This is a genomic window from Halalkalibacter nanhaiisediminis (assembly GCF_007830185.1).
GTDB classification, from domain to species: Bacteria; Bacillota; Bacilli; order Bacillales; family Bacillaceae_D; genus Halalkalibacter; species Halalkalibacter nanhaiisediminis.
In genome coordinates this window covers 1-115,343 of sequence record NZ_VLKZ01000008.1, presented here as the reverse complement: position 1 = coordinate 115,343, position 115,343 = coordinate 1, and the positions used below count along the sequence as shown (strand labels likewise).

120 protein-coding genes, 1 pseudogene, 3 riboswitches and 1 other annotated feature (1 of these 125 running past the window's edge) are annotated in these 115,343 nt (G+C 39.3%); of the genes and pseudogenes, 92 read left to right on the top strand and 29 right to left on the bottom strand.

The window, feature by feature from the left end; translation table 11 throughout:
• The 5 genes from IQ10_RS14345 to IQ10_RS14325 form a co-directional block, all read left to right on the top strand.
• Positions 1-774 carry the 3' portion of a 4-hydroxyphenylacetate 3-hydroxylase family protein gene (locus IQ10_RS14345; protein WP_242009839.1) on the top strand. The gene continues 771 nt to the left of window position 1, outside the view, so 774 of the gene's 1,545 nt are visible here — the last part of the coding sequence; its start codon lies off the left edge, out of view; it ends in the stop codon at positions 772-774.
• A gap of 84 nt (positions 775-858) precedes the next feature.
• Positions 859-1,629 carry a dioxygenase family protein gene (locus tag IQ10_RS14340; RefSeq protein WP_144451182.1) on the top strand — a complete coding sequence of 257 codons (771 nt, stop codon included), beginning with the start codon at positions 859-861 and terminating at the stop codon, positions 1,627-1,629.
• Positions 1,630-1,727: 98 nt separating this feature from the next.
• Entirely contained in the window at positions 1,728-2,201 is a 474-nt protein-coding gene (locus IQ10_RS14335; RefSeq protein WP_144451181.1) for a DUF3237 domain-containing protein, read from the top strand.
• Positions 2,202-2,217: 16 nt separating this feature from the next.
• Positions 2,218-3,045 (top strand): alpha/beta hydrolase, encoded by an 828-nt coding sequence (locus IQ10_RS14330; protein WP_144451180.1) that lies wholly within the window; start codon positions 2,218-2,220, stop codon positions 3,043-3,045.
• A gap of 21 nt (positions 3,046-3,066) precedes the next feature.
• Positions 3,067-3,597: an adenylyltransferase/cytidyltransferase family protein gene (locus tag IQ10_RS14325; protein ID WP_144451179.1), complete on the top strand. Its 531-nt coding sequence runs from the start codon at positions 3,067-3,069 to the stop codon at positions 3,595-3,597.
• Positions 3,598-3,661: 64 nt separating this feature from the next.
• Here the strand turns inward: IQ10_RS14325 and IQ10_RS14320 are convergent, their stop codons facing one another.
• Positions 3,662-4,126 (bottom strand): GNAT family N-acetyltransferase, encoded by a 465-nt coding sequence (locus IQ10_RS14320; RefSeq protein ID WP_144451178.1) that lies wholly within the window; start codon positions 4,124-4,126, stop codon positions 3,662-3,664.
• A 254-nt stretch (positions 4,127-4,380) separates the two neighbouring features.
• Between IQ10_RS14320 and IQ10_RS14315 the strand changes: the two genes are divergently transcribed.
• The 8 genes from IQ10_RS14315 (at position 4,381) to IQ10_RS18070 (ending at position 11,483) form a co-directional block, all read left to right on the top strand.
• The gene (locus IQ10_RS14315) at positions 4,381-4,851 is read left to right on the top strand and encodes a flavin reductase family protein (RefSeq protein WP_144451177.1); all 471 of its coding nucleotides are present in this window, start codon (positions 4,381-4,383) and stop codon (positions 4,849-4,851) included.
• Positions 4,852-4,873: 22 nt separating this feature from the next.
• Positions 4,874-5,992 (top strand): muconate/chloromuconate family cycloisomerase, encoded by a 1,119-nt coding sequence (locus IQ10_RS14310; protein WP_144451176.1) that lies wholly within the window; start codon positions 4,874-4,876, stop codon positions 5,990-5,992.
• 19 nt (positions 5,993-6,011) lie between these two features.
• A complete protein-coding gene (locus IQ10_RS14305) occupies positions 6,012-7,076 on the top strand; it encodes a maleylacetate reductase (RefSeq protein WP_144451175.1) in 1,065 nt (354 codons plus the stop codon).
• Between the two features lie 76 nt (positions 7,077-7,152).
• Positions 7,153-7,848 carry a CoA transferase subunit A gene (locus IQ10_RS14300; RefSeq protein ID WP_144451174.1) on the top strand — a complete coding sequence of 232 codons (696 nt, stop codon included), beginning with the start codon at positions 7,153-7,155 and terminating at the stop codon, positions 7,846-7,848.
• The gene (locus IQ10_RS14295) at positions 7,835-8,494 is read left to right on the top strand and encodes a 3-oxoacid CoA-transferase subunit B (protein WP_144451173.1); all 660 of its coding nucleotides are present in this window, start codon (positions 7,835-7,837) and stop codon (positions 8,492-8,494) included. Before IQ10_RS14300 ends, IQ10_RS14295 begins: the two co-directional genes overlap by 14 nt.
• A gap of 13 nt (positions 8,495-8,507) precedes the next feature.
• A complete protein-coding gene (locus IQ10_RS14290; protein WP_144451172.1) occupies positions 8,508-9,698 on the top strand; it encodes a thiolase family protein in 1,191 nt (396 codons plus the stop codon).
• Between the two features lie 208 nt (positions 9,699-9,906).
• Positions 9,907-11,259: a sodium-dependent transporter gene (locus tag IQ10_RS14285; protein WP_144451171.1), complete on the top strand. Its 1,353-nt coding sequence runs from the start codon at positions 9,907-9,909 to the stop codon at positions 11,257-11,259.
• Positions 11,260-11,333: 74 nt separating this feature from the next.
• Positions 11,334-11,483, top strand: a complete 150-nt coding sequence (locus tag IQ10_RS18070; RefSeq protein ID WP_158640049.1) for a hypothetical protein — start codon at positions 11,334-11,336, stop codon at positions 11,481-11,483.
• Between the two features lie 148 nt (positions 11,484-11,631).
• Here IQ10_RS18070 and IQ10_RS18065 read toward each other — a convergent pair whose 3' ends face one another.
• Complete coding sequence (locus IQ10_RS18065; protein WP_158640048.1) at positions 11,632-11,790, bottom strand: hypothetical protein; 159 nt, start codon at positions 11,788-11,790, stop codon at positions 11,632-11,634.
• A gap of 315 nt (positions 11,791-12,105) precedes the next feature.
• On the opposite strand from IQ10_RS18065, the gene ppnP reads away from it, so the two are divergent.
• Positions 12,106-12,420 carry a pyrimidine/purine nucleoside phosphorylase gene (gene ppnP / locus IQ10_RS14280; protein WP_144451170.1) on the top strand — a complete coding sequence of 105 codons (315 nt, stop codon included), beginning with the start codon at positions 12,106-12,108 and terminating at the stop codon, positions 12,418-12,420.
• Between the two features lie 67 nt (positions 12,421-12,487).
• Here ppnP and IQ10_RS14275 read toward each other — a convergent pair whose 3' ends face one another.
• Genes IQ10_RS14275 through IQ10_RS14260 form a run of 4 tightly spaced genes read right to left on the bottom strand, consistent with a single transcriptional unit; the run spans position 12,488 to position 15,911 of the window.
• Positions 12,488-13,498 (bottom strand): LLM class flavin-dependent oxidoreductase, encoded by a 1,011-nt coding sequence (locus IQ10_RS14275; RefSeq protein ID WP_144451169.1) that lies wholly within the window; start codon positions 13,496-13,498, stop codon positions 12,488-12,490.
• 50 nt (positions 13,499-13,548) lie between these two features.
• Positions 13,549-14,562 (bottom strand): LLM class flavin-dependent oxidoreductase, encoded by a 1,014-nt coding sequence (locus IQ10_RS14270; RefSeq protein WP_144451168.1) that lies wholly within the window; start codon positions 14,560-14,562, stop codon positions 13,549-13,551.
• A 48-nt stretch (positions 14,563-14,610) separates the two neighbouring features.
• Entirely contained in the window at positions 14,611-15,570 is a 960-nt protein-coding gene (locus IQ10_RS14265) for a TIGR03571 family LLM class oxidoreductase (protein ID WP_437177693.1), read from the bottom strand.
• A gap of 20 nt (positions 15,571-15,590) precedes the next feature.
• Positions 15,591-15,911, bottom strand: coding sequence for an ArsR/SmtB family transcription factor (locus tag IQ10_RS14260; RefSeq protein ID WP_144451219.1), 321 nt, complete (start codon positions 15,909-15,911; stop codon positions 15,591-15,593).
• Positions 15,912-16,155: 244 nt separating this feature from the next.
• On the opposite strand from IQ10_RS14260, the gene IQ10_RS14255 reads away from it, so the two are divergent.
• On the top strand, positions 16,156-16,485 hold the full coding sequence (locus IQ10_RS14255; protein WP_144451167.1) for a CHY zinc finger protein: 330 nt from the start codon (positions 16,156-16,158) through the stop codon (positions 16,483-16,485).
• A gap of 21 nt (positions 16,486-16,506) precedes the next feature.
• On the opposite strand, the gene IQ10_RS14250 is transcribed toward IQ10_RS14255, so the two are convergent.
• From IQ10_RS14250 to IQ10_RS14225, 6 genes are all read right to left on the bottom strand, one after another.
• Positions 16,507-17,307 (bottom strand): SDR family NAD(P)-dependent oxidoreductase, encoded by an 801-nt coding sequence (locus IQ10_RS14250; protein WP_144451166.1) that lies wholly within the window; start codon positions 17,305-17,307, stop codon positions 16,507-16,509.
• A complete protein-coding gene (locus IQ10_RS14245) occupies positions 17,298-17,696 on the bottom strand; it encodes a MaoC family dehydratase (RefSeq protein WP_158640047.1) in 399 nt (132 codons plus the stop codon). Before IQ10_RS14245 ends, IQ10_RS14250 begins: the two co-directional genes overlap by 10 nt.
• 10 nt (positions 17,697-17,706) lie before the next feature.
• Positions 17,707-18,135 carry an FAS1-like dehydratase domain-containing protein gene (locus IQ10_RS14240; protein WP_144451164.1) on the bottom strand — a complete coding sequence of 143 codons (429 nt, stop codon included), beginning with the start codon at positions 18,133-18,135 and terminating at the stop codon, positions 17,707-17,709.
• A gap of 10 nt (positions 18,136-18,145) precedes the next feature.
• Positions 18,146-19,291: a thiolase family protein gene (locus IQ10_RS14235; protein WP_144451163.1), complete on the bottom strand. Its 1,146-nt coding sequence runs from the start codon at positions 19,289-19,291 to the stop codon at positions 18,146-18,148.
• Between the two features lie 4 nt (positions 19,292-19,295).
• Positions 19,296-20,771 carry an AMP-binding protein gene (locus tag IQ10_RS14230; RefSeq protein ID WP_144451162.1) on the bottom strand — a complete coding sequence of 492 codons (1,476 nt, stop codon included), beginning with the start codon at positions 20,769-20,771 and terminating at the stop codon, positions 19,296-19,298.
• A gap of 87 nt (positions 20,772-20,858) precedes the next feature.
• Positions 20,859-21,425 carry a biotin transporter BioY gene (locus IQ10_RS14225; RefSeq protein WP_144451161.1) on the bottom strand — a complete coding sequence of 189 codons (567 nt, stop codon included), beginning with the start codon at positions 21,423-21,425 and terminating at the stop codon, positions 20,859-20,861.
• A gap of 411 nt (positions 21,426-21,836) precedes the next feature.
• On the opposite strand from IQ10_RS14225, the gene IQ10_RS14220 reads away from it, so the two are divergent.
• The 5 genes from IQ10_RS14220 to IQ10_RS14200 all read left to right on the top strand — a co-directional run bounded on the left by IQ10_RS14220 (position 21,837) and on the right by IQ10_RS14200 (position 29,709).
• The gene (locus IQ10_RS14220; RefSeq protein ID WP_144451160.1) at positions 21,837-22,718 is read left to right on the top strand and encodes an alpha/beta fold hydrolase; all 882 of its coding nucleotides are present in this window, start codon (positions 21,837-21,839) and stop codon (positions 22,716-22,718) included.
• Between the two features lie 273 nt (positions 22,719-22,991).
• The gene (gene fdhA, locus IQ10_RS14215; protein WP_144451159.1) at positions 22,992-24,209 is read left to right on the top strand and encodes a formaldehyde dehydrogenase, glutathione-independent; all 1,218 of its coding nucleotides are present in this window, start codon (positions 22,992-22,994) and stop codon (positions 24,207-24,209) included.
• Between the two features lie 554 nt (positions 24,210-24,763).
• Complete coding sequence (gene ppc, locus IQ10_RS14210; protein ID WP_144451158.1) at positions 24,764-27,517, top strand: phosphoenolpyruvate carboxylase; 2,754 nt, start codon at positions 24,764-24,766, stop codon at positions 27,515-27,517.
• Between the two features lie 397 nt (positions 27,518-27,914).
• Positions 27,915-28,937, top strand: a complete 1,023-nt coding sequence (locus IQ10_RS14205; protein ID WP_158640046.1) for an ABC transporter substrate-binding protein — start codon at positions 27,915-27,917, stop codon at positions 28,935-28,937.
• Positions 28,938-29,067: 130 nt separating this feature from the next.
• On the top strand, positions 29,068-29,709 hold the full coding sequence (locus IQ10_RS14200; RefSeq protein WP_199757432.1) for a spore coat protein: 642 nt from the start codon (positions 29,068-29,070) through the stop codon (positions 29,707-29,709).
• Positions 29,710-29,743: 34 nt separating this feature from the next.
• On the opposite strand, the gene IQ10_RS14195 is transcribed toward IQ10_RS14200, so the two are convergent.
• From IQ10_RS14195 to IQ10_RS14185, 3 genes are read right to left on the bottom strand one after another with little or no spacing between them, the layout of a single operon-like run.
• Positions 29,744-30,472: a 2-phosphosulfolactate phosphatase gene (locus IQ10_RS14195; RefSeq protein ID WP_144451156.1), complete on the bottom strand. Its 729-nt coding sequence runs from the start codon at positions 30,470-30,472 to the stop codon at positions 29,744-29,746.
• An 18-nt stretch (positions 30,473-30,490) separates the two neighbouring features.
• Positions 30,491-31,549, bottom strand: a complete 1,059-nt coding sequence (locus tag IQ10_RS14190; RefSeq protein WP_242009838.1) for a phosphotransferase family protein — start codon at positions 31,547-31,549, stop codon at positions 30,491-30,493.
• On the bottom strand, positions 31,546-32,739 hold the full coding sequence (locus IQ10_RS14185; protein WP_144451155.1) for an acyl-CoA dehydrogenase family protein: 1,194 nt from the start codon (positions 32,737-32,739) through the stop codon (positions 31,546-31,548). The genes IQ10_RS14190 and IQ10_RS14185 overlap by 4 nt, the downstream gene beginning before the upstream one ends.
• Before the next feature lie 381 nt (positions 32,740-33,120).
• On the opposite strand from IQ10_RS14185, the gene IQ10_RS14180 reads away from it, so the two are divergent.
• The 12 genes from IQ10_RS14180 (at position 33,121) to IQ10_RS14125 (ending at position 48,299) form a co-directional block, all read left to right on the top strand.
• Positions 33,121-34,554, top strand: a complete 1,434-nt coding sequence (locus IQ10_RS14180; protein ID WP_144451154.1) for a sigma-54 interaction domain-containing protein — start codon at positions 33,121-33,123, stop codon at positions 34,552-34,554.
• A gap of 527 nt (positions 34,555-35,081) precedes the next feature.
• Positions 35,082-36,647, top strand: coding sequence for a class I adenylate-forming enzyme family protein (locus IQ10_RS14175; protein WP_144451153.1), 1,566 nt, complete (start codon positions 35,082-35,084; stop codon positions 36,645-36,647).
• A gap of 14 nt (positions 36,648-36,661) precedes the next feature.
• On the top strand, positions 36,662-37,423 hold the full coding sequence (locus IQ10_RS14170; protein WP_144451152.1) for an SDR family NAD(P)-dependent oxidoreductase: 762 nt from the start codon (positions 36,662-36,664) through the stop codon (positions 37,421-37,423).
• A gap of 21 nt (positions 37,424-37,444) precedes the next feature.
• On the top strand, positions 37,445-38,824 hold the full coding sequence (locus IQ10_RS14165; RefSeq protein ID WP_144451151.1) for a short-chain fatty acid transporter: 1,380 nt from the start codon (positions 37,445-37,447) through the stop codon (positions 38,822-38,824).
• 434 nt (positions 38,825-39,258) lie between these two features.
• Positions 39,259-40,701 (top strand): PTS mannitol transporter subunit IIBC, encoded by a 1,443-nt coding sequence (locus tag IQ10_RS14160; protein WP_144451150.1) that lies wholly within the window; start codon positions 39,259-39,261, stop codon positions 40,699-40,701.
• A gap of 179 nt (positions 40,702-40,880) precedes the next feature.
• A complete protein-coding gene (locus IQ10_RS14155) occupies positions 40,881-43,007 on the top strand; it encodes a BglG family transcription antiterminator (protein ID WP_144451149.1) in 2,127 nt (708 codons plus the stop codon).
• A gap of 2 nt (positions 43,008-43,009) precedes the next feature.
• Positions 43,010-43,447 (top strand): PTS mannitol transporter subunit IIA, encoded by a 438-nt coding sequence (locus IQ10_RS14150; protein ID WP_144451148.1) that lies wholly within the window; start codon positions 43,010-43,012, stop codon positions 43,445-43,447.
• 1 nt (position 43,448) lies between these two features.
• Positions 43,449-44,606, top strand: a complete 1,158-nt coding sequence (locus tag IQ10_RS14145; protein ID WP_144451147.1) for a mannitol-1-phosphate 5-dehydrogenase — start codon at positions 43,449-43,451, stop codon at positions 44,604-44,606.
• Positions 44,607-44,734: 128 nt separating this feature from the next.
• Positions 44,735-44,836: riboswitch (TPP riboswitch) on the top strand.
• Between the two features lie 106 nt (positions 44,837-44,942).
• Complete coding sequence (locus IQ10_RS14140) at positions 44,943-45,968, top strand: ABC transporter substrate-binding protein (RefSeq protein ID WP_144451146.1); 1,026 nt, start codon at positions 44,943-44,945, stop codon at positions 45,966-45,968.
• Positions 45,969-46,093: 125 nt separating this feature from the next.
• Positions 46,094-47,200, top strand: coding sequence for a PQQ-dependent sugar dehydrogenase (locus tag IQ10_RS14135; RefSeq protein WP_242009845.1), 1,107 nt, complete (start codon positions 46,094-46,096; stop codon positions 47,198-47,200).
• Positions 47,201-47,304: 104 nt separating this feature from the next.
• Complete coding sequence (locus IQ10_RS14130; RefSeq protein WP_144451144.1) at positions 47,305-48,078, top strand: class I SAM-dependent methyltransferase; 774 nt, start codon at positions 47,305-47,307, stop codon at positions 48,076-48,078.
• Positions 48,079-48,119: 41 nt separating this feature from the next.
• On the top strand, positions 48,120-48,299 hold the full coding sequence (locus IQ10_RS14125) for a hypothetical protein (protein WP_144451143.1): 180 nt from the start codon (positions 48,120-48,122) through the stop codon (positions 48,297-48,299).
• A gap of 101 nt (positions 48,300-48,400) precedes the next feature.
• Here the strand turns inward: IQ10_RS14125 and IQ10_RS14120 are convergent, their stop codons facing one another.
• Positions 48,401-49,216, bottom strand: a complete 816-nt coding sequence (locus IQ10_RS14120) for a UTP--glucose-1-phosphate uridylyltransferase (RefSeq protein ID WP_144451142.1) — start codon at positions 49,214-49,216, stop codon at positions 48,401-48,403.
• Between the two features lie 221 nt (positions 49,217-49,437).
• Between IQ10_RS14120 and IQ10_RS14115 the strand changes: the two genes are divergently transcribed.
• On the top strand, positions 49,438-50,718 hold the full coding sequence (locus IQ10_RS14115; protein WP_144451141.1) for a UDP-glucose dehydrogenase family protein: 1,281 nt from the start codon (positions 49,438-49,440) through the stop codon (positions 50,716-50,718).
• On the top strand, positions 50,715-51,662 hold the full coding sequence (locus IQ10_RS14110; RefSeq protein ID WP_144451140.1) for an NAD-dependent epimerase/dehydratase family protein: 948 nt from the start codon (positions 50,715-50,717) through the stop codon (positions 51,660-51,662). Before IQ10_RS14115 ends, IQ10_RS14110 begins: the two co-directional genes overlap by 4 nt.
• Before the next feature lie 94 nt (positions 51,663-51,756).
• Here IQ10_RS14110 and IQ10_RS14105 read toward each other — a convergent pair whose 3' ends face one another.
• The 3 genes from IQ10_RS14105 to yunB all read right to left on the bottom strand — a co-directional run bounded on the left by IQ10_RS14105 (position 51,757) and on the right by yunB (position 55,372).
• Positions 51,757-53,346 (bottom strand): glycosyltransferase family 4 protein, encoded by a 1,590-nt coding sequence (locus tag IQ10_RS14105; protein ID WP_144451139.1) that lies wholly within the window; start codon positions 53,344-53,346, stop codon positions 51,757-51,759.
• Positions 53,343-54,440 (bottom strand): CotS family spore coat protein, encoded by a 1,098-nt coding sequence (locus tag IQ10_RS14100; RefSeq protein ID WP_144451138.1) that lies wholly within the window; start codon positions 54,438-54,440, stop codon positions 53,343-53,345. The genes IQ10_RS14105 and IQ10_RS14100 overlap by 4 nt, the downstream gene beginning before the upstream one ends.
• A gap of 155 nt (positions 54,441-54,595) precedes the next feature.
• Complete coding sequence (gene yunB / locus IQ10_RS14095; RefSeq protein ID WP_144451137.1) at positions 54,596-55,372, bottom strand: sporulation protein YunB; 777 nt, start codon at positions 55,370-55,372, stop codon at positions 54,596-54,598.
• A gap of 168 nt (positions 55,373-55,540) precedes the next feature.
• Here yunB and IQ10_RS14090 point away from each other — a divergent pair, with 168 nt between their 5' ends.
• The 7 genes from IQ10_RS14090 (at position 55,541) to IQ10_RS14060 (ending at position 60,777) form a co-directional block, all read left to right on the top strand.
• Positions 55,541-56,023, top strand: a complete 483-nt coding sequence (locus IQ10_RS14090) for an SMI1/KNR4 family protein (protein WP_158640045.1) — start codon at positions 55,541-55,543, stop codon at positions 56,021-56,023.
• 36 nt (positions 56,024-56,059) lie between these two features.
• Complete coding sequence (locus tag IQ10_RS14085) at positions 56,060-56,206, top strand: YycC family protein (protein ID WP_144451135.1); 147 nt, start codon at positions 56,060-56,062, stop codon at positions 56,204-56,206.
• A 110-nt stretch (positions 56,207-56,316) separates the two neighbouring features.
• Positions 56,317-56,462, top strand: a riboswitch (FMN riboswitch).
• A 213-nt stretch (positions 56,463-56,675) separates the two neighbouring features.
• Positions 56,676-57,761, top strand: coding sequence for a bifunctional diaminohydroxyphosphoribosylaminopyrimidine deaminase/5-amino-6-(5-phosphoribosylamino)uracil reductase RibD (ribD, locus tag IQ10_RS14080; RefSeq protein ID WP_144451134.1), 1,086 nt, complete (start codon positions 56,676-56,678; stop codon positions 57,759-57,761).
• Complete coding sequence (gene ribE, locus IQ10_RS14075; protein WP_144451133.1) at positions 57,761-58,417, top strand: riboflavin synthase; 657 nt, start codon at positions 57,761-57,763, stop codon at positions 58,415-58,417. Before ribD ends, ribE begins: the two co-directional genes overlap by 1 nt.
• 24 nt (positions 58,418-58,441) lie before the next feature.
• Positions 58,442-59,659 (top strand): bifunctional 3,4-dihydroxy-2-butanone-4-phosphate synthase/GTP cyclohydrolase II, encoded by a 1,218-nt coding sequence (locus tag IQ10_RS14070; protein WP_277878035.1) that lies wholly within the window; start codon positions 58,442-58,444, stop codon positions 59,657-59,659.
• Between the two features lie 64 nt (positions 59,660-59,723).
• Positions 59,724-60,194 carry a 6,7-dimethyl-8-ribityllumazine synthase gene (gene ribH / locus IQ10_RS14065; RefSeq protein ID WP_144451132.1) on the top strand — a complete coding sequence of 157 codons (471 nt, stop codon included), beginning with the start codon at positions 59,724-59,726 and terminating at the stop codon, positions 60,192-60,194.
• 226 nt (positions 60,195-60,420) lie between these two features.
• Positions 60,421-60,777, top strand: coding sequence for a GNAT family N-acetyltransferase (locus IQ10_RS14060; protein ID WP_144451131.1), 357 nt, complete (start codon positions 60,421-60,423; stop codon positions 60,775-60,777).
• On the opposite strand, the gene IQ10_RS14055 is transcribed toward IQ10_RS14060, so the two are convergent.
• Complete coding sequence (locus tag IQ10_RS14055; RefSeq protein WP_144451130.1) at positions 60,774-61,304, bottom strand: DUF309 domain-containing protein; 531 nt, start codon at positions 61,302-61,304, stop codon at positions 60,774-60,776. The genes IQ10_RS14060 and IQ10_RS14055 overlap by 4 nt on opposite strands.
• A gap of 150 nt (positions 61,305-61,454) precedes the next feature.
• Here IQ10_RS14055 and IQ10_RS14050 point away from each other — a divergent pair, with 150 nt between their 5' ends.
• From IQ10_RS14050 to IQ10_RS14040, 3 genes are all read left to right on the top strand, one after another.
• Complete coding sequence (locus tag IQ10_RS14050; protein ID WP_144451129.1) at positions 61,455-62,213, top strand: segregation/condensation protein A; 759 nt, start codon at positions 61,455-61,457, stop codon at positions 62,211-62,213.
• 2 nt (positions 62,214-62,215) lie between these two features.
• Positions 62,216-62,803 (top strand): SMC-Scp complex subunit ScpB, encoded by a 588-nt coding sequence (scpB, locus tag IQ10_RS14045; RefSeq protein ID WP_144451128.1) that lies wholly within the window; start codon positions 62,216-62,218, stop codon positions 62,801-62,803.
• Positions 62,804-62,895: 92 nt separating this feature from the next.
• Positions 62,896-63,795, top strand: coding sequence for a superoxide dismutase (locus tag IQ10_RS14040; RefSeq protein WP_144451127.1), 900 nt, complete (start codon positions 62,896-62,898; stop codon positions 63,793-63,795).
• 39 nt (positions 63,796-63,834) lie between these two features.
• On the opposite strand, the gene IQ10_RS14035 is transcribed toward IQ10_RS14040, so the two are convergent.
• The 3 genes from IQ10_RS14035 to IQ10_RS14025 all read right to left on the bottom strand — a co-directional run bounded on the left by IQ10_RS14035 (position 63,835) and on the right by IQ10_RS14025 (position 66,610).
• Positions 63,835-65,412 carry an alkaline phosphatase family protein gene (locus IQ10_RS14035; RefSeq protein WP_144451126.1) on the bottom strand — a complete coding sequence of 526 codons (1,578 nt, stop codon included), beginning with the start codon at positions 65,410-65,412 and terminating at the stop codon, positions 63,835-63,837.
• 26 nt (positions 65,413-65,438) lie between these two features.
• Positions 65,439-66,119, bottom strand: a complete 681-nt coding sequence (locus tag IQ10_RS14030; RefSeq protein WP_144451125.1) for a DUF421 domain-containing protein — start codon at positions 66,117-66,119, stop codon at positions 65,439-65,441.
• Positions 66,120-66,181: 62 nt separating this feature from the next.
• Complete coding sequence (locus IQ10_RS14025; protein ID WP_144451124.1) at positions 66,182-66,610, bottom strand: hypothetical protein; 429 nt, start codon at positions 66,608-66,610, stop codon at positions 66,182-66,184.
• Positions 66,611-66,865: 255 nt separating this feature from the next.
• Here IQ10_RS14025 and IQ10_RS14020 point away from each other — a divergent pair, with 255 nt between their 5' ends.
• From IQ10_RS14020 to IQ10_RS13990, 7 genes are all read left to right on the top strand, one after another.
• A complete protein-coding gene (locus tag IQ10_RS14020) occupies positions 66,866-67,069 on the top strand; it encodes a DUF1657 domain-containing protein (protein WP_144451123.1) in 204 nt (67 codons plus the stop codon).
• Between the two features lie 72 nt (positions 67,070-67,141).
• Entirely contained in the window at positions 67,142-67,576 is a 435-nt protein-coding gene (locus tag IQ10_RS14015) for a YhcN/YlaJ family sporulation lipoprotein (RefSeq protein ID WP_242009837.1), read from the top strand.
• Between the two features lie 14 nt (positions 67,577-67,590).
• Complete coding sequence (gene spoVAC, locus IQ10_RS14010) at positions 67,591-68,070, top strand: stage V sporulation protein AC (RefSeq protein ID WP_144451121.1); 480 nt, start codon at positions 67,591-67,593, stop codon at positions 68,068-68,070.
• 1 nt (position 68,071) lies between these two features.
• The gene (gene spoVAD / locus IQ10_RS14005; RefSeq protein WP_144451120.1) at positions 68,072-69,088 is read left to right on the top strand and encodes a stage V sporulation protein AD; all 1,017 of its coding nucleotides are present in this window, start codon (positions 68,072-68,074) and stop codon (positions 69,086-69,088) included.
• A complete protein-coding gene (gene spoVAE, locus IQ10_RS14000) occupies positions 69,085-69,435 on the top strand; it encodes a stage V sporulation protein AE (RefSeq protein ID WP_144451119.1) in 351 nt (116 codons plus the stop codon). Before spoVAD ends, spoVAE begins: the two co-directional genes overlap by 4 nt.
• Before the next feature lie 14 nt (positions 69,436-69,449).
• A complete protein-coding gene (locus IQ10_RS13995) occupies positions 69,450-69,656 on the top strand; it encodes a DUF1657 domain-containing protein (protein WP_144451118.1) in 207 nt (68 codons plus the stop codon).
• 12 nt (positions 69,657-69,668) lie between these two features.
• The gene (locus IQ10_RS13990) at positions 69,669-70,529 is read left to right on the top strand and encodes a DUF421 domain-containing protein (protein ID WP_144451117.1); all 861 of its coding nucleotides are present in this window, start codon (positions 69,669-69,671) and stop codon (positions 70,527-70,529) included.
• 85 nt (positions 70,530-70,614) lie between these two features.
• On the opposite strand, the gene IQ10_RS13985 is transcribed toward IQ10_RS13990, so the two are convergent.
• Entirely contained in the window at positions 70,615-70,716 is a 102-nt protein-coding gene (locus tag IQ10_RS13985) for a YjcZ family sporulation protein (protein WP_144451116.1), read from the bottom strand.
• Positions 70,717-70,853: 137 nt separating this feature from the next.
• Here IQ10_RS13985 and IQ10_RS18425 point away from each other — a divergent pair.
• Positions 70,854-71,114, top strand: a pseudogene (locus IQ10_RS18425) (class II aldolase/adducin family protein); the annotation flags it as partial.
• Between the two features lie 318 nt (positions 71,115-71,432).
• On the top strand, positions 71,433-72,557 hold the full coding sequence (locus IQ10_RS13975) for an MGDG synthase family glycosyltransferase (protein WP_144451115.1): 1,125 nt from the start codon (positions 71,433-71,435) through the stop codon (positions 72,555-72,557).
• Here IQ10_RS13975 and IQ10_RS13970 read toward each other — a convergent pair.
• On the bottom strand, positions 72,554-73,270 hold the full coding sequence (locus tag IQ10_RS13970; RefSeq protein ID WP_144451114.1) for a DUF421 domain-containing protein: 717 nt from the start codon (positions 73,268-73,270) through the stop codon (positions 72,554-72,556). The genes IQ10_RS13975 and IQ10_RS13970 overlap by 4 nt on opposite strands.
• 209 nt (positions 73,271-73,479) lie before the next feature.
• Here IQ10_RS13970 and IQ10_RS13965 point away from each other — a divergent pair, with 209 nt between their 5' ends.
• From IQ10_RS13965 to IQ10_RS13865, 21 genes are all read left to right on the top strand, one after another.
• Positions 73,480-74,628: a D-alanyl-D-alanine carboxypeptidase family protein gene (locus IQ10_RS13965; protein ID WP_144451113.1), complete on the top strand. Its 1,149-nt coding sequence runs from the start codon at positions 73,480-73,482 to the stop codon at positions 74,626-74,628.
• Positions 74,621-75,214, top strand: a complete 594-nt coding sequence (locus IQ10_RS13960; RefSeq protein ID WP_144451112.1) for a nucleoside recognition domain-containing protein — start codon at positions 74,621-74,623, stop codon at positions 75,212-75,214. Before IQ10_RS13965 ends, IQ10_RS13960 begins: the two co-directional genes overlap by 8 nt.
• Complete coding sequence (locus IQ10_RS13955; RefSeq protein WP_144451111.1) at positions 75,215-75,745, top strand: spore maturation protein; 531 nt, start codon at positions 75,215-75,217, stop codon at positions 75,743-75,745.
• 111 nt (positions 75,746-75,856) lie between these two features.
• Positions 75,857-76,585, top strand: coding sequence for a pseudouridine synthase (locus IQ10_RS13950; RefSeq protein WP_144451215.1), 729 nt, complete (start codon positions 75,857-75,859; stop codon positions 76,583-76,585).
• An 85-nt stretch (positions 76,586-76,670) separates the two neighbouring features.
• Positions 76,671-77,198, top strand: coding sequence for a thiol-disulfide oxidoreductase ResA (resA, locus tag IQ10_RS13945; RefSeq protein WP_144451110.1), 528 nt, complete (start codon positions 76,671-76,673; stop codon positions 77,196-77,198).
• A 15-nt stretch (positions 77,199-77,213) separates the two neighbouring features.
• Positions 77,214-78,878, top strand: coding sequence for a cytochrome c biogenesis protein ResB (gene resB / locus IQ10_RS13940; protein ID WP_144451109.1), 1,665 nt, complete (start codon positions 77,214-77,216; stop codon positions 78,876-78,878).
• A 56-nt stretch (positions 78,879-78,934) separates the two neighbouring features.
• Positions 78,935-80,122 (top strand): c-type cytochrome biogenesis protein CcsB, encoded by a 1,188-nt coding sequence (gene ccsB / locus IQ10_RS13935; RefSeq protein WP_144451108.1) that lies wholly within the window; start codon positions 78,935-78,937, stop codon positions 80,120-80,122.
• Positions 80,123-80,286: 164 nt separating this feature from the next.
• Positions 80,287-81,003, top strand: a complete 717-nt coding sequence (locus IQ10_RS13930; RefSeq protein WP_144451107.1) for a response regulator transcription factor — start codon at positions 80,287-80,289, stop codon at positions 81,001-81,003.
• Entirely contained in the window at positions 81,003-82,802 is a 1,800-nt protein-coding gene (locus IQ10_RS13925; RefSeq protein ID WP_199757430.1) for an ATP-binding protein, read from the top strand. Before IQ10_RS13930 ends, IQ10_RS13925 begins: the two co-directional genes overlap by 1 nt.
• Before the next feature lie 147 nt (positions 82,803-82,949).
• A riboswitch (cobalamin riboswitch) is annotated at positions 82,950-83,142 on the top strand.
• Positions 83,143-83,329: 187 nt separating this feature from the next.
• Positions 83,330-84,343 (top strand): ABC transporter substrate-binding protein, encoded by a 1,014-nt coding sequence (locus IQ10_RS13920; RefSeq protein WP_144451105.1) that lies wholly within the window; start codon positions 83,330-83,332, stop codon positions 84,341-84,343.
• On the top strand, positions 84,306-85,364 hold the full coding sequence (locus tag IQ10_RS13915; RefSeq protein WP_144451104.1) for a FecCD family ABC transporter permease: 1,059 nt from the start codon (positions 84,306-84,308) through the stop codon (positions 85,362-85,364). Before IQ10_RS13920 ends, IQ10_RS13915 begins: the two co-directional genes overlap by 38 nt.
• Before the next feature lie 23 nt (positions 85,365-85,387).
• Entirely contained in the window at positions 85,388-86,860 is a 1,473-nt protein-coding gene (locus tag IQ10_RS13910; RefSeq protein ID WP_144451103.1) for a heme ABC transporter ATP-binding protein, read from the top strand.
• Complete coding sequence (cbiB, locus tag IQ10_RS13905; RefSeq protein ID WP_144451102.1) at positions 86,860-87,816, top strand: adenosylcobinamide-phosphate synthase CbiB; 957 nt, start codon at positions 86,860-86,862, stop codon at positions 87,814-87,816. The genes IQ10_RS13910 and cbiB overlap by 1 nt, the downstream gene beginning before the upstream one ends.
• Positions 87,803-88,888, top strand: a complete 1,086-nt coding sequence (gene cobD / locus IQ10_RS13900) for a threonine-phosphate decarboxylase CobD (RefSeq protein ID WP_144451101.1) — start codon at positions 87,803-87,805, stop codon at positions 88,886-88,888. The genes cbiB and cobD overlap by 14 nt, the downstream gene beginning before the upstream one ends.
• Positions 88,873-89,451 (top strand): bifunctional adenosylcobinamide kinase/adenosylcobinamide-phosphate guanylyltransferase, encoded by a 579-nt coding sequence (locus IQ10_RS13895; RefSeq protein ID WP_144451100.1) that lies wholly within the window; start codon positions 88,873-88,875, stop codon positions 89,449-89,451. Before cobD ends, IQ10_RS13895 begins: the two co-directional genes overlap by 16 nt.
• A complete protein-coding gene (locus IQ10_RS13890; protein ID WP_144451099.1) occupies positions 89,448-90,959 on the top strand; it encodes a cobyric acid synthase in 1,512 nt (503 codons plus the stop codon). The genes IQ10_RS13895 and IQ10_RS13890 overlap by 4 nt, the downstream gene beginning before the upstream one ends.
• Positions 90,956-91,747: an adenosylcobinamide-GDP ribazoletransferase gene (locus IQ10_RS13885; RefSeq protein ID WP_144451098.1), complete on the top strand. Its 792-nt coding sequence runs from the start codon at positions 90,956-90,958 to the stop codon at positions 91,745-91,747. The genes IQ10_RS13890 and IQ10_RS13885 overlap by 4 nt, the downstream gene beginning before the upstream one ends.
• Positions 91,705-92,340, top strand: coding sequence for a histidine phosphatase family protein (locus tag IQ10_RS13880; protein WP_144451097.1), 636 nt, complete (start codon positions 91,705-91,707; stop codon positions 92,338-92,340). The genes IQ10_RS13885 and IQ10_RS13880 overlap by 43 nt, the downstream gene beginning before the upstream one ends.
• Before the next feature lie 98 nt (positions 92,341-92,438).
• Positions 92,439-92,714 (top strand): bifunctional adenosylcobinamide kinase/adenosylcobinamide-phosphate guanylyltransferase, encoded by a 276-nt coding sequence (locus IQ10_RS13875; protein WP_144451096.1) that lies wholly within the window; start codon positions 92,439-92,441, stop codon positions 92,712-92,714.
• 16 nt (positions 92,715-92,730) lie between these two features.
• A complete protein-coding gene (locus tag IQ10_RS13870; RefSeq protein WP_144451095.1) occupies positions 92,731-93,321 on the top strand; it encodes a cob(I)yrinic acid a,c-diamide adenosyltransferase in 591 nt (196 codons plus the stop codon).
• 116 nt (positions 93,322-93,437) lie between these two features.
• On the top strand, positions 93,438-94,352 hold the full coding sequence (locus IQ10_RS13865; RefSeq protein WP_144451094.1) for a VanW family protein: 915 nt from the start codon (positions 93,438-93,440) through the stop codon (positions 94,350-94,352).
• 65 nt (positions 94,353-94,417) lie between these two features.
• Here IQ10_RS13865 and IQ10_RS13860 read toward each other — a convergent pair whose 3' ends face one another.
• Entirely contained in the window at positions 94,418-95,644 is a 1,227-nt protein-coding gene (locus IQ10_RS13860; RefSeq protein ID WP_144451093.1) for a serine hydrolase domain-containing protein, read from the bottom strand.
• 441 nt (positions 95,645-96,085) lie between these two features.
• Between IQ10_RS13860 and IQ10_RS13855 the strand changes: the two genes are divergently transcribed.
• From IQ10_RS13855 to IQ10_RS13845, 3 genes are all read left to right on the top strand, one after another.
• The gene (locus tag IQ10_RS13855; RefSeq protein ID WP_144451092.1) at positions 96,086-97,048 is read left to right on the top strand and encodes a M23 family metallopeptidase; all 963 of its coding nucleotides are present in this window, start codon (positions 96,086-96,088) and stop codon (positions 97,046-97,048) included.
• Between the two features lie 143 nt (positions 97,049-97,191).
• Positions 97,192-97,566 (top strand): hypothetical protein, encoded by a 375-nt coding sequence (locus tag IQ10_RS13850; protein ID WP_242009836.1) that lies wholly within the window; start codon positions 97,192-97,194, stop codon positions 97,564-97,566.
• A 302-nt stretch (positions 97,567-97,868) separates the two neighbouring features.
• Positions 97,869-98,648 (top strand): TerC family protein, encoded by a 780-nt coding sequence (locus tag IQ10_RS13845; protein WP_144451214.1) that lies wholly within the window; start codon positions 97,869-97,871, stop codon positions 98,646-98,648.
• 85 nt (positions 98,649-98,733) lie between these two features.
• Here IQ10_RS13845 and serA read toward each other — a convergent pair whose 3' ends face one another.
• Positions 98,734-100,356, bottom strand: a complete 1,623-nt coding sequence (serA, locus tag IQ10_RS13840) for a phosphoglycerate dehydrogenase (RefSeq protein ID WP_144451090.1) — start codon at positions 100,354-100,356, stop codon at positions 98,734-98,736.
• 90 nt (positions 100,357-100,446) lie between these two features.
• Positions 100,447-100,680: a binding site (T-box leader), on the bottom strand.
• A gap of 196 nt (positions 100,681-100,876) precedes the next feature.
• Between serA and IQ10_RS13835 the strand changes: the two genes are divergently transcribed.
• Both IQ10_RS13835 and IQ10_RS13830 read left to right on the top strand, forming a co-directional pair.
• On the top strand, positions 100,877-101,932 hold the full coding sequence (locus tag IQ10_RS13835; protein WP_144451089.1) for a M14 family metallopeptidase: 1,056 nt from the start codon (positions 100,877-100,879) through the stop codon (positions 101,930-101,932).
• A gap of 146 nt (positions 101,933-102,078) precedes the next feature.
• Complete coding sequence (locus IQ10_RS13830; RefSeq protein WP_144451088.1) at positions 102,079-102,792, top strand: FadR/GntR family transcriptional regulator; 714 nt, start codon at positions 102,079-102,081, stop codon at positions 102,790-102,792.
• Between the two features lie 45 nt (positions 102,793-102,837).
• Here the strand turns inward: IQ10_RS13830 and IQ10_RS13825 are convergent, their stop codons facing one another.
• Positions 102,838-103,086 (bottom strand): ferredoxin, encoded by a 249-nt coding sequence (locus tag IQ10_RS13825; RefSeq protein WP_144451087.1) that lies wholly within the window; start codon positions 103,084-103,086, stop codon positions 102,838-102,840.
• A 250-nt stretch (positions 103,087-103,336) separates the two neighbouring features.
• On the opposite strand from IQ10_RS13825, the gene IQ10_RS13820 reads away from it, so the two are divergent.
• The 5 genes from IQ10_RS13820 to IQ10_RS13800 all read left to right on the top strand — a co-directional run bounded on the left by IQ10_RS13820 (position 103,337) and on the right by IQ10_RS13800 (position 107,284).
• On the top strand, positions 103,337-104,398 hold the full coding sequence (locus tag IQ10_RS13820; protein ID WP_144451086.1) for a YpbB family protein: 1,062 nt from the start codon (positions 103,337-103,339) through the stop codon (positions 104,396-104,398).
• Entirely contained in the window at positions 104,388-105,905 is a 1,518-nt protein-coding gene (locus tag IQ10_RS13815) for a RecQ family ATP-dependent DNA helicase (RefSeq protein WP_144451085.1), read from the top strand. Before IQ10_RS13820 ends, IQ10_RS13815 begins: the two co-directional genes overlap by 11 nt.
• Positions 105,902-106,504, top strand: a complete 603-nt coding sequence (locus IQ10_RS13810) for a CPBP family intramembrane glutamic endopeptidase (protein WP_144451084.1) — start codon at positions 105,902-105,904, stop codon at positions 106,502-106,504. The genes IQ10_RS13815 and IQ10_RS13810 overlap by 4 nt, the downstream gene beginning before the upstream one ends.
• Before the next feature lie 13 nt (positions 106,505-106,517).
• On the top strand, positions 106,518-106,760 hold the full coding sequence (locus IQ10_RS13805) for a hypothetical protein (protein WP_144451083.1): 243 nt from the start codon (positions 106,518-106,520) through the stop codon (positions 106,758-106,760).
• 65 nt (positions 106,761-106,825) lie between these two features.
• Positions 106,826-107,284 (top strand): DUF2663 family protein, encoded by a 459-nt coding sequence (locus IQ10_RS13800; RefSeq protein WP_144451082.1) that lies wholly within the window; start codon positions 106,826-106,828, stop codon positions 107,282-107,284.
• A 67-nt stretch (positions 107,285-107,351) separates the two neighbouring features.
• Here IQ10_RS13800 and IQ10_RS13795 read toward each other — a convergent pair whose 3' ends face one another.
• Positions 107,352-107,588: a hypothetical protein gene (locus IQ10_RS13795; RefSeq protein ID WP_144451081.1), complete on the bottom strand. Its 237-nt coding sequence runs from the start codon at positions 107,586-107,588 to the stop codon at positions 107,352-107,354.
• Between the two features lie 511 nt (positions 107,589-108,099).
• Between IQ10_RS13795 and IQ10_RS13790 the strand changes: the two genes are divergently transcribed.
• From IQ10_RS13790 to IQ10_RS13755, 8 genes are all read left to right on the top strand, one after another.
• Positions 108,100-109,311, top strand: coding sequence for a M20 family metallopeptidase (locus tag IQ10_RS13790; RefSeq protein WP_144451080.1), 1,212 nt, complete (start codon positions 108,100-108,102; stop codon positions 109,309-109,311).
• A gap of 178 nt (positions 109,312-109,489) precedes the next feature.
• Positions 109,490-110,020 carry an RNA polymerase sigma factor gene (locus tag IQ10_RS13785; protein WP_144451079.1) on the top strand — a complete coding sequence of 177 codons (531 nt, stop codon included), beginning with the start codon at positions 109,490-109,492 and terminating at the stop codon, positions 110,018-110,020.
• Complete coding sequence (locus tag IQ10_RS13780; protein WP_144451078.1) at positions 110,017-110,859, top strand: hypothetical protein; 843 nt, start codon at positions 110,017-110,019, stop codon at positions 110,857-110,859. Before IQ10_RS13785 ends, IQ10_RS13780 begins: the two co-directional genes overlap by 4 nt.
• Positions 110,860-111,210: 351 nt before the next feature.
• Entirely contained in the window at positions 111,211-111,972 is a 762-nt protein-coding gene (locus IQ10_RS13775; RefSeq protein WP_242009835.1) for a metallophosphoesterase, read from the top strand.
• 167 nt (positions 111,973-112,139) lie between these two features.
• A complete protein-coding gene (locus IQ10_RS13770) occupies positions 112,140-113,060 on the top strand; it encodes a MerR family transcriptional regulator (RefSeq protein ID WP_144451077.1) in 921 nt (306 codons plus the stop codon).
• Between the two features lie 117 nt (positions 113,061-113,177).
• Positions 113,178-113,777: a genetic competence negative regulator gene (locus IQ10_RS13765; RefSeq protein WP_144451076.1), complete on the top strand. Its 600-nt coding sequence runs from the start codon at positions 113,178-113,180 to the stop codon at positions 113,775-113,777.
• 140 nt (positions 113,778-113,917) lie between these two features.
• Complete coding sequence (locus IQ10_RS13760; RefSeq protein WP_144451075.1) at positions 113,918-114,841, top strand: D-alanine--D-alanine ligase family protein; 924 nt, start codon at positions 113,918-113,920, stop codon at positions 114,839-114,841.
• A gap of 96 nt (positions 114,842-114,937) precedes the next feature.
• Complete coding sequence (locus IQ10_RS13755; protein WP_144450609.1) at positions 114,938-115,267, top strand: helix-turn-helix domain-containing protein; 330 nt, start codon at positions 114,938-114,940, stop codon at positions 115,265-115,267.
• Positions 115,268-115,343: the final 76 nt, after the last annotated feature.

The following is a 115,343-nucleotide window of genomic DNA, read 5'->3' as shown; positions in this document are numbered from 1 at the left end:
GAAAATGATGCCGTTCTCATTTTCGATAACGCCCTTATCCCTTGGGAGAATGTATTAGTTTATAAAGATGTGGAAAAAGCAAATAATTTCTTCGCACAAAGTGGATTCTTAAATCGTTTCACATTCCACGGCGTGACACGACTCGCAGTAAAATTAGACTTCATTTCAGGGCTATTAATTAAAGCATTAAGAGGAAATGGGACAGATCAATTCCGTGGAGTTCAGGCAAATATTGGGGAAGTACTAGCTTACAGAAATATGTTCTGGTCGTTAAGTGATGCGATGGCCCTTAATCCGAACCCAGGAGCAAATGGCACCGTTTTACCAAATATCGATTATGGATTAGCATATCGCGTCTTTATGGCAGAGGGCTGGCCTCGCGTAAAAGCGATTATTGAAACGGTGGTAGCAGGAAGCTTAATCGTACAACCATCTAGTGCGAGCGACTTTAAGAATCCTGACCTTCGTCCATATATCGATAAGTTATATCGTGGTTCAAACAATATTGATGCTGTAGAAAAAATTAAAGTCATTAAACTACTTTGGGATGCGATTGGCACAGAGTACGGTGGTCGTCATGAGCTATATGAGCGTAACTACTCTGGAAATAATGAGAACATCCGCTTAGAGAACTTGGTAATGGCTAATGCTACAGGTCAAGCTCAATCGTATGAGGACTTTGCTCAACAATGTATGGATGATTACGATTTAGATGGATGGGTAAACCCAACTTGGATTAATCCAGATGATGTGAACTATTTTAAGAATCTATAATATTTCACTAAATATTAATAGAGAAGAGAGGAGAAATGGAAAAGTCCTCTCTTCACCAAAAATTTTAATTAGGGGGAAATAAAAATGGCAAATGAAAGAGTAGTAAGTATTTTTGAAGGTTTGTTAGAGAAAACAAAGGAGCTTATCGAAGAAAAACAAATTACGCATGAGGAATATCGTGAGTTCTGTCTATGGTTCGATCAATTAGGACGCTCTGGAGAAATTCCATTGTTTATGGACGTATTCTTTGAAACTCACGTATTACGTGGCATGTATGGCGACCTTCCAGGAACAGAGCCTTCATTACTTGGGCCGTACTACATTGAAGGTGAGCCTGAATTACAGGAGCCATTAACATTGCCACAACGTCCAGATGAGAAGGGTGAGGTTCTCTTCTTTACAGGTCATGTAAAATCGATTGATGGATCATCACTTGGAAATACAGATATCTGTATGTGGCAAGCGGATGCAGACGGAGAATACTCTCATTTTGCTGATGGCATTCCTGAGTATAATTTACGTGGACGTTTTAAAACAGATGATCAAGGACGTTTTACGATTAAGACGGTTATCCCAGCACCTTATCAAATACCAACAGGTGGTCCAACAGGAATATTTTTAAAGCATATTGATTCACATCCTAATCGCCCAGCTCATCTTCATTTAATTATCGATGCAGAAGGTCATGATAAGCTAATCACACAAGTGTTCTTTGAAGGCGACCCTTGGTTAGAAACTGATGTTGCAGATGGAGTACGTGATTCCCTTATTACAAAATTAGAAAAACAAGATGATCATACAGTAGGAACAATTGAATTTGCATTACGTCCTCTAAAGGTCGCTGCAAAAAAGTAATGTAGGAAGTGTTCGTTGTAGGGAATCCAAGTGTGGATTCCCTACAACAATTTAGGCTGTAGAGACATGAATGCTAGCTTTTTGAGAGGAGCGATTTGATGACGCTAGAACGTTTGCCAGCACCTAATTTGGAATTTTTATTTGATTTATATGTGGAAGTCGGTGCGCCGTACTTGCCAGGTGAAACACCAATCGGAAATAGAAGAATCATTCAAGTAACAGGAGGCGCTTTTGAAGGGCCTGAATTAAAAGGGATCGTTATTCCTGGCGGTGATGATTGGATAACTGTTCGCGATGATGGAACAGTCGTACAAGATGTTCGAATTCTCCTTGAAACGGAGGATAAAGAGATCATTTTAATGACATATAAAGGGTTGCGACATGGACCAAAAGAAGTCATTAAACGATTAGATAATAATGAAGATGTGGATCCGTCTGAGTATTACTTTCGGTCTTCTCCTGTCTTTGAAACAGCATCAAAAAAGTATGACTGGCTAAATAAAACAGTCTTTCTTTCGACTGGGAAACGTGTTCCTGGTAAGGCTGTTTATTCTCTATACAAGGTACTTTAAAAGAGGAGCGGTGTAGATGGAAGAGTATTTGCATACCGTAAATGGGCAAACGTTTCAACTACTTGATAGTTCTGGGGAAAAAGGAACAGTTATTGCGATTCATGGACTAACAGGCAATCATAAAAGCTTACATTATTACAGGGAATTGCTAGCTGGCGAATACCGTTTTATTAGTTATGACTTAAGAGGACGAGGAAATAGTTCTGAAACAGATCCTGATACATCGATTGAAAATCATGTTCAAGACCTTATTGCTTTAATAGGATCTCTTCAAATTGAAAATCCGATTTTACTAGGTTATTCAATGGGCGCCTTCATCGCAGCAACTGTAGCGAGTCGCTTAAAACAAACGAGAGCTCTCATATTGCTCGATGGTGCAGCAAAAACAACAGACCATCAGCGAGATATCGTGAAACCTTCATTAAATCGTCTAAGTAAACGACATGAAACACCTGAAAGCTATGTCAACGAAACGAAGGCGATCTATACAAGGATCGGCATAGAATGGAGCGACGTTGTTCAAGCGAATGTTGAGTATGAAATTAAGCCTTTTGAAGGCGGGTGGAAGCATAAGTCAGATCCTGAGCAAATCTTAAAGGATTTTGAAAGTTTTTATACTTTTGATCCTAAAGAGGTTTGTTCAAAGGTTTCATGCAAGACGTTACTCGTGATTGCGAAGGGGGAGATCGGACCGTATCCACCTTTATTTTTAGAAAAAGACTATGATCTTACGAAAAAGTCGATCAAACAGTTACAAACAATCACGGATGATTGCAACCACTATACATTAGTATTTCACAATCAGCCAAAAATTAATGAAACGATTAAATCATTTTTATCATAGGAAAAAATGGAGGTAGTTCAAATGAGAGCATTTCAAAATAATCAACTCGACTTAGATCGCTCAGTAGTAACGATTGGGGCCTTTGATGGTATTCATCGTGGACATCAAGCATTAATCCAAAAAGCAAAATCACGTGCGGATGAATATGGGGTTCCATTAGTTGTCTACACATTTGACCCACCTCCAAGAGCCTTTTTTCAAAATCAATTAGTCTTGACTCAACTCCCTGAAAAGAAGAGATATCTTGAAGAACTAGGAGTCTCTTATGCCATTTTTGCGTCCTTTGATCGTGATTATGCCGCGCGTACTGTTGATGAATACATTGATGAACTGAAACGTTTAAATCCGAGAGAAATATGGGTAGGACCAGATTTTCAATTCGGTAAAGGGAAGAGTGGTTCGATTCTCGATTTACAGGATCACTTTCATACATTTCAGCATCCAATCGTGACTTGTCCTGAAGGGGAAATTATTTCTTCGACAAGAATACGTCATTTGCTTCTTCATAAAGAAGTCGAGAAAGCTCATTTTTTATTAGGAAGAGTACAGTAGTTTGCTATATTGAAAAGAAATGAGGAGCAGTTCACTAGTTGTGAATGCTCCTCATTTCTTTAGATTAGTTGTTTTGACTATTTTGTTTTTCCATGAAAACAAAGTCAATATTTTCACGAATCATTTCTGTTTTAAAAATGGTATAGCCCAGCTTTTCGTAGAATCTAATATTATAGGTGCTTTTTCCACCTGTATATAATTCAAAGCGCTCGCAATCTGGAAAGTATGTTTCTAGATCAAGCATAAGTTTTTTTCCGATTCCTTGGCCTTGAGAGGCGGGATCAACCATTAAGCGTTCAACATAACAAGTACCCTTTTCCACATAGCCTTTCACTGAGCCAACGACTTTTTCGTTTAAAATCGCTTTCAAAACAGTCTTTTGTTTAAAATCATCTTTCATTTCCTCTAACGTTTCCGTCAAAGGTGCTATTTCATAATTATTATACGTAATAGCCTCGCGGATATAAGCCTCTTTTTGAATGGCTAATATGGACTCTGCATCTTGTAATGTCGCCTTTTCGATAATCATTTGTTTCCTCCTTCGTTTGTTTGGATATAAGTGAAGTAACTTTAGTCAATAAAGAACGTTTGAGGCTTTAGAAACCTCATAGGTTAGTATTCTATTCTGACAACTGATTTTCTTTCGTTTGTTTTTGATAGTATTGTTTGAAATGTCTACTTCTTTTTGCAGTTACAAATAAATCTGAATATTGATACATTTTAATTAGATTTCACATGTTAATTAAATTTAATGAAAGCGCTATCTAAAAGGAGGAGTTTATGATGGATCCAAGAGAATTTCGTAATTGTATGGGACGTTTTGCAACAGGTGTGACGGTTGTTACGTGTAATGTAGAAGGTGGCTATCACGGTTTAACTGCTAATTCATTTACGTCCGTATCACTAGATCCACCACTTGTTCTTGTTTCAGTCGATCGTAAAACAAAGGCATTAGAGCATTTAAAGAATAATGCATTCACAGTTAATATTTTGAATGATCAACAACAGGATGTAGCGATGCATTTCGCAGGACGTCCGCAAGAAAATCTACCTTTCAAATGGGTTGAAGGCGAGCATGCCCCTCGTATAGAAGAGTCGCTTGCTTACATTGAATGTGTGCCTTGGAACGCCTATGACGGTGGAGATCATGTTCTTTACTTAGGTGAAGTGAAAAACTTTGAATATAAAGATGGAGATGCATTAACATACTTTGCTGGTCAGTTCTCGAGGTTATCGATTGAAAAGAAACCATAAGTTTAAAAAGGAGATTCATTCAATGAATACAAAAATCACTGCAATCTCTACAGATATTGTCGATATTCCGCTAAGACGAGCTCATCAATTTTCGGCTGCAAAAATGAATGCAAAGCCTTTGTTGATCATTCAAATCGAGACATCTGAGGGCGTAACGGGAATTGGAGAAGGGACGACACCAGGCATTTGGTGGGGTGGAGAAAGCGTTGAAACAATGAGATTGGTCATTGAGAAATACTTTGCTCCTCTTCTTATTGGAGAAGACCCTTCTTATATCGAAGCACTCCTTACAAAAATGGATCGACAAGTGCTAGGAAATGAATTTGCAAAAGCAACGGTTGAAATGGCGCTTTATGATATCGTTGGTAAGCTTGCTAATGTTCCAGTTTCCCAACTATTTGGTGGTGTTGTTCGTGATGGCATTCCTGTTAGGTGGGCTTTAGCTGCGGGAAGCATTGAGGCGGATATTGCAGAAGGCAAAGACAAGGTTAAAAAGCGCGAGCATCATAATTTCAAAATGAAAGCAGGAGCAATCCCGACTGTTGACGATATTAAAAGAGTAATAGAAGTCTCAAAAGGACTAGAAGGAGTGACGACCACAGGTGTTGATCCAAATGGTTCATGGGACGAACTAACGACACTAAGATGGATGGATCAACTTGCTGAAGCGAAGGTTGATTTTCTCGAGCAACCTTTACCAAAATGGGATTTTGCAGGGCTTGCTCGCCTAAAGGCGACTAGAAAAGTCCCGATTATGGCGGATGAGAGTGCTAGTACTGTTCAAGATGCACTGAAGTTAGTAGAGATGGATGCTGTTGATATTTTTTCACTGAAAATCCATAAATCAGGTGGGATGAGTAGAGTGAAAAAAATTGCAGCGATTGCAGAAGCAGCAGGTATTCCTTGCTTTGGTGGTACTTCGCTTGAAAGTTCAATTGGAACGGCTGCTTGCTTACATGTATACAGTACATTACCGAATTTAACAGAGGATTGCGAGCTTTTTGGTCCAATTTGGATGGCTGATGACATTGTTGAAGAGCCCGTTGTCTTTAAAAACGAAAAAGTCTACGTACCACAAAAGCCAGGTCTTGGTGTGACGCTAGATATGGAAAAGATAAAGAAATATCGTAGAGACAAGTAAATTTGAGGGGTTGTCTTAAGTGCAGTTCGAATATGAAAGTCAGCCTGGTCGAGTTGTATTTGGTGTTGATGCTGTTACGAATATATTAGGGGAAATAAAAAGAGAGAATCTAAATAAAGTCCTCATTATCACGACAAGGGGACGAATCGCTCAAGCAGAAAGAGTGGCTGAGTTATTAGGGGAGCGCTGTGTAGGCATTTATGATAATTCCGTACAACACGTTCCTGTTGAAATCGTTAAATCAGCTCTTTTGCAAGTGAAAAAAACGAATGTGGATGGAATTGTAGCGATTGGAGGCGGCTCTTCCATTGGGTTAGCAAAAGCGATTGCTTTAAAGACAGCGTTGCCGATTATTGCGATTCCGACAACGTATGCTGGCTCAGAGATGACATCGATTTGGGGAATGACAGAAGGTGGGAGGAAAATAACAGGAATTGATCCACTTGTTAAAGCAAAAGTGGTGATCTATGATCCGAAGCTAACTGTCAATCTTCCAATCAACATAACGGTGACAAGTGCTCTAAATGCAATGGCCCACTGTGTAGCAGGACTCTATGCAAAAAATGCGAATCCAGTCACTTCTTTGCTTGCTGAAAATGGAATAGAGGCATTTCAAAAAAGCTTGCCAAAATTGATTGAGGATTCAATGAGTATGGATGCTCGTTCTGAAGCTCTTTATGGTACTTGGTTAGCAGGTACGGTTCTAGGTTCAGTTCATATGTCCCTTCATCATAAGCTGTGCCATGTTATTGGTGGAACATGTGGATTGTCTCATGCAGAAACACATTCTGTTATGTTGCCATATGTGCTTAGTTATAACGCTGATCATATTCCTGATGCAATAAAGGTACTCTCACATGTGTTCGAGTCAAATGAAAACGATGTATCAGGGGCATTATTTGATTTTTCGCTGTCATTAGGAGTCCCGATGTCATTAGAGGAAATTGGAATGAAAAAAGAAGAAATTGAGGTAGTCGTTAATCAAATTAGCGAACTTTCATTCTATAATCCGCGTCCAATCGAAAAACAACAGATCAGGGAGATGCTCAAGTCTGCATATCAAGGCATTCGACCAACTGTTTAATTTTTAAAAAAGTAATCACAGTTTGCAACGATTGTAGGTAGTAACCATCTATTTACAATTAGAGGAGTGAGAGCATATGAACAAACTGACAAAGCCAAACGACATTATCTCTAAAATTAAAACAGGCGATACGGTTATGGTAGGTGGCTTTGGGTTAGTTGGAGCACCTTTAACGTTGATTGATCAATTGACAAAGTTCGAAGTGAAAGACTTAACGATTATAAGTAACAACTTGGGTGAACCAGGTAAAGGGCTAGGGATTTTACTTCGTCAGGGGAAAATTAAAAAAGCGATCGGCTCTTATTTCACTAGCAATCGTGAAGTGGGAGATGCGTACAATGAAGGAAAGGTTGATATTCAACTCATGCCTCAAGGTACGATGTCTGAATCGATTCGTGCTGGGGGTGCAGGTATTGGTGGTTATTATACGAAGACGAGTGTGGGAACTGAGTTAGCGAAGGGAAAGGAAACAAGAGACATTAACGGCGAAACCTATGTCTTTGAACCAGGTTTAAAAGCGAATGTTTCCCTTATTAAAGCAGCGAAAGCAGATACACTTGGTAATTTATCGTATTATAAGACGGCACGAAATTTTAATCCGATGATGGCTACAGCTGCTGAATTTGTTATTGCTGAAGTAGATGAAATTGTGGAAGTAGGTCAGCTATCGCCAGAAGAGATTGTAACGCCTCATCTTTATGTAGATGCGATAGTCACAAGCGAACTCATTTTGACTAGAGAAGGGGTGGTGGCTCGCCATGAAATCAAATAAAGAAATACAAGAAATGATTGCCAAGCGGGCAGCTGAAGAGCTTATGCCAGAGTCAGTCATTAATCTAGGCATCGGAATCCCTACTCTAGTAGCCAAATATGTCGATACGACATCGATCTTTTTTCATACAGAAAATGGGATGTTAGGTGTGGGTGAATTAGCTTCTGATGAAGAGTTTGACCCAAGCTTAGTAAATGCAGGGAAATTACCGATTGCAGAGACGATTGGAGCCTCATATTTTAATAGTTCAGATTCATTTGCGATGATACGCGGTGGACATGTAGATATCGCTATTTTAGGAGCATTGCAGGTTGATGAACAAGGGTATATCGCCAACTGGGCGGTTCCTGGAAAGAACATTATGGGTGTTGGCGGAGCAATGGATTTATTAGTTGGTGTCAAGAAAATCATTGTCACGACAAACCATACGACAAAAACAGGCGAGCCTAAGCTGGTAAAGCAGTGCTCATACCCGATAACGTCAGTTCGTAAGGTTGATGTAATCATTACCGAGCTTGCTGTATTTACGTTTTCGAATAATCAGCTAGTATTAACAGAATTAATGCCAGGTGTAACACTTGATGAAGTGAAGGAAAAAACCGAGGCAGCATTTCAAATCAGTCCAAATTTATTAACGAAATCCTAGGAGGGCAGAAAAAATGAGTGAACGCGTTTATGTTGTTAGTGCACAAAGAACTGCCGTCGGTAAACTAGGAGGAGCGTTAAAAAACATCAAACCAGATTCGTTGTTGCTTCCTTTATTTGATGACTTGAAAGAAAGAGAACTTGTATTAGATGAGATAAATGAAGTCATCATTGGACAAGCAAAACAAAGTCAAGATCAGTCTAATATTGCTAGACTAGCACTTTTAAAAGCAGGTCTTTCCGAATCATTGCCTGGCTATACGGTTCATCGCCAATGTGGTTCAGGGATGCAAGCGATTCATAATAGCTTTTTAGCGATTCGAGCTGGCTATGGTGATGCCTACATCGTTGGTGGGGTAGAAAGCATGAGTACAGCACCTTATTATATTCGAAATGCGAGATATGGTTTTCTTTCTGGGAATGCTGAGATTCTTGATCCAAATAAAGAAAGTCAGCCTGGTTCACAGCCAATTGAAACGTATGGCCGACTCGTAATGGGGATGACCGCAGAAAATTTGGCTGATGACTATCAAATTTCTAGAGAGGAACAAGATCAATTTGCCTTAAGAAGTCAGGAAAAGGTACATGCTGCGATTGAGTCAGGCAAGTTTAAAGACGAGATCATTCCGATACACATTCCCCAAAGAAAAGGCGAGCCGATTGTTTTTGAAACAGATGAACATCCTAGACAAACAACTCTAGAGAAGCTGGGTAGTCTAAAGCCTGTTTTCAAAGAAAATGGAACAGTGACAGCAGGTAACTCTTCAGGATTAAATGACGGCGCATCCATGTTACTCGTTGTATCTGAAAAAATCATGAACAAATATCAGCTTGAACCGCTTGTTGAGCTTGTAAGCCTAGGGGTATCAGGTGTAAAACCAGATCGAATGGGGATTGGACCTGTAGATGCAACCAAACAAGCACTAGCGTTAGCAAATATTGAACTAGATGATCTCGATTTGGTTGAATTAAATGAAGCTTTTGCAGCCCAAGCACTTGCTGTGATCAAGGAATTAAATCTACCACAAGAAAAAGTGAATATTAATGGTGGAGCGATTGCTTTAGGTCATCCAATTGGAAACAGCGGAGCAAGAATTTGTGTATCATTGATTCATTCCATGCTAAAACAAAAGGCAACATGGGGATTAGCAACCCTTTGTATTGCTGGTGGACAGGGGATTGCAACGATTTTTAAAAAAGTGTAAAAGGTAAGAGGATGACTCAAGTAGGTTGCATGCAGCGACTGTGGAGTCATCTTTTTTATCTTTGGGATAATTTTAAATAGTAAAAAAATATATCAGAATACAAAATCTTTGATAAAAGCCCTTATAAAAAGATAAAATACACGATATAATCCTCTTTGTGTCTAAATTTATTTAACATCAAAACAAAGAGAAAAGGGCTTGATATAAAATGTCAAAACATGAACAACAATGGAAGTCCAAATTTGGCTTTGTCTTGGCAGCGGCGGGTTCTGCGATCGGGTTAGGGGCGATCTGGAAATTACCTTATGTTGCTGGGACATCTGGTGGAGGAGCGTTCTTCCTCTTATTTATTCTTTTTACGGTATTACTCGGTTATCCACTGTTAGTTGGTGAATTCGCCATCGGTCGCCGTGCGCAAGCAAATGCAATAGGGACGTATAAAAAGTTAGCGCCAAAGACACTCTGGTATTTAAATGGGGTAATGGGTGTAACGACGAGCTTTTTAGTTTTATCCTTTTACAGTGTCGTTGGGGGCTGGATTATTCTTTATTTGTTCCAAGCTTTTACTGGTAGCTTAAATGGACTGACACAGGATCAATTTGGTCAGTTATTTGGAGCGACTATTTCTAATCCAGTGACGGCGCTAATCGGACAAATCGTCTTTCTATTATGTACAATTATCGTTGTTGCAAGAGGAGTTCAACAAGGGATTGAAAAAGCAAGTAAGATCATGATGCCTGCTTTGTTTATCTTATTTTTAGTTTTAGTCGTACGTTCTCTTAGTTTGGACGGAGCTATGGAAGGCATTAAGTTTTTACTTGTACCTAATTTTTCAGAAATAACTTCAGAAAGTATTTTGTTTGCTTTGGGTCAAGCGTTTTTTGCGCTATCATTAGGTGTTTCAGTTATGGTGACGTATAGTTCCTATCTTCCTAAAACACAGAATTTACCTAGGTCTGCTTCATGGATCGTCATCATGAACATTATTATTTCGTTATTGGCTGGTCTAGCTATTTTTCCAGGAGTATTTACGTTTGGGTTAGAAGTGAATGAAGGTCCAACGTTAATTTTCTCCGTTTTACCTGCAGTCTTTAATCAATTGCCATTTGGCATGTTGTTCTTCATCGCTTTCTTGATCTTATTTTTATTCGCTGCGCTCACTTCAGCGTTTTCAATGCTTGAGAGTGCTGTGGCGATTATGACGAGAAACACTGGAGAAAAACGAAAGAGGTATGCATGGATCATTGGAAGTCTAATCTTCGTGGTCGGAATTCCATCATGCTTATCATATGGACTGATGGCCGATGTTCAGTTGTTTGATCGAACATTTTTCGACTTGGTCGATTATGCAGTAAGTAATGTCCTCATGCCTTTGGGTGCCTTAGTGACAGCGATCTTTATCACAAATAAAGTTTCAAAATCTGTCTTGCTAGAAGAACTGCAACAAGGATCAAAAGTTGGGATTATATTTTTTAATATTTGGTACTATCTATTGAAATACTTGATTCCTGTTGCAATTGTGATCGTCTTTTTAGATGTGTTGTTTGGGGTTTTTAGTTAAGCTGAGCATAGAGAAGCTTATTCTTTTAGGATGAGCTTCTTTTTTATTAGCTTCTTCTAAAAATCCATACAGATGTGTATTTACAGGTTGTAGAAGATCTTTATTTTATTATTCCAGAAATGGGTGGAATTGAAAATCCGAATGTGAGAGCGGATATGGTTTATTATAAAACCCCTAATGAAGCAGCAGTAGGATCTTTCTCTTTTACGATTAAATCGATTTGAAAATGCAGAGAAGATTAGTTGAAATATGTCTGACCTGAAAAAACATGATTAGAGATGAATAAGCTGTTGAAGAGTTTCAACAGCTTATTTTAATTAATACCGAAAAAAATCATATATTATCTAAAGAAGGGGATTTATTAGCTAAACTTTAATTGATGTTGTTTCGCTGTTTATCTGAACTAAATCCTTTTTGCTCTGCAAGCATCACTTTTGCCTCATTATAAGACAACCCAGATTGCGCATTAAGGCGTTTGACTTCATCGATATCCGTTCCAGTTACGGTTTTGATTTTATTTTTGTTTTGCAAGATGATTCCCTCCAGTTGTTATTGATTTTATTATGATTTGCTACATGTTAGAACATTATTAGGATCTTTCGTAACACGCTTCAATAATATCTCGAATTAAATAAATAATTCTAAAAAAGGAAAATTAATCTTGTTTTTTTAATTTTTTATTGGTAAGAGAATAGATTAGAAAGGAACCATTTGAGAAAAACAACTCAGATGGTTTTAAATTTTTGTCGAAGTATCTTCATTAAGTTCAATAACCATTCAAAATTTCTATTTAATCAGACATTTTTTTATGATACATTAAGATAATAACGCGAGAGGAAGAAAGAGATGTCACAATTTGAAAATGTCACGTTAATCAAGGAAGCCAATATTTATTTTGATGGGAAAGTAACGAGCAGAACTGTTTTGTTTGAAGATGGTACGAAAAGGACGCTAGGAATCATGCTGCCTGGGGACTATGAATTTTCCACTTCTTTAAAAGAGGAAATGGAGATTTTAGCTGGGAATTTGGACTATAAATTAGCTGGTGAAGACTGGGAAACAATTGAGGGAAGTGGTGTTTTCTACGTTCCTGCTAATGAGACGTTTCAATTGAAGGTACATAGTGTCGTTGATTATTGTTGTTCGTACTTAACAGAATAATCTAAAAGAATGAAAACCCCTGAAATGAGCGATTCAGCTACATTTCAGGGGTTTATTTTTTACATCTTTATTTCACAATATCAGCTAATAATTCGTATGAATGTAGACGAGCTTTGTGATCGTAGACTTGAGCAATCGCCATGATTTCGTCGACTTGGCTCTCATCTAAGAACTTTTGTAGTTTTTCTTGCACGGTCTTTGGACTACCGATAATCGAAGAGCCTAATTGATGCTCTAATGCATCGATTTGATACTCGCTCCAGTGCTCATTTAAGTTTTCAACTGGTGGCTGGAGAAGTACGTCATTATTTTGACCTAAGTTTAAGAATTGCTGTTGCAATGTTGTTGCAAGGAAGTTTGCTTCTTCATCTGTATCTGCAACGATCACGTTAAGTCCGACCATTGCGTATGGCTTATCAAGAACGTCAGATGGCTTGAACGTTTGACGATATAGTTCTAACGCTTGGAACGTACCTCTAGGAGAGAAGTGACTTGCAAAGGCAAATGGAAGTCCAAGGTGCCCAGCTAGTTGTGCACTAAAACCGCTTGAACCAAGTAACCAAATCGGAACGTTTAACCCTTCGCCAGGAACCGCTTTAACAGGCATTCTACCTGATGCTAATGCTGGATTAAAATAGGCACGTAACTCAGCTAATTGCTCTGGGAAGTCACTGCCATCACTTCCGTGTCCACGTCTTAGTGCTTGTGCTGTATAGCCATCTGTACCAGGTGCGCGACCAAGACCAAGATCGATACGTCCTGGGAATAGTGATTCAAGTGTACCAAATTGTTCAGCAATGACTAGTGGAGAGTGGTTAGGCAGCATGATTCCACCAGAACCAACGCGGATCTTTGATGTGTGAGCTGCAACGTGACCAATCACGACAGATGTCGCTGAACTAGCGATAAATGGCATGTTATGGTGTTCTGCTAACCAATAACGGTTGTAATCTAATTTTTCTGCATGTTGGGCAAGATTTACCGTTTTCTTAAACGAATCTGCAGGTGTATCCCCTTCAACTACTGGTGCTAAGTCAAGGACTGAAAATTTAATATCATTAAGTTTTTTTGCTGACATGATTTCATCTTCTTTCTTATTTGAATTTTTGGTATGATACGTAAATGAATTTAGCTTTTTACAGCATCAGCTAAAATTTCATAGGAGCGTAAACGAGCTTGATGATCAAAAATTTCGGTATGAGCCATGATTTCGTTGGCTTCAGTTTGAGCAATTAATGCTTCTAATTGTTCTTTCACACCAGCTCGGTCTCCGATAATGGAGGTGGAGAGCTGCTCTTCCACTGCCTTACGTTCTTGTTCGCTCCATAAAGCGTCCATATCATCAACTGGAGGTTGCAGGGTTGCTGTTTGATTACGACTAAGTAATAAAAATTTCTGATACATAGAAGTCGCGAGCTTCTTCGCTTCTTTTTCAGTATCAGCTGCTGCAACCTGTACAGATAACAGGACATATGGCTTATCAAGCATGTCGGATGGCTGAAAGTTCTCTCTGTAAATCGCTAGAGCATTCATCATATTGCTTGCGGCAAAATGACCAGCAAAAGAAAACGGTAAGCCGAGCTTTCCAGCTAATTCAGCACTATACGTATTTGAGCCTAACAGCCAAATTGGTACTTTGCTGTTTTCACCTGGGATAGCACGGAATCGATGTGAGCCATCCTGAGTTGTTGTGCCTGCCCCGTGCAAGTAAGCGAAAAGCTCTTGCAGTCGCTCATCAAATTCGGGCTCACCAGAAAAGCGCGGGCGTAAAACATTCGCTGTATAATAATCTGTACCTGGTGCTCGGCCTAGTCCTAGGTCAATTCTTTCTGGAAAGAATGCTTCTAACGTACCAAATTGCTCAGCTACCGATAATGGAGCGTAATGGGAGAGCAGCATGGCACCTGAACCGACACGCATTTTCTCTGTTACGGAAGCAACTCGACTCATGACAAGGGGAGTTGCTGAGCTAGCCATTCCAATCCAATTGTGATGTTCAGCTAGCCAAAAACGTTTGTAACCCCATTGCTCCGCTTTTATTGCTAAATCAAGAGTGTTGTGAAGCGACTCTTCAGCTGAACCACCTGTTGTAATAGGAGAGGGATCGAGTACAGAGAGTGGTATGTTGTTTATGTTTGTCATACATTATTCCTTCTTTCATTTATAAGGCATGATTCCTATCATTCGTGTTTACTCAAAAGTGTGAGTTGGGAAGTGAGGAAGTACTTCTTCACCAAGCTCTTGGATCACTTCTGCTGGTGGTCGCATTGAAAAATATAAAACAAATGCAATATGATTGACACCAATCGATTGGAAGCGATGGAGAATATCAATTAAATGATTACGGCCGACATGAAAGCCTAATGGGATTGGCACAGGTGCTGTATCGGGATTTTCCGATAAGTCGATGAATAAGGTTTGAGAAAAAGGCTTAAACACCCCTGGTGCGTTTTGCTCTGTTAACGTACGGTAATCATTAATTAATCTAGCTTGTTGTTCAAAGCCTCGTGGGTATTGAATCCAGCCATCGCCGTGCTTGGCAATCCATTCAAGTGACTGATTACTAAAACCAGTTGGCATAAGTGGAATGGTGGAAACAGGCTTTGGAATGATTCTCATATCGCTGCCATCAATGATTCCCTTACTAGAATGAATAGTTGGGCTTTCTTTTTTAATTAATTGCTCAAGAATGTCGTAGTTCTCATGAAAGATCGGCCCAGCTTCTTGTTTTGATACGCCTAATCCAATAAAGTCCTTATCACGGTCACCTGATGCAACTCCTAAGATCAATCGTTCAGGAAACAAATGATCAATTGACATTGCTTCTTTGGCCATTCGAACAGGGTGGCGTAACGAAAGGACAGCACTTGCTGTTCCTAGGGCAATCTCTTGAGTACGTGCAGCGAGATACGTTAAATAGATCCACATATCATGCAATTGACCATTATCATCAACAGACAAGTTTTGGATTGTTACATCCCGTAGCCAAAGAGCAGAAAAGCCAAACTCCTCAATTTTTTGAGCGAGTTCCAACTGATTTTCCATCATTGGATATTTAGACATTTTCGCAGTCGGGATGGCAAAGCCAAGTGTCAATTTGTCTTCTTGGTACATTCGCTTGAATGCACGATGTTCTCCTAATAAGCTCACTGAATTTCTCCTACCTTATGTTAAAGTTTTAACCGAATATATTCTTCAAATTGCTTAATGATTGCTTCATTTCGGCGATAATATGTCCATTGTCCGATTCTTTTCGCTTCTAATAAGCCACTTTGCTGCAAAATCGATAAATATTGTGAAGTGGTGGACTGGGAGATTTCGGTGTTTTTATGAATATCCCCGACACACACACCACCTTCAAATTCAGAGTCTTTACTAACATGTCCTTGAATCGCTGAATTATTTTCTGGATCTTTTAGCAATTGTAGAATACTGACTCTTGTCTGATTGGCAAGAGCTTTAAAGATTTCTACGGCTTTTTCATCGGTCATCTCAGGCAATTTTTCGTTCAATCGCGTGGCCTCCTTTCAAGTAAAGGTTATGATACGCAATCGGATTATCGATTATCATTATGGTTTGTGATTAATCAACTTTCATGTCAAAAATTGAATATCGAGAAATTGCAATATGTTGATATTATCGATTTATATATGCAAAGTCAACTAATTAAACTTGTAGTAGGAGAATTGAAATAAACCTTTTATAATAGAAAGAAAGTGAAAGGACTTGATCTTCATGAATGTAAAAGGAATAGAAGTGAAGGGGATAGATGTAGATGAAAATACAAGGTGCAAGCATTATCATAAAGAAATAGACATCATTGCGCTTAAATTTAAATGCTGTGACACATATTATCCATGTCATCTTTGTCACGCGGAAGTAGCTGATCATCCGCCTGTCTTATGGGGGAAAGATGAAAGAGGTACAAAAGCAATTCTTTGCGGGGCTTGTGGGACGGAACTAACGATTCAAGAATATATGGATTCTGATTCTACATGCACAAGCTGTCACTCGTCATTTAATGAAGGCTGCAAGAGACATTATCATTTATATTTTGAGATGTAGAGGTGGTATGTGAACCACCTCTTATTTGTGTTCATTTAGCGAATAGGGTTCAGAATAGGGTGGATGCCAACGAACGATGTTTGTGCCATTTACGCCATAGATCATGCCAGATTCTTCGCTGTTTTCTTGTTTAAAGAGATGGATGACAAAATCAGCGACATCATCAGGAGAGCCGATCTTCCAGTAAGAAGGCAGCTCCGTACCTGATTCGGCTGCTTTTCGACGAGCTTTTTCGATATATGGACGCGTCATATTCGTTAAGGCTGCGGGAGCGATGGCGTTCACTTGGATGTGATCACGTTGTAGTTCTTTTGCGAGCGTCCATGTCATGCCGTTGATCGCTGCTTTTGCGGCACTGTAGTTAACCTGTCCAATCGTTCCTTCTAAACCAGCTGTTGATGTCATATTGATAATGTGCCCAGGAATACGCTGTTTTTTCAGTTGTTGAACAAATGGTCTCGTGCAAAAAAAAGTTCCTTTCACATGAACATCAATAACATCTGAAAACGCATCATCACTCATCTTATAAGACATCTGGTCGGCAATCATGCCAGCATTATTAACCAGAATCGTTGCTTTTCCAAATTCTTTTACAGCAAGTTTGACAAGTTCATCGCCTGTATCAAAACATTCAACTGGCTTCGCTAGTCCGACAACATTTCCTCCTAAAGCCTGAAGCTCAAGAACTGTTGCTTTCACCATTTCCTCGTTACGTCCATTAATGACAACGGCTACACCATGTTTAACAAGCTGTTTGGCAATACTATAACCGATTCCAGTTGTCGATCCTGTCACAATCGCAACCTCTTCATTTAGTCGCATATTGGCACCTCTTTTAATAAGATTTCCCCTATAACAATGATGTGATCATGTTGATTCATTCCTTGAAAAGTGATAAGAGCATGAGTTTCGGATATTTCGACGATTTCTCCTTCAATCCGTAATGAATCCCCGAGTATAAGAGGATGACGGAAGGTGGTTTCGTAATTCTTAACAAGAAGACAGCTGGATAGCCAAGGGGAAATAAGTTTTGTGCTAACTCCCATTGTAAGCATCCCATGAACGATTCGACCTGGAAAGCCAGCTGCTTGTGCTGCTTCGTGATCAAAGTGAAGAGCGTTGAAATCATTTGAAACCTGTCCGTAGCGCTTGATGTGTTCATCTTTTATTTCAGGGATATATATGGTTGGTAAAGAATCTGAAAGCTTCAATACGATCACCTTACTCTTCAAAAATAATGAGTGTTGTTATTGCTGTCGCATGAATCTGGCCTTCATATTTAATGACTAATTCATGAGTTGATAGCTGCATCATGCCTTTTTTGCTTTGTTTTTTCGTGATGTCTTTTAGATGAATCGAACAATCATACGTACGATTGGCAAGAAGTGGCTGTTCGTAAAGGAATTGCTGTTTTCCATGGATGATAGCGCCAGCATCTTTTAACCAAGGAACGTTGATGAATTGCCAAAAGATTATTGGCAAGGTTGGTGGGGCAGGGATGTTCTTGAAATCTGCAGCGATGGCTACTTGTTTGTCATAATAAATCAAAGCATCTTCGTGAATCGCTTTAGCGTATGATGCAATCATTTCGCTTGTAACCGAGATTTTTACCGCTTCTGTTGTGGCATGTTCCCATTTTTGATCAATCATCGTAGAACCTCTATTCGATTAATTCGACAAGGGTGGCAAGGCCTAAGCCACCACCAATTCCCAGGGTGGCAATTCCGCGTTTAAGGTGGTGTCGCTTCATTTCAGTACAAAGCCTTGTGATTAAAATCGCTCCTGATGCCCCGTATGGATGTCCGATTGCTAAGGCTCCACCACCACGATTTACTTTTTCGACAGGAATCTGTAATTCTTGTAAACTGGCTAGCACTTGTGAAGCAAAGGCTTCATTAAATTCCACAATATCAATGTCTTCTATTGATAGATGTTGTCGTTTTAGTAATTTAGTGACAGCTGGAACTGGGGCAATGCCGAGAACATTCGGGTCGACTCCACTGCTAACTGCATCGACAAAGCGTAAAATCGGCGTTAAGCCTAATTCGAGGCACTTTTCTCGTGACATAATTAATATGATGGAGGCACCATCATTGATTGGGCAGGCATTACCTGCCGTAACTGTGCCGTTTTCTTTAAAAACAGGTGGAAGGGCATTCAGTTTTACGATCGACGTTTGTTTACGTGGACATTCATCGTTTGTCATGCCCTCAATTGGCACTATTTCTTCAGAAAAATAGCCAGACTCTATTGCACGAATTGCTTTCACATGACTATTGTAGGCATATTGATCCTGTGTAACACGTGAAATACCGTAAGCTTCGGCGACATTTTCAGCCGCAATTCCCATCTCAGGATCGCCTACTTCGTCTGGAGAAAAACGAGCTCGTGTAAAAAGCTTTGGGCCTCTTGGGTGATAGAGGGAAGATGGCTTTTCCATCTTCCAAGGGGCAAGGCTTGTGCTTTCGACACCTCCTGCAAGATATATATCACCTGCACCTGCTTGAACAAGTCTTGCTGCGAGATTGACAGCCTCGAGTCCTGAACCACATTGACGATCGACGGTTACGCCTGGGATCGAAACAGGTAAGCCTGCGGTGAGAGCAGTTAATCTGGCAAGGTTTCCTCCTGGCCCGACCGCATTTCCAAGGATCACTTCATCAATGGATTCAGGATCTAGTTGATATTCTTCGATCATTCGCTGAATTAGAGGAGCAGCTAAATGTTCAGGTGGTATATGCTTAAACATTCCGCCAACTTTTCCAACAGCTGTTCGCTTTGCTGCGACAATAACAGCTTCTTTCATACTCTCACGTCCTTTGGCCTTTTAATTGTTCTTGGACTTGTCTTATTACGTATTGTCTGGCAATTTTTCTACTCGTTGTATAGGGTAAATGATCAAATGTGATAAATAATTGCGGGCATTTATAGGAAGCGAGCTTTTGTCGGCAGTATTGCTTTAGCTGCTCACTTGTACGCCTGTGATTATCTCTCCATTTAATAACAGCGACTAACTTTTCACCCCAATGTGTATCAGGTATGCCAATACAGATCACTTCATCGATTTCTGGTAGAGTAGATAAAATCTTTTCTACTTCTTCTGGGTAAATATTTAAGCCACCACTTATGATCATGTTTTTTTCTCGTCCGACAAGCGTGATGTAGCCTTGCTCATCTCGAAAAGCTAAATCACCAACCGTTGCAAAGTCACCTTGAAAGATTTCTTTCGTCGCTTCTGGTTGGTTCAAGTATCCACTAAATAATTGCTTACTTTGAACAAATAACTTTCCGATTTCATGAGTGTCAACCTCTGAACCATCAGGCCTGCGAATGGACACATTTACCTCTGGAAATGACTTGCCGACAGATTCAGGATTTTCTCTATTACCTTTAGGGTCTAACACACTAACAAAACTTAATTCAGAAGCTCCATAAAATTCAAACACATTTGTGTTCGGAATGAAGTGGCGAGCTTTCTCTTTTAAAGGAGCTTGCCATTTCGCCCCTGCAGAAATGACTTTGTTCAAATCGGTGATAGGAAGCCTCGTTTCGTAGTACACGTCGTATAATGCAGAAAACATCGTCGGAACGAGGTATAAAATGCTAATAGAATCGTTCATTAATGTCTGATATACCGCTTTGGCCTCGAATTTTTTGGTGATATAGAGTGTTGCCCCTTTATGAAGCGCATGAACAGCGGCATATAAAAAATGTGAATGGACAAGCGGACCTGGCGCAAAGATCACATCATCTTCTGTGATATCAAAGACAAGATCGCTCCCTGAAAAACTATGAGCCCATGAAGCGTGTGTCCGTAAATAGCCTTTTGGTTTGCCTGTTGTTCCTGATGTATAGCCGATATAAAATAGATCATCTTCTGCTATTTGGAGCACTGCTACATTAGTCGTTGCTTGTTTGTTTAGTTCGGATAAAGATAGTGCTAAAACATTTGCGATCTCTTTTTCTTGAATCGTAATAAAAAGGTCAGGAGAGCAGTCAGTGAGAATCTTCAATAAATCATCATCACTCCATTTTGGATCAAAAGGAATGGCTATGGCTCCAATTTGACTAATGGCGAAAAAAAGCGTTAAAAAATCGATATTATTATCTAATAGGAAGGCAATCTTCTTTTGCTTTGCTTCACCAAGTATCGAGAGAAGCTGTTGTTGCACTGTTTTCGTATTTTCATGGAATAGTTCGTACGTAATTTGTTCATTCTCACAAACAATCGCCGTTTTTTGTGGGTGAACAGCTGACGTTTGCTTAATTGTTTCGCCAATGATCATACCATTTTACTCCCATTCATATATTTTCAGTCATTATATCATGTATGAAAAGAGGGTTGCCCATTGTGGACAACCCTCGCGTATTCACTATGCAGCTTTTTGAACATCATTCGTTTTCTTAATAAGGGGATATGCTTTTTTGATTTGCATCGCAATAAAACCTGCAATAACTGCTTTAGCAATATCACCTGGAATATAGATAAGTGCTTGGAAAGCTGCTGTTCCCCATGGAAGATCTGATACAATCGAAAGGTAAGTTACCCCACCTGCATAAATCACAATAATACCACCGAAGATGTTAAATAAAATAAAACGGGCGATATTCATCTTGTGCCAATACTTTTCAACTAAATATCCAATTACTAACGCAGCGATTGGCCAGCTTAGGATATAGCCTCCACCTGGACCGAGTATGACTCCAAGTCCGCCGCGTCCACCTGAGAGAAGGGGGGCCCCAACAGCAACAAGTAGGACAAAAATCACCATGCTAAGCCCACCATAACGTGCACCTAACACAGCTCCAGCAAGCATGACGCCTAATGTTTGAGCCGTAATCGGAACAGGAGAAATAGGTAGAGTAAGAGGTGGTAAGATTCCAAGTGCCCCAACTACCGCAGCAAATAGGGCTGCATACAACATATTTTTCAGTTTCATCATTTTCACCGTTTTCAGAAAGGATTAAAAAAGAAGTTCTTTTTGGATAGTATAAATAGAACGAAAAGGTATGTCAACGTCAAAAAAATGTTAGTTGACAATGATAGTTAAAACAATATTTGAATAATTAATGAAAACGTTTTAAAAAAATGTCGAGATTTGATTTAATTGGTTGATAATTCTTGAAAGTTGAAATATAATAAAAATGTAATCGATTACATTAAAAGTTACATAGTGACAGTAAAGGTAATAATCTGAAATGACTAGATTTAGTAAATAGATTCTTCGTTTACAAGAGGTTGTAAAGAGAATATCTCTGTCATAATAGAAAAGATTACCATTATTATTTTATCAAATGTGTAACCGATTACAATTAATAAGCATTTTCAACAAAATAAGGAGCGTGTTCAAATGAAAAAAGTAATTGTTGATCACAACGGTACAAGAGTGACGCATGGAAAAGAAACAGTAAACGGAGTACGTCTTCATTACTATATGGCTGGTTCTGGTGAGCCGTTAATCCTGTTGCACGGTGTACCAAAGACTTCGTACTACTGGCGTAAAGTCCTCCCATTACTTTCTTCAAAGTATACAGTTATCGTACCAGATCTTCGTGGCTTCGGTGACTCAACACGTCCTACAGGTGGATATGACATGCGAACGATGGCAGAGGATATTGTTCAGCTTGCATCTAGACTTGGTTATGAGAAATTTAATCTTGTCGGAGAAGACTGGGGAGCAGCTTGCGGTTATGCGCTGTCTGCAGCATATCCAGAAAAAGTAACAAAATTTGCCTTTGTTGAGATGATTCTACCTGGTTTCGGTCTTGAGGACTGGTCATTCTTAACACCTGAGAATGTCAATGGAAATCGTTGGTTATGGCATATCAACTTCTATAGTGTGCCTGATTTCCCTGAAATGCTTATTACAGGTCGTGAGCGTCAATACTTTGATAAGTTCTTTAAAAATGAAACGTATGATCCAGATATTGATGATGATGCAATGGATGAGTATGTACGTTGCTATTCACAGCCTGGTGGATTACGTTCAATGTTTGAAGTGTACCGAGCTACACTTGAAGATGGTGAATGGAATAAAAAAGCTGCGGAAACAAAGCTTCCAATGCCAGTTCTTGCTGTTGGTAGTAAACACTTCATTGCGGATGAAGTACAACGCCAAATGGAGCGCGTAGCGACAAATGTTACAGGTGCGATTTTAGATTTCGGTCATCAATTGGCTGAAGAATGTCCTGAAGATTTTGCTCGTGTTTTGGATGAATTCTTCAGTAATTAAACATTGTTCATTTCGTTTTGATTTAAATATTGAGATAAGTAATGCAACATTATTAAATAGTCTCTGAACCGTAATAACCTTAGTCTGTCATCTGTCAGTTGACGAGACTAAGGTTATTTTTGTCATTATAATAGATTTATTGTAAAAAGTATCAACAAAACTAAAGATCAAAAATCATATTAGTTGAAAGATTTAGAATATATGGTACAATGATCTGGAGATTTGTTAACGCTTTCAATTTTACTACTATTCTATTAAGAGGAGTGATTTTGTATGGCAGGAAACCGAGCAGTTGTATATGCAAAGCCAGGAGAAGTAGAGGTTCAAGATATTAGTTATCCAGAGTTAATTTTACGTGATGGACCTGGTGTTAATCCATTAAATGTTGGTAGAAAATGCAATCATGGTGTTATTGTTAAGGTTGTCACAACGAACATCTGTGGTAGTGATCAACATATGGTAAGAGGTCGTACAACTGCACCGAGTGGCTTAGTACTCGGCCATGAAATCACTGGAGAAGTAATTGAAGTTGGAAGCGATGTTGAATTTATAAAAAAGGGAGATTTAGTATCCGTTCCTTTTAATATCGCTTGTGGACGTTGTAGAAGTTGCAAGCAACAAGATACTCATATTTGTGAAAATGTAAATCCCGATCGTCCTGGATCTGCATATGGTTATGTCGACATGGGTGGATGGGTCGGTGGACAATCTGAGTATGTCATGGTTCCTTATGCAGATTTTCAGCTTTTAAAATTTCCTGATAAAGACCAAGCGATGGAGAAAATTCTCGATCTGACAATGCTTTCTGATATTTTCCCGACTGGCTATCACGGAGCTGTAAGTGCTGGAGTTAAGCCAGGGTCCACTGTTTATGTGGCTGGGGCGGGTCCAGTAGGGTTAGCAGCTGCTCATTCTGCTCAACTTTTAGGTGCTTCCGTTGTGATTGTCGGTGACTTAATTGACTCCAGGTTAGCACAAGCAAAAAGTTTCGGTTGTGAAACGGTTAATTTAAGGAAGCATCCTAATCTAGGTGAGCAAATCGAACAAATTTTAGGTGTTCCAGAAGTTGACTGTGCGATTGACGCAGTAGGGTTTGAAGCATCTGGACATGGTGAAGGAGCAGGTGAGGCTCCTGCAACCGTACTTAACTCGATTATGGATGTGACAAGAGCAGGGGGACGACTCGGAATTCCAGGTTTGTATGTCACAGGAGATCCAGGTGGTATTGATGACGATGCTAAGGAAGGAACGTTAAAAGTACGTCTTGGTCTTGGATGGGCAAAGGCTCATACGTTTGTCACTGGACAAACACCAGTTATGAAGTACCATCGCGATCTAATGATGTCGATTTTAAGTGGAAGAGCTCAAATTGCGAAAGCAGTAAATGCGACACTTATTTCCATTGATCAAGCACCACAAGGTTATAAAGAGTTTGATAGTGGTGTCTCAAAGAAATTTGTTATCGATCCACATGGTATGGTGAGAAGCTAATCAATTTAAATGAATAGTAAACTAGAAATAAAACAGAGAATACATGTTCTCTGTTTTGTTTCGTGAAAACAAATATATCCAGCCTTAATATGGTTTTCAAAAATGAATACATTGATTTTCTGTAGTGAGAATCAAATAATAACTTGATGTATAAGCGCCTTAAACCGTTGGGGCGCTTTTTTCATTGGTAGCGCTGTTTTCGTTAAGCACGTTTGCTAAAAAGCTAAGACTTATCATGCAAAAGTATATTATAAAATACCAAATTATCAGAGAACATTTGATTTTTATCTACTTTTTCCGTTACTATAAAAAGAACTATCAGAAATGAATCTTTTAATTGCTTGATAGGGACTATATATGACCGTGCGGGACTTATAATGACCAAGACTCTTTAAGGTTTCACATGTTCTGTAAAGGGTATAAAAATTTATTGATCTTACTGAAAAGATAAGATGTCTCGGGCAAGCAGCCTAGCCTCTCGAAGGTTCTTCAGCCTGTAAATGATTGCGGCTGATCAAGGCGCTTACGCTTTTCTTAATTAGGAGGTTATTTACATGATTGAAGCGAAAGATCATCGTTCTATTTTGAGAAGCGATGTGAAAAAGTTAGGAAATATCCTAGGAGAAATACTTGTTCACCATGGTGGCACTTCTTTACTTGAAAAAGTAGAAGCTATAAGAGAAAAGACGAAACATTTACGAAACGATTATCATGAAGATACATATAAAAAATTGAAAGAAGAGATTAGCACGCTGAAGCCACCAGTGCGGCAACAGGTGATTCGTGCTTTCTCAACTTATTTTCATCTTGTTAATATTGCAGAGCAAAATCATCGTATTAGACGTCAGCGTCACTATCAACTACAAGAGGAAGGTGTGATACAGCCTTTTTCTCTTGAGAGTGCTGTTGCGTCCATTAAGGAACATAACTATTCAGATGAATTGATTCAAAAGGTATTGAATAACTTATCAATCGAATTAATTATCACTGCTCATCCGACCGAAGCGACAAAGCGAACAGTGCTGGAAATACAAAAGCGTATTTCAACGATTCTGCAGGAATTTGATAATCCATTGTTGACAAATAAAGAAAAAAGAAATTTGGATGAGAGTTTATTTAATGAGGTAACGGCTTTATGGCAAACGAATGAGTTGCGTCACCGTAAGCCGACGGTATTGGATGAAGTGAAAAATGGACTTTATTACTTTGATCATACATTATTTGATGTATTGCCTGATATTCATCAGGAGTTAGAAGTACAGCTTGAAGAGTATTTTCCAAACCACACATGGAAGGTACCTAATTTCCTTCATTTCGGTTCATGGATTGGTGGTGACCGTGATGGTAATCCAAATGTGACACCAGAAATTACGTGGGAAACACTTAAACTACAAAGACAACTCGTTATAAAAAAATATGAGAAAGCCATCGTTGACCTCATGAAGCGATTTAGCCAGTCGTCGTCTCGTGTTGAAATTAGTGAGCGGTTAATTCAGTCAGTGGAAAAAGAAGAACAAATGTATATCGAAAAAGACGAAGCATGGCCGATTGAAGCTGAGGTATACCGCCGTAAATTTGCAGTGATGCTTAAGCGTCTACGAGAAGTAGGAAAGTCTGAAATTGGTTACCAAAAAGCTGAACAATTACTAGATGATTTAATGCTTGTAAAAGAGTGTGCAGAACAGCATCAACCCGCTCATCATAAGCTAAAAACGATTCGCAAATTAATTCGTCAAGTTCAATTATTTGGTTTCCATTTAGCTACACTAGATATTCGTAATCATAGTGGGGAGCATGAAGCGGCGATTGCTGAAATTTTAAAAGTTGTGGGGATTACAGAAGAGTATGCGGCTCTTTCTGAGGAAGAAAAGATGGCCCTTCTTGAAAAGGTTCTTAGTGAACCTAGGCCGTTACTGTTACTTGAGGAAGATTATTCAAAGGAAACACAAGAAATTTTAAAGGCGTTTAAAATGATCAAGCAGGCTCACAGCGAATTTGGTCATCGTTCCATTGAAGTGTACCTTGTTAGTATGACTCAATCATCGAGTGATTTGCTTGAAGTTCTTGTTCTAGCGAAAGAGGCAGGAATCTACCGTCTTCATGCTGATGGAAAAGTAGAAAGTCACTTACATGTTGCACCATTACTTGAGACGATTGATGATTTAATTGCGGGGCCAAGTATTATGAAGCGATTATTTGAAATGGACGTGTACCGTAATCATCTAAATGAACGCGGCAATCATCAGGAAATCATGCTTGGGTATTCAGATGGAAGTAAAGATGGTGGTACATTAACGGCTAACTGGAAACTATTCAAAGCACAGCAAGAGATACACAATATGGCGAAAGAATTCAACATCAGGTTGAAATTTTTCCATGGTCGCGGTGGTTCATTAGGACGTGGGGGTGGACCGTTAAATCGCAGTATTTTATCTCAGCCTGTTGAAACATTAGGTGATGGGGTGAAAATCACGGAGCAAGGTGAAGTTTTATCGTCTCGTTATTTGCTTGAGGACATCGGCTATCGCAACTTAGAGCAGGCGGCTTCTGCTTTACTCGAAGCATCTGCAAGAGTGACGAAAAGTCCAGAACGAGGTCATTTCCGTGAAAAAGCTTGGGAAGAAGCAATGGAAGAGATTTCGAAGCATGCTTTAACTAAATATCAATCGCTTGTCTTTGGAGATAAAGACTTCTTAACTTACTTTAAACAGGCAACTCCGTTAAGAGAGTTAGGGGCGTTAAACATTGGCTCTCGTCCAATGAGTCGTAAAGGAAGCGAGCGTTTTGAGGATTTGCGGGCGATTCCTTGGGTATTTGCTTGGACACAATCTCGCCAAATGATACCAGCTTGGTATGCAGCTGGTACAGGTCTTGAGTCGTTTGCATCCATTAGTGCTGAGAATTTGCGCTTGCTTCAAGTTATGTATAAAAAATGGCCATTTTTTGAGTCAACGATTAACAATCTTCAAATGGCGCTAATGAAGGCGGATTTACAAACAGCAAAAGAATATATCAACTTAGTCGAAGATAAGACAATTGCTGAGAGGATTTTCGGAAATATTTCTGATGAATATAAACGTACAGAAGACATTTTGCTGCAGATCACGGGTAATGAAAAGCTACTTGCTCATACGCCTAATATTCAAGAATCTGTTCATAGACGGAATCCGTATGTTGACCCACTTAATTTCTTACAGGTTGATCTCATTTCAAAAATGCGAGCATCCGAAGAACCGTCTGAAGAGCTGTTAACGGAAGTGCTATTAACAATTAGTGGAGTTGCAGCTGGTTTAGTGAATACAGGTTGATAATATTTTGTTTCTATAAAACGGAATAAAAGAGAGAAGTTTTTTACAAACATGAAAGTCGATTGTCCTTGCTTTATTAGGATAAATCGGCTTTTTTGTGTGGAGATTGGTTAGAAAAAGAATCAGCTTTTTTAGCATTAAGTATAGGAACATAAAAGTTTTATATTATATCGATGCTTACATTTAATCAGATGAGAATCATTATCAATTTTTAATTGACAATGATAATTATTATCGTTAGTATTAGATTAATTGATTTTTGTTTCCACTGTTTTAAGAATATATTCTTTTACATAACGACAATACGGGATATTTAAAAACAACCGACCTCTTATGAAGAAAGAGCGTTTAAAGGAAAACAAAAAATCATACATCGATGAGTAAGGGAGAGAGAATAATGTTTACATTCACTAAGAAGAGATTTGCTATTTTATTTAGCATCATTACTGTGGCAGCTCTGATTATGACTGGTTGTGGAACGAATCAGTCAGCAACAAATCAAACAGCAAAAGAGGAAGCAGGTCAGGAGCCAAAACAAGACGTCATTAAAATTGGCTATCCAACTATATTAGCTATGGCTCCAGCCATTATTGCAGAAAAGAAAAAAATGATGGAGGAACAGGGGCTTGAGGCAGAATACTATGAATTTGCAAATGGACCTGATTTAAATAAAGCATTATCTGCGGGAGAGTTAGACTTTGCTTATACGGGAATCCCAGTTGTTGTCAATTGGGCATCAAGAGGTGCGGAGATCGAAGTTATTTCTAAAGTAGGTGATGGAGAATTTGGACTTATCACGAAGGAAGATTCGCAAGTAACCGAACCGAATGATTTAGCTGGAAAGACGATTGGAAATTTAGGAAAGGGAACAGGGTCTGATATCTTACTACGCGGATTCTTCTTACCAGAAAATGAGCTGACTGAAAGTGACGTTAGTCTAATGGATATGAAAATGCCACTAATGGAGCAAGCGGTGGCTAATGGAACGATTGATGCAGCACTTACCGCGGAACCATTCGTGACATTTGCAGAATTACGTGGATTAAAGGTTGTCGAAAAACTTCCTGAGCCTGCTGTTGTTGTGATTGTTCGTAAATCATTTGCAGAAGAAAATGCAGATTTAGTAGAGAAGTTCGTACAAGGACATATTGCATCTGTTGCATATCTTAACGAAAAGCCAGAAGAAGCTGCAGCTGTTCTTGCCGAAACCTTTAACCTTCCTGAAATCAAATCGACTGGAAAAACGTGGACAGCAACAGAAGTAATGGAAAAAGCGTTAGCAAATCAACATTATGAAGCTGAATTTTCAGAGGAGGATTTTGCGTTCTATCAAGAACTGGCCGATGCAAATCATCGTTTAGAATTAATTGATGAGCCGTTTGATATTCAATCGATTTTTAATTTGACGTGGGTTGAGTAGTTGATTTTTTAAAAAGATGCATTTATTTCCAATGAAAAAATGAAAGAGAAAGTACCTTTTTGTTCATACTAAATGGTGTTACTACTATACTTTCTTTGGAGGTAAATGAATGCAAAATCAACCTACTTCTATGAATCAACAAGTTCAGCAAAACAAAATGGTTCAATCCAATCAAATGCCTAAACAATTGAGTCATGGGGGGCATGAAGTCTTTGATCTTCACGAAGTATTATCTGGAATGATCAATGTGTTGGATCAATATATGATGTTTCGTGTTTATGTGAAAGATCAAGAGTTATTGGCTATTTTAGATCGACAATATGCTTTTATCTTGGAACAGTACAATATTACGTGTGAATGCTTCACGACAGGATCGAAGCCTTCACGCTCAACGGGCCTTTATAAAATGAATCAAAGCAATGATTTTATCTATGGCTTAAAGCCGACTCAACCGAAAAAACCAAATCAATCGATTAATGATATAAAAGATCAGGGCATCTCAGGGCATATGCTTGGATTAATTAAATCGACAGCATCCCTACTTACGATGACATCAGTCGAAGTAACGAATCCTGTTGTGAGACGTGTACTTGCCGATAATGTTCCAAATTTCATTGAGATGGCGTACGAAATATCGCTTTATCAAAATAAGCATCAATATTATCAAGTGCCACAATTGTCCCCTCAAGATATGATGCAAATGACGCAGAGCTTTGTCCCATTTACTGGACAACCACAAATGCCAAACCCAGGCCAGAATATGCAGCATTAAAGGATAGAGGCAGTCTACGGGCTGCCTCTATTTATTATGTTAAGGTATTGTTTTGAAGAATAGGAACGTGGCTATAGTGATAATTTTTAGTAAGGTATAGAAGCGTTTGCTCGTAACCGAGACTGGTTAGTAATCGACCTGTTTCAGAAGTGAGAAAGAGATGTCGGATTTCCTCTTCAGAGCTTTTTTCAAATAAACGTAAGGCAGCTATGGCACTATCAGAGAGCTCCCATTCTGAACACTGAGGGCTCTTTGATAATTGTGCTAAAACAGCACCAGCCGTTAAAAAGTCTTCTAGTGAAAATCGACCATGATTACCAGAACAAACGATAAGTAAAGATGTATCGTCGTGGTATTGCTGTAGTTTCTGAGAGGTGGCTCTGTAGTTCAATAGCGAACTAGCATAAACCGTTTTTCCTTTTGAACAGTGTCTTAAAGCGACCGTTCCATTTGTTGTCGATAAGATAACATGCTTATTCTTTAGCTCCATCTTGATTAATTCCAGTGGGTCAGGTCGTAGAAATCCTTCTATTTCAAAGCCTTTTCTTTCACCAGCCATTAGACAATTTTCTTCCCCAAATACAGCTTTTATTTCATACGCTTCTTCTAGTGTTTCTGTTGGAATAACGGAAGCAGCCCCGTGTTCTAAAAGCATACAAATCGTCGAAGTAGCTAAAAGGGAGTCGATGACAACCACTGTACAATCTCTTAACCTCGCACGATCGATATCTTCTTTTTTAGTAATGACGTGTACTCTTCTCATACGAGCGACATCCTTTAATTACAAAAGTTGATGATTCTTTGCTTTTATTGCTTGATTGATTAAGTTTTCAATCCCGATATTAAGGTGAGAGAAACGATCGTCTTCAATTTCACCATTTTTAAAGCGGTAGTAGATCTGTTGCAGGATAACGGCAATTTTGAAGAATGCAAACGTAAGATAGTAATCAATATTACTAACATCACGTCCAGTCTTTTTCGCATATTGTTCGATTAATTCTGCTCGCGATAAAAATCCTTCAAGATGTGTAACAGAGGTGAGTCCCGTTTCTTTGTCGCCAGGCTCTGTCCAATACGCAATGGAACCTGCTAAGTCAGAAAGGGGATCACCAATGGAGCAGAGTTCCCAATCAAAGACAGCTACAGCTTTACTTAAGTCATCACGTGAGAGCATCATGTTATTTAGTTTCATATCATTGTGCACAACTGTCGCAGCTGGAGAGGTGGGAATTTGCTCTGATAGCCAGCGCATGAGTGGTTCGACCTGTGGATGTTCATCTACTTTTGAACTTTGGTATCTCTTCATCCAGCCCTCGATTTGTCGCTTCAGGTAGCCTTCTGGTTTGCCTAGCTCGATTAAATTCGATTTGTTTATATCGATATGATGAAGTTGCACAAGCGTATCAATTAATGCGGTTGAAGCTTTTAAGCCAAAATTTTGTTCGTCTTGGATGTCAGACGGTATCTCATCATCAAGAACGATACCGACTTTTTTTTCCATAATATAAAAATGTTTATCTGTCACTACTGGGTCGTCTACATATAAAAAAGGTTCTGGGGCAAGTGGGAAATAAGGATGGATTTTCGTTAAAATCCGAAATTCCCGCTCCATGTCATGAGCCTTTGGTGGGATGTAACCAAAGGGAGGTCTTCTGAGAACCATTTCTTTGTCAGGGAATGACAGTAAATAAGTTAAATTTGAATATCCAGCAGTAAATTGTTTCACTGATAGTTCAGTTGTATTTAATTCTGGAAAACGTTCAGAAATCTTTTTTACGATCAGATCCCATTGAATTTTTTCATTTGAGAGTGGGGACACTTGTAATCGAATGTGACTCAATATAAATCCTCTCCTCGTTCAAATGCTTTAATCAGTGTGCGAGCTACGACGAAACGGTGTACTTCATCTGGTCCATCATAAATACGGGCTGTTCTTGCTTCCCGGTAAAACCCTTCTAAAGGTGTATCACCTGTTACTCCAAGTGCTCCGTGTACTTGAATCGCGCGATCGATGACATCATGTAGCACCTTTGCACCAAAGAATTTAATTAATGAAATTTCCTTACGTGCCTCACTACCTTGATCGAGTAACCAAGCAGCCTGTAAGGTCATTAAACGAGCAGCTTGAATTTCAGCAGCAGAATCAGCAATGAAATTTTGAATACTTTGAAATTCTGAGAGGGTTTTTCCTCTCGTGACTCGTTTTGATGCATAGTCAATCATTAATTCCATGCTTCTGTGACACACGCCTAACCAACGCATAGCATGTGTGATCCTACCTGGACCGAGACGAAGCTGCGCTAATTTAAACCCTTCTCCGCGATTTCCTAGCATGTTTTCTTTAGGAATTCGACAATTCGTATATCTCACTTCACAATGACCACCTGCAAAGTGGTCACCAATGACTGGTACTTCACGGACAATCTCAAACCCGGGGTTATCATTATCTACAATAAATAGACTCGTCTTTTTATGAGGATGCTCTTCAGGGTCTGTCACGGCCATTACGATGGAAAATGATGAGCCGATTGCGCCTGTTGTAAACCATTTATGAGCATTTATCACCCAGCTATCTCCATCTTCAACAGCAGTTGCTTGTAATGTTCGTGGATCCGAGCCTGAAACTTCAGGTTCTGTCATCGCAAAGCATGATCGAATATCTCCATCAGCTAAAGGAATTAAATATTTTTCTTTTTGCTCGGGGGTAGCAGCATGAACTAATATTTCTCCATTTCCAGCATCTGGAGCCATTGATCCAAAAATATAAGGAGCAATTGGACTTCTTCCGATCACTTCTGAGAGAAGACCTAATGTGAGAAAGCCATTACCCATACCTCCAACATCTGTTGGCAGGTGACCTGCCCATAATCCGATTTCTTTCACCTTTTCTTGTAAGGGTTTCAAGATGTCATTTGGGAGACCTCTATGGGGCACCATATGTTTTTCATTAGGATAAACGTATTCTTCCATAAAAGCGCTTGCTTTTTCGATTATTTCTTTTTGTTCGGGTGTTGGACTGAAATCAAACATGTTTTCATCTCCTTTATCATGTTTATAAATAGACTAAAAATGAATTACTATTTTTCTAGATTATTTCCTTTATCATGACCTGTACGCCCTTAAATGGAGTAAGAATAAAATGGTCATTTCATAGAAGGAATCTACATGAATATACATGCAAAATCCATGCCAAAACACCATTATTTTCAGAAAAGAACAAAAATAACGAAAATTCATTTGGTACTATAGCATTACTAGAAAATAAACGAATGATGTAGTTAATTATTCTATCTAGATCGCTTTCGTTTATTTAAATAATGCAGGTTAAATAAGCTTCTATGTCGTATATAACTTTGTTGATGGAGTGTATAAATGAATTATGTATATTTGTTAGAGTAAGGGGGTTAAAGGATGGGATCGATATCGTCTAATGAAAAAGAAATAGAACGTCTTAGGCAAATGAACAAGGTCTTAGACTCCATTATTGACTCTAGTTATGACGGGATATATGTAGCTGATCATCAAGGATATGGCTTGAAAGTCAATGAAGCATACACTCGTTTGACAGGTGTAGCAGCAGACGAGCTTATAGGTAAGAATATGAATGACGTTGTGAAAGAAGGTATTGTATCAGAATCAGTCACGCTTAAAGTGTTAAAAGAGAAGAAAGCGATGACCATTATGCAAAAAATACAGGATAAAGAATTTCTCGTGACAGGAAATCCGGTTTTTGACAATGAAGGACAGATTACACAAGTTGTTACAAATTTACGGGATTTATCTGAGCTAAATCGTCTCAAGCTAGAATTGTATGAAACTAAAAAATATACACAGCAAATTCTTGATAAAATAAATGAATTTAAGAGTAAAGAAGAGATTAAGCTTTTACTTGATGGAGTCATTGCCCAAAGCAAAGAAATCATGGAAGTGATATCTATTGTTAAAAAAATATGTGAAGTAGATTCAACGGTCATTTTACTCGGTGAAACAGGTGTCGGCAAAGAAGTATTTGCCAACATGATTCATTTAAATAGTAAGAGGTCGGAAAAACCTTATATTAAAGTAAACTGTGGTGCAATACCACCACAGCTTCTGGAATCTGAGCTATTTGGATATGAAAAAGGTTCTTTTACCGGGGCAGATCGTAATGGCAAAGCTGGGTTATTTGAGAAAGCAGATGGGGGAACGATATTCCTCGATGAGATTGGCGAAGTGCCAATAGAGCTTCAAGTGAAACTATTACGTGTTTTACAAGAGTTTGAAGTAACGAGAATAGGTGGATCGCAAGCAAAGAGAGTAAATGTTCGTATCATTTCAGCTACGAATCGTGACCTTAAAAAAATGGTTCAAGAAAATACATTTCGAGAAGATTTGTATTATCGTTTAAATATCGTGCCGATTCATATTCCTCCTCTTCGTGAGAGAGTTGCCGATATCGCTCCTTTAGCGTACTATTTTTTAAATAAAGTAAATGAAAAATATCAATTGAAAAAAAGATTCCATTCAGAGGTTATCTATCTTATGGAGCAATATCAATGGCAAGGAAATATACGTGAAATGGAGAATTTGATTGAAAGAATAGCTGTAACTACGGATGAGGAAGAAATAACAGTTGATGATTTTCCAAGCGGTATTTTTCAAACTATCATACAAACGAACAATGCAAATGAGGGAGAAAAGCTTACTTCTTTAGGTTTGAAGGAAATAGTGGCTGAGCTTGAAAGACGGCTTATAAAAGACAGTATCAGTGAGCATAAAACGACTAGAAAAGCTGCGAAAATATTGGGAATTAGCCAATCAGCTCTAGTGAAAAAAATGAAAAAGCTAGGGATTTCCATAAAGTAAATAGAAATTTTATTAGTTATGATGACGCTCCAAAAAGTCTCTTTCAAGCGATTGAGACTTTTTGTTTTTCATGCCAAAGTCATTATCATATCAAAAATGAGACTTGATTCCAAAAAGAATCACGATTCTTTTTGGAATCACTTTGATCTATTCAAGGTGAATAATTATAAAAAAGAAGTAGAAAACCGCAGAAAGTATGTAAGCGTTTTCAAAATTAGTTTTTGAAAAGACGTTTAAAAAATAATAGGGCTTAAAAAGAGTGATTCGATTTGTCATCAAATGAATGGGAAGAGAAAGGAGATAAAAAGAAAAGGAGGCTCAAGAATGGTTGATCGGCAAAGGTAGAGGCTGTAAAAATGTTTTTATTGTTGATTTAAAGCTGTTTTTTAAAAGTTAAATATAAATTGGCACAACTATTGCAAAGGGATAAAGGTAATAATAATAAAATTATTCAGACTTTTACAATAATTATTAAGTGGGTGATTTATTTGCTAGATAGACAAGTGCTTTTTGGTAGGGATGTCAAAATGTTTAAAGATCGCCCTGCTAACATTTATGAAATGCTTAGCCAAAGTATAAAAGCTTTTCCAGACAGAGAAGCGATCGTAATGGAAGAGTTTCGACAGACATACAGTCAATTAGGTGATGTAGTTGACGGATTAGCCGTTCATTTTTATCAGAAATATAAGATAAGAAAAGGAGATAGAGTCGCGTTACTGTTAAATAATTGTCCGGAATTTATACACGTTGTTTTAGCGTGCGCACGTCTCGGGGCGATTGTTGTACCTCTTAATACGAGGCTTTCACATTTGGAATTAAGCTATATGATTTCACACTCAGGCTCTTCACTTATATTTACCGAAGAAGAGAAGAGAGATGTTATTGAAAAAGTGAATGAAGAACTGGCTCTATCTCATCCTTATGAGGTTGTCTTTATAACAAATCATGAGGGGCAAAAAGGAAACACTTTTCTTGAATTCATTCATTTGAAACAAGAAATATCATTGATTGCCAGAGAAGAAATTAATGAAACGGATCCTCTATTTATTATGTTTACATCAGGTACTACTGGTACACCAAAGGGCGCGCTTGGGAGTCATGTTGGTATCATTAGTAGTGCACTTAATTACAAGCATGTTATCAAAGCTAGCGAACCTGTTAAGACGTTGATCGCAGTCCCTCTTTTTCATGTAACAGGTTTAATCGGACAACTTTTCTATATGATAGCGATCGGAGGTACATCTGTACTACTTGAACGCTATCAAACAGAACCATTTATTCGGACAATCGTAAAAGAGAACATCACGTTTCTATTTAATGTTCCAACGATTTATGTCATGGTTATGTCTCATCCTATATTTCAGGAATTATCTGTATCATCGGTAAAAGTGATTGCTTACGGAGGAGCTCCAATGTCTTATGAAACAATCGAGCAACTTCGCAAGCATTTTCCAGGTATTCAATTGCATAATGCTTATGGTGCCACAGAAACATCGTCGCCGACAACGATTATGCCAGTACATTATGATGACGATAAGCTGAATTCTGTCGGTAAGCCTGTACCAGTTGCTGAAATCAAAGTGATCAATGAGACTGGGGAGGAATTGTCAGCAGGAGAAGTGGGCGAACTACTTATTAAAGGTCCAATGGTCATCGAAGGCTATTGGCGAAATGAGGAAGCAAATGCTAAATCTTTTGAAGGTGACTATTGGAAATCAGGGGATATGGCTAAGGTTGATCGTGATGGTTTTGTTTACATTATGGATAGAAAGAAAGACATGATTAATCGTGGCGGTGAAAAAATCTTCTCTGTAGAAGTTGAAAATGTTCTTTACGGACATGAGGGCGTGTTAGAAGCCGCTGTTGTTGGAGTCCCAGATGCTTTGTTTGGTGAACAGGTGAAAGCATATATCGTAAAAAAAGAAAACGTAAACGTGAATGAAAACGATATCCAAGAGTTTCTTAAGTCACGTTTGGCTGATTATAAAATTCCTAAATTCATAGAATTTATTAAAGAATTGCCAAGAAATCCTGGTGGAAAAATCTTAAAATCTTATCTAGCAAAATTAAATCAAAATAAAAGTAGGCAATAGAAGGGGGATTTCAGATGAAAGATTTATTTAATTTAAGCGGGAAAGCGGCACTAGTCACAGGAGGGAGTAAGGGGATCGGTCTTGGAATGGCACGAGCTCTTGGACTGGCTGGTGCGAAGATTGCGATTGCAAGCCGTGGCATTGAGGACTTGGAAAATGCAACAACCGATCTACAAAATGACGGAATAGATGCAAAGGCTTTTCAAGTTGATGTAACAAATAAACATCAGGTGGATGAGCTAGTAAAGAATGTTACTAGTCATTTTGGAACAGTTGATATTTTAGTGAATAATGCTGGTATGAATATTAGAAAGCCCCTTGTTGAAATCGAGGAGGAAGATTGGGATAAGGTACTGACAACAAATTTGAAGGGGCTATTTTTAGTAGGACAATCCGTTGCAAAACAGATGATTAAGCAGCAAAGCGGACGGATAATTAATATATCTTCTATTTTAGGTGAAGTAGGGATGAGCTTTCAAACGAGCTATGCAGCTAGTAAAGGAGGGATTAATCAACTAACAAAGGTATGGGCTGATGAGTTGGCAAGTCACGGTATTACAGTAAATGCGATTGGACCGGCTTATATTAAAACACCGATGACAGAGGGATGGTTGTCTGATAAAAAGCGTTATAACAACATTGTTGAACAAACGATGTTAAAAAGGGTTGGCGAATTATCTGATCTTGCTGGTCCTATTGTTTTTCTTGCTTCTGACGCCTCAAGCTATGTAACGGGTCAAGTATTGTATGTCGACGGTGGATGGACAGCAAAATAAAATGAAGAAAGGTGGTTCAATATGAACGCACAACCGAATCTACAACCTAAAATCCCGCAAAAGAAGAATAATCCGATAGCTAAGTTAGCGATGTTCTTTGCAAAAATTGCTGAAAGATGGATTCCAGATGCATTTGTATTTGCCATTATACTCACGATGATTACGTTTATAGGTGGTATGTTGATCGGGAATACGCCTTATGAAATGATGATTCATTGGGGGGATGGCTTTTGGGGGCTATTAGCATTTACAGCGCAAATCATGACAACTTTTATCATGAGTTATGCGCTTGCGATAACAAAGCCTGTATCGAGAGCTCTTGAGAAATTAGCAAGTATTTGTAAAACCCCAACTAGTGCCATTCTTGTTGTTACCTTTACGGCTCTTTTTGCTTCGTTGATTAGCTGGGCATTTGGTTTAGTGGTAGCTGCAATCATTGCAAGACTCGTTGGAAGAAAAGTTCATGATGTTGATTATCGAGTATTAGTGGCTGCTGGTTATTCAGGATTTGTTATTTGGGAAGGCGGCTTATCTTCTTCTCCATCCCTTTTTGTTGCAACAGAAGGGCACGTGTTTCAGGATATTGTCGGCTTAATTCCGACTTCACAAACATTACTTTCACCATTGAATGTCGTTCTCGTTTGTTTTATCTTTTTTACTCTTCCATTTGTTATGCTATTGATCCATCCGAAAAATAAGGAAGAACGTTTTATTATTGATCAAAAGTTGCTGAAAGATGAAGAAATAAAAGAAGAGCAATCACTTTCTGATGGAAATTCACCTAATGATAAGTTAGATAAAAGCAGAGGCATTGTGATGCTTGGCGGATTGTTAGGTTTGTTTTACCTTGGTAATCATTTTTACTTAAATGGATTTTCGTTAGATTTAAATACTGTGAATTTAATCTTCTTAACTTCGGCACTACTACTTTATGGTAATGTACGGGAACTTGGTGTCGGTCTTAAAAAAGCATCTGGGAGTGTAGGACAATTTGCACTGCAATATCCCTTCTATGCAGGGATTATGGGGATGATGGGTTCATCTGGTCTAGCATTATGGATATCAAATATTTTTGCAGATATTTCAACGACTAAAACTTTACCACTTTTTACATTTTGGGCAGCAGGTGTTGTCAATATGTTTATTCCTTCTGGTGGGGGACAATGGGCAGTTCAAGCTCCGATTTTCTTGCCATTAGCGCTAGAAATGGCAGTAGAGCCAGCGAAAATAGTATTAGCTGTGGCCTGGGGTGATGCATGGACAAACATGATTCAACCATTTTGGGCAGTACCACTTTTAGTTATTGCAGGCTTAAAAATTCGAGACATTATGGGCTTTACGATGATCACTCTCTTTTACACAGGTGTGATTATATCAGCTGTTTTCTTTATTTTAGGATAATTGATAGCGTTTACAATTTATTTATGAAAGAAAGAAGTCTTGGTGGTTTATGTTATGAAACGATCTCTAGTTCCTAGGGTGAACAATTGAAAAATGGTAAACGGAGAACTTAATGAACATGTATTGATAGTTCATTATTTATCTATAAAGAACAATAAAAAATGCAGAGCAAATGATTCGTGCTCTGGATTTTTTGTGTTCATGTTGTTCATGTTCCAAGGCTCATGGAGTGCAAAAAAGGAATGGGAAAATGTAAGTAGGACACTATAGTTAATGAAGATATATCGATAAATTTCAAACGATTTTTTAATAATGTCAACAATATCTTTGCCAAATCGGTTATTTCTATCAATAGCTTCTTTGCTGAAACCGCTTTATTATAAACATGTGAGTTGGCAGCGTAACTAACTGCTTGAACGAAGGAGGATCTGATCATGAGTTCAGAACAAAATAATTCAAATATCAAAGTGAAAATACAGCGCTTTGGTAGTTATTTAAGTGGCATGATTATGCCAAATATCGGTGCATTTATCGCATGGGGACTTATTACAGCGTTATTCATTCCAACAGGTTGGCTGCCAAATGAAAATTTAGCGACACTTGTTGGACCGATGATCACCTATTTATTGCCATTATTAATTGGTTTCACTGGTGGTCGAATGGTTTATGATTTACGTGGTGGGGTTGTTGGGGCAACAGCAACTATGGGTGTCATTGTCGGTGCAGACATTCCAATGTTCTTAGGCGCGATGATCATGGGTCCACTAGGTGGTTACCTGATCAAAAAGTTCGATAAATTGGTTGAAGGTAAAGTAAAGTCTGGTTTTGAAATGTTAATCAATAACTTCTCTGCTGGAATTATTGGTGGGGCATTAACGATACTAGCTTATGTCGGTGTTGGACCAGTTGTTTTATCGTTGAACACAGCGCTTGCATCGGGTGTTAGCTTCTTGATTAACGCGAACCTTTTACCACTAGCAAGTATCATTATCGAGCCAGCGAAGGTGCTGTTCTTAAATAATGCAATTAACCATGGGATTTTAAGTCCGCTTGGAATTGAGCAGGCCGCAAGAGAAGGAATGTCCATTTTATTCTTACTTGAAGCAAACCCTGGTCCAGGACTAGGAATTTTGCTAGCATTTATGTTCTTCGGTAGAGGAATGGCGAAAATGTCTTCTCCAGGAGCTGTTGTTATTCATTTCTTTGGTGGTATTCATGAAATTTACTTCCCGTATATCCTAATGAAGCCTGCACTAATTTTAGCTGCGATTGCAGGTGGAGCAACTGGGGTCTTTACATTCTTAATGTTTAACACAGGACTCAATGCACCTCCATCACCTGGTAGTATCATTGCCGTGTTACTGATGACTCCTCGAGGTGAGCATATAGGCGTCCTACTCGGTGTCATTCTAGCAGCGCTTGTGTCATTCATTATCGCATCTATTATCCTCAAAACTTCTAAAGTAACAGAAGATGATGATGCTTTAGTGAAAGCAACGGAAAAGACATCTGAACTAAAAGGAAAAGAAAGTAGAGCTTCTGCATTAGTTAGTACAGAGAAAGCGGAAGAAGCAAAAGCAGAAGAAAAAGATATTGATAAAGAAAGAGTTAATAAAATCATTTTCGCTTGTGATGCTGGTATGGGTTCAAGTGCAATGGGAGCATCGATCTTAAAGAACAAGGTCAAGAAAGCTGGATTAGATATTGATGTAAGCAATACATCTATTAGCAATATTCCAGATGATGCTGACATCGTTGTCACTCATAAAGACTTAACGGACCGTGCAAAAGCGAAATTACCAACAGCTACTCATATTTCAGTTGAAAACTTCTTGAACAGTCCAAAGTATGATGAGCTAATTGAAAAATTAAAATAAGATGTTAGGGGATGAGAGTCGTGTCATAACTCTCATCTTTTTCATTTTTGGCAACAATTCAAAAGACGAAACTGTATTATGCTTTGATTGAATCAATAAAAGATTTCGGGTTATGATAAAAACAGAATCATATTACTTCAATATTGTCATCATCTAAGGTCTTTAGTGGAGTGAACGACATGTACATTACTGCAAGGGAAAGGCAAATTCTTGAGAGTTTATTAACAACTGAACATGAAATCACTGTGAAAGACCTTGCAAATAAGATTGATGTAAGCGTGCGAACTGTTCACCGTGATCTAAAGGGTGTTGAAGATATTTTAAAAGAATATGATCTCCGACTTGTCAAAAAATCAGGTGTTGGGATTCAAATTATTGGAGATGCTGAACAAGTAGAAAATTTAAGGCTGTTTCTATTCAATATTACTCATAATGAATACACACCTGAAGAAAGACAAACGATTATTTTATGTGCACTGCTTGAATCGACTGAGCCTGTTAAATTGATTGCTCTTGCTAATGATCTAAACGTCACAATTGCAACGGTAAGCAATGATTTAAATAAGGTAGAGGAACGATTAGAAAAGTTCAATCACTTGTCGCTCATACGTAAAAGAGGATATGGTGTTGAAATTGTTGGTTCAGAAACGGCAAAAAGAAAAGCAATGAGCATGATCATCACCGAAAATGTTGATGAATATGAGCTTCTGTCACTGATTAGAGAGAACATCCAAAAGAAATCGACTCAGCAGACAAACTCGATTTCAGAACGTTTACTCGGTTTAGTTGAGAAAAATAACTTGCTCATTGTCGAAAAAGCGGTTGAAGAAATCAATAGGGAATTACCTTACTCGATCGCTGATAGTGCCTATATGGGATTGGTTGTCCATTTAGCGCTAGCAATGGAGCGAATTTTACAAGGTGAGAACATTTCAATCGATCAAAGCTATTTAGAAACATTACAAGTAACACCTGAGTTTACGATAGCAAAAAAGATCATTGAGAGGTTAGAAAAAGTCTTTAACACACATATTCCGAAAGCAGAAATTGGCTATATTACGATGCATCTTCGTGGGGCTAAGCTAAGGCATGACAAGGAATATTTAATTGAGGATACGAGCCTGCAAATTGCGCTTAAAGCGAAGAGTTTAATTAGTTATGTTGAAAAAAGGGTCGACCAAGAGTTGTCTCATAATCAATCGCTATTACAGGGACTAGTTGCGCATTTAAGTCCAGCCATTTTCAGGATCAAACAAAACATGGGTATTACAAACCCATTATTAGAAAAAATTAAGAGTGATTATGCAGAATTGTTTGCGATTGTCGAAGACGGTGTCAAAGTGATTTTTCCCGATTTAGACGTTCCTGACGAAGAAATTGGATACCTTGTGATGCACTTTGGTTCTGTATTGATCGGTAGTCAAAATCAAGAACCGTTAAAAGCATTAGTCGTTTGTTCGAGTGGAATTGGGACGTCAAAGATGCTTGCAACGAGATTGCAAAAAGAGCTAACAGAAATTAAGGAATTTAAAAATGTTTCCTTATTTGAATTTAATCAAATGGATCATGAGCAATATGATGTCATTTTATCCACAATTCGAATACCAGAAATGAATAGGGATTATATTATCGTCAATCCGATTTTAACTCGTGATGAAGTGGAGAAAATAAAATCATATATTGGGCAACATGTAACAAAGAAGTTGGTAAAAAGAGTTGGAAGCAATGAAAACACTGGATTTCAACCTTTTACGATAAAAGAACAGACGATAGAGAAAATGCAAAAAATGACTCTATATTCTGAAACAATTTCAACGATTTTGCAGGGATTTACCGTACAAAAAAATGATCAAAAAAGCGAGCTAGCGACCATTTTAACGAAAACATGTGAGCTATTGTTTGATCAACATGTTATTGCTGATGTGAACATGGTCGTCGCAGATCTAAAAAGACGGGAGAAGCTTGGTGGATTAGGGATTCCAAATACAACGCTAGCTTTGTATCACACAAGGAGTGAGGCAGTGTTAAAGCCTGCTTTTCTCATTCACGCTCTAACTGAGCCACTAGAGATCATGGCGATGGATCAGACGATGATGGAAGTAGAGACGATTTTAGTGTTACTATCTCCAGAGAATCTTCCAAGTGCTGCACTAGAAGTATTAAGTCAGATCAGTTCATCGATTATCGAAAATGAACAAAGCATTTCGTTAATAGAATCGCAAGAGGAAAGATTGATTTCATCCTATCTCGCATCAAAATTAGAACAATTTTTTCATGAAAAAGTAAACGAACTGAGGAGTGTTTAGACATGGCATTACCAATTTTAGCAAAAGAAAATATCGTATTAAAGGCAACAGCGGATTCAAAAGAACAAGCGATTCGAATGACTGGTGAAAAATTAGTTGAGCGTGGGTATGTTGAGCCTTCTTATATTGAGAAGATGTTAGAGCGTGAAGAGTTAACATCTACATATATGGGTAATTTTGTGGCAATTCCACATGGAACAGAAGACGCGAAAAAGTCTGTAAAAGAATCAGGCATTGCGATTATTCAAGTTCCAAATGGCGTTGAATTCAGTCCAGGAAACGAAGTTAAATTGTTAATCGGAATCGCTGGTAAGGGTGACGAGCATTTAGATATTTTATCGCAAATTGCGATTGTATGTTCAGAAGAAGAAAATGTAGAGAAGATTGTATCAGCAGCAACTGCGGAGGAAATCCTCGAACTATTTGAAGGAGTGAACTAAGATGCTTGCGGTACATTTTGGTGCAGGTAACATCGGAAGAGGCTTTATTGGCTTACTTTTAAATCAGTCTGGCTATCACACGACTTTTGTTGATGTGAATGGCGAAATTGTTGATTTGATCAATGAAAAACAAGAGTATCGTGTTGTTTTAGCTGATCAAACGAAAGAAGAAGTATCAGTTACGAACGTCTCAGCGATCAATAGCATGAATGATCCTGAAAAAGTGATTGATGCGATTGTGAAAGCGGACATCGTTACAACTGCGGTTGGACCAAATATTTTACCTATTATCGCGAAATCAATTGTCGCAGGCTTACGAAAAAGAGTAGCTGAAAATAAAAAAGATCTTTCGATTATTGCTTGTGAGAACTTAATTGGCGGTAGTACGCTATTAAAAAACAGCGTATATGAAGGACTTTCTGGAGAAGAAAAGGGCGAGTTTGATCAGTATTTTTCTTTTCCAGATGCAGCGGTTGATCGCATTGTGCCGAATCAAACGAACGATGATAAGCTTATGGTTACTGTGGAACCTTATTATGAGTGGGTCGTTGATCAATCAATGATTAAAGGTGAGGTCCCGCCTGTTAAAGGCGTTACCTTTGTGGATGATTTAACTCCTTTTATTGAACGTAAATTATTTACCGTTAATACTGGACACGCGATTGCTGCCTATTTAGGCTACCACGCGGGTATGAAAACAATCGATGAAGCATTAGCAAGTAATGAAATCAAAGCGGACGTTGAACATACACTAAATGAAACAGGTCAACTTTTAGTGAAAAAATATGATTTTAAGATGGATGAGCACAAGTCATACATCAATAAAATCATCAATCGCTTTTTAAATCCTTATATTACAGACGAAGTAACGAGAGTCGGGCGTGCACCGTTGCGTAAGCTTGGAGCAAATGACCGCCTTGTTTCCCCAGCGAAGCAGTTTAGTGAAGTAGTAGGCGGAAAGCCAACATACTTAGCAAAAGGGATTGCTGCGGCACTCAAGTATGATGTGAAGGAAGATCCAGAAGCTGTTGAAATTCAAGAGTTGATTCACGAAAACGGCTTAAAGCAAGCGATTTATGAAATAACGGCACTCCAAGAGGGTTCAAAGCTAGTCGATTTGATTATCGAACAGTATGAGTTATTAGGGAACAGAAAATAAAAGGGGAGAGCCATTTTTCTTTTATGGAAATGGCTCTTTGTCTTTATTTATTTACTATTGCTGTTAATGGTTGATCTACATGCTAGACTATGATAAAACTAGTAATTAGGTATGACGAATTGAATACGAACCACTGCTAGGGGTGCTTTTGTAGCTGAGAGAGATGAACGTCTTAACCCTTATAACCTGATCTAGTTCGAACTAGCGTAGGGAAGAAGTGTGGAGATATAATCGATCAAGTACGACCAAGATGATTGACTTGAACCACTTCTGTTTAATTGGAAGTGGTTTTTTATGTTAATAAAAATAAAAATAAAAAATGGGGGAAAAGAAAAAATGAAAAAGTGGTTACTATCAAGTCTGTTTTCACTCAGTGTAGTCGCTCTTGCTGCTTGTGGGGGGACAGAGGAACAAAGTGTAGAAGAAGAGGTGCCCGCAGCTTTAGAAGAAGAAACGGAGCTTGCAGAAATTGATATTATGCTCGATTGGTATCCAAATGCCGTACATAGTTATTTATATGTAGCTGAGGAAAAAGGCTTTTTTGAAGAGGAAGGCCTTAACGTTAATATTCAGTTTCCAGCTAACCCTACTGATCCAATTAACCTAGCTGCAGCAGGACAAATCACTCTTGGTATCTCTTATCAACCAGATGTTGTCACTGCACGTGCAAATGAGGTACCTGTAAAATCAGTAGCAGCTATTGTCCGTTCGCCGCTTAATCACACTGTTTTCTTAGAAGATAGTGAGATTCAAACACCTAGTGACCTTGAAGGAAAACAACTCGGCTATCCAGGCATTCCATTAAATGAAGCGATTGTTAAGACGATTGTGACAAATGATGGTGGTAACCCTGACGAAGTGCAAATGATTGATGTTGGATTTGAGCTAGGTTCATCGATTGTTAGTGAGCAGGTTGATGCTGTCATTGGTGCATATATTAATCACGAAGTACCGATGTTAAGACATAATGGTCACGAAACGCGCTATTTTGATCCAGTTGAGTACGGAGTTCCGAGCTTTTATGAGCTAGTTCTTGTCACAAATGATCAAACGTGGGAAGAGCAAGAGGAAGAAATTAAAGCATTTTGGCGTGCAGCAACAAAGGGTTATCAATTTATGGTCGAACAGCCAGATGAGGCTCTTGCTATTTTATTAAATAACCAAGATGAAGCGAACTTCCCACTTATCGAAGAAGTAGAGCAAGAAAGTCTTGAAATTCTGCTCCCGAAAATGGAGTCTGAAGTAGGATTTGGTAGTCAAGACGAGGAAAATTGGCAGGAAACAATAGATTGGATGCTTGAATTTGGTTTAATTGAAAAAGAACCAGCTTTATCTGATATCTTTGTGAATATCGTTGAATAATAGATGATTCATTGATTTGTGATCCTCTCGTTTTATATCGGGAGGATTTTTTTATGATAAAAAATGAAAAATAGTAGAAAAGTAACGTTTGACGTTTACATAAAACGTGAATATATGGAATGGAGGTGTTTCTCTTGAAATATGTTTTAACAGCTGGACTTATTCTTTTATTAGCAGCTTGTTCAACGAGTAATGATGATCAACAAGCAGAAGGTGAAATAACTTACGTGCCTATTGAAATAAACGAAGCAACCGAAGCGAGCGATGAATTAGAAGCGGTTGTCGCTGATCAGCTTGAGGTGCCTTGGTCAATTGAAGAATTGGATGGAACCTTCTACCTTACTGAACGTGCGGGAACAATTGTGACGATTATAGATGGAGAAGCATCGAGACATGAAGTTCAGCTGGAGCATCCTATTCATGCTGAGGGTGAAGGTGGATTAATGGGTTTAGTTCTTGATCCGAATTTCGAGCAAAACAAAATAGCATACGTTTATCATACGTATCTTGAAAATAATGAAATATTAAATCGAATTGTCAGAATTGAGCATGCAGATGGAAAGTGGACGGAACGAGAAGAATTACTAAGTGGTATTCCTGGTGGAAGAACACATAATGGTGGGAGACTTTCAATTGGTCCTGATGGCTATCTTTATGCGACAACAGGTGATGCTGGTATCGAGGAATTAGCTCAGGAGCCCGAGCAAATGGCAGGTGTTATTTTGCGTATGGGGCTAGATGGCTCTATACCAGAGGACAACCCGATGTCAGATTCATATGTGTTCTCGTATGGTCATCGAAATCCTCAAGGTCTGACGTGGTTAGAAGATGGTACGATGTATAGCTCAGAACATGGTCCAAGAGGTCATGATGAAATAAATCAGATTGAGCCAGGGAACAACTATGGTTGGCCAACGATCATTGGTGATGAGACAGGAAATGGAAAAGAAGTGTCTGTTTTTCATTCAGGCTCTGATACAATGGCACCTTCAGGAATGGCAGCTTACGATTATAGTCTTTATGTAGCAGCCCTAAGAGGTGCAGGAGTTTATCGTTATGATGTCCAGTTAGATGAGATTGAAAAAGTTTTAGATGGTTATGGCAGAATTCGAGACGTGAAAATCATTGAAGATGAGCTTTATTTCATTACAAATAACACAGATGACAGAGGAACGCCGATGGAAAGGGATGATAAGCTTATAAAGGTAATGCTAAATGAAGATTTAGAATAAAAATCACTAAGATTCTTAAATTTGTGATACAAGCGATTGATCTTTCTTACATATGTATTGAATAGTAGGCTATTTTCGATATATATCGTGAAGGAAGTGATGATATGCAAGAGCAGGCAAAGGATAAAGTGAAAAAGCAATTCGGTAAAAATGCGCAAAAATATGTGGAAAGTGTATCTCATGCGACTAGTCATGATCTAGATACACTAATTGAGTGGGTAGAACCGAAATCATCCTCTGTAGTCTTAGATGTCGCTACTGGTGGAGGACATGTTGTAAAAAAGCTAGCTCCTCTCGTGCAAACGGTTTTTGTGACGGATTTAACGAAAGAAATGCTTGCCAATACTAAAAATCATTTAAACGATTTTAACAATCTGATTTATATGATTGCTGATGCTGAGTCTCTACCATTTTTAGATCAATCTTTTGATCTTGTTACATGTAGAATTGCTCCTCACCATTTTCCACATCCAAGTAAATTTATTGAAGAAGTCGCAAGGGTGTTAAAACCTAAAGGGAAGTTTCTGTTAATTGATAATGTTGTTCCTGATGACTCTGAGTTAGCAACGTTTATGAATACCTTTGAAAAGTTACGAGATGATAGTCATGTTCGTTGTTTGGCTTTAGAGGAGTGGTTCGAGCTTTTAAAAGTGAATAACGTATGCGTTGAACGGTTTCAAGTAGACAAAAAAGAATATGATTTTCCTGTTTGGGTAGAAAGAACAACAGAAAATCAGGAGCAAATCAACAAAGTGAATGATTATATCTACCAAGCTAAGCAAAAATGTAAAACGTATTATCAGGTCAAAGAATCAAACGGTAAAATTATGAATGTATCCGTTGATCAATGCATGATCATGGGTGAAAAGGGTGAATGAATCCTCTCTAATTGCAAATCATATGTTAGAGGTGATAGGTCATGAAAGATACCGAAAAAAAGACTGAAGGCGTACATCAACAGACGAATGAAGAGAACGAGAATAGATCTTGGACTGTTGATCGGCATGCGGGTGATTCAATCGATGAACATATGGTACTTGAAGAGGCAAACGAGCATTTCGCTGCCAAAGAAATCTCGCAAGCACTAAACAATTCTTGAGAAGCAAGGGCCACTTATGGTGGTCTTTTTCTGATTTTAAAAAGGTTTACTGCAAATCAATGAAAACCATTACGTAATAAGTGGCCTTCTTCCTCAAAGTATTAATAATCTTTGTCTAACTTATTCATTCTTTTTACCAACTTGATATATCCTTTTTCTGTACCGATATCATAGCGTTTTCCGCTGAATTTATGGGCATAACAACTTCTGTGCTGTAGCATCAGCTTTAAGGCATCTGTTAGCTGGAGCTCTCCATTATGATCAAGCTCAACTTTTTTCAGGATAGAGAATATATCAGGATGCAACACATAACGCCCGATCACGGCTAATTGTGAGGGCGGGGCTGTCTGTGGTTTTTCAACGATATCTATCACTTTAAACAAATCCTCTTTCAATTTACTTTCTTTAATCACTCCATAATGTTTCAGTAACTCTTTTTTTACATGCTTAACGCCAATTGCGCTCGCTTGGTATTTTTGATAGTGACTCATCAGCTGCTTGAGTCCGTGCTCTTTTTCAATAAATACATCATCTGGAAGAAGAACGGCAAATGGTTCGCCGTTTATAAAGGGCTCTGCTGTTAGAAGCGCACCACCTAGTCCGTTTGCATATGGCTGGCGAACAAATTGGATGTGTACAGATGGAAGTTTTAACTTTTTTAAAAGATGATGTTTCTTTTTTTCCTTCAAAAAACCTTCTAATTCTAATGAGCGATCAAAATAATCGACGATCGTGTTTTTGTTTCTTGAAACGATAATTAATATTTCTTCGATTCCTGAAGCAATGGCTTCCTCAACAACATAATGAATGGCTGGTTTTCCTTTAATCGGGAACATTTCTTTTGGAATAACTTTAGTGATGGGGAGGTTTCTAGTACCATATCCTGCTGCTGGAATAACCGCTTTTTTTATGTTCATACCTTATCCCCCTGACGATCTTTTCTTCCTTGTTCTACCTTATTCATTGAAACAACTTGTAGGAATTTGTCCTAAGAAAAACGTTGAACTATTTCATCGATGTAACAGTAAGGTCGTTAAATTTTCTAAACTTTTATCACGCTTTCATTCTTTTAAAAATACGATAGTAGAGCATCAGTTATGCATGTGGCTTGAAGGCAAGTAAGAGAGGAGTAGTAGGTATGGATATATGTGTGATTGGAGCTGGTTATGTCGGCTTGACCACATCGGCCGTGTTAGCTAACTTTGGACACAATGTGTATTGTGTTGAAAAAGAAAGTGAAAAAGTAGAAATGCTTAAACGTAGTAAAATACCGATATTTGAGCCGGGATTAGAAGAAATGGTGGTAGAAAATCAAAGAAAAGAAAGGTTGGCTTTTACGACAGATTTATCAAAAGCTATAGAAGAAAGTTCGATTATCTTTGTCACGGTCGGAACGCCTGCATCTACTGACGGCAGCCCGAACCTTTCATTTCTAAATAAAGTAGTCGATGAGCTAGTTCCCCTTATTCAATCCTACAAAATCATCGTCATAAAAAGTACTGTTCCTTTGGGGACAAACGAGCGTATTCATAAAGAGCTAATGGAACGTGGTGTCTCTCCAGATCTTTTCGATGTTGTTTCAAATCCAGAATTTCTTCGCGAAGGCTCTGCCGTTCATGACATGCAATACCCTGATAAAATTGTGATTGGAGTAAAATCGCTAAGGCCAATTGAACAGATGCAGAAATTGTACCAAGATATTGAGGCACCATCGATTATAACGAGTCTAACAGGCGCGGAAATGATCAAGTATGCATCTAATGCTTTTTTAGCAATGAAAATTTCGTTTATTAATGAAATTGCTCGGATTAGTGAAGCGTATCATGTCGATATTACAGAAGTGGCTTTAGGATTAGGAATGGATCCACGAGTTGGACCTTATTTTTTACAAGCGGGTCTTGGTTACGGGGGATCATGTTTTCCTAAGGATCTTTGTGCCCTTGAATTTTTAGCGAAGGAAAAGGAAATTACTCCGCATTTGTTGCAAGCAACACGCGAAGTGAATGAAACTCAAATTGAGCAGTACATGAAAAAGATAAGAAAGGAATTTCCAGACTTAACAAATAAGAAGCTGACTGTTTGGGGAGCAGCTTTTAAACCTAATACAGATGATATCAGGCATTCTCAAGCAATGAAACTGATAGAACAACTAGCGAGGGAGGGGTGTCATCTTCATGTATATGACCCTGTTGTAACGGTTGCAATGCCACATGTAACATTCTATCAATCTTTATATGATTCTATTGATCAAACGGATGGCATAATTATTGCCACAGACTGGAATCAATTTAAAGAAGCTGACTGGTCATTTATTAAGGAGAAAATGAAAGGTAAGATTGTGATTGATTGTCGAAATTGCATCGAACCAAGTCGAATTAAAAACAATGGATTAACATATGTTGGGGTGGCAAGACCATGAAAATACTTGTGACAGGTGCTGCTGGTTTTATCGGTTCAAATCTTTGTGAACGATTACTAGAGGATGCGAATGTAGAGGTCGTCGGAATTGATGCTTTCGTTGGTCCGACTCCGAAAAAATTCACATTTCAAAATCTCGACAACCTTCTAAAACATCAGCGTTTTACATTTTTGCGAGAAAATCTGTTAGAGGTTGAATGGGAAAAAACGCTTGAGGGAATTGAGTATGTATACCATTTAGCAGGTATGCCAGGCGTGCGCTCTAGTTGGGGTGAAGACTTTCAAAACTATGTTGCTTTTAATATTTTAGCGACGCAACGTCTGCTAGAGGCTTGCAGGCATGTGTCTTTAAAGAAATTCATATATGCTTCAACCTCTTCTGTTTATGGGGAAAAAAGAGGGAAAGTCTCAGAAGAGCTGGTACCTGAGCCGTTGTCTCCATATGGTATTACAAAATTAACAGGTGAATATTTATGCCGCGTGTATCATAAAAGTTTTCGAGTGCCAATCGTCATCTTACGTTATTTTACGGTGTATGGGCCAAGACAGCGTAGTGATATGGCCTTTCATCGTTTTATTCATGCTATGCAACAAGGAATGCCTGTTACCATTTACGGAGACGGGGCACAAACACGTGATTTTACTTATATTGACGATTGTGTCGCCGCCACTGCCGCTGTCATGAATGCAGAAGGTGTTGTTGGTGAAACGATTAATATAGGTGGAAAACAGCGAGCTTCTGTTTTGGATGTCATTGCATTACTTGAGCAGATCTTAAGACAAAGAGCAAAGTTAACATTTATCGATCAAGCAATCGGTGAACCGAAGCATACATGGGCAGATATCTCCAAAGCTGAAAACTTGTTGAAGTATCAACCAGCTTTTAATCTTGAAGCAGGATTGAAGAACGAAATTGATTATATTGAGGAGCTTTATCAATCATAATTGGTTTCATTTGCACATCAAAAAATCAGCCTATTCACATTGGATAGGCTGATTTTTTGATTGTTCGTGATTATATATCATTATAATAAATAGTTTAGTTGCTTTTTCTTTTTTGTCTTCGCTTGTTATTTCTATTCGTAAACAACTTAGCTGTGGAAATATCATTGGTTGAATAGACGATTTTTCGAGTAGGTGGTGTTTCTTTTTTCTTAGGTTCTTGAGTACTTAACTGTTCGGCAATTAACTTTTGGATGATTTGTTGAATTTCATCATTAGTGTTTTCGGTCATTCTTTGTTTGACAGTCTCTAATAATACCTCGAGTAAAAAGTCATCATTTGATAGTTCATTTAACAGCTGAGACTTAAGTTTTTCTCTCTTTTTAATCTTTTTATTCTCCTCTTGTGATTCTTCCATTGAAATAGCCTCTTTCTGTTCTAATTCTTCTTCTAACATAGCTTGGAGCTCTGTTTTTTCTACTTCTTTAAGGATTAATTCTTCATCTTTGGACTCAGCGCCAAACGGAACATTATTTTTCATTTTCTCTTCAATTTCATTCCACACGTCTAAAATATCTTTGGCGACTCGGTTCCACGTAAACTTTTCTTCTGCAAGCTTTCTCCCGTATTGACCCATTTTTTTACCGAGCTGGGGATTAGATAGAAGTGTTGATAGGTGTTTTGCAAAGGCTAAAGGATCTTCAGGTGTTTCGACAATTAAGCCATTTTCGTTTGGAATGATCACTTCAGGATTACCGCCTCTTTGTGTTGTGACAATTGGTAGTCCTGAAGCCATTGCTTCATAGTGTACACGGGCCAGTGGTTCCTGCCATTGAGATGGGCACACAAAAATGTCGGCAGCAGCAAACCATTTTTGAATTTCATCAGGTGATACAAATCCTGTATTAATTACAGGTACGGGCAAGCGAGAGGCAAGTGCGCGTACGTAAGCAACATAATCGCTGACGTCATCGACACTGAACCATTTACTGCCGACGAGAACTAGTGCGACATCTGGATGTTTTTTTGCAACCTCACCAATGGCTTGAACAAGGATATCTGCCCCTTTATTGGCAGAGAGTCTGCCTGCGAATAAAATTACTTTTTTATAAGATAAATCATACTCTTGATGAATAGCTTCACGCATTTTTTCTGCTTCTTTTGAATTCGGTGGTACAAATCGATCTAAATCTACGCCGGAGTAAATCGTTTTTAATTTTGAAGCGGCGTTTGGAAATGACTCAGCTATTGTCCGGCCGACATAATCACTGATTGTAATAATTTTATCAAGCTCGTTAATCGCTGCCTCAGCTTCCTCTGGCTTAATCTTTTGTGGAATAAACATATCATTATGCATGCTTAAAATAAGGCGAGCATCAGAAGCATATTGTCTAACAGGAAGAACGAGTCGTGGTCGATTAAAAATGTGAATAACATCGAATGTATGGGATTGAAGAAATTGTGTGACGCCTTCCATATAGGTTTCGACGAGCCCGCCTGGAGTACGCACATAACGGATATTATTTACCGTCTCATCATCAGGTAAGGATGGATCTGGTGTTCCGAGTATGGTGACATCATGGTGTTTACTTAAAAAAGAGGAGACTCCTTCAATATAGGTTTGGATCGCCCCCCCTCTTACTGGAGGGACGGGAAGCTTCTCGGTACAAATCATCAAAATATTCATGTGGAAAGTTCCCCCTTCCATTTTTGTAATTCTTCTAAGGCGGGCCATTTTGTTTTCTCTGTCTCGGCAATCCGGCTACACAATGTATCTAGCTCATTGTCCATAAAGACATCAGGCTCATAAACCATTTCCTTTACATTTTTGTAAAATTCATTTGGGAGTGCCATGTCGATCATTAAAATATCATATAATTCAGGTTCAATCGGGTTAGCTTCATGATAGGATTTAATCATTTCTGTCATCCAAGTGAGGTCCCAGATACCCATATCATCAACTGTCCCAGTAATCAGTTTACGTAAATCTCTAATCGGCAGGTCGTAGGCAACACCATCAAGGTCAATGATCCACATGCCATCAGGTCCCATTTGGCCATTTGACCAGCCGTAATCTTGATGAACGAGTCCCCATGCTTGGTTGCCTCTTGCAATTAGTTCTTTGTAGGCTGATTGCTCAAGACGTGTCAATGCCTGACGTGCTTGATCTTCAAACATGTCAGTCACAAAGAGAATCGTTTGACTTGCAGGCATTTCGCTATAGGAATTTGCGATCTTTCGAAACCAATCCATTTTCTTAACGACTTTTTGATAGGATTTAGGCCAACGATAAAGTCGTGAAGGGTTTTCAGCACCTTTAGGCGGGGTATAGCCCTTGGAAAGCTGATGAAATTCGCCTAATGCATAGCAAAGTGCTTTCGCCCCTTCGATATCTTTTGTTACTGGGTTAAGAGGTTCGATCCAATCTGCTACAAACCACAGCTTTCCGCCCATTTCAACAAAAAGTTCCCCAGATTTTGTTTTAATAATAGGTGGGACTTTTGCTTTTTTCTCCTCTACTAAATATTGTTGAGCACCTAAACTAAATAAGCTCCTTCCTGGTCTGCGGTGCAGGAGTTTAAAGCTAAGTGGACCGTGATTGGTGTCAATTTTCCAAATGAGACCACCTTTATCAGCTTTCGTTGTTATAACCTCCATATGGCAAACACTCATGTCATAATGGCCGATAACTTCTTGTGCCATTTCTTCGATATAAGGAGGAACGTAAAATTCCCCAAGAGTGCCATCAAGATCCCATGGAGTAATGAGTTCTTCTGTCATTTCTCTTCCTCCCATTTGTGATGATTTTGGGTCTTCTAACTAGGGTATTCGCTTGATGGAATTAGGTGTCATTGATCACTTATTTGAAACAAAATATAAAAAAAGGCTAGTGCAATAAGCTGCACTAGCGAGAGTGATGATGGAAGTGAAATTCGTTAATTCGTTGGCGTTCCCGGAATAATCATACCGCCGCTACCTTCAGAATACACTTCAGGCACTTTGCCTTGAACGAAAACAGTACCAACAGGGAATGTCGTTTGAACAAGTTGCGTACTCGTTGCAAATGGAATAACAATTTTGACATCGACTTCGAGGAAAATATTTAATGAAATATACGTATTATTAATCCCAGTGCTTTCGATATCGCGATTAATGGTTGATTTGACGTCACCAATAGAAGAGAGTCGAACAGGTACTTTAGGCCCTAAGTGAGCGAGTAAAGCATTATTGGTTGCCTGCCCAAGCGGGATCGTGTAAATAATATTACCTGGTTCATCTTGATTATTAATCGCACCAAAATGATCGAGCTCGAAGTCATCTGGTATCGTTAAATCAACAATTTCACCTCGCTCTAAAGCACGTAAATATCTTTGCACACGACCAGTTGTTTCGGAAAGAACACGGTTATAGGTTCGAGTATTAAATCGAATGTTTGTTACATTGCCTTCTTCGTCTTTATCCATTTCAATAATATCTTCAATATCAAGGCTATCGGCAATTTTTTTAGACACAGCATCATTGATCGCTTCTGTGGCAATTTTTCTCGCTTCAGTCGTAGCGATTGTTAACAATGTAGGACGAATCGATTTTTCAACGAGCCAGAAGCCTGTTGCTGTGAGTATGAGAAAGATCGTAAACGAAAGCAAGAAAACATGGCGAAATGCGAGTTTCTTCGTTTGTGGCCTATGTAAATTTCGTCTAGGTCGTCTCATGAAGCCACCTCCAATACATCTTATTAAAAAAAAGGGAAGGACATGACTTGATATTAAAAATCGTTAAAAGGACATGCATTTTAATCTCTTTAAAATGAACGAATGGCGCTGTACGCTTCTCTGTTCTATAATGGTTATAAGCTAATTGGGATAGATAGGAGGCTAGTGATGCGTTTACAATTTTACGAAGGTCAAAGCTTTTGGAAATCAGCTACTGAATATAAGCCAGGTGAAAAACTAACGATTGAAAAAGTCAATCTTGTTGAGCAGCAGCTTTGTGTTAAGCTGCCTAAAGATTATGTGACATTAATGCTTGAGCAAAACGGTGGCGAGCTTAAGTATCGTTATGTATTATTTGAGGATGGTGATGCGGCAATCGTGCCGTATTTATATGAAATCGATGTAGAGAGCGGCGTTGGATTATCGAGCGTATTTGTCGAGGAATGTGGATTGCCAAACGGAATCGTATTACTGACAGGTGATTTTGAATCTTGGGTTGCCCTTGATTATCGCAAGCAAGGAGCAGAGCCAGGGGTTGTTTATTTTATAGGGAGCGAAAACGGTGATGGGAGCTGGGAAGAGCAGCTAATCGCAACGAGTTTTCAAGAATTCACAAAAAAATTATTTCAAAAGCAAGCAACGATCGTGTAATGTCTAGATTAAATATAGCAAAAGGGAGAGATTGAAATGAGACCATTACAAATATCAGCCGAAACAGCACAAACATTAGCAAAATCATTAAACGTACCAATCGAACAAATTATGCACATGCCGCAGCATATTTTGCTTGCGAAATTAGCGCAGTTGCAAGAAAAAGAAAAGAATGAGGAGTAGTAGAAGGAGGCTCAGAGTGGCCTGGGTCTTTTTTACGAGCAAAGTTGTTGACGAATCATTATCGTAAAGGATACAATCAATTCAACAACTTTATATAAGACCTTATTGGTCGTTTCCTTCGGGGCTGGGTGAAACTCCCGACCGGCGGTGATGAAGCGATGGCTTCTTAGTCCGTGACCCGAATCTATTTATAGAGGCGGTGGACCTGGTGAAAATCCGGGACCGACAGTGAAAGTCTGGATGGGAGAAGGAACGAGACGGTGTAGCGATGATTTTTGAAAAATCATCTGCGTTTAAAGGGATTAGTCTGTCCTTTTTTAACACACTGCAACAACGTCAATATTTACATATTGCGCGTTTATTTCGTGACTCTTTTCAATTCAAGCCCTGAGTGTTATTAAACTCAGGGCTTTTTCTGTTTGCAAAAACTTCATTAAAGGATGTATCTATAAAAACAGGAGGGATCTGAATGAACGATCAAGACTATATGAAGCTTGCCCTCCAACTGGCTGAAAGTACACGTGGTCAAACCTCTCCAAATCCAATGGTCGGATCCGTTGTGGTGAAGGACGGTGCGATCGTGGGGGTTGGGGCTCATTTAAAGGCTGGAGAAGGTCATGCGGAAGTTCAGGCGTTGAAAATGGCTGGTGAAAAAGCGCGTGGTGGAACGATTTATGTCACCCTTGAGCCATGTAGCCATTACGGAAAAACGCCACCTTGTGCGGATTTAATTATCGAGCAAGGATTAAAACGAGTTGTCGTAGCGACAGGTGATCCAAATCCCGCTGTTGCTGGAAGAGGTCTTGATAAATTGCGACAAGCTGGGCTAGAAGTTGTTTTTGGTATTTGCCAAGAAGAAGCCGATGCCTTGAATGAAGTCTTCTTTCACTACATGAAGAATGCGACACCGTTTGTTACATTGAAATCTGCGACGACACTTGACGGGAAAACAGCGACGACGACAGGGAAAAGTAAATGGATTACTAGCCCAGCTGCTAGAGAGGATACTCATCGTTACCGACATACACATGATGCGATTCTTGTCGGGATTGGTACAGTACTTGCGGATAATCCGTCTTTAACAACGCGTCTTCCAAATGGTGGTAAAAATCCGATTCGAGTTGTGCTTGATCGGACGCTTCGGACACCGCTTGATACGAAGCTCGTGACGGATCAGGAAGCTCCGACTTGGATTTTAACGACAGAGCAAGCTTCTAAAGAAAAGCAAGAAGCGCTTGAGCAGTTTGGAGTTGAGGTCGTGCGTTTACCTGATGACTCCATTCAAACCGTTCTGCAAGTGCTTGGTTCAAAAGGTGTGACATCTTTATTTGTTGAAGGTGGCGCGGAAGTAAATGGTAGCTTTTTAAAAGCACGCGCGATCAATCAAATCATTATGTATATGGCTCCGAAGCTGTTTGGTGGTAACGGGGCACTGACTGCCATTGGTGGGGAAGGATTTTTGGAAGTGGATGAAGCCCTTCAATTGGACATAATAGAAGTAACAACGATTGGTGCAGATATAAAAGTTGTCGCAAAAGTAAAGGAGGGGGAGTAATGTTCACAGGGATCATAGAAGAAATTGGAACGATCCTAGATATTCGTCAAAGTGGCGAAGCGATGGTGATGAAGCTAGGTGCGAAGCGGATTTTAAAGGATGTGCAGCTAGGTGATAGTATTTCGGTGAACGGTGTTTGCTTGACTGTTACATCCTTTACGAAGGAGTATTTTACCGTTGATGTCATGCCTGAGACGGTTCGTGCAACAAGCTTACAGGGTCTCGGTCGTGGTGCAAAAGTAAATCTTGAGCGTGCGATGAGTGCAGGTGGCAGGTTTGGCGGTCATTTCGTATCGGGTCATGTTGATGGAACGGGTAAAATTCTCGCTAAAACGCCTGAGCAAAACGCGGTCTATTATCAAATTGGCATTGGGCCTGAATTAAGGCATTATATGGTGGAAAAAGGCTCGGTTGCCGTTGATGGTACGAGTCTAACGATATTCGCTGTTGATGAAAAAAGCTTTACGATCTCAATCATTCCACACACGATTGAAGAAACGATTATCGGCTCAAAAGGTGTAGGCGACCGAGTCAATATCGAATGTGACATGATAGGCAAATATATTGAACAATTTATCACGCGACGCTTTGATCATAAGAAGCAGCCTAATCAATCATTAACTGGAGAATTTTTAAAAGAGCATGGTTTTAAATAAATAGAGAGTGGGATGGTGAGTCGGATGGCCGATAATAAGGAAGAAACGTTGTTTGATCCGATCGAAGAAGCAATTTACGAGCTTATGCAGGGGAAAGTCGTCATTGTATGTGATGATGAAGATCGCGAGAATGAAGGAGACTTTATTGCGATAGCAGAAAAAACAACTCCTGAAGTGATTAATTTTATGGCTACCCATGGTCGTGGTCTCATATGTGCTCCGATTACGCAAGATCGTGCAAGAGAGCTTGATCTTGTGCCGATGGTCGATCATAATACAGATCCTCATGGTACGGCTTTTACGGTGAGTGTTGATCATCAAACGTCTACAACAGGGATCTCTGCAAAAGAACGGGCAGATACCGTTCGAGCTTTAATTGATCCTGAAGCAAAAAAGTACCATTTTAAGCGACCAGGACATATTTTCCCGCTCATTGCTAAAAATGGTGGAGTTCTGCGACGTGCGGGACATACAGAGGCTGCAGTTGATTTAGCGCGTCTTTCTGGAGCGAAACCTGCAGGAGTGATTTGTGAAATTATGAATGAAGATGGCACAATGGCTCGTGTACCTGAACTTAGAAAAATAGCGGATGAGCATGGGTTAAAGATGATTACAATCAAAGATTTAATTCGCTATCGTCATCGTAAGGATTCACTGGTCAAACGCGAAGTGGAAATTAAGCTTCCAACCGATTTTGGTGATTTCAGAGCAATTGGTTTTTCTGATGTCATTGACGGCAAGGAAAATGTTGCGCTTGTTAAGGGAGAGATTATTGAGGGAGAACCGACACTTGTGCGTGTTCACTCTGAGTGCTTAACGGGTGATGTATTTGGATCGCATCGTTGTGATTGTGGGCCACAGCTACACGCAGCTCTTGCCCAAATCGAGAAAGCAGGTAGTGGTATTCTTTTATACATGCGCCAAGAAGGTCGCGGCATTGGTCTAATGAACAAGCTAAGAGCTTATAAGCTTCAAGAGGAAGGGTACGACACAGTCGAAGCGAATGAGAAGCTAGGTTTTCCAGCAGATCTACGTGATTACGGAATTGGAGCACAAATATTACGTGAGCTCGGTGTGACGCAAATGCGCTTATTAACAAATAATCCACGTAAAATTACAGGATTAAAAGGGTATGGTCTTGAAGTTGTTGACCGCGTTCCGTTGCAATTACCACATAACAAAGATAACGAACGCTATTTAAAAACAAAAAGTGAAAAACTCGGTCACATGCTTCATTTTTAAATAACCGTTTATATTAGCAATATCAAAAAACTTATAGAGATCTATTCTTGGGAGGAATTTTATAATGGGACAAGTATTTGAAGGACAATTAGTAGCAACAGGATTAAAAGTAGGAATCGTTGTAGGACGCTTTAATGAATTTATTACAAGTAAGCTTCTTGGTGGGGCAGAAGACGCATTAAGAAGACATGGTGCTAAAGAAGAAGATATTGATATTGCTTGGGTACCAGGTGCATTTGAAATTCCATTTGCAGCGAAGAAGATGCTTGATTCAGGTAAATATGATGCGGTCATCACACTTGGTACAGTTATCCGCGGGGCAACGCCACACTTTGATTATGTTTGTAGCGAGGTTGCTAAAGGAGTGTCGTCACTTGCGCTATCAAGTGGCAAGCCAGTCATATTTGGTGTATTAACAACGGATACGATTGAACAAGCTGTTGAGCGTGCTGGTACAAAAGCTGGTAACAAAGGTTGGGATGCCGCAACAGCAGCAATTGAAATGGCAAATTTAAGCCGTAGCTTTGATCAGTAAGAATACAAAAAAACGACACAGACGTGATAGTCTTTGTCGTTTTTTGTATTCCATTATATTGAATTTTATTTAGAGAAACATTTGTTTTACTAACTGCATATGGTAGAATAAATTCGTTGCATTTATGTAAAAAAATCAATGGAATCTAGTAAATAATGTTAAAATTGTGAACAAGTAAATAAATTTAATCTCTTTATGAATATGTCAAAAAATGTGAGAGGTTTGTATGTTAGTACCTTATAAAATGTCTAATCGAAAAATAGCGATGGGTCTTTTATCTTTTATGCCGAAAGAAAAAGAAATTAAGAAGCTTCAGAAGACAATGGACACGTATGAGAATGATCCTGATTGGAAGCTTTACCTTTGGAAAGAAGAAGATTTTGTCGGTGTAGTTGGTATACAGGTGGAAGGTGAACAAGCAAAGCTTCATCATCTCTGTGTGAATCCTTCTTTTCGTGATGAGGGTATTGGAACAAAAATGATTGAAGAATTACGAAAGCTCTTACCTTGTGAGTTAAAGCCTACTAAACCGACAAAAGAATTTTTGCTCTATTGCTTGGAGGAAGAGGAGAACGAGGATTAGTTCTTCTCTCCCTGTTTTGTTTGTCGTAAAACAAGCTGTCTAGCGCGCTCAGCTATGACGTCACTGCGATCACGTATTGTATGCTTGTTTATAAGAGCATCATCTAAGCTGCTCTTTGTCATGTTCCACTCTATCCCCAGTTCCCCGCAACGATTCTTACAAGCAATTAGCAGTGTTTTATCTGTAATCGGTAAATTGATATCAGCAAATGGTTGTTGCTCAAGTGTATCGATCTGCTTATTTAAAAGTTCAAGCAATGCCTGTACATCAAGTCCTAATTTTGTTATGGAATCTGTTTGCCCAGTAATAATGGAGGCTGCCTTCTTATACATTCTTCTTGCGCCATTGATATTTCCTCTCCGCTGGTGATACAGCCCTACAGCAATTTGGATTAAGCCTACCCAATGTACCTGCCGTTTTCCGCGAGGTTGTGCTTTCCAATACTCTTCTAAAATTTCATGACACTCGAAGTAATCCCGTTCAACATGAAAATAAATAAGATAATCTAAATAGGGCTTTGGATACATAGATAAACTCCTTTTTACAATGACGATTTATTCATAATTAGCTATTTCTACTAGTTTACCATACTCATCTAAGCGAAGGCATGTTCCCCGCATAGTTGAATTATGGTATAATCTGCTCTAGCGCAAAAAATAGAAGCTAGTGGTGGTTAGATGAATCCTTATAGTGTCAAACTTGATACTTTTGAAGGTCCCCTCGATCTCCTTCTTCACCTTATTAACCAAGCAGAGGTAGACATTTACGATATTCCTGTAGCGGTGATTACAGATCAGTATATGTCATACGTTCATGCGATGCAGGATCTTCAGCTCGATGTTGCCAGTGAATATTTAGTCATGGCTGCTACTTTGTTAGCAATAAAGAGTAAAATGCTTCTTCCGGCGCAACAGGAAGAGCTTTTTGATGAGGATTGGCAAGTTGAAGAAGACGAGGATCCTCGTGAAGAATTAATGTATCGTTTGATTGAGTATAAAAAATACAAAGAAGCAGCAACTGAATTGAAAGAAAAAGAACAGGAACGCAGTCTTGTCCACACGCGACCACCTGAAGATTTGGATCCTTATATTTCTGAAGATGAACGAAGAGATATTGCGATACAAGGTGTTTCATTGTTTGATATGTTAAGTGCTTACCAGAAACTATTAAAGCGTAAAGAATTAAAAGCTCCACGTATGACTACAGTAACAAGCCAAGAGTATTCGATTGAAGATCGAATGCAAGAGGTGTTAACAGACCTCGCTAGATTTCGAGGAAGATGTCGCTTCAATGAATTGTTTACAGTCCAAGAGCGAGGGCATATTGTGGTAACATTTTTGGCCATTCTAGAGTTAATGAAAACGAGAGCAATTCAATGTGAGCAATCGAGCAACTTCCAAGACATCATGATATACAGCACAGAAGGAGGGGTGTGATCGTGAAGCTTGAAGAATTGCATGCGGCGATTGAGGGGTTATTATTTGTAATTGGAGACGAAGGAATAACAGTGGAACAACTGGCTGAAGTGCTAGATGTTGAAGTCGAGACGGTTTATGATGCGCTTCTATCGCTTCAACAATTATGTAACGAACAGCAACGAGGACTGCAAATCATTGAAGTCGCAGGGGGATATCGCTTAACGACAAGACCTGAGCATTCTCCTTATTTTAAGAAACTGGCAACATCTCCAATCCATTCAGGGCTTTCTCAGGCTGCGCTTGAAACGTTAGCGATCGTTGCTTACCGTCAGCCGATAACAAGAATGGAGATCGATGACATTCGTGGGGTGAAGTCAGAAAAAGCAATTCAGTCGTTAACATCAAAGCTTCTCATTAAAGAAGTCGGACGAGCACCAGGGGCAGGAAGACCAATTTTGTACGGGACAACACCGTTTTTCTTAGATCACTTCGGCTTAAAAAGTTTAGAGGAGCTGCCACCTTTACCAGAAGAAATCGATGTGGAATCACTTGAAGATGAAGCGGATCTCTTCTTTAAAAAATTTGAGGAAACATTAGAGACAGAGTAGGGATGATCCTTACTCTGTTTTTTATTTTTGTCACCTTTAGGCTACATTCCTTCATAGGATAGAGAAGTAATCACTGACTAGGAGTGATGAGAATGAATGCGCATAAAAAAGCGATTTGTGAATGGGCCACAGAAATGAAAAACGTGTGGAATGAGTATGGTCCTCAAATAGAAGGACGGGTTAGTTATGATAAGATTAAGCTGTTTGTGAACTCACTTGCCGCACTTTTGGAAGAATGTAACCTTGGAGAAAATGTGGAAAATGAAGTACGTGATGATGATTTAAGTGAGCTAGCTTCCGATGTGTTCGAAAAATGGAATGATCTTGAACTAGCACGTATGAATGGAGGAGAAATTCGGATAAACCCTGTTCCGATTGGAGGGCATACATTACCGCCACTGCCATATGCGTACAATGCACTAGAACCATATATTTCTGAAGAAATTATGCGTCTGCATCATGATAAGCATCATCAAAGCTATGTCGATGGATTAAATAAAGCAGAAACGGAAATGCAAAAAGCGCGTAATCGCAATGATTATGACCTCATTAAGCATTGGGAAAGGGAGGCTGCTTTTCACGGTGCTGGGCATTATTTGCACTCCATTTTCTGGGAGATTATGAGTCTTCGTGGCGGAGGGGAACCTAGTGGTGAAATAGGTACGCAAATTAGGCAAGACTTCGGTAGTTTCCGCAAAATGAAAGGACATTTCTCTGCTGCAGCGGAAAAGGTTGAAGGTGGCGGCTGGGCCTTACTTGTATGGTCTCCTCGTTCACATCGCCTAGAGATCCTTCAAGCGGAAAAACACCAAAATTTAAGTCAACAAGATGTCATTCCATTACTCGTTCTTGATGTGTGGGAGCACGCTTATTATTTACAATACAAAAATGAACGCAAACCTTACATTGACAATTGGTGGAATATTGTTAACTGGCCGGCTGTAGAAAATCGTTTTCTTCATGCTCGTCAGTTAAGATGGCAACCTTATTAAGCCACTACTTGGTTTGTTCTAGTAGTGGCAAGTTGTTTACTATTGATACAGACTAAGAAAGTATTCTTTTAAGTTTTCCATCCGTCTTATTTTTGGTTGTTTGTCACTTCCAGCAATAATCATGGAAGTAACGGTATCATTATGATGGAGCCCGCCATGTTCCCCTCCACCATGGTGTACAGGGGCTCCCTCTGTTTTAAGGGTGTAGCCTGGCTTTGCTGTTATGACCATTGGGTTACTGTGACTTCGAAGGGCTGCAAATAATTGGTGAAAGATATCTGGATAGGCATTGTAGTCAATCGACATGGTTTCTTTGTTCAAGTGAATGTCTGCTATTGCTTCATTTCCTTCGATTTCCCAACGCTGACCATAACGATCTTGCCATTTTCCGTCTTCCGTTATTCGTAAGTAGCCTGAAGTTCCAACTTGATAGAGAATCAGCTTATCTTCTTCTAACCATGCTACATGGTCAATTCGTGTATCTTGTGCAAAACGGTCTGCAACCGCAGGAAAGTCTAATGCAGCATTTGATAAATAAACATAGGCCATTCGGTGATTATTGGCAATGACAACATCACCTGAGCTAGGTTCATCGAGTAATGGAGCGATCTTATAAGGATCAAGCAACAAAGCAAGCTCAATAGCAGCTTCCTCTCCTTTTTCCTTGATTTTGTCTTGGCTATGATCGCCAATGATAATAAATGTCGTCTCTTCTAGGGCTTTATCCCAGCTTTCATAGGCATTTAAAATTTGTTGTACCTTCAAATCTATACTGGCAAAGAGCTCTGTGCTAGTAGGTCCATTTTTATGAGCTTCTTTATCAAAATCTGGGAAAAAGACCATCATAAAATCAGGCTGTTCTCCTTTTTTAATTAATGTTTCAGCTACTTTCCCTGAATAGTCATCATTGATCCCAAACCTATTAAATAGCCCGTCACTAAGTTGCTCTTGTTGAATCACTTTAGGCTTGATCACTTGACCTAAAGCAAGCAAATCTGGTCCTTTCGTTTCGAGGGGTTTAGGAAGGTCGAGCCATTGTTTGAGATAAGGTGGAGGAGAGATCTCATGTGAATAAGGACCACGATAGACAAGCATATTGACAGAACCAGTCGTACGACCTTTTTGGTGAAGCGCCTCATAGATCGTTTCGGTCTTTTGAGATAAATCTTGATTATTTAAATCATACAAACCATTCATTAAGACTGGCTTTGTCCCAAGCTTCCATGTTCTAGGTACAGTTGAACCATAATCAACAAGCTCATCGTTTGTTTCGTCATACCAAATTAAGCCTGGTACTTGATGTTTATTTGGTGGTGTACCAGTTATTAACGAACTCTCAATCACAACGGACATTGTTGGAAAAGGGGAGATGAGATCGTGGTAGACGGTCCCATGATCGATCAAATAAGATAGGGCAGGGGTGGCTCCATTTTTAAGACCGTTATGAACAAGTGTTTCTGTCATTGAATCCACCACCATAACGATGACCTTCTTTTCATCTTTGTTCGATTTCTCTTTAGAGAGTGCAGATAAACTGGCTCCTTCTGGTTCTTGTTGTTGACAGCTTATGAGCACAACTCCAAGAATTAATATTAACCATATTTTTCGCGCCACCATTCCTTAACCACCTCTTAATTTACATTTTAGTAAGTTTGAATTTCAAACCCTTCTCCTTCTAACCATTCAGCAAAAAGTACAGAGGAAGGGCCTGGAATACCGCGTCTGAATAATTCATCGGTTAACCAAGACTTTTCTTTTTCTAATTTCCTTAAGCTCTCTTCAATGATTTCTCCATCTAAAATGAGAGTGATTGGGAGGAAGACAGGTTTAGCTGGGACTTGTAAATCACTATTTTTGGGAGTATCGACAGGTTGTTTTTTTAATACGCTGACGGAACCATTTGTTTCAAGAACGCCATATGCGACCTCTCGAACAGAGAACACGTCCTTCTCACGTAACAAATGGTGAAGTTGATTCAGGTCTAGCTTATTTTTCTTTAATTCCTCGTATTGAATTTTCCCTTCGGCAATCACAAGAGCAGGCTTATCCTCTAAGAACGAGCGCGACCCTCGAAATTTCTGGGTCACCATTTCAATCGCAAAAATTAAAACACCCCAAAACACAATGGCATAGAGGACGTATTGTAGTCCGATTTCATCATCATAAATTGCATTTCCGACAAGCTCTCCAAGAACTAATGCTGAAATAAAGTCAAATGGTGATAGTTGCGTAATTTGGGTTTTGCCTAGAATTTTTGTCATGACTAGCAGGGCAAAAAAACCGATAAGTAACTCTACAGTTAAGGAAAGGAAATTCGTATTCACACTACAACTACCCCTTTTTACATGATCGCTACAAGCTGTAGTGTGGACGAAAAAAGAGGCGATTATGTAGTGGACTGTAATTGAATAAGCCATTGATCAAATTGTTTGACGAGGTGAGAGGAGGCGAGGTGAAGCTGTCCAAGCTCTGATTCGGATGAATCTTTTGTTCCTCGAAAAATCGTTTTATTTTTTCCAGCTGAGTTGGTCCAGTACATCTTAATGTATTGTCTATAAGCAGAAAAGTATTGTTGAATGATAAGCGCGTGTTCTGGTGAGAAAAGTTGTGCTAATTCGTCGTCTGGTAGCCCGTGTGTTAAAGGTGTATCTTCAATGGTCTTTGCAAAAATAGCTTTTTCTTGTTTATGAACAGTATCGCGAATACGGTAAGCGAGCAGCAAGACATGAGCTTTCTTTTCATTACGTAATTCTGTTTGGAGATAATGCTGTGTCACTTTTGACTCAATGGTTAGCTCTTTGATTATCTGTTTCATGTGTTGAACATCTTCTAATAGACGTTTTTGTCTTTTAAAGATGATAAGGAGAATGAGAAATGTACAGATTAAAAAAGAAAGCATGATGATTGTTACATACATGAAGACACCTCGAATTTATAGATTTTTGATTAGTGTAGCACAAAAGAATCTATATTGATTTACAAAAATTGTATGAAATAGTTTCAGGTCAAAGTGTTTATTCTAACCTGTGAAGGCACTGATCTTCAACCACTAAGAGGGGGATGAGTATATATGACAGTAGCAGCAAAAATGAAACAAACAGTAGCAGGTTTAAAAAGTGCACAAGCAAGCTTAGAGACATTTGCATTAGAGACGGAAAATCAGCAAGCAAAGCAACTATTTCAACAAATGGCTACACAAACTCAAGGTATTGTTCAGGGCCTTGAACCTAGATTGCAAGAAATTGAACAGGAAGAGCCACAATACAAGCAATAAGAAATGGTTGAGGGTGACTTTAAGGGTAAGTCACCCTTTGTTCTACATAGATAATGGAAGGAGAACGCAATGATGAAGGGACTAATAAAAGGAATATTATTCATGATGTTGCTAACAGGTTGTCAGGCGTTTCACGCGCAGGAAGACGTTAAACCGATGGCGTTAGCAAATAATGCAATGATCAATCAGAATGTGGCGGATGAAGCAAAACAAATTGTCCTTTCTATGGAGGAAGTAGTGGAAGTGAAAGGGGTTAACGAAAATCAGAATATTTATTTAGCCCCACAAGTAAAGCACTTTGATCGTTTTCGTCTTAAAGAAATTCGTAAACAAGGTCATGATGCTGTAAAAAAACGGTTTCCAGATGCAAATGTTCATCTTTCAACAGATAAAAAAATATTTATCGAATTAGAAAAGTTAGAGCAAAAGCTTAAGAACAAGCAAATTAGTGAGGAACGATTGAAAGAAGAACTGAAAAAATTAGAAGAGATGATGAAAGGATCATAAAGGGGTGATGAGGGATGTCGTCGAGCAAATTAAAGAATGTGACACCTGCACAAGAGAAATATCAGAAACTAGCGAAGAAACATGAAATCAAACGGCCGATATTTAAAAATTGTATCTGTGCATTTTTAGTTGGTGGATTAATTTGCTTAATAGGGCAAGGGATCCAAACCGTTTTTTATGTATACTTTGATTTTACTGAACGAACAGCCGGAAACCCGACTGTTGCGACATTAATCTTTTTAGCTGTCCTTCTAACAGGATTTGGTGTCTATGATCGTTTTGCACAATTTGCAGGTGCGGGAACAGCTGTCCCTGTCACGGGGTTCGCTAATTCAATCGCATCTGCAGCAATCGAGCATCGTACGGAAGGATACGTTTTAGGTGTAGGCGGAAATATGTTTAAGCTTGCTGGGTCTGTTATTGTCTTTGGAACAGTCGCCGCATTTATTATTGCACTGATTAAAACGGCTTTTATTCAGTGGGGAGGAATGTAATATGCTGCAAGGACATCAAACGTGGATATTTGAAAATCGGCCAGTGATCATTTCAACTGGAACAGTTGGCGGACCATTTGAAGCAAAAGGAGAGCTGGCAGATGATTTCGATTTACTTCATGATGACTTATGGCTTGAAGAGGATTCGTATGAAAAAGCTCAACGTGTCTTATTAGAAGAATCGATCACTCGAGCAATTGAAAAGGCAGAGTTACAAAAAGAAGATATCCAATTTATGTTTACTGGTGATTTAGTCAATCAGGTAACACCTTCAAGTTTTGCTGCCAGGACGCTTGCCATTCCTTATTTAGGACTATTTGGCGCCTGCTCGACTTCGATGGAAGGCTTAGCTTTAGCGGCTTTTATTATCAATGGAAAAGGGGCAGAACGAGTGATTGCTGCTGCCTCAAGCCATAATGCTGCAACAGAAAAGCAATTTCGTTATCCTACTGAATATGGTGGACAAAAGCCTCCAACGGCTCAATGGACTGTTACCGCATCAGGAGCTGCTTTAGTATCGAATGTCGGAGAAGGCCCAGTTGTGACATCTGCAACGATTGGAAAAGTAATTGATATGGGATTATCTGACCCTTTTAATATGGGCGGGGCGATGGCACCAGCAGCTGCCGACACAATTATTGCTCATTTTCGTGATCGAAATCTGCCTTTAGATCATTACGATTTAATTGCTTCGGGTGACTTAGGCTCAATTGGACTACCGATTACAAAAGAATTGCTTGCTGAAAAAGGGTTAGAACTTCCAGATGGTACATTCCAAGACTGCGGGTTGATGATTTATAGGGAAGGGCAGCCAATTCTTGCTGGTGCTAGTGGACCTGGTTGTTCCGCATCCGTTACGTATGGGCATCTCCTTAACAAAATGAAACGTGGTGAGTTAAAAAGAATGCTCATTGTTGCAACAGGGGCATTATTATCACCTCTTTCTTTCCAGCAGCAGGAGACGATACCTTGTATCGCGCACGCTGTGTCGATTGAAGCAGGGGGTGAGGAGACATGATTTTTTTATCAGCATTTATTGTCGGAGGAATCATTTGCGTCATTGGTCAACTATTAATGGATGTGATGAAATTAACACCTGCGCATACGATGAGTACTCTTGTTGTTGGTGGGGCAATATTAGATGGGTTTGGTTTATATGAGCCTTTAATTGACTTTGCTGGTGCCGGGGCAACTGTACCGATTACGAGTTTTGGTAATTCACTCGTTCATGGTGCAATGGCTGAAGCAGAGACGACAGGAATGATTGGAGTCATTACTGGGATTTTCGAAGTAACGAGTGCGGGTATATCTGCAGCGATCATTTTCGGGTTTCTTGCATCCCTCGCATTTAAACCAAAAGGATAAAGGAGAAATGTGGAATGACGGTAGGAAGTCAAGTACATGGAACGCTCGTAACCTTACAATCGATTGAAGCAACGTTGTCTTCGCTAGCACTTAAGACTTCTGAACAAGAGGCAAGAGAAGCCTTTCACCAAGGTGCACTTAAAACGCGCACAGTCATTCATGAGATAAAGAAGAGAGTCGGTCAAATTGAATATGAAGAACCACAATATCAACAAACGTAAAGGAGGATGGATATGCCTGGATGGCTCGAGGTTGGAATAAGAAGCTTGGTTGGTCTTCTTTTATTGTTTACTGTCACGCGTTTTTTTGTCCGAAAACCGATTGGTGAAACGTCACAATTTGAATTTGGTTTAATTGCATCTGTTGCGATTATTCTTGCAGTTGGTTCCTTTCAATTAGAAATCCCCATTGCTTATGTTATTGTTTCGCTAGTCATATGGGCAGGTATGGCGATTGGAATCGCTTTTTTAAGTATGAAAAGTTTAACGTTTCGTACGATCATAAGTGGAAAGGGCATTCCTGTCATTAAAGATGGAAAAATACTTGAGGATAATTTAAATAAAGAGCATGTGACGTCGGATGAATTACTGAGAAAGCTCAGGTCCAAGCAAGTCTTTCAGGTCTCGGATGTAGAGTTTGCTCTTCTTGAAGGAAACGGTGAACTTAATGTAATAGTAAAAAAAGAAAAACAGCCAATTACAGCGAAAGTACTGAATAAGCAAGTGGCACCAATTAAAGAACCTGAAACGGTTATTATGGACGGGAAAATACTTGATGAACCACTAGCGACAAGAGGTTTTAACAGGCAGTGGCTTGAAGAAGAGCTCGGTAAAATGGATGCAATTGTCGAAAATGTCTTTCTGGGACAAGTAGATGAATACGGACAATTAACAATCGATTTGTTTGATGATTTGATTCAAGTTCCAGAACCGACAGAATTACCATTACTAGACGCAAGTTTAAGAAAAGTACAAGCAGATTTACAATTGTATGCTCTAGATACCGAGAACGATCAAGCGAAGCAAACATATCAATGGTGTGCAGATCAAATGGAGCATGTGCATAAAATGGTATCTGCTTATACAAAGGCGTAAATAAGGTTAATGGTGTGACAACTTCCCCTAAGATTTCTTTTAAATATGAAGTAGACTACTTACTCACGCAGTCTACTTCATATTTTTAGAACCCGTATACGCCGTCTCTGTAGCACCAGCTTGTGCCTACAATAATAAGCAAAATGAAATAATACAATACTAGAGCAAATCCTCCTCCTTGACTCATTTCCACCCATCTTTTTTTCAAAATGTGACGAATATATTTATTACTACAAGCTATTTAGAATGGTTTATTTAGGTGTAGACAAAACTCCTATTATTTTCGCTGATTTTTTCTAAGAACAAATTCACATGCCAAATTCGATTATAGTGGAAAATCCTGAGGTTGGCGCTATTGTCCATATTCATAGATGGATTGATGGAGTTTAAGCTACGGAATGTAATTTTCCTTGTGGCACAATCGATTTAGCTGAATCGGTTGCGAACTTAGTATACAAGGCAGTTAATCCATCGCAGGCAATCATCGGACTAAAAAATCACGATCTGACGATTACGGGTTATGATTTGGCTGACATCTTTGCTCGAATAGAAGGGCAGGTCGTTAGGCAAGTTCCTATGTTATAACGGTTCTTCAGTTTTTCCTCAATACAATTTTTGAACTGCTCCCTACAAGTAGAGATTGGATTTGATGTTTATATCCGTCTATTTGTAGAGGATTTTTAGGAAAGAGTTTTAATCCTCTCACTTACCTCTATTTTTTATTAACTAATCCTCTTTAGTTAATTCCTCACTATATCCAGAGATTACTTGCCATTTTTTAATATGAAATGACAATTTTTTCGACAATCTTGATTTGCTACTGTCAATTTTGATGAATGTTCTTTATAAAAAAACAAACACTAACAAAAAAGGTATCTAGCTGTTTCAGAAAGAGAGGATTAAATGAGTCAGATTTCAATATTTTCAGCATCAATTGGCAATGGCCATAATGAGGCATCAAATGCGTTACAAGAACAGTTTCAGCTTCGTGGCGACTCTGTGACTGTTGTTGATACGTTTCAATCGATTCATCCTTTATTACACAAACTATTTTTGGATACTTATTTAAATATGCTGCGCTTAACACCAAGGCTTTGGGGAAAGTTATATGAGTACGGTGAAGCCTATTCTTGGTTTTTGCTCATGGACTATTTAGGTGCCTTTTTCAGTGAACAGCTTTATTCGACTATTCGTAAACAGCGCACAACCGTGATGATTTCTACACATCCTTTTGTGACCGCCTTTTTAGCTAAATTAAAAAGAAAGAAACGTTTAGATATTCCTCTTTATACGGTGATCACAGATTTCCATCTTCATCCTGCTTATCTCCGTCCGGAAATCGATGCTTACTTTACGGCATCACCATACTACGATCGTTTTGCAAAGATATACAAGGTTCCGTTAGAGAAATTTTACTATACAGGAATTCCGATAAAGGCTATACCTAATGTATGTGTTCCACGTTGGAAGATTCGAACAGACTTACATGTGGATCCTTATGAAAAAACAGTATTAATTGCTGGGGGAGGTCTTGGTTTAGGCAACTATGTTGAAATTTTACGTACTTTAGATCATCTTAAAAAACCGATTCAGGTGCTAATTATGACTGGAATGAATACAACGCTAAACCGAAAGCTCAGAAATTATCAAGGGAAGCATCGTATTCACGTGATTCCATTTACGAAGCAGTTTACTGCCTATTTAAGAGCAAGTGATATTGTTATCTCAAAAGCAGGCGGCTTAACGATGTCTGAAGCGCTTGCATGTGAAACGCCTATTATTATTTATAAACCTGTACCAGGGCATGAAGAACAAAATGCAGAAATCTTAATGGAGTTAGGAACGGCATTGAAAGCTGAAAAAAAAGAAGAGTTAGTCGTTTTATTAGAACAGATGTTAACTAATCCATTATTATATGAACAAATGGTGAGACGGACAAAGTGTGTAAAACAACCTGCTGCAGCTGTTAACATCGTTTCATGTATTCATGAATTAGAAAAACGTTTGAAAAATAGTAACCATCGTTAATGTTGAATTCGCTCGATTCGTTCATCATTTCTCGAATAGGCTAAATGAAGATCTCCTTCATCATTAATCGTACAAAGGAAGATTGAATCAATCCTTATGATCCCTTCGTCTTGCAATCGCTTACGAAGGGCTTCTTTCGTTAATCGCAGATCCTTCAACACTTCTTCACGGATGACGCCTTCGATAATAACAGGATATGATATTCCACTTGATTTTTTCGTTATCCCTAAATCCTCTATTAAAGGTGTTGATTTCTCAGGCTTTTTTTGCACACTAATATCACCGTTTGATTCAATGATCGCAAGTTGGACTTCGGCAATATCAAAAATGTCTTTTTGTCGCAACATTTGTAGAATATTATCAATGGAATAACGGATAGCCTTAATATTTTTAACGAGCATTTGACCATCTTTTACAACGACGGTTGGTTCGAACGTAATCCATTTTCCAATTTTGCGTTTGTTAATCAAGAGCAAGGCAACAAATTTTTGGAAAAGACCAATCGCTATGATGGCAAAAGCAGTATGGATATGGTTGATGTTTGGATCAGCAATATCAGCTCCTGTCACAGAAGCGAGAGTAATAATGACAAGAAAATCAAAGATCGGAAGTTCTCCAATCGAACGTTTCCCCATAATGAGTGCAGTTGCTAAAAGTAATGGAAAAATCGTTAAAATTCTTCCTAAGACTATTGCCATTTCGTTTAGTACCATTCTTTCTTCTCTCCTAACGAGTCTACACTTTAAGATCTTCATTGTTTCCATTTGTCTAAAAAGTAAACATGCCTTGTAGACTCGGATAATGACTGTCATAACATTGGTTGTCCTGCATAGACATGGCTTATAAAGAGACTTTGAGGGCTCATTTAAATTGATAGATTGTATGGAATAGAACGACTTTTATAGATAGGACGGGGATTTGGATGAGGAGAAAATGCGCATTTATAATGATCGTTTTTTTATTAATCATGACAGCGTTACCTATTCAAAGTCATGCGGAACAAAGGAATTTTTCTGTTTCGGCTCAGGCAGCTGTGCTTATTGAGCAGGAATCTGGAAGAGTTTTGTATGGGAAACGAGAGCATGAACCCCAACGTATCGCAAGTATTACAAAAATCATGACAGCCATTCTTGCGATTGAATCAGGAAAAATGAACGAACTGGTTCAGGTCTCTGCTCGCGCTAGAGGGACGGAAGGGTCATCGATTTATTTACAAATCGGAGAAAAAATTAGACTAGAGGATCTTGTCTACGGATTGATGCTTCGTAGTGGAAATGATGCGGCTGTCGCAATAGCAGAACATGTTGGTGGTAGTTTAGAAGGATTTGTATTTATGATGAATGAGAAGGCTGAGCAAATAGGAATGTCAAATACATTATTTCAAAATCCACATGGCCTTGATGATCATGAAAATCATTATTCATCAGCGTACGATATGGCCATTCTAACGCGATATGCAATGAACAATGGACAATATAGAGAGATTTCCTCGACAAAAAGTCATCGTGCCGAGGGTGACAATATCAGAGTTTGGCGCAATAAAAATCGTTTGTTAACAGAATTGTACCGCTACTCAACAGGAGGAAAAACGGGCTTTACAAAGCTGGCACATCGTACACTCGTATCGACAGCGACAAAGGATGACATGAATCTGATTGCTGTTACATTAAATGCACCTAGTGATTGGCACGATCACATGAATTTATTTAACTGGGCTTTTGATGCTTATTCAATGGAAACACTAGTTGAAAAAGGAATTCAGCAAGAAATTGATGACCATTTCTATAAAGATCATGTTTATGCGCCGTACTCTTTTGACTATCCCCTTTCAAAGACAGAGCAAGAAGCTTTAGAAAAAGAAATCACGCTTTTTAAACCGCCAACAAATGCGAAAATGGAGAGTTATGTTCCACCAAGACCAGTGGGAAAGGTCGAACTCTTATTAAATAACGAGATGATTGGTCAAGTTCCACTTTTATTTGAACCACCTGAAGTAGAAGAAAAAAAAGGATTTTGGTCAAGATTTCTTGACCTTTTCTCGCTTACGATAGGGGTGAGGGGCATTGATTAATAAAATCTGGGTGGGGATACTCGTCATTGGTATAGGTTTTGCTGCTGTGAATGGACGGATGACAGAAGTGAATGAAGCCATTTTTGCTGGAGCAAAGGACGCTGTTACTATTTGTTTTGGGCTTATAAGCATTCTTGTCTTTTGGTTAGGATTAATGAGGATCGCAGAAGTAGCAGGATTGTTAAAAAGATTGGCTAGCGTATTACGGCCATTTGCAACTCGTATTTTCCCTGAGGTGCCATCCAATCATCCTGCAATGGGGTATATTTTATCGAATATGACAGCCAATTTATTTGGACTCGGAAATGCAGCTACTCCAATGGGAATTAAAGCAATGGAACAACTAAAAGTGTTAAATGAAGGCAAGGAAGAGGCGAGCCGTTCGATGATCACTCTTCTTGCTATTAACACAGCTAGTATTACGCTCATTCCAACGACAGTCATCTCAATTAGAATGAGTTATGGTTCTGTCTCTCCGACAGAAATTGTTGGTACGACCCTTATGGCATCGACTTGTTCAACAGTTGGTGCACTGCTAATTGATCGCTATTTTTATCACAGGAGAATGAGGAGGGGGCGTTACTAGATGGGCTTTCTTGCGGCCGTATCGATTTGGCTTATCCCCATTCTAATTGCATTCATTTTGATGTATGGGACGTACAAGCAGGTTGCAACGTATGAGGTTTTTGTAGAAGGGGCGAAAGAAGGATTTCAAATGGCGATTTCTATTATTCCGTATCTTGTTGGCATGCTTGTGGCGATCTCGGTTTTTCGTGCATCTGGTGCAATGGATTTCTTGATTGATCTATTAAAGCCAATTTTGCAAGTGGTAGGGGTGCCTCCAGAAGTCGTTCCACTTGCCATGATCCGGCCGATTTCAGGGACAGGTGCACTTGGTATGACTTCAGACTTAATCGCAACGTTTGGTCCTGATTCGTTTATTGGTCGTCTTGCTTCTACTATGCAAGGTAGTACGGATACGACTCTTTATGTGTTAACCGTTTATTTTGGTGCCGTAGGAATTAAGAAAATGGGTGATGCCCTGAATGTTGGCTTACTAGCTGATGTTGTTGGAATTGTCGCGTCCATTATCATTGTAACAATTGTGTTTGGATAATGACTTTAAGCAGATGGATTGGTGCCATCTGCTTTCTTTTAAATTAATTGACTTTTCTTTCGCTTGAGAATTCGCATGTGGAAGAGTATGATGGTACGTGAGGTGAAAGAGATGGAACGGTTACAGAAAATAATTGCCCAAGCTGGAATTACATCAAGGCGTAAGGCAGAACAATTAATTGTTGATGGAAAAGTAAAAGTAAATGGAACAGTTGTGAGAGAGTTAGGTGTGAAAGTAACGCCTAATAAAGACACTATTGAAGTCGAAGGTGTGCCAATTGATCGCGAAGAACCGGTTTATTTTTTGTTGTATAAACCAAGTGGTGTTATTTCAAGTGTTAAGGATGAGAAGGGGCGAAAGGTTGTCACGGACTATCTTGAAATCGAGCAGCGTGTTTTCCCTGTTGGAAGACTCGACTACGATACGTCGGGACTACTCCTTTTAACGAATGACGGAGAATTTGCTAATATGCTCATGCACCCAAAATTCAAAATTGAGAAAGTGTATGTTGCAAAAGTAAAAGGGATTCCTTCTCGTGAAAAGTTAAAAGAGCTTCAATATGGAGTTAAGTTAGAAGATGGTAAGACGGCACCTGCCAAAGTGAAAATGATGTCGATTGATAAGAAAAAGCAAACAGCGATCATTAGACTAACCATTCATGAAGGACGTAATCGTCAAGTTCGTCGCATGTTTGAGGCAATTGATCATCCTGTCATGAAGCTCAAGCGTGAACAATACAGTTTTCTTAATCTTCGCGGCATGAACCCTGGTGATGTGAGACCGCTTAAGCCAATTGAAGTCAAGCATCTTCGTGAATTAGCTGTCACGAAACCGTCATAAAGAATCTCTACATATAACCTTTCGCGACGTTATAATAGAATTAATCTAATGTAGGGTGATTTTTCTGTTGTAAGGAGGTAAGACTGTGAAACAAAAGCGACTTATTATGCGGACAAGCATTTTAGCGGTCATTGCTCTTGCCCTTGGATATACGTTTTATTCCAACTTCTTTGCGGATAGAAGCGTTGCACAAGCAGGTAATGATGCCGTTAACTTTGTTTTAAATGATTTAGAAGGGGAGCGTATTGAGCTTTCAGATCTTCAAGGTAAAGGGGTTTTCTTAAATTTTTGGGGTACTTACTGTCCACCATGTGAAAAAGAAATGCCTTATATGGAGAATTTATATGCTGAATATAAGGAAAAAGGTGTCGAAATTATTGCGGTAAATGTCAATGAACCTGAGTTAACGGTTGAACGCTTTGTCAACAGATACAGTTTGACATTTCCTGTTGTGATTGATAAAGGAATGAACGTAAGTGATGCGTACGGAATCAGCCCATTACCAACTACTGTCTTAATTGATGAGCATGGGACGATTGTTCATGTGCATACAGGAGGTATGACAGAGGCAATGGTACGAGACTTCATGGAGAGAATTAAACCGGTAACATAACTTGGGGTGTAAAGAATGGACAAAGTAAAATGTGAATGTGGGTTTTTGAACCCCCACGGCACAATTGTTTGTGAATCATGTGGGAAGCCGCTAACAGAGAATGACAATGATAAGAAATTGCTTAATATGCGTTATGAAGGTGTCGCTAGACGTTCCCAAACTTACACGACAACCTTTATAGATAAAATTTGGATGTTTTTCTCATCAGTAAAAGTTGGTATATGGATTATTGTTCTACTCCTTGTTTCATCAGCTGTAGGAACAATTTATCCACAGGAAATGTATATTCCACCAACTGTTAATCCAGCAGTCTATTATGCTGATGAATACGGTTTTACTGGCGAAATGTACTATCAGTTAGGCTTTCATAATTTATATGGGTCTTGGTGGTATATGCTTTTGATTGCAGGGCTTGGTGTTTCTATCTTTATTGCAAGTTTAGATCGTTTCGTTCCGCTTTACCGAGCGCTAAAGAATCAGCGTGTCACTCGTCATTCTAATTTTATGAAGAGACAACGTGTGTACGGTACGTCTAAAGTGGATGATATTGATGACACATTTGAGCAGGTAAAACAAAAGCTAACTGAGAAAAAATATAAGATTTCCGAAGAAAATGGGAACCTAGTTGCTGAAAAGGGCCGTTTTGCTCGTTGGGGGCCTTATGTGAATCATATTGGTCTAATTATTTTTCTCATTGGCTGTATGCTACGTTATTTTCCAGGTATGTACATTGATGAGCATGTATGGATTCGTGAAGATGAGATAGAGGTCGTCCCTGGAACTGGTAGCCAATATTTTGTCAAAAATGAAGAGTTTCTCGTTGAACTATACGATGAGGATGATGAGATTTTTGCTGATGCGATTCAACGTGCTGGTGCCCCTGTTGTCAAGACTTATCAAACGGACGCGATCCTTTATGAGCGAGAAGATACAGGGACAGTTGGATTAGAAGGTGATTTAAAGGAGATCGATCACCACGAAATACGAGTTAATGAGCCTATGAAATTTGATGGCTTTGCTCTTTATCAAGTGGATTATAAACTAAATGAATTGAATACGATGAGCTTCACCTTGGAAAATAAAGAAACGAGTGAAACATTCGGTCGAATGGATATTGACTTATTAGATCCTCAGCCTGAATATGATTTGGGAGATGGTTATCGTGTAGAGCTTACTCAGTATTTTGCTGACTATTACTTAAATGAAGCAAACGTGCCATCTACACGCTCTAAAATACCAGATAATCCAGTGTTCATTTTTAAAATGTTTACACCAGAAACACCTGAGGGAGAGGTTAGTTTTGTTGGAATTCGCCAAAACTTAGAACCATTAGGTGAAAATCAATATAAAATGACCTTTATTGATGTTGACACTAAGCATGTCACAGCTCTAGCTGTTAGAAAAGACAATACACTTGGCTTTTTGATTGCTGGTGGGATTATTTTTATGATTGGTCTAGTTCAAGGGTCATATTGGGCTCATCGTCGCGTTTGGTTACAGAGAATTAATGGGGAAGTATGGGTTGCTGGTCATACGAACAAAAATTACTTTGCTCTCCGTAAAGACATTGACTATGCAATTGAAGGTACTGGCATTTCCTCTCCAGTTGACCAGGTTGAGGAAGAAGAAAAAGCGCAGAAAGCTGAAAAAGATCAAAATACATCTGATGTGAAAGAGTAAGCGGTATTGGGAAGAATATTATCGCGCTTCCCAATCCTTAATTAGGAGGTTACGAAATGGCAACACTTAGTGGGAATCTACTATACATTGCCTTCTTCTTCTACCTAGGTGCTACAATTGCCTTTGCTGTCTCAGTAACAGGCCGTAAATGGCGCAATAAAGAAGGAGAAATGAGCGGAAATAGATGGGGCTCTTTTGGTTATATATTCTCAATTATTGCCTCACTTTTTTCGATTGGCTATTTTATTACGAGATGGACAGTGGCGGGACATGCCCCTGTTAGTAACATGTTTGAGTACATGACGTTTCTGGGTATTGCGATTGGATTTGCATTTGTGATTATTTATGCGATCTATCGTTCTAATTATCTCGGGTTGTTCACGATGCCGGTCGTTATGCTCGTCATTGCTTATGCTTCAATGTTTCCTGGTGAGGTATCACCATTAATTCCAGCATTACAAAGCAGTTGGCTACATATTCACGTTATTACCACTGCTCTTGGACAAGGTATTCTTTCAATTGGTTTTGCGGCTGGACTTATTTATTTAATCCGAACTATTGATTTCACAAAAGCAAACAAGCAAACGAGAGCGCTTGAATTTATTATGTATTCTCTTATCAGTTTAATTGGCTACATTTTAATTGGTTCGATCTTTAACATGATGGATTATGAAGCGCAGTTCTCTTATGTAAACGAGCAGGATATTGAAGCTCAAATGGAATACAATTTACCTGCAATCATCGGACCGCATGAAGGTCAGCTATTAACCGAAGGACATATGTCTCCGTTTATCGAAGCGCCTGCTCTATTACGAGCAAATGATTTGAATACCGTCATTTGGTCATTGCTTACAGGACTTGTTCTTTATTGGTTACTACGTCTTGTTTTACGTAAACGCATTGGTGGAGCGATTCAACCTATTTTGAAAAATGTCAGTCCTCAAAGGGTTGATGAAATTAGTTACCGTGCAATCGCGATTGGGTTTCCTGTCTTTACACTTGGCGGTTTAATCTTTGCGATGATTTGGGCGCAAATTGCCTGGACGCGCTTCTGGGGCTGGGATCCAAAAGAAGTGTGGGCACTTATCACATTTCTTTTCTATGCAGCCTACTTACATTTGCGTCTCTCAAGAGGGTGGCATGGTGAACGTTCTGCATGGTTATGTGTGATTGGATTTGCAATTATTATGTTTAACTTGGTCTTTGTTAATCTTGTTATTGCGGGTCTTCACTCGTACGCTTAATAGGAGAACCCTCGCTTATGCGGGGGTTTTCGTCTAAAAAGATAAATGGGGGAAAAGTGTCTAGTTAGATCGTATCTCTAATTCGTTTTTTCATTAAACGTCAGATGGTACACTACAATGAATGAATACCTTTGAGTTAAATAAACGGTATAGGAGGAGTTTTGATGGAGAAAGAAGCACGTATTTTAGTTGTTGATGATGAAGATCGTATTAGAAGACTATTAAGGATGTACTTAGAACGAGAGAATTATGAGATTGAAGAAGCCGAAAATGGTGAGCAGGCACTCGAGATGGCGCTTGCAGATGAGTATGATTTAATTTTACTTGATATCATGATGCCAGGCATTGACGGAATCGAAGTATGTCAAGAATTGCGAAAAACAAAAGCTACTCCTGTTATGATGCTAACGGCTAAAGGAGAAGAAACAAACCGTGTGCAAGGATTTGAAGTGGGGGCAGATGATTATATTGTTAAGCCATTTAGTCCACGGGAAGTTGTGTTACGCGTAAAAGCATTGCTTCGTCGCTCTTCTTCTACGAGATTTTTGCAGACAGATACACAAACAAAAGATGTTCTTGTTTTTCAACATTTGACAATTGATAATGATGCACACAGGGTTACTGTTTCTGGAGAAGAAATTAGTCTGACGCCAAAAGAATATGAGTTGCTTCATTATCTTGCCCAATCACCAGATAAAGTGTTTTCACGTGAACAATTACTTAAGGATGTTTGGAATTATGATTTCTTTGGTGACTTGAGAACGGTTGATACGCACATTAAGCGCTTACGAGAAAAATTAAATAAAATTTCGCCTGAGGCAGCTTCATTAATCTCAACTGTTTGGGGGATTGGATATAAGTTTGAGGCAGTGAAGGAATAATGCTTTGGCGAAGCGTCGTTGGTAAGCTTTGGTTCACGATTCTCCTCCTTGTTTCAGTCGTTTTGACCATTTTGATGGTGCTTTTATTGCAATCTTTTGAACAGTTTCATCTTGATGAAGCGGAATCCCAGCTCATAAATCATGCCAATATGATTGCTTCGATTTATGAAGGCTATGAATCAGAGATTGATGCATTGCAAACCATTGCTCAGTATGGCAATGCATTTGAAACACAGGTCATTATTCTTGTCGAAGGGGTAAAACTGTGGAGTAGCGATGATTCAGAACAATTTCACGTAGAACTTGAAACGTTAGTTACAGATGAAACATTATCACAGGTTTTCTCTGGAGAAAAGGTTGTCAAAACAGAAGGTGATTACCCATTAGTTGGAAATGGAGAAGAGGTTCACTCTGAAATAATGATCGTTGGTGTGCCGCTTCTAGCAGGAAATCTCGATGATAGTGCAGTGTTTCTCTATCAATCTCTCTCGGCAGTCGAAGAAACGTCTAATGAAACAAAAAGAATTATTTATTTCTCAGCGGGTATTGCGATTATTTTAACGACGATTTTTGCCTTTTTCCTTTCTTCTAGAATTACAGCACCGCTTAGAAAAATGAGACAAGTTGCTCTAGAAGTGGCGGAGGGTAAATTTAACACAAAAATCCCAATTTTAACGCAAGATGAAATTGGTCAATTAGCAATCGCCTTTAATCGAATGGGACGAGAATTAAATAATAATATCCACGCCCTTAACCAGGAAAAAGAACAGCTTGCTAGAATTTTAGTTAGTATGGCTGATGGGGTCATTACCTTGGACAAAAAAGGTCGTGTAGTCTTAACGAACCCACCTGCTGAGCGCTTTATCCAATCATGGTTTTATGAAAAAGGAATGGATGAGGGAGCTGATGAGCAACTACCTAAAGCGATTCAAGCATTATTTGAGAAAGTTGTTCTATTTGAAAAAGAACAAGTGATGGAATATGACATGCAAGGGAGAAGCTGGACGATTTTAATGACGCCTTTGTATGATAATCGAACGATCCGTGGAGCGGTTGCTGTATTTCGTGATATGACGGAAGAGCGTCGCCATGATAAATTACGAAAAGACTTTATTGCAAATGTTTCACATGAGCTGAGAACGCCAATTTCAATGCTACAAGGCTATAGTGAAGCGATTATTGATGATATTGCGGGATCAGATGAAGAGAAAAAAGAAATCGCAAAAATCATCTATGATGAATCACTCCGAATGGGACGCCTCGTCAATGAATTACTAGATCTAGCAAGAATGGAAGCAGGCCATGTTGAATTGAATCTTGAACGGATGGAAGTAAAGCCTTTTGCTGAACGGATTGTTCGTAAATTTCAAGGGCTTGCGCGGGAAAAAGGGATCGAGCTCATTTTGTCGATCGGAGATTCTGTCGATCTGATTGAGTGTGATCCTGATCGGATTGAACAAGTGTTAACGAATTTACTTCATAATGCAATCCGTCATACGAGGGAACAAGGTCAAGTGAAGCTTGCTGTTTCTGGCTATGATGAAGGATGCAAATTTGATGTGATTGATACAGGTTCAGGTATACCAGAAGTTGATTTGCCTTACGTCTTTGAACGATTTTATAAAGCAGATAAAGCACGAACAAGAGGTCGCAGTGGAACTGGACTTGGTCTAGCGATTGCGAAAAACATTGTAGACGCACATAAAGGTCAAATCTCTGTTCATAGTAAAATGAACGAAGGGACAACGTTTTCGTTCTTTTTGCCAAAAGAAAATCGGTCTTCACTGCTAGAAAAATAGAATAGATGATTTTGAAAATGAGGGTGGCTACACCCTCATTTTCTATCAAAAAAGAATCAATATTCAATGAACCATTTTGAAAGTCATGTGTAAAAAAAACTGTCAAACCCTAGCTTTTCATGTATACTGTAATTACTTATCACAATCTTATATGAAACACGTATTGGTCATCTAAAATCATTACATTAGATGTGAAGAGGGAAGTTGGTGAAAGTCCAACACGGTCCCGCCACTGTAAGTGCTAGATCTCTTTCATTTACCACTGTCTTGCTTCGAGACGGGAAGGAGTGAGAGATTGAAATGCACAAGTCAGGAGACCTGCCACTACGTAGAATGTGAAACCTTCGAGGACAAGGGGAAGCAATGGATACACTTTACATAAGATGAGCTCTTATTAAAAAAGTATATTCTTTTGACTTTCTAGCACTCCTTTAAAGGGGTGTTTTTTGTTGTTCCTTGAAGTGGTCCCATACTCATTGTTTTAAAAGGGAGATAAGAAAAAGAAAAGAAAAAGGGGTTGTCTAAAAATGAAGAGTTTGAAGCAGTTAAAGATAATGTTGGCTGCATTACTGATGGTTATTTTCCTTGCTGCATGTGGGTCAGATTCAGCAACAGAAGATTCCGCTACCGAACCAACGACAGATTCTGAACATACAGAAGTGGTAGCGCCTGCTGATGAAGAAGAGGAAGGCAGTGAGTTTCCTATAACAATTACGGATGCTGTCGGGCAAGAAGTAACGCTTGAAGCAGAACCTGAGCGTATCGTTTCGTTGATTCCGAGCGTAACAGAAACGATTTTCGCGCTTGATGCTGGTGACGCCGTTGTTGGTCGTACGGATAATGATACATATCCAGAGGAAGTTACTGAAATTGAAAGTGTCGGTGAAATGAATTTTGATGTTGAACGAGTAATAGCTTTAACCCCAGATCTTGTTTTAACTCATAGCTCACACGCAGAGAGATATGGTGAAGGCCTTGAACAATTGAGAAATGCAGGTATTCCTGTCATTGTCGTTGAAGAAGCAGATTCAATTGAAACAGTCTATGAAACAATTGAAATGATTGGACTTGCTACAGGGGCTAGTGAAGAAGCAGAGGTTGTCGTGACAGACATGCAAGAAAAGTTTGCAGAGGTTCAAGAAAAGGCTAGTACCATTCCTGAAGAAGACAAAGCATTGGTTTGGGTTGAAGTCGCACCTGCTCCAGATATTTATACAACTGGTCAAAATACATTCTTTCATGAAATGCTAACGATCATCAATGCAGAAAATGCAGCTGGAGAACATGAGGGTTGGCCAAAGTTCACTGAAGAGCAAGCAGTGGCATATAATCCAGATGTGATTTTAATTACGTATGGTTTTTATGTAGATAATGCGATTGAAGGAATAAAAGAGCGTGCAGCATGGCAGGATGTTCCAGCTGTCGTCAATGATCGTATTTATGATTTAAACGCTGATGAGGTTGTACGTCCAGGTCCACGTTTAGCAGAAGGAGTCGAGCAAATTGCAAAAGCAGTCTATCCAGAGGTGTTTGGCGAATAATTTATATGTAGCGTATGGATTTGTTATACTCTTTTGCTTTGTTGCTCTAATTGTCAGTATCGGTCGGGGAAGCGTAGAGCTTCCCTTCTTAACCGTCATACAAATTTTAGCTATAGAAGTCTTTCACATACCACTAGACGTGGTGATAGATCCAATGTACGTCAATATCGTCATGGAAATTCGTTTTCCACGGGCGTTACTTGCGATGTTTGTTGGAGCTAGTCTAGCGCTTGCTGGGGCTGCTTTTCAAGGTTTTTTGAAAAACCCGCTTGCTGATCCATATACGCTAGGTGTGTCATCAGGTGCTGCTGTTGGTGCGGTTGCGGTAATCTTTTTTTCGATCACGATTCCATTTCTAGGCCGTTTTACCTTACCAGTTATCAGTATTGTTACTGGGTTTACTACGCTTTTTCTTGTCATTTCATTTGCGAGAGTAGTGCAACGCTCGATGTCGGCGGAGACCATCATTTTAGCTGGTATAATTTTTAGTTCTTTTTTAGGAGCATTTATTTCGTTAATGGTTGCTTTGACGGGTGAAGAGCTCAGGCAAATAATAGGTTGGTTAATGGGTAGTGTCGCAATGAGAGGCTGGCCTTATATTTGGATGATTACACCATTCTTTTTCATCGGTTTTCTACTCCTTTTCTTTAATCGTAAGGAGTTAAACGCGCTTGCTTTTGGAGAGGAAACAGCGAGACAGCTTGGTGTGAACATTGCTAGGCGTAAAATTATGATCTTACTAGGTGCAACGATGTTAACAGGGGGAGCTGTTGCCGTTTCTGGAACAGTCGGGTTTGTTGGATTAGTCATTCCTCATTTAACGAGACTGATGTGGGGATCGGATCATCGTCATTTACTGCCGTTATCGATGTTTCTTGGAGCTGGATTCTTAGCTTTGACCGATTTAGTTGCCAGAACATTGATTGCTCCTACTGAATTACCAATAGGTGTCATTACAGCGATTATTGGTGCACCTGTTTTTGGCTTAATATTAGTGAGACAAAGGAGACTTAAGTCTTAATGGAATAGAAAGGAGGAATGAATATGATTACGTGTCAAAATGTGACGGTTCAATACGGATCCATGAAAGTCGTTGATGAACTTTCTTTGGAGATTAAAAAAGGTGAATTCTTTGGCATTATTGGACCCAATGGAAGTGGGAAAACAAGTTTATTGAAAGCTATTGGTGGTGGAATGATACCTGTAAATGGAGAAATTATCGTAGATGGCAAATCTCTTTCTATGTATCGTTCAAAAGATCTTGCTAAAAAGCTTGCCGTATTGCCACAGGATTCTGAGACTGCCTTTTCCTATTCGGTATGGGATGTCGTTTCATTAGGTAGGTACCCTTACCAAAAGGGATGGTTGCAAGGAATGACAAAGCAAGATGAACAAGTCATTACGGAGGCTCTAAAACAGACAGAAACATATCAATTTCGCGATAAGCTTCTTCAGCAGCTTAGTGGCGGAGAACGTCAGCGTGTTCTCTTAGCACGTGCTCTTGCACAAGAACCCGATATCCTTTTGCTTGATGAGCCGACCAATCACCTTGATTTATCGCATCAAATGAACTTACTTAATGCGCTAAAGCATTGGGCCCAGACGAGACAATTGACCGTTGTGGCTGTATTGCATGATTTAAATATGGCTAGCTTGTATTGTGATCGAATCCTGTTACTTGATAAAGGGAAAATGATTGCGCTAGATTCTCCAACTCATGTGATGGAAGAAGGACAATTAGAGAGGGTTTATGGAGTGTCTTTAAATCGTAAAGAGCATCCTTCGGTTCCAAGTCCATTAATTACCTTTATTCCTGAGCGTGAACGAGAAAATCAATTATCCGCTATTGATCGTCTAATCATTGATCGGTCACCTGAACGAATATATATGAAGAGCGATAAAAAATGGAAAGCGCTATCATCGGCGGTGCTGGGGGCAGGATTTCGTTGGCATCATGCATTTGTGAATCGGCATGTTAATAAAGATTATTTAGCTGACGATCCTGTGACAGAATGTAAAACCTATTTACATGAAAATGGGATCGATGCAAATGATACACTTACGATGATGACAGCTGCTAGATTAGAAGATGCTTCAATTATACGGTCGGGTCCTGATGCACCAGCGATCCTCGTCATGATAAGTGCAGGAACCTCAAATGCAGTGGATGCTTCAATGGCGTATAAGCTAGCTGATTGGAAGACAACAGTTGGTACAATTAATACATGGGTATTTATTGAAGGGGAACTACCTGAAGCCGCTTATGTGCAGGCGTTAATGACTGTGACAGAAGCGAAAGTAAAAGCTTTGCATGATGAAGGCATTCGTGACCCTGTTAGTGGAACGCTTGCAACAGGAACCTCAACGGATAGTGTGATGATCGCTTCGGCACAAACTGGACCTTATTATGAGTATGCAGGGACGATTACGCCAGTTGGAAAAGAAATCGCAAGGCTCGTCTATGAAGGGATGAGAACAACGATCCAACATTACAAAAAAAGGATGGGGGTGTCGTAATGACTGCTCATATGATTGCGATTGCTCTCGCTGTGGTCATTGATCGAATCATCGGTGATCCTCGGTGGTTGCCGCATCCAGTTGTCGGATTTGGTAAGCTTATTGCTTTTTTTGATAAACATTTAAATTATGGTCAAAATCGTTGGGCGAAAGGGTTTGCGATGCTTGCTCTCGTCCTTTTTATTGTCGTGCTTTTGGCAGTTGGGATTGTATGGGCTGCTTACTCCCTTCATATCTATTTTGGCGTTCTCGTTGAAGCTTGGTTGATTTCAACAACGATTGCAGCAAAAGGACTAAAGCAGGCAGCTGATGAAGTAAAAGAGCCATTACAAAATGGAAATCTTGATGAAGCGCGACTAAAGCTTTCCTACATTGTTGGACGAGATACGGATCAGTTAAATGAAGCGGAGATTACGAGAGGAACGGTTGAAACGGTGGCGGAAAATACAAGTGATGGCGTGACAGCACCGTTGTTTTTTGCCTTAATAGGCGGCGCTCCATTAGCGCTGTTGTATCGAGCCATTAATACATGTGATTCCATGGTCGGTTACCAAAATGACAAGTACGGCGAATTCGGTTTTGCATCGGCTAAATGTGATGATCTCTTTAATTGGATTCCGAGCAGGCTAACGTCGATAGTAATGATTGCTGTAAATCAACCGAAGCTCCGTCGCTCAAAAAAAGCTTGCTGGGAAATCGTTAAACGTGATGCACCAAAGCATCCTAGTCCAAATAGTGGCTGGGGAGAAGCCGCTGTTGCCGCATTACTCGGTATTCAATTAGGTGGAATGAATACATATAAAGGCATTACTTCAAACCGAGCAAAAATGGGAGATCCCCTTGTGACGATGAGCGCTGTACATATAGAAGAAACAAATGCGATTATGCTTCGAACAACGACCGTTTTTAGCCTAATTTTGATCGCATGTGGAGGTGTGATTGTTGTCCTTACCTAATCACGGGGCAAACCCAAATCATTTAGCGAAGGCACTAGGCATGGCATTGCCAGAACATATTGATGATTTTAGTGTTAATACAAATCCATTTGGACCCCCTAGCTCTCTTTCTAAGATGAATCTAATAGACTTACTTTCAGACGTATCGGCGTATCCTGATCCTCATGTTAGTGAATTAACAGCTCGTTTAGCGAAAATTAATAATGTGCCAACATCGCATCTTTTAGTTGGTAACGGAGCTGCGGAGCTCATTTTTTTGATCGGAAGTGTGTTTCGCCAAAAAAAAGTTAGAATCATTGAGCCTGCTTTTTCAGAATATCGTGATGCTTGTCTCGCACATGATTGTCAGGTTGAGTCACTCGTTTTAGAAGCACCTTGGAAGCTTGAAAAAAAACATATAAACGAAGCGATCAAGGACATCGACGTACTTTTTTTATGTAGTCCTAACAATCCAACAGGAGTACGATTTGAAGATGAGACCATGGTTGCACTAGTCGAAGCAGCTGAACAAGCAGGGGTATATGTTGTCATTGATGAAGCATTTTATGATTTTTGCGAGCAGAATAAAGGATTACAAGAGCTAATCCATTCCTATTCTAAGCTTATTCTGCTCAGGTCGATGACAAAAATGTATGCCATTGCTGGAATTCGACTTGGCTATATGCTAGCAGACGAAAAGTTGATCCAACAAATAAAAAAACGACAGCCCCCGTGGAGCGTAAATGGACTTGCTCAAAAAATGGGTCTGCAATTATTAGAGGAAGATGCGTTTGTCAGACAATCGGTTTTGAGCCTTTCTACGGAACGAGAACGGATGAGAGGTGAGCTAGTAAAGCTTGATTTCGATATCTCTCCTTCAACTGTAAATTTCTATCTTGTGTCAGAACAAAAGAAGGAAGATTTGAAGCCACTTATGCTCTTTTTAGCAGAGCAAGGGATTGTGGCTAGACATACATATAATTTCAATGGCTTAAATGGTAAGTATCTTCGTCTCGCTGTCAAAGACATGCAAGCAAATGATCGCCTTTTGCACGTCATGGCAAAGTGGAGGCGGCAATGCTCGTTTTCGTGACTGGTGGAGTAAGAAGTGGCAAAAGTGATTTTGCAGAAAGACGAGCGATTTCACTTTTAAAGGAAAATGGATCAAACCTTCATTATATAGCTACAAATCAGGTCTATGACAAAGAAATGCAAGAGAGGGTCAAGCGCCATCAACAAACGCGTGAAAAAAGCGGTGCTAACTGGATCGTTTGGGAGCAGCCACGAAAGATAGACGAGCTTTTTTCTCATTTTAAAAAAGATGATGTGCTACTACTTGATTGTGTAACAACACTTGTTAGTAACGAATTATTTTCAGGATGGGAAACCAATTCAGAAAAGTGGAAAAATGTAGTCTTTCAATTTGAAATCGAACAAAATCTCAAATGTTTGTTTTCTCAATTGGCAGGTGCTCCGTGGCATGTGGTCATAGTCTCAAATGAAGTTTCGTATGATGGATTTGCAAGTGACGAAGGGACGAAGGTTTATAAACGATTACTCGGACGGCTTCATCAACATATCGTTTTGTTAGCAAAAGAAGCAATCATGGTTGAATGTGGCCTACCTTGCTGGAAAAAAGGGGGAATAAGAACGTGATTGGAATAATGATACAAGGTACTTCATCTGATGTTGGAAAAAGTTTTGTGTGCACGGCTCTTTGCCGCGCATTAGCAAGAAAAGGGATGAAAGTTACGCCATTTAAATCTCAAAACATGTCCAATAATTCGTATGTGACGAAAGCGGGAGAAGAAATTGGACGAGCCCAAGGTATTCAGGCAGAAGCAGCTTCTGTTGAGGCAACGGTCATGATGAATCCGATTTTATTAAAACCGCGCAATGATCACACGTCAGAAGTAGTACGATTCGGACGTGTTCATGAAACGCTCTCAGGCCGCCATTATCGGCAGCAATTTTACGAACTTGGGTTAGAGACGATTAAGGAAGCATTATCAGCTCTTGAACGCGATTTTGAAGCGATTGTGATCGAAGGTGCTGGTAGCCCCGTTGAAATGAATTTAAATGATCGCGAGCTTGTTAATATGAAAGTAGCCGAGCTAGCTGATGTTCCTGTCATCCTTGTTGCCGATATTGATCGAGGTGGGATTTTTGCTAGTATTGCAGGCACACTGCAATTGTTAACAGCTGAGCAGCGCAAACGAGTTGTTGGTGTCATTATTAATAAATTCCGCGGTGACCCGACTTTATTTGAAAGTGGTCGTATTTGGATTGAAGAAAATCTTAAGGTTCCTGTACTAGCGGTTCTTCCGTATGTGAAAGATCACCGAATTGAATCAGAGGATTCGCTTTCAAGACAGGCTCTTTATCCAACGACGAAGCAACAAGCAAAGGGCCTCGAGATTGCGATGATTGATCTTCCTTATTTATCAAATGACACCGATTTGGAGCCATTTCGCTACGAGCAGGATGTAACGATTCGTTTAGTTGGCATGCATGATCCCCTTGGAAACCCTGATGCCGTCATTATTCCTGGAACGAAAAGCACGATTCGTGATTTAGATGCAATGAAGGATACTGGTTTGAGTGAGCAAATTAAAGCCTTCGCAGAAGAAGGGGGAACGGTCGTTGGAATTTGTGGCGGCTATCAAATCCTCGGTAGATCGATTGTTGATAAGGCTGGCTCTGATACAGGTATTGCAGGACATGAGGTTGCAGGCTTAGATCTTCTGCCTGTTCATACGACGTTTATTAGTGAAAAATGGACGACACAATCAACAGGAACGTTTATCCCGCAGAAGTTATCCTCTTTAGCAGATGTAACGGGATTTGAGATTCATCTCGGACAAACGACTCGATTAGATGAAGCAGCGACTCCTTTTTTACAAGTTCTAGATCGTGAAGACGGAGTATTTGCCGAGGATGGGCGTGTGATCGGTACGTATTTCCATCATCTTTTTCATAATGATGAGTGGCGAACATGGTGGCTAAATCGCCTGCGCCGTGCACGTGGGTTAGGGGAACGACAAGCAGAGAATTTTAGTTTAGAACGTCTTCGAGCGTATGATAGGGCAGCTGATTGGATTGAAAAAGAGCTCGATGTAGACTTCTTACTGCAAAAAATGCGAGTTTGGAAAGAGAACAAATGAGCAACGTGAAAATATGGATCGACGGAATCTTACTCGCATTTCAGTTGTTAACAACAATTCCGATCACGAAACAAGTAGAGTGGGATGAATCCCGAGCAAGAGCCTCTGTAGCAGCTTATCCAATCATTGGCCTTCTTCTGGGTGGCCTTTTAGCGTTACAAGCTTATGTCTTACTTGAGTGGTCACCTTTTTCCACGCTTGTGATTACTGTATGGCTCTTAACGTTTTCAATTCTTTATTCTGGAGGCTTACATCTTGATGGGTGGGCCGATTTTCACGATGCCGTGTTTTCAAGAAGAGATCGCAAGCGGAAGCTAGAGATTATGAAAGATCCGCGTATTGGGACATTTGGTGTACTTGCTTTACTTTTGCTTCTTGGTTGGCGATTGCTTTTTATTTATGAGAGCTTACAATTAGCTGGTCATCAAATTTTATTTGCACTCGTTCTGATTCCTTTTCTCGTTAGACTCTTACTTGGCTGGCAGCTTTTGCTTGGGTCGTTTGCGCGACAAGACGGGATGGCAGCCGCATTAAAGGCGGTGAAAAAACGATCAATGAAGCTCGTCTTTATAGGTTGGTCGTTACTAGCCATGCTCGTGACGTTGCTATTTTCTCCACTGCTATTCTCATTAGTTGTAACGTCCGGAATCTTTCTATTTTTATGGATGCGTTGGATTCACTATCAAATTGGCGGGATTACTGGTGATACAACAGGGGCAGGCGGAGAAGGAGGTGAAACGATTTTATGGGGCATTCTCTGGCTCTTACTCTTATTCGGCATGGATTAACGAAATTTAATGAAGAAAAACGATATATTGGCTCGACTGATTTACCATTATCTGAAAGAGGACGAGCCGATCTCCTTAAGATCACCAAAGGGCAAGAAATTGGCAAAAAGCGTTTACTTATTTCAAGTGATTTAACAAGGTGTAAGGAAACAACAGAGCTCTTGTACCCAGACCAATCATACTTATGCTTAGCACTCTTAAGAGAAATCGATTTTGGTGATTGGGAAGGAAAGACGTATGAAGAGTTAAAAGATGATCGTATGTATCGAAGTTGGCTTGATGATCCATGTCTTGTTACCCCTCCAAACGGGGAAAGGCTAGAACAGTTTCGTCAGCGAACAAATCTTGCGATGAAGCAGGTACTTGACCTTGCAAAAGAGAATGAAGTAACAAATGTGACGGTGATTACGCATGGCGGGTTAATTAGACAATGGTTATCATCTTTTGCGCCAGAAAAACGTGCTTTCTTTGAGTGGGAAGTTCCAATTGGTGCCGCTTTTACGTTAATCGGAAAATGTGATGATGTGAGGAGGGGAGGACGATTCACTTTATTACAGGAGGAGCCTATCACGGCAAAAATCAGTGGGTATTAAATCATGTTCGTAAAAGCCAAGTAACCGATTTCACATGGTATAATGGATATGAGGAATGGGGAATTGTACCAAACGATCAATTAAGCGAAACGGTGATTATGTTTGGTTTAGAAAGCATGATTCAATCATTTTTAAATGAACCCAATCCACGTCAGGCCTTTCGCTCTTGGCTTCAATTATGGCTAGAATGGGAGATGCGCAATAGGCATTCCAAGCTTTTTTTGATAGGAACAGATATTGGTAAAGGCATTGTTCCGATGGAAAAGGAAGCACGATTATTACGTGACGTTGTAGGCTGGTGCTTTCAAGATGTAGCCAAGCAGGCAACAAGAGTCGATGTCATTTGGTATGGGTTAAACGAGCAATTAAAATAACGGGAGGTAGAAGAACATGAGATTATATACACGTACAGGTGATGAAGGAAAAACAAGTGTTATTGGTGGAAGATTACCGAAGGATGATATTCGCGTCACTTCATATGGAACAACGGATGAGGTAAACTCATTTGTTGGACTTGCAATCGCGCAATTAGATGATGAACTCTTTCCTGACATTAAGCCTGAATTAGTTAAGATTCAGCACGAGCTATTTGATTGCGGTGGCGATTTAGCGATGTTAAAAGTAACCGAACAACGCCCTTATAAAGCAAAACAAGAAATTGTTGATTTTTTAGAAGAGCGAATTGATGAGTACATTAAAGAAGCACCTGAGCTAGAACGTTTTATCTTGCCAGGGGGGGCAGAAGCAGCAGCGACGATTCATGTTTGTCGTACAGTTGTAAGACGCGCAGAACGTCATGTCGCTACACTGCAATCTGAAACGGATGTGATCAATCCAATTGTTTTAAAATATTTAAATCGTCTGTCTGATTATTTCTTTGCGATTGGTCGAGTGATTAATCATCGCTTACAGGTAAAGGACGTTGAATATGAGCGTAGTGCGATTGTCTTTCGTGGTGGAAAAAGAAAAGAAGAGAAGTAAACGATAAAAGGAGATGGCTAATCATTTAGCTGTCTTCTTTTTTCTCTGAAATAATGGCATCATTTTTTTCCTCGATCATATATTGAAATGCGTGTGCAGGATAGGAGGAGGATATGATGAAAAGAGGTTGGTTGCTGATCCCAATGCTCCTCGTAGTGGGGGGAGAGTATGTCTCAGCTGATGAGAACGAAAAAATAGCCAGAAATCATTCCATGTTAAACGAACAAGTAGCTTATAAAATACCCGTTCATTGGGAGGTGACATTGGGTGATGATTGGAACGGAAAAGCTTATTATGTCGTGATGAATGATTTTGGATATTTGACAGATGAACAATTGCATGAAGAAGAATTACGTCAATTTGCCAGTGAACTTGCCTCGCAAATTGATACACCGATGCAAAATGCAAAAATTGATGAAAATGGTGAGCTTATTTATGGTAAAGAGCGAGTCATATTAGCTGAAAGTGACCTTGTCGAACAGCTATTATCCTTACCTATTGGTGAAAAAGAAGTGCAGTTACCGATCGAAGTAACAGAACCAAATGTGTCAAAAGAAGACGTCATTGGCATTGATAAAAAGGTGATAGGTGAATTTACAACTTATTTTAATCAAGGAGTGGCAGGTAGATCGGAAAATATTGTTTTATCTTCAAATGCTATTTCAAATGTTGTGCTCGGACCAGGAGACAGTTTTTCCTTCAATCAAACAGTAGGAGAGCGTACGGTTGAGCGAGGCTATCAAGAAGCAATGGAAATTGTGAATAAGGAATTTGTGATGGGAATTGGCGGGGGAATCTGTCAAACGTCCTCAACCTTGTTTAATGCCGTTGATGCAGCAGGCTTAGAAATGGTTGAACGTTATTCACATTCTCGCGATATTGGTTATGTTCAAGAAGGGAGAGATGCGACGGTTTCTTGGGGAGGTCCTGATTTTCGTTTTACTAATCCACATTCTTATCCTGTGCTTATTAAATCTCATGTAAATATCGATCGAGGAGAGATCACCGTAACGGTTCATACACATAAATAAAAATAGTAGAGCCAGTTATGAAAAGATTCATCATAACTGGCTCTACTTGTATTTATAACATGAATTTACCCATCTACCTGCGCTTCTTGACGGAGATCAGCACCTGATTTTAACGTTTGATAAACAGCTGATTCAAACTCGAGGAAGCCTAAGTACGACGCCACATCTTGAAAAGGGAAGACTTGAGAAGCGAAAAATCCACCAATGCCGTTTTCACGATCAATCCAGTAGAATAGATTAGCAAGTCCTGCCCACATTAATTGGCCTGCTGGTCGACCTGTTGGAGTAGGGTCCTCGTTTATTTGGAATGTATAACCCCACGACTTTTGCACACCTGGGAAGAACTCCCCGTTATTAGCTAGCGATGGGTCGGATGTGATCCATCCATCAATCTTTAATGATCCACTAAGCCCGTTTTGAGCCATTTGTGCGACCGTTTCTGGTTCGAGTACACCTCCTCCGTCATTTAGGATCATCCTAATAAACTTCATATACTCCCCAACGCTCGCATACAAACCGTGTCCTCCCATATCCATTTCTGGATTGTCGGGTAGCTTGAGATCAGGCATTGGCGTGAGCGCACCATCCTGGGCACGATTATGGATGGTTGCACGTCGTTCCATCATCGACGGTGTTAGTGAAAATCCGATGTCCTTCATTCCTAATGGGACAAAAATATGTTCAGCCATTACGTCACCTAGACGCTTACCGCGAACGGCTTCGACGACTTTGCCAACCCAGTCAATGTTAACGCCATAGTTCCATTGTTCGCCTGGCTCAAATAACAGCACATTTTTAACGGAGTCAAAGGTACTAGTGAGTATAGAAGGTACGTCCTTGGCATCTCGATATTTTCGGTCTTCATGACTAAAGAACTCATAACCAAAGCCAGCAGTATGGAGCATCAGCATTTCTATTGTAATGTCGGTTCGAGGTGATCTTAGTTTCGGTTGTCCATCTGCATCAAATCCTTCGAGGACTTTTATTTCGGAAATCTCAGGCACATACTTATTGACTGGATCATCGAGCCTTACTTTGCCTTCTTGAACCAATTGCATCAATGCTACACCAACAATTGCTTTAGTGGTCGAGAAAAGAGCACACACTGTGTCGGTTGTCATAGGTGTTTCTTTCCCAAGTTCACGTACGCCTGCTGAACCCTCGTAAATATTGCCATCTTTATCAGTTACCATCGCTACGATACCTGGGACACCTCCAGCACGACCTACAGCGTTTTCCAAAACTTTATCAATCGTTTCTTTCAAAGCACTCTCCATTGCTTCCCTTGCCATCTGCCATCATCTCCCTCAGAGTTAATATTTCTGTATTTTCTGAATATTAAATCTAAATTAGAGTATCATATTCAAATAAAGCAAGTCAAATTATCTATCATAAGATCTTGTACCTCCTTCTCAAAGCTATTTATGTTCAGCCTTATCCCCTCTGTTAATGAGATAAGATAGATCAATGAAATGTTGTCTAGCTTTTGACATATCTCTTTTATTATCATTGCATAATTTCAAGGAAATCACTTCATACTAAAAACGTCTTAAAGGAGGTGAACAGTGTATAAGGTAGGCAAAAATAATTTGAAGAAAAAGCATACAAAAATACGCTTAAAGGGTTTATTGTAAAAAATAGGAATAGTTGAACAATCGTCAGCATAGAATAAACTGTATGTGAATGAAGTGAAAAAAAAGGAAAATAACTTCTCGATACATAAGGAGGAAACTATGCTTGACTTTGTAAAACGTGTTTGTATTGCTCTAGCTTTGGCAGCATTTATTGGTCTGCTTTTTCTTGGAACGACAACGACATTGGCAGCAGAAAAAAATCTTCCAAATGAGCTGTATGAATCGCTCATTTGGCCTACTGTTGGTGAAGTGACGGATACATATGGGACAAGGAGTGGAAAGCATTATGGAATTGATCTTGCTGCTCCTGAGGGAACGCCCGTTGTCTCGATTGCAGACGGTACCGTAAGTCGTTCTTATTATTCAGATTCGTATGGTCATGTTGTGTTTGTGCAACATGACAATGGATTGGAGACAGTTTACGCTCATCTTCATCAAAGGCTAGCAGAAGAGGGACAAGTATTAGAAGAAGGAGAGCAATTAGGGACAGTTGGTAATACAGGTCGCTCCTTTGGAAATCACTTGCATTTTGAAGTACATGCAGGTAGTTGGAACCTCGAAAAATCCGAAGCAGTTGATCCTTTTCTCGTTCTCTCAAATGAACCAGAATATATGTACGCAGCTTTAGGTGAGGCTTCACCTTATGGCCAAGATTGGAGATCTCGCGAAGTCACCACAGTCATGAGCTCTAAACAAGAACAAGCTACGATAAAGGATAGTGAAAAACTACGTCATGATGAAGTGGAAATGGATAATCCTAGTGAGGAATCAGTCGAAGTCGTTGTACAAGCAGGAGATACTCTTTGGAGTATAGCATCGCATTTTCAAGTATCGATCGATAAGCTAAAAGAGTGGAACTATTTAGAGAATGATCTGCTTTCCGTTGGCTCAATTCTTACCATATATCCGTCAGTAGCTGATTATGTAATCAGTGAGGGAGACACTCTCTCTGCCATTGCTAAAGAACACGAGGTAACAGTTGAATTGATTATGAAAGAAAATGATTTAGAGACAGATCTCATCGTTCCAGGTCAGGCATTATCCATCAATGAATTAGAATAATTAAACACTGTAACGCTTCACTAATTTAGAAAGAATCGCGTCTTTTTGACCCCCTATCCTCTATAAAAGCCTTGTCGAATATGGTAAAATTAAGTCAATAATCGACGTCGGTATGTAGATGATACGAATGGGGAATGGGAAAAATGAATGTTAGGACTGAGCTGTTTAAATGGCTAAATGAACAAACGGATTTAAGTAGTTCTCAAGTTGATTTAGTTGATGGATTTGTTTTTATGCTGCGTAAAATGAAACAGCATGGATCGATCAGGCTGATAGATGATCGACAAATTCACCCGCGCTTCTGGCGTACTCATGATCGCACGTTTGGGTATCAGCTAATGGGTAAAAAAAGTAAGCAGAAGCGTGCTCATCTTTATCAATTTTATATCGATATAGCCTTTACAGAACAGCTTGTTCAACAAAGTGGAAATAAAGTCATGTTAACAGATGCAGGAAATGATTATCTTAGTCAAAAAAGAGATTATCAGCTGGATTTGTTATTTTCTCATATTTGGTAAACATGATCATGTAGGATTTAGGAGTCTCTTTTTTTAAGAGAATACATCAGAATGAACATACATCAAACTAAATCTTATCGGCAAACATAGTACTTTGATTGATTCAGGTAAGTGACATTAAAATGTCATCCGTCCACAAAGAAGGAAGCAGTACATCAAAGTCTTTATGACCATGACAGATCTTTGCCGTTTGGGTAGGGGTCTATTTGTTTACGAACTCTCTACAAATTTGGATAGAGGGTTTTTTCTTGTTAACGGTTAAGTTTTCTAATAGGAATTGAAAAGAGGAATGACAAGTGGATATGGCAATTTGGCTCGAGTATGCATGGGTTCTACTTGTATTAATCGGTCTTGAAGGAATACTCGCTGCAGACAATGCAGTTGTTCTTGCAATGATGGTTAGACATTTACCAGAAGATAAACGGAAGAAGGCTTTGTTTTATGGACTTGCTGGTGCCTTTATCTTTCGCTTTGCCTCGCTCTTTCTTATCGCCGTCTTAATTAATGTTTGGCAAATCCAAGCAGTAGGAGCTGCTTATCTGCTCTATCTATCGATTAATTTCCTTGTTCGAAAATATTTGGTCAAAAAAGAAGAGAAGCATACGGTACGAACGTCAGCTGATGGATTTTGGAAAACGGTTATTAAAGTGGAGCTAGCGGATGTAGCATTTGCTGTTGATTCAGTGTTGGCTGCCGTTGCTCTTGCGATGACGTTGCCTGAGACACCATTGCCAATGATTGGTCGACTTGATGGTGGACAATTTCTCGTCATCTTAATTGGTGGTTTAATCGGAATTGTCATTATGCGCTTTGCAGCAGGTGCGTTTGTAAAAGTGTTAGAAAAACGTCCAGGATTAGAAACAGGTGCCTACTTAATCGTAGGATGGGTAGGGGTGAAATTAGCCGTGTACACGTTAAGTCATCCTGACGTTGGATTAGTAGCTCATCATTTCGCAGAATCTTCTGTTTGGAAAGTCATCTTTTGGGGTGTCTTACTTTCTATTGTCGTGATTAGTTGGTTTTTATCGAAGCCGGCTAAGCAAGAAAAGGGAAGCAGTGGAAATAATAGTGAGTCATCTTAAGCAGACGACCCAAACGTCATAATAGCAATATAAAAGAAGGATCTGATTCACATGTATGTGAGTCAGATCCTTTCTTATTTTTAGCTTAGCATTCGATTGTATCACACATATGAATGTCATCCATTTCACGCAAAGCTTTAAGTACATCTTCATCAATCAATTTATCAACGGCAAGCATCATTATTGCTTCTCCGCCTTCTTCTTTACGTCCAACTTGCATTGTCGCAATATTAACGTCATGTTCTGCAAGTAATTGACCCATGCGACCAATGACACCAGGACGGTCATTATGTTGAATGTAGAGTAAATGTCCTTCTGGAACAAAATCCACATTAAAGCCATTCACATTTACAATACGGGCACCGTATTCTTTAATGTAAGTTCCGCGTAATTCAAATGTACGATCTTCACCACGAACAATCGCATGAATCATATTAGAGTAACCATACGTATCATTAAGTTGCTTTTCACCGAAGCTGATTCCACGTTCTTTCGCAATAAGGCTTGCATTCACATCATTCACGGCAGCATCAACTCTTGGTTGCAAGAATCCAGCCATGAGACTACGTGTTGTAATCGATGTTTCAAGTTCAGTAATCGTACCACCATAGTAAACATCAATTTCTTGAACTGGTGTACGCATCACTTGTGAAAGAAGGTTACCCATTTTTTTCGTTAAATCATAATATGGTTTTACCTTCTCATATACTTCTTTAGAAAGAGTAGGTAAGTTAATGGAGTTACTTGCTGGCTCGCCTTCAAGGAAACGAATAACTTCCTCAGATACTTGAGCAGCTACATTTAATTGTGCTTCTTTCGTAGAAGCCGCAATATGTGGCGTTGCAATGACATTATTAAACGCTAATAGCTCTTCATCAGCAACAGGCTCTTCTTCAAATACATCAAGTGCTGCTCCAGCAATATGACCATTTTTTAAATAATGCTTTAGTGCTTCTTGATCGATGATTCCGCCACGAGCACAGTTAATAAGAAATACACCAGGCTTTGTTTTTGCGATATTTTCCATACCTAGAAGGCCTTTTGTTTCTTTTGTAAGTGGTGTATGAACCGTAATAATGTCAGCATTTGCAAGTACTTCATCAAGTTCAGCCGTTTGAACACCGATTTTTTCTGCACGAGCTTTTGTTAAAAATGGATCAAATACGAGTAAAGACATTTCGAACGCTTTTGCACGCTTCGCTAACTGTGTACCAATACGTCCAAAACCTACGATACCAAGTGTTTTACCACGAAGTTCGAAACCTTGAAATGCTTTACGATTCCATTCACCAGCTTTAATAGACGCGTTTGCTTGTGGAATATTTCTCATCACTGACATGATCATCGCAAATGTATGCTCTGCTGTTGAAATTGTATTTCCATCAGGTGCGTTCACAACGACAACCCCGCGCTTTGTTGCAGCATCAAGGTCGATATTATCAACCCCAACACCAGCTCTTGCGACAATTTTTAGGTTTGGCATTTTATCAAGTAACTCAGCTGTTACAGTTGTTGCACTACGAACAAGTAGGGCATCAAATTGAGTTAAATCTTCAACTTCATCAACGTACTTTTCGACAATCACAACATTTTCGCTTTCAAGTAAAGGAAGTAACCCTTCTTTACTCATGCTATCTGATACCAAAATTTGATACTGTACCTTTGTCCCAGTGTTGTTTGGACGATCAGCGACTGCTTGCTTGTTCATGCTCTACACTCCTCATTCAATCTGTTTTTTTAGGAATTTAATTATGAAAACGTTATAACAAAAAAACCTTCAGCCCACACGACGAGCGTCGTGAGGGGCGGAAGGTTCAAACCGCGGTGCCACCCTCATTCTTGTACCGCATGAAATAAGGCACATCTCAGGGAGAATAATCTCCAAGCTAACGGTTTTACCCGAATACATCTACTAAAAATGTTCGACGCATGAACTCCGAAGGGCTATCTAGAATGGACCAAACTAGTTCACAGCAACCACTAGCTCTCTGAATTGGCTTCTCATTCTGTCATTCTTCATCATCGTTTTTTCCTATGTAAAGTTGTCTTTGAATCATAAATAAATAGTATTAATTGTTTGATAATTTACCATATCAAAGCCCGTATGTCAATTAAAATGACGAACAAAATTATTATTTTTTTCTGGAATGCACGGATTTAGGGGTTGAAATTGGTCGTATGGGATTTAAATTGGATTCATATACATAATTTAGGGAGGAGGGACTCAATTGAAATATATCGTCCGTAATGGAGATACCATTGCTAAAATAGCAAGCACATACGGAATCAGACCGTTTGATTTACTATTATTTAATCCTGCTATTTATTCTGAGAATAGTTATGTGCAAGAAGGGATGGAGTTATTCATTCCTAGACATGATCATCAAGGTGAGGCGACAGACCTTTGTTATGAAACAGAATTTGGTCATAGAGATATAGTAACATTGCTACCTGAATTAACAAAAGCAGATGTGCGTGTTGAGGTAATTGGCTACTCCGTTATGAAAAAACCGCTTTATGCGTTTTCGATTGGGAGAGGAAAAAAGGAAATATTCTATTCAGGTGGCTGGCATGCAAATGAGTGGCATACGAGTAAATTTTTGATGACTTTTTTGCAGCAATTGACAAAATATGATCAAGAGAAACGGCTGTGGTACGACTATGATGTTAGTCATATTTTAGATGAGGTTACCCTCTATATAGTACCCTTAGTCAATCCTGACGGTGTTGACCTCGTTTTACAAGGTGTGACAAAAAAACATCCATACTACGAGCAGATTTTGGAAATAAATAAAGGGGTAACGAGGTTCGATCATTGGTCTAGCAATATCCGAGGTGTTGATTTAAATCATCAATGGCCAGCAGGTTGGGAGCAGGAAGCATTAACGAGTCCTAAAAAGCCTTGGCCAAGGCATTATAGTGGGCCAGCACCGTTAACAGAGCCAGAAGCGATTGCGATTTATCAATTAACGTTCAAGCACTCGTTTGAATATGTATTAGCTTTTCATTCGCAAGGGCAGGTTATTTATTGGGGGTACAAAGGGATGGAACCGAAAGAGAGTGAAGAAATGGTCACTCGTCTTTCTCGTGTGAGCTCTTATACACCGATTCAAACAGCGGATAGTGATGCAGGCTATAAAGATTGGTTCATACAAGAAACAGGACGCCCTGGGTTCACGATTGAAGTAGGTATAGGAACCAACCCCCTCCCACCCTCAGCTTTTGCGGAGATATGGTCAAATAATATCCTATTAGCATTAGAAGGACTAACCCTGTATCAATAGGTCATGTATCATTCTAGTTTGTCTTTTTATGTGAAAACAGCCTCTATACTTGCTCTAAAGGATATCTCATCAGTTGCGAAAAGATGGAAACAACGATACAATTTAGAGCATGAAAGAGATAGAAGAGACATAACGGGGTGTGGGCTATGGCAATTCAGCATGTGCGACCAAAGAAGATCTATGAAATTATCGCTGAGCATGTAACAGAGATGATCAAAAATGGGGAAGTAAAGCCTGGTGATCGCTTGGCCTCAGTCCAACAGCTTGCTGAAGATTTTAACGTAGGCCGATCTGCTGTGAGAGAGGCTTTAAGTGCTTTAAAGGCCGTTGGTCTTGTTGAAATTCGCCAAGGAGAAGGAACCTTTGTGAAAAAAATTGATCACAACCTAGCAGGATATGCGATTCCTTCCGCAGCATTAATGAAGCAGGAGGATGTAAGACAATTGTTTGAAATTAGAAAAATTGTTGAGACTGGTGCAGCGTCACTTGCTGCAGCAAATCGCACAGCTGATGATCTGGTGGAAATGCAAAAGCATCTAGACGAAATGAACCGAGCCGTAGGAGACGGAGAATTGGGCGAAAAAGCAGATGTAGAGTTTCATATGGCGATTGTCCGTTCAACTCGAAATGATATGCTGTACAAACTTCTTGAAACTGTTTCTGATACGATGCAGGCTTCAATGTTTGAAGCACGAAAAATATATCTTTTTTCTGAAAATAATAACATGAAAAAGCTATATGAAGAACATATGCAAATCTTTACAGCGATAAAAAATCAAGATTCAAAAGAAGCGTATGAACATATGATGAATCACATTTCTGGTGTAGAGCATTCATTATTTCAATCCGAAAATAAATGATAAAAAAGGGAGACTCGACACGAGTCTCCCTTTCATCATTAAAGCCTATTCGAATTTAAGTGCATCGCCGTCAAATGACTCGTCTGCTACTTTAATTGAATCCGTTGGACAGCCTTCCTGCGCATCAATCATATCTTCTTCAAGCTCGTCAGGAACAGCAGTCGTACCTTGGTTGTCATCAAGAATTACAAACGCAATCCCTTCATCATCATAATCATAAATATCTGGAGCAGCAGCGCCACATGCGCCACATGCGATACATGTGTCTTTATCGACAATTGTATACTTTGCCATCAAGAAAACCTCCATTTTTCATTTCCTATTCAACCTTATTCAATATAGTGGATATTTAAATAAGTGTCGTTTCTTCTGACCTATTGTAAAACGGATTGGCAAACTTTTCAACCAATTCGTTGCTTTACATACTGAAATTTTTCAGCTTACTATTTTATTTATTCCCTCCTTCCTTTTTTTCACCCCTTTTAAAGTCGGGAATTTGGTACAATAAAAGGAATGAGGAATTAGCTAGTGGGTGATGTAGGAAATGGATACAAGACAAGGTGTTATCGCGACAGTTCTCGCTGCATTTAAAGCGGAAAGGTCTATTTACGGGGCGTATCATTTACTAAAAGGGAAGAAATCTGCACAAACAATTCAAGATGGTTCCTTTTTTTCAATTCTTGCCTACTTTGGCGTTCTTCCGACTTTAAGTCGTGCGGAAATTGAAAAGGATATTGAGGTCATGATATCCAATCAGGAGGCAGTTTGCACCTATCATGACAACATTTTGCTAACTGAACTAGGACAAGAGAAGCTTAAGCAATTTCACCTAGAGCGCCCCCTGCTCAGACATTTAAAAGGGTGGCAGTACCATTCATATACAGAGACGGTCTGGCAGAGGTTGTGTCTATATTTGCAGGCGTTAAGTCATTTGCAAGCAGAAAATCATTCGTTTTACCCAATTACGCATAAGACTCACATTCAAGTGTGGGTAAAACAACATTTGCCTCGAGCACATGAAGATCGAGAACAACTACTTGCATTGCTTCATGATGAATTAGTCACTTTTTTATCAACTTGTCAAAATGAGCAAGGATTAATATTTGTTCATCAATTGTCGGGAAAAGGAAAAATTGGCTTGACGAGAAAGCAGCTAGCTGAGCAAATGAATATCGATGAAACGGACCTTTATCTTTCTCATATTGCAACCTTACATCAATTGTTCAGGATAATCGAAAATGAACCAGAGTTGTATTCTGTGTTGTCTAGATTTACAGAAGATATGAAAAAGGAATTTGTTTTAACCGAATCAGCGAGGCAAACCTTTTATATGCTAAAACAAGGCCATACGGTTCAGGATATAAGTAAAAGACGTAAGCTAAAAGAAAGTACGATTGAAGATCATATTGTTGAAATTGCGCTAGTAGATCCACATTTCTCACTCGCACCATTTGTAAATAAAGAAATCGAACAGGCTATTCTTACTTTATTAGAAGGGCTTCAAACAAGTCGGTTGCGTGAGTTAAAAGAAAAACTTCCAGAAACAGTAACTTACTTTATGATTCGTCTCGTATTAGCAAGGAAGAAGGTGGACCATGGAACTTGAAGTGGCACTGCAAAAATACTTTGGTTACCCGAGTTTCAGGCAAGGACAGAAAGAAGTCATTTCAGAACTCATGCAAGGACGTGATGTGATGGCAATGCTTCCGACTGGAACAGGAAAGTCGATTTGTTTTCAACTTCCAGCAATGCTTTCTCCTGGAGTGACCATTGTCATTTCTCCACTACTTTCTTTAATGGAGGACCAAGTTCAACAAATGCGGAGTGAAGGGATAAAATCGGTTGTCGCGATTAACAGCTTTATGAATAGAGATGAACGGGACGATGTTTTGCGACGCTTGCACTCCTTTAAAATCATTTATATTTCACCAGAAATGCTGCAAGTGGCATACATTCAAAAGCGACTTTCACAACTTAAGATTGCCTATTTTGTCGTGGATGAGGCTCATTGTATTTCTCAGTGGGGACATGATTTTAGACCTGATTATTTAAGACTTGGTGATGTATTAGAAAGACTTGGCCACCCTCCGTGTCTTGCTTTGACCGCGACAGCAACACCGGCTGTGCAAGAGGATATATGTGAAAGGCTAAAAATGACAGAGCCATCAAAACGTATCTATTCGGTTGATCGTCCAATGATTTCCTATCGCGTCGAGCATTGCCAAACAGCAGAAGAAAAAATCGAACGCGTAAAAGAACTTGTACGGACATTAAACGGTCCTGGAATGATCTACTTTTCAAGTCGTAATTGGGCCCAAACGTGTGCAAGACTACTGAAAAAGGACGGAATCGACAGGGTTGCTTATTACCATGGCGGGTTATCGACGGAGGACCGGCTTTTAATTCAGCAGCAATTCATGAATGGGCAAATTGATGTGATTTGCTGTACGAGTGCATTTGGGATGGGTATTAATAAAAAAGATATTCGTTATGTTCTTCACTTTCATTATCCAACTGAGCTTGAGTCATACGTTCAAGAAATGGGAAGAGCTGCACGAGATTGTAAGCCTAGTGTTGCGATTCTGTTGTATAGTGAAGAAGACAGGGGCCTTGCCCGAATGCTCATTGAAGGTAAGCAAATATCTGATGATCAGTTAAGGCAGCTGCTAGTTGAGATTAATCAATTAACGGAATGGGATTCTAGAGTAGAAAAAATGCTGATGGAGCGTGTTGGCTGTCATGAAATAGCTCTCCGGGCGATTTTGTATCAATTGGAAATAAGAGATGTCCTGATACATGATCAAATCAAAAGATTTTCTGTTGATTCAATGTATACAAGTATACGTGAGTTTTGGCAAAATCATTTTTATCATAAAAAGGCCAAGCTTGAAGCATTTGAACGCTGGATCGAAACAAAGCAATGTCGGCGTCAAGCGCTGCTGACTTATTTTTCTGAGGAGCTCCTCACGCGACCAGATGAATGCTGTGATCGGTGTGGGGCGACATTAGCGAGGTTCTTGGTCAATCAAGAAGGGCATGAAAAAGAGCCACTAAAGCCTTGGAAAGAAGCACTTGGAGAACTTTGTGGTCAAAGTGAATGGGTGCGACAATGAAGCGACAAAAAGAGATGATAGCGACGCTTACGGATAAAGAGCTCGTCCTACAAGTTTATTTCACTCAAGCCATAATGATTGTACTGGCCTTTATTTTCGGTTTCTTTTTGTTTGGTAGCTGGTCAGAGGTTGGTGCTTTATTCAAATTTGATTTACAACGTATCGTCCTCGTAGGAGGGGTAGTAGCTGTTGTAGTCGTTTTGCTTGATCTCCTTTTGGACCGTTATTTACCAGAAAGTTGGCTTGATGATGGCGGAATTAATGAGCGAGTGTTTAGAGGATTAACGTTACCAAGATTACTTGCGCTTTGCCTTGTTGTCTCGATTGTTGAAGAATTATTGTTTCGTGCTGTCCTGCAAACAGCCTTTGGTCTGGTCATTGCCAGTACGATTTTTGCGGTGATTCATTTTCGTTACTTAGATAAACCTGTCCTATTTTTAAACGTCTGGCTCGTTAGCTTTGGTCTTGGTATAATTTTTCTATGGACGGGTAATATTCTTATAACCATTTTTGCCCACTTTTTAATCGATTTCATTTTAGGTCTGTGTATTCGATATCAATATCAAAAAAAGGAAAAAGTTTCATATGATTCAGAGTAGGAGAGTGAGGACGATGGTTGAAAAACGTAGCAAACAAGATCAAGCCATTATGCTCCGTCAACAAATGGAGCATTATCAGACAGAAGATCGTATCGAGAAAGAAGAGAAGCAATCTCTTCCACCTCGTGCAAAGTATCATAAGCAGAGAAAACAAAAATTAAAAGTTAAATTTTCATTTCCGTTAATTCGTTTGTTAGTCTTGTTATTCTTTGTATTAATCATTGTTGCCCTCACTTCTCCGTACTGGCTTCGCTAACAATCTGTGATTTCTCATTCTAGGTCTAGTCCCTTTTTCATAAAATAAGGACTAGAGGTGAGAAGATGAAACAATTTAAAGAACGGAATATGAAAGGTATAAATGACCAAGGGATTGTCAATGTGATGGTAAAGGAATTGGTTATAAGAAAAAACAAACTTGAAAAGCTTGAAAAGGCCAAGGTGAATTGGTCATTGTTTACGTTAATGTGTCTGGCAATTTTTCTTTTGTTTGGTTACCAGTTAATCATCGGACAAAATGGATCATTTGGAAATAGTATCTTAACAGAGTTTACAAAGAGCCCTTTTCTTTTCGTTTTATTGCTCCTTTTTACAATTAGTTTTATTGAAATTCATTTTTTTGAGAAAAAAGCAACAAAGGCTGAAAATGAATTTGAAGCTTTACGAATGGAATTGATTGAAAGGAATACAGAGCTTTGGCCAAACGATGAGTCGTGGGAGGTGAGGGATCGTCTCTATTCGTACATGAAAGATAAGCACAATATTAATTTATACTATAAATAAAAGACACCTTTATCAATTTTTGATGGAGGTGTCTTTAGGTTGGATTAAGCATATGGGCAACATTATTTCAAGATGACTTTGAAAGAACGGACTTAGCAGGCTGACCGAAAAAAAGGTAGGTAGAGCGGCAAAAAGCAAATTCGTGTATTTGTATCATTTGATCATTAAATGAGTGAATTTGACCAAATGCAATCGTTTTCTTCTGCTTTGAGCAGAAAACTTCAACAGGAATTCCTAAACGGTAATTAAAGTCAAGGTCATTATTAGTGACGAGCGATTTGTTTGTCAATTTACTCAAATACATGATGATCACTCCTTCATGATAGTTGAAATTATTCAGAAATGTAAGCGTTTTCTATGTGTTGTTAATTTTAGTATAGCGTTATTTTTTCAATTGTTCAATTCATTTGTGTAATTTTCTTACAATTTTTTTAAGGCTGATTTGTCAATAGCTCGAAAAAGATTCTTTGAATTGTCACATTGTTAGCCTGGTCAGACAAATAATCTGTGTTAAGATTTTGTTAAAAATAAATCGTTTGATGCGATCGAGGAATTTGAAAATAAGGAGTGAATAGATCATGACTGCTGTACAATTACTCGCTGTTCTTGGTTTTGGATTTTTAGCAATGACTGTTGCTGTTGCAATGGCGATCTACATGCTTAAGGTATCTGAGAGTTCGGAATAATAATGAATAGAAACTGGCATCTAAATTAGGTGCCAGTTTTTTGATTCCTTTTTCTGTAACTTTCCTTTGTAGGACTGTTTTCTTTTTGTGGCTTGAAAGGTACAATAGAGCTATAAGGAGGGACGTAGAATGGTAGAATGGCTGATGAAGAGATTAGAAGATCTGTATCCTGAAATGGTTGAGTTACGCCGCATTTTTCATGCTGAACCAGAGCTCTCATTTGAAGAAGAGAAGACCCCAGAAAGGATCGCTGATTATTTGGAGCATTTGGGGATTGAAGTGAAGAGAGGCGTCGGTGGGCGTGGTGTTGTTGGTTACATAAGAGGTGGAAAATCTGGGAAAACCGTTGCTCTTAGGGCTGATTTTGATGCGTTGCCGATTCAGGAGGAAACAGGATTGCCATTTGCTTCAAAACGTCCTGGTGTGATGCATGCTTGTGGGCATGACGGACATACAGCGACCATGCTTGTCCTTGCTAAAGCGTTAGTGGAGCAGCGAGATAAGCTGGAAGGAACGGTTGTCTTGATTCATCAATTTGCGGAGGAGCTTGCGCCAGGCGGAGCCATCGCTATGATCGAGGACGGATGTTTAGAAGGTGTAGATGCGATCTATGGCACTCATTTATGGTCACCGATGCCTCTTGGAGAAGTAAGATATCGTCACGGTGCAATTATGGCTGCTGCTGACCGTTTTGACCTTGTTATTCATGGTCGTGGTGGACATGGAGCTAGTCCGCATGAAACAATTGATTCGATTGCAGTAGCATCGAGTATTATTTTGCAATTACAGCATATCGTCAGTCGAAATGTTAATCCCCTAAAATCAGCGGTTCTTAGCATTGGCTCCTTTCATGCTGGTGGAGCATTTAATGTCATTGCAGATTCAGCGTCTATTGTTGGGACTGTACGAACGTTTGATCCAGAAATCCAAGAAATGATTATAAAGCGAATCGAAGAAGTTATAAAAGGTATATGTGATGCAATGGGTGCAACATATACTTTAGATTATAAAAAAGGATATCCTGCTGTTGTAAATGATCCATATGAAACGAATCGATTTGTTGAATTAGCGAAAACCGTTCATGCAAAGGAGCTTGTTTTTGAGATGGAGCCTGTCATGGGTGGAGAAGATTTTGCTTATTACTTACAACATGTTCCAGGTACATTCTTTTTTACAGGAGCAGGAAATGAAGAAAAAGGGATTGTCTACCCACACCATCACCCGAAGTTTGACTTTGATGAAGCGGCGATGCTCATTGCTGCAAAATGCTTAGGTCGAGCTGCAATTGGGTTTTTGTCAGTTAGTGAACAAGCTGAACGTAAAAAAGAACAAGCATTATAATGATTAATTACGTAACCATCTTCTCGATTAGGAAGATGGTTATTTTTCATTTAAAGTAAGTTTTATATTGAGAATGAAACCTTTTTAAATATCATAACGTTCTATAGATGAAAGACCGATGATATCACTGAAGCAATAGATAGAGAGATTGTGTACACCGAAATCGGAGGGCTAGCTCATGGATGAACAACTAGTATTGCGCGCAAAGCAAGGAGATGATGATGCCTTTGGGCAGTTAATTGAATGTCACTTGAAAACAGTGGAAAAATTTGCTTTTCAATTAGGGGTTGAGCATGATCAAGTGGAGGATGTGACCCAAGAGGTATTTATCAAAGTGTATCGCTTTTTACACAAGCATAACCGCGGTAAATTTACAACATGGTTATATTCGATTACATTAAATGTCGTGAGAGACCTGTATCGTCGTGAAAAACGCCAAAAGCGGAAAGAATATGCGCTGAAACGAGTCGTTTCTGAGACGGCATATGTCGAGGGACATTTTGATGAGGAATCAAGAGCACTGCATGAATGTATCCGATTACTTGACGAAAAATATAAAATACCGATTATCCTTCATTATTTTCACGATCAACCGTATCAAGAAATTGCTGAAGTACTTGGAGTGAGTGAAGGGGCTATCAAAACAAGGATGCTTCGGGCAAAGCAGCAATTAAAAGGAAAGTTCGAAAAAGTAGGTGAACAAATATGAATGATCAACAGATGAAGGATATGCTTGATAAATTAAAAGAACATTATGATGACATGCCGACTAAATCATCCTCGACGGAAATTATGTCACACATTAAAAAGGAAAAACGTCCTCGGTGGGGAAGCTTTTTTCATAAATGGCAAGCAGTGGCGATGATTGTACTGGCTCTTGGAATTGGTAGTGTGCTAACGATCGGTCAGTTAGGAGAGTTTGGATCAAGCTTTCATTTAAATGATGAATCAATTACAGAAACAGAAGAAGCAGAAGTTCGTACATTTGATGAACCAGCGGAAGAATCGACTACAGAAGAAAGCGCAGCAGTCGAGGACCGCACACAGGAGCAAGAAACGACAACAGAAGTGATCATGATTGAGGGGATGGAAGAGACAATTACAGTCAAAGATGTATTTGATGATACTCTTGGCTTTTCTACGAAAGTAGATGAACGTTATGAAATCGAAACAGTTTCTACAGCTGAGAGTTATTCGCTTCAAGTGTTTGCTAGTTATACAGGTGAAAGAGTGACACCTTTCTTTTTTAGTGTAACGGCGTATCAACAAGTCGAGTCTTTAAATGAATTAGAGTCATTAATTGGGGAGGAATATACTGAAGCGGGCTATACAGAACGATCTAGTGAAGGCTGGCTCCCTCAGCAAGAAACAGAGCTGAGCTTCGTAAAAGTGCTAAGCTTTGAAGCGCATGGCACTCAATCTCAAATTGGGATAGTTGAACACAATGATACGTATTACACTTTTACTGTTAACTGGCATGGTGAAGCGCTTGAGCGGGTTGATGCTGATACGCGTGTCATTTTGCGCCATGCGCGATTTATAGAATAAGGAAACTTCTCTAAGCCCACTCACGTCGAGCAATGCCAAGTACCTACATCCTGTAGGCAACTTCAAGTACTTCCTTACGAGGGCAGAGGTATTTGCTGAACGACTTTTAAAGGTTGTTCAGCTTTTTTCATGATCGTTATTGTCATTGCTTTAGCTTTTGATATTCCAAGTGGCAGTTTGACAGGAATCGAGCTTTTATTGTTTGCTTCATATGGTATAATGAATGTCTGTTTTCACTTAAAATGATAGCGAGGGAGTCAGTGAGGCCGTATCTTGCTGGCTTGTTTTTGCCTTGAAAATAAGATGAACGAATGAAAATAAACTTGGCTTGTTTGTTAAAGGGGCTAGAAAATGAATACTGTGATCTATGTAGTATTTGGATGCGCAATATGTCTTGCGCTTTATATGTGGTATCAGGCTTTTTGCAATCGTATTCGAATTCATCGGCTGTCATACGATAAATTACCGACTGCATTTGAAGGGTACCGAATTTTTTTTATTAGTGATGTTCATCGCCGGTTAATTTCTTACTCGGTTATTGATGAGGTTAAAGGAAAAGCGGACCTTGTTATTATTGGGGGAGACTTATGTGAAAAAGGGGTCAAAGTAAGTCGAGTCGATGAAAACCTTAAACGCCTAGCAGCAATTGCTCCATGTGTTTTTGTTTGGGGAAATAATGATGAAGAAATCGGTATGGAAAAGCTACGGTCCCTCCTACAAAAGCATCAGATTGCTGAGCTAGTTAATTCAATAAAGGAAATTCAATTGAAAAATCAAGAAATGATTATTGCTGGTGTCGATGACGTCGGACATAGGCGCCATAATGTTGCAAAGGTGATTAAGGAAAGTAAGAATTCATTTTCCATATTAGTTAGCCATTACCCTACTATCGTTGACGAGTTCCCTAGCTCTCATCCATTTTCTTTAATGCTGAGTGGACATACACATGGAGGACAAATAAGACTTTTCGGTTGGGGGCTCCAAAAAAAGGGGCGTTTAATGAAGAGACGGTCTTATTTTCACTTAATTAGTAATGGATATGGGACAACAGGAATTCCAATGAGATTAGGTGCCCCTGCCGAAGCGCATTTAATTGTTTTATCTAAAAAGTAGCAGACTTTGTTTACAGGACTTATACAAAGTTTACACAATGTGTATCATCCGCTATACTTATCATATAAAATCGTTACACACTTAAGGTAGAATCCTTATCAGAAAAGTGGGGTTCTGTAACATAGAGCGGAGAGGTCGATTCGTTATCGATCATAGGGGGAAAGAATATGACTTCGAATGAAGGGAAATATAACATAAAGGCGATCTCTACCATGCTTGGTATCCAGGCAGGGACATTGCGAGCATGGGAGCGCCGCTATCATATCATCGAACCAATTCGAAATTCAGCTGGACATCGATTATACTCAGATGAACATGTTGCCATTTTACGTTGGCTAATAGATAAAGTGAACAAAGGATTTACAATTGGACAAGCTGTCGGTCTATTTGAAAAGGGTAATATAACATTGCAGACAGACTATAGCTATAACGAGCAGCATGAAGATTATTCTGTACAGCTGTCGCAGGAAATACTCGAAGCACTGCTTTCTTTTAAAGAAAATCAGGCTCATCAACTTTTAAATCAAGCATTTAGTTTATTTAGTATTGATAAAGTGACGATTGACATTCTCGGGACACTGCTTGTGAAAGTTGGGCATATGTGGGAGAATAATGAGATTTCGGTTGCGCATGAGCATTTTGTTACCTCTTTTTTGCGAACAAAAATTGGGAATATCTTTCACGGGATGCCGATTGATGGTTTTCTGCCTAAAGTCGTTGCCATATGTGGCCCAAACGAAACGCATGAGCTAGGACTAATGATCTTTACGCTGTTTTTACGTCGGAAAGGATTTGAAGTTATTTATCTTGGGGCAGGAATTCCGATAGAAGATATTGAGCTTGTGTTAAGAGAAGTCGATGCGAAGATGTTTTTTACATCTTGCACGATGGAAAGTAATGTGGATGCGACTGTAGAAGTTATCAATCATCTAAAAACGACATTTCCTTCTTTAATTATTGGTGCAGGTGGGTACGCCCTTGATGAGATGTTAAATGGAAGAACTGCTTCGTTTAATCAGTATCTTGTTGGCCAGACGAAGCAAGATTGGGAATTATGGTTGCAAGATCAGTTGAAATCACAAAATTAAAAAAGAACTCTTCTGATTGCGAACCTTCTTTTCTGTCCACTCATACCGTATAGTAAGACTTTTCTACGGAACGAGTAGGTGCAATGGTAGGGAGTTCGAGATAAGGGAGGGTGAACAATGCGTCTTGAACGATTGAATGGAGATAAATTCAAGGTTTTTTTAACCTTTGATGATATGAAAGAGCGAGGCATTACAAAAGAAGATTTGTGGCAGGATTTGCCAAAGGTTCATGATTTATTTCGAGATATGATGTTAGAAGCTGATGATGAACTTGGCTTTAAAATTGATGGACCGATTGCGGTTGAAGTGTATGCCATGCCAGCACAAGGGATGGTGATCATCGTAACAAAAGGTGTTTCGGATGATTACTTTGATCTTGACGATATTGAAGAAGGTTATATTGAAATGCAAGTCACGTTAGATGAAAGCGATGAAATTTTTTATGAGTTCTCTGATATCGAGGATGTGATTGCTCTTTCATCTAGATTGTATTCGCTAGGGGTTATAGGTGGTACTTTGTTTTCATTTGAGGGGTGTTATTATCTAAGATTTGATGAGTTAGATATCGAGGGAGTAGAAGAAGAAGGATTTGTCGCTCTACTATCTGAATTTGGAAGCCCTTCGACCGTGTCTACTTATCGTGTCATCGAGTATGGAAAAGAGATTTTGGTAAGTGAAGCGGTTCTCCGCTTATATATGACTTTTTTTCGTGAATAAAAAGGGCTGATGTTGTCGTGATCAGTCCTTTTTTCATGCTCTTGTGAGACGAAACTATGATACAATACTCTAGACTAGTTCCGAAAGATTGATGGGCGAATATACTAGTGGTACATATTGGAGTTAAGAGGTGAAGGTTGATGAAAGTGGCAGTATTGTATGGAGGAGTTTCAGCAGAGCGAGAAGTTTCACTCTCCTCGGGAAAAGGCATTATTGAAGCCCTTCAAAAGAGAGGTCATGAAGTGGTTGGGATTGACTTCAATCCAGCCCATTTAGATGAGATTATGAAGCTTGATGTAGATATGGTTTACATCGGATTACATGGACGATTCGGCGAGGATGGAAAGGTGCAGGCGCTTCTTGATATGCTAAACATCCCTTATGTTGGATCTGGTGTACAAGGATCGGCCCTTGCGATGGATAAAGCAAAAGCTAAGCTCTTTTTTGCACGTGATGGTGCAAGAGTAGCGCAGCAGCAAGTGCTTTTTAAGCATTCGTATGACAGCAAGCAAACAGAAATTACGTTGCCATTTCCGATCGTTGTCAAACCAAATCAGGAAGGCTCAACGATTGGGATTACTTTTGCACATAACCAAGATGAATTACGTGATGGAATTGATCAGGCATTTGAGCTTGATGAAACGGTTCTACTTGAGGAATTTATCAATGGAAAAGAAGTGACGGTTGCTGTGATGGGTAATCGTGGCAAGGAAAAAGCTTTGCCTGTTGTCGAAATTGTTCCAAAAAACAAGTATTATGATTATGAAGCAAAGTACGGTGCAGGGATGAGTGAGCATATTGTACCAGCAAGACTGTCTAATGAGCAGACTGCTTATGTACAAAAATATGCTGTGCTTGCTCACCAAGCTCTTGGCTGTGATATTTATTCACGCGTAGATTTCTTGGTTCCAGAAGACGGTAGTGATCCTGTCATTCTTGAAGTAAATACGTTGCCAGGAATGACACCGACGAGTCTTTATCCAGATGCTGCGCGTGAGATTGGGTTATCTTATGATGAAATGATTGAAGAGCTCGTCAAGTTATCATTAAACAAATATAAATAAGCGTAAATAAGGCTGTTGAGAATATAGTTGATATGCTCCCCTAAAGGTAGACAGATTAAAAAATAAAAATCTGTTTACCTTGGGGGAGCTTTTTCTATGCCTAATAGTAAGTTTTCGAAAGAATTTAAAAATGAAGTTTTGTTAGCTTATGAAAAAAGAGAATGCACCATAAAAGAGTTCTGTTCCAACTTTCAAATTACTGAGTATTCATTAAAAGAATGGATTAAGCAGTTTGAGAAATATGGATCAGAAGGTTTACAACAATCAACCACATGGAAAACATATTCTAAAGAGTTAAAAGAAGCAGCTGTAAAGGACTTTCTTTCAGGGAAATACTCCCCCTATGAAATCGTTAGTAAGTATGAAATTTCAAGTCGAACTGTCCTCCAAGGATGGGTTAACAAGTATAATCGTTATAGAGAATGAAAGGATACGTCAAAAGAAAGGACGAGCTCTATGACTAAAGGGAGAAAAACGACTTGGGATGAACGAATTCAAATTG

Bases quoted from the DNA above. Each gene is read 5' to 3' on its own strand.
- IQ10_RS13765 (WP_144451076.1), top strand. From the start codon at position 113,178: ATGCGTCTTGAACGATTGAATGGAGATAAATTCAAGGTTTTTTTAACC.
- IQ10_RS14060 (WP_144451131.1), top strand. From the start codon at position 60,421: ATGTTAGTACCTTATAAAATGTCTAATCGAAAAATAGCGATGGGTCTT.
- IQ10_RS14140 (WP_144451146.1), top strand. From the start codon at position 44,943: ATGAAAAAGTGGTTACTATCAAGTCTGTTTTCACTCAGTGTAGTCGCT.
- IQ10_RS14160 (WP_144451150.1), top strand. From the start codon at position 39,259: ATGAGTTCAGAACAAAATAATTCAAATATCAAAGTGAAAATACAGCGC.
- IQ10_RS14145 (WP_144451147.1), top strand. From the start codon at position 43,449: ATGCTTGCGGTACATTTTGGTGCAGGTAACATCGGAAGAGGCTTTATT.
- IQ10_RS13830 (WP_144451088.1), top strand. From the start codon at position 102,079: ATGGCAATTCAGCATGTGCGACCAAAGAAGATCTATGAAATTATCGCT.
- IQ10_RS14320 (WP_144451178.1), bottom strand. From the start codon at position 4,126: ATGATTATCGAAAAGGCGACATTACAAGATGCAGAGTCCATATTAGCC.
- IQ10_RS13845 (WP_144451214.1), top strand. From the start codon at position 97,869: ATGGCAATTTGGCTCGAGTATGCATGGGTTCTACTTGTATTAATCGGT.
- IQ10_RS14290 (WP_144451172.1), top strand. From the start codon at position 8,508: ATGAGTGAACGCGTTTATGTTGTTAGTGCACAAAGAACTGCCGTCGGT.
- IQ10_RS13875 (WP_144451096.1), top strand. From the start codon at position 92,439: ATGTTTGGTTTAGAAAGCATGATTCAATCATTTTTAAATGAACCCAAT.
- IQ10_RS13760 (WP_144451075.1), top strand. From the start codon at position 113,918: ATGAAAGTGGCAGTATTGTATGGAGGAGTTTCAGCAGAGCGAGAAGTT.
- IQ10_RS13885 (WP_144451098.1), top strand. From the start codon at position 90,956: ATGAGCAACGTGAAAATATGGATCGACGGAATCTTACTCGCATTTCAG.
- ribH (WP_144451132.1), top strand. From the start codon at position 59,724: ATGGGACAAGTATTTGAAGGACAATTAGTAGCAACAGGATTAAAAGTA.
- IQ10_RS14185 (WP_144451155.1), bottom strand. From the start codon at position 32,739: ATGTTTGATTTCAGTCCAACACCCGAACAAAAAGAAATAATCGAAAAA.
- IQ10_RS14155 (WP_144451149.1), top strand. From the start codon at position 40,881: ATGTACATTACTGCAAGGGAAAGGCAAATTCTTGAGAGTTTATTAACA.
- spoVAC (WP_144451121.1), top strand. From the start codon at position 67,591: ATGTCGTCGAGCAAATTAAAGAATGTGACACCTGCACAAGAGAAATAT.
- IQ10_RS14295 (WP_144451173.1), top strand. From the start codon at position 7,835: ATGAAATCAAATAAAGAAATACAAGAAATGATTGCCAAGCGGGCAGCT.
- IQ10_RS14130 (WP_144451144.1), top strand. From the start codon at position 47,305: ATGCAAGAGCAGGCAAAGGATAAAGTGAAAAAGCAATTCGGTAAAAAT.
- IQ10_RS14315 (WP_144451177.1), top strand. From the start codon at position 4,381: ATGGATCCAAGAGAATTTCGTAATTGTATGGGACGTTTTGCAACAGGT.
- ppc (WP_144451158.1), top strand. From the start codon at position 24,764: ATGATTGAAGCGAAAGATCATCGTTCTATTTTGAGAAGCGATGTGAAA.
- ribE (WP_144451133.1), top strand. From the start codon at position 57,761: ATGTTCACAGGGATCATAGAAGAAATTGGAACGATCCTAGATATTCGT.
- IQ10_RS14025 (WP_144451124.1), bottom strand. From the start codon at position 66,610: ATGAAACAGATAATCAAAGAGCTAACCATTGAGTCAAAAGTGACACAG.
- IQ10_RS14200 (WP_199757432.1), top strand. From the start codon at position 29,068: ATGAATCAACAAGTTCAGCAAAACAAAATGGTTCAATCCAATCAAATG.
- IQ10_RS14255 (WP_144451167.1), top strand. From the start codon at position 16,156: ATGAATGTAAAAGGAATAGAAGTGAAGGGGATAGATGTAGATGAAAAT.
- IQ10_RS13975 (WP_144451115.1), top strand. From the start codon at position 71,433: ATGAGTCAGATTTCAATATTTTCAGCATCAATTGGCAATGGCCATAAT.
- IQ10_RS14230 (WP_144451162.1), bottom strand. From the start codon at position 20,771: ATGATCATTGGCGAAACAATTAAGCAAACGTCAGCTGTTCACCCACAA.
- IQ10_RS14055 (WP_144451130.1), bottom strand. From the start codon at position 61,304: ATGTATCCAAAGCCCTATTTAGATTATCTTATTTATTTTCATGTTGAA.
- IQ10_RS14035 (WP_144451126.1), bottom strand. From the start codon at position 65,412: ATGGTGGCGCGAAAAATATGGTTAATATTAATTCTTGGAGTTGTGCTC.
- IQ10_RS14275 (WP_144451169.1), bottom strand. From the start codon at position 13,498: ATGTCAGCAAAAAAACTTAATGATATTAAATTTTCAGTCCTTGACTTA.
- IQ10_RS14150 (WP_144451148.1), top strand. From the start codon at position 43,010: ATGGCATTACCAATTTTAGCAAAAGAAAATATCGTATTAAAGGCAACA.
- IQ10_RS14020 (WP_144451123.1), top strand. From the start codon at position 66,866: ATGACAGTAGCAGCAAAAATGAAACAAACAGTAGCAGGTTTAAAAAGT.
- IQ10_RS13775 (WP_242009835.1), top strand. From the start codon at position 111,211: ATGAATACTGTGATCTATGTAGTATTTGGATGCGCAATATGTCTTGCG.
- IQ10_RS13985 (WP_144451116.1), bottom strand. From the start codon at position 70,716: ATGAGTCAAGGAGGAGGATTTGCTCTAGTATTGTATTATTTCATTTTG.
- ccsB (WP_144451108.1), top strand. From the start codon at position 78,935: ATGGCAACACTTAGTGGGAATCTACTATACATTGCCTTCTTCTTCTAC.
- IQ10_RS13920 (WP_144451105.1), top strand. From the start codon at position 83,330: ATGAAGAGTTTGAAGCAGTTAAAGATAATGTTGGCTGCATTACTGATG.
- IQ10_RS13850 (WP_242009836.1), top strand. From the start codon at position 97,192: ATGAATGTTAGGACTGAGCTGTTTAAATGGCTAAATGAACAAACGGAT.
- IQ10_RS13865 (WP_144451094.1), top strand. From the start codon at position 93,438: ATGAAAAGAGGTTGGTTGCTGATCCCAATGCTCCTCGTAGTGGGGGGA.
- IQ10_RS13970 (WP_144451114.1), bottom strand. From the start codon at position 73,270: ATGGTACTAAACGAAATGGCAATAGTCTTAGGAAGAATTTTAACGATT.
- IQ10_RS14110 (WP_144451140.1), top strand. From the start codon at position 50,715: ATGAAAATACTTGTGACAGGTGCTGCTGGTTTTATCGGTTCAAATCTT.
- IQ10_RS14170 (WP_144451152.1), top strand. From the start codon at position 36,662: ATGAAAGATTTATTTAATTTAAGCGGGAAAGCGGCACTAGTCACAGGA.
- IQ10_RS13965 (WP_144451113.1), top strand. From the start codon at position 73,480: ATGAGGAGAAAATGCGCATTTATAATGATCGTTTTTTTATTAATCATG.
- IQ10_RS13805 (WP_144451083.1), top strand. From the start codon at position 106,518: ATGGTTGAAAAACGTAGCAAACAAGATCAAGCCATTATGCTCCGTCAA.
- IQ10_RS13880 (WP_144451097.1), top strand. From the start codon at position 91,705: ATGGGGCATTCTCTGGCTCTTACTCTTATTCGGCATGGATTAACGAAA.
- IQ10_RS14330 (WP_144451180.1), top strand. From the start codon at position 2,218: ATGGAAGAGTATTTGCATACCGTAAATGGGCAAACGTTTCAACTACTT.
- resB (WP_144451109.1), top strand. From the start codon at position 77,214: ATGGACAAAGTAAAATGTGAATGTGGGTTTTTGAACCCCCACGGCACA.
- IQ10_RS13755 (WP_144450609.1), top strand. From the start codon at position 114,938: ATGCCTAATAGTAAGTTTTCGAAAGAATTTAAAAATGAAGTTTTGTTA.
- IQ10_RS14105 (WP_144451139.1), bottom strand. From the start codon at position 53,346: ATGAATATTTTGATGATTTGTACCGAGAAGCTTCCCGTCCCTCCAGTA.
- IQ10_RS14335 (WP_144451181.1), top strand. From the start codon at position 1,728: ATGACGCTAGAACGTTTGCCAGCACCTAATTTGGAATTTTTATTTGAT.
- IQ10_RS14235 (WP_144451163.1), bottom strand. From the start codon at position 19,291: ATGAAAGAAGCTGTTATTGTCGCAGCAAAGCGAACAGCTGTTGGAAAA.
- IQ10_RS13860 (WP_144451093.1), bottom strand. From the start codon at position 95,644: ATGGCAAGGGAAGCAATGGAGAGTGCTTTGAAAGAAACGATTGATAAA.
- IQ10_RS13810 (WP_144451084.1), top strand. From the start codon at position 105,902: ATGAAGCGACAAAAAGAGATGATAGCGACGCTTACGGATAAAGAGCTC.
- IQ10_RS14270 (WP_144451168.1), bottom strand. From the start codon at position 14,562: ATGACAAACATAAACAACATACCACTCTCTGTACTCGATCCCTCTCCT.
- IQ10_RS13870 (WP_144451095.1), top strand. From the start codon at position 92,731: ATGAGATTATATACACGTACAGGTGATGAAGGAAAAACAAGTGTTATT.
- IQ10_RS13930 (WP_144451107.1), top strand. From the start codon at position 80,287: ATGGAGAAAGAAGCACGTATTTTAGTTGTTGATGATGAAGATCGTATT.
- IQ10_RS13785 (WP_144451079.1), top strand. From the start codon at position 109,490: ATGGATGAACAACTAGTATTGCGCGCAAAGCAAGGAGATGATGATGCC.
- yunB (WP_144451137.1), bottom strand. From the start codon at position 55,372: ATGAGACGACCTAGACGAAATTTACATAGGCCACAAACGAAGAAACTC.
- IQ10_RS14165 (WP_144451151.1), top strand. From the start codon at position 37,445: ATGAACGCACAACCGAATCTACAACCTAAAATCCCGCAAAAGAAGAAT.
- IQ10_RS13950 (WP_144451215.1), top strand. From the start codon at position 75,857: ATGGAACGGTTACAGAAAATAATTGCCCAAGCTGGAATTACATCAAGG.
- IQ10_RS13990 (WP_144451117.1), top strand. From the start codon at position 69,669: ATGCCTGGATGGCTCGAGGTTGGAATAAGAAGCTTGGTTGGTCTTCTT.
- ppnP (WP_144451170.1), top strand. From the start codon at position 12,106: ATGTCACAATTTGAAAATGTCACGTTAATCAAGGAAGCCAATATTTAT.
- cbiB (WP_144451102.1), top strand. From the start codon at position 86,860: ATGACTGCTCATATGATTGCGATTGCTCTCGCTGTGGTCATTGATCGA.
- serA (WP_144451090.1), bottom strand. From the start codon at position 100,356: ATGAACAAGCAAGCAGTCGCTGATCGTCCAAACAACACTGGGACAAAG.
- IQ10_RS13800 (WP_144451082.1), top strand. From the start codon at position 106,826: ATGAAACAATTTAAAGAACGGAATATGAAAGGTATAAATGACCAAGGG.
- fdhA (WP_144451159.1), top strand. From the start codon at position 22,992: ATGGCAGGAAACCGAGCAGTTGTATATGCAAAGCCAGGAGAAGTAGAG.
- ribD (WP_144451134.1), top strand. From the start codon at position 56,676: ATGAACGATCAAGACTATATGAAGCTTGCCCTCCAACTGGCTGAAAGT.
- IQ10_RS14175 (WP_144451153.1), top strand. From the start codon at position 35,082: ATGTTTAAAGATCGCCCTGCTAACATTTATGAAATGCTTAGCCAAAGT.
- IQ10_RS14100 (WP_144451138.1), bottom strand. From the start codon at position 54,440: ATGACAGAAGAACTCATTACTCCATGGGATCTTGATGGCACTCTTGGG.
- IQ10_RS13995 (WP_144451118.1), top strand. From the start codon at position 69,450: ATGACGGTAGGAAGTCAAGTACATGGAACGCTCGTAACCTTACAATCG.
- spoVAD (WP_144451120.1), top strand. From the start codon at position 68,072: ATGCTGCAAGGACATCAAACGTGGATATTTGAAAATCGGCCAGTGATC.
- IQ10_RS14300 (WP_144451174.1), top strand. From the start codon at position 7,153: ATGAACAAACTGACAAAGCCAAACGACATTATCTCTAAAATTAAAACA.
- IQ10_RS14120 (WP_144451142.1), bottom strand. From the start codon at position 49,216: ATGAACATAAAAAAAGCGGTTATTCCAGCAGCAGGATATGGTACTAGA.
- IQ10_RS14205 (WP_158640046.1), top strand. From the start codon at position 27,915: ATGTTTACATTCACTAAGAAGAGATTTGCTATTTTATTTAGCATCATT.
- IQ10_RS13925 (WP_199757430.1), top strand. From the start codon at position 81,003: ATGCTTTGGCGAAGCGTCGTTGGTAAGCTTTGGTTCACGATTCTCCTC.
- IQ10_RS13790 (WP_144451080.1), top strand. From the start codon at position 108,100: ATGGTAGAATGGCTGATGAAGAGATTAGAAGATCTGTATCCTGAAATG.
- IQ10_RS14220 (WP_144451160.1), top strand. From the start codon at position 21,837: ATGAAAAAAGTAATTGTTGATCACAACGGTACAAGAGTGACGCATGGA.
- IQ10_RS13795 (WP_144451081.1), bottom strand. From the start codon at position 107,588: ATGTATTTGAGTAAATTGACAAACAAATCGCTCGTCACTAATAATGAC.
- IQ10_RS14260 (WP_144451219.1), bottom strand. From the start codon at position 15,911: ATGACCGATGAAAAAGCCGTAGAAATCTTTAAAGCTCTTGCCAATCAG.
- IQ10_RS14040 (WP_144451127.1), top strand. From the start codon at position 62,896: ATGAATGCGCATAAAAAAGCGATTTGTGAATGGGCCACAGAAATGAAA.
- IQ10_RS14225 (WP_144451161.1), bottom strand. From the start codon at position 21,425: ATGAAACTGAAAAATATGTTGTATGCAGCCCTATTTGCTGCGGTAGTT.
- IQ10_RS14285 (WP_144451171.1), top strand. From the start codon at position 9,907: ATGTCAAAACATGAACAACAATGGAAGTCCAAATTTGGCTTTGTCTTG.
- IQ10_RS13955 (WP_144451111.1), top strand. From the start codon at position 75,215: ATGGGCTTTCTTGCGGCCGTATCGATTTGGCTTATCCCCATTCTAATT.
- IQ10_RS14195 (WP_144451156.1), bottom strand. From the start codon at position 30,472: ATGAGAAGAGTACACGTCATTACTAAAAAAGAAGATATCGATCGTGCG.
- IQ10_RS13815 (WP_144451085.1), top strand. From the start codon at position 104,388: ATGGAACTTGAAGTGGCACTGCAAAAATACTTTGGTTACCCGAGTTTC.
- IQ10_RS14090 (WP_158640045.1), top strand. From the start codon at position 55,541: ATGCGTTTACAATTTTACGAAGGTCAAAGCTTTTGGAAATCAGCTACT.
- IQ10_RS14180 (WP_144451154.1), top strand. From the start codon at position 33,121: ATGGGATCGATATCGTCTAATGAAAAAGAAATAGAACGTCTTAGGCAA.
- IQ10_RS13895 (WP_144451100.1), top strand. From the start codon at position 88,873: ATGCTCGTTTTCGTGACTGGTGGAGTAAGAAGTGGCAAAAGTGATTTT.
- IQ10_RS13910 (WP_144451103.1), top strand. From the start codon at position 85,388: ATGATTACGTGTCAAAATGTGACGGTTCAATACGGATCCATGAAAGTC.
- IQ10_RS13780 (WP_144451078.1), top strand. From the start codon at position 110,017: ATGAATGATCAACAGATGAAGGATATGCTTGATAAATTAAAAGAACAT.
- IQ10_RS13820 (WP_144451086.1), top strand. From the start codon at position 103,337: ATGGATACAAGACAAGGTGTTATCGCGACAGTTCTCGCTGCATTTAAA.
- IQ10_RS14070 (WP_277878035.1), top strand. From the start codon at position 58,442: ATGGCCGATAATAAGGAAGAAACGTTGTTTGATCCGATCGAAGAAGCA.
- IQ10_RS14050 (WP_144451129.1), top strand. From the start codon at position 61,455: ATGAATCCTTATAGTGTCAAACTTGATACTTTTGAAGGTCCCCTCGAT.
- IQ10_RS14310 (WP_144451176.1), top strand. From the start codon at position 4,874: ATGAATACAAAAATCACTGCAATCTCTACAGATATTGTCGATATTCCG.
- IQ10_RS13770 (WP_144451077.1), top strand. From the start codon at position 112,140: ATGACTTCGAATGAAGGGAAATATAACATAAAGGCGATCTCTACCATG.
- IQ10_RS14250 (WP_144451166.1), bottom strand. From the start codon at position 17,307: ATGCGACTAAATGAAGAGGTTGCGATTGTGACAGGATCGACAACTGGA.
- IQ10_RS14125 (WP_144451143.1), top strand. From the start codon at position 48,120: ATGAAAGATACCGAAAAAAAGACTGAAGGCGTACATCAACAGACGAAT.
- IQ10_RS14240 (WP_144451164.1), bottom strand. From the start codon at position 18,135: ATGATTGATCAAAAATGGGAACATGCCACAACAGAAGCGGTAAAAATC.
- IQ10_RS14340 (WP_144451182.1), top strand. From the start codon at position 859: ATGGCAAATGAAAGAGTAGTAAGTATTTTTGAAGGTTTGTTAGAGAAA.
- IQ10_RS14015 (WP_242009837.1), top strand. From the start codon at position 67,142: ATGAAGGGACTAATAAAAGGAATATTATTCATGATGTTGCTAACAGGT.
- IQ10_RS14115 (WP_144451141.1), top strand. From the start codon at position 49,438: ATGGATATATGTGTGATTGGAGCTGGTTATGTCGGCTTGACCACATCG.
- IQ10_RS14325 (WP_144451179.1), top strand. From the start codon at position 3,067: ATGAGAGCATTTCAAAATAATCAACTCGACTTAGATCGCTCAGTAGTA.
- spoVAE (WP_144451119.1), top strand. From the start codon at position 69,085: ATGATTTTTTTATCAGCATTTATTGTCGGAGGAATCATTTGCGTCATT.
- IQ10_RS13855 (WP_144451092.1), top strand. From the start codon at position 96,086: ATGCTTGACTTTGTAAAACGTGTTTGTATTGCTCTAGCTTTGGCAGCA.
- IQ10_RS14085 (WP_144451135.1), top strand. From the start codon at position 56,060: ATGAGACCATTACAAATATCAGCCGAAACAGCACAAACATTAGCAAAA.
- IQ10_RS13825 (WP_144451087.1), bottom strand. From the start codon at position 103,086: ATGGCAAAGTATACAATTGTCGATAAAGACACATGTATCGCATGTGGC.